This is a genomic window from Mesorhizobium sp. NPDC059054 (genome assembly GCF_042739215.1).
Taxonomy (GTDB): Bacteria; Pseudomonadota; Alphaproteobacteria; order Rhizobiales; family Rhizobiaceae; genus Mesorhizobium.
This window is the reverse complement of sequence record NZ_JBHYHV010000004.1, coordinates 54329-167833: the sequence shown is the minus strand read 5'-3', so window position 1 is coordinate 167833 and position 113505 is coordinate 54329. Positions and strand designations below refer to the sequence as shown.

Genomic DNA, 113505 nt, shown 5'->3' with positions numbered 1-113505 from the left:
CGATATGGGGCTTCCCGACAACTTCCGCTGGAAGCTGGCCGGCTCCAATGAAGACAGCGCGGAGGCAAGCGCCTTTCTGTCGAAAGCATTCGGCGCCGCGATCTTCCTGATCTTCCTGGTGCTGCTCGCGCAGTTCAACAAGTTCACATCCGTCTGGCTTGTGCTGTCCTGCGTGGTCATGGCGACCATCGGTGTGTTTCTCGGGCTCATGATGACCGGCCAGCCGTTCGGCATCGTCATGTCCGGCATCGGTGTGATCGCGTTGGCGGGTGTGGTGGTGAACAACAACATCGTGCTGATCGACACTTACGACCGGCTGCGCGAGGAAGGCTGGGACAAGACGGAAGCGGTGCTGCAGACCTGTCGCGAACGTGCCCGCCCGGTTGTGCTGACGGCTGTTTCGGCGATCCTCGGCGTCTTGCCGATCGCCTTCGGCCTCGGCCTCGAGATCTTCCACCACGAGACGACGATCAACGCACCGTCGACGCAGTGGTGGATATCGCTGTCGTCGGCGATCGTGTTCGGCCTGTCCTTTGCGACACTGCTGACGCTGGTGGTGACGCCTGCCATGCTGATGGTGTTCACCCGCGCCAAGCGCAAGCCCGGGCAGCGCAGCTGGCTTGGCCGGCTGTTCCGCGGTCGCAAGGCGGCCTCGAACGACGACCTGCCGGATCTCGACACAGCCGGCGCATTGCCCAAAGCCGCGGAGTAGGCCGCTGCGCTGGAATGCAAAAAGGCCGCCGGATTGATCGGCGGCCTTTTCTTTCGAAGAGTGTGACAGTCAAGCGGCTTCCATCGGCGCGGTGAGGCTGGTCACCGGGATGCCAAGATCCGTCAGGGCCTCGGCAACAGCGCGATCGATAGGTGTGTGCGGGATCCGTCCGATCAATCCTTCCAGCCGGTCGGAAACCAACCGATGTGGTTCGAAACGCAGGTAGGACATCTCAAGGATCGCCTTCCACATCGGCACGAAGGGAGCGGCGACCTTGAACACCCACCAGGGCATCGAGGCCATGCCGAGCTTGCGGCCGACGGCATGTTCGAGGGCAGCCTTCATCTCCAGGTCGGTGATGGCGTGACCGGGGAAGTGCAGGTTCTCATAGCTGCCCAGATCATCCAGACGATCCGCAAGCGCGACAAAGGCATCGGCGAGGTCGGGCAGATAAGCCCATTCATGCACAATGTCGGTCGGGCCGGCGGCCGTGTAGATGCCCTTTTCGATCTTCGATACCATGACCAGATCGAACCATGAGCCCGTACCGGTACCACCGAAGAAATCGCCGGCGCGCAGCAGGATGGTGCGCAGGCGTCCGGCATCCGCTTCCGCGCGCAACAAGTTTTCGACCGCGACGCGGATGTGGCCCTTCTCGGTTGTGGGGTGGATGGGCGCATCCTCGGTGATCATTTCGGGGATGGGCGAGCCGTAATTGTAGACGTTGCCCGGGAAGAGCAGGACTGCGTCATTGGCCTCGCAGGCGGCAACGACATTCTCGGCCATCGGCAGTACCGTGCTCCAATCGGAATAGATCGGGTTCAGGCCATGGAACACGATGTCGACACCGGCAGTGGCATGCACCAGCGCCTCGCGGTCGAGGGCGTTGGCGGCGATGCCGGTTGCACCAGCGAGATCTGCCGGCAGCTTGCCACTGCGGGTGATGCCACGGACGTCGTAGCCGGCCTGAACGAATGCCTTGCCGACGGCCCGGCCGAGCCGTCCGTTGGCGCCGAGGATTGCAATGCTGGTCATGTGAAGTCTCCTGGTCGATGTTGCGATGGCCTTATTTTCTCCTTTCATGAACGAATGGAAATTGACTGATTTCGGCTTTCTGTTATTCATTTTTGAATATGAAGGATATCGACTGGAACCTGATCAAGAGCTTCGTGGCGGTGGCCGAGACCGGCAGCCTGTCGGCGGCGGCGCGCAAGCTTTCCGCCAGCCAGCCGACGCTTGGGCGCCACATCACCGAACTGGAGCAGGCGCTCGACGTCACGCTGTTCCGGCGTGGCCGGCAAGGGCACGAACTTACCGAGGCGGGCGCGTTGCTTTATGAACGCGGCCAGTCGGTCGCCGCGCAGGCGACGGCTTTTTCGTTGCTTGCGCTGGGCTCCGTAGAGGCGATCGAGGGAACGGTTCGCATCGCGGCCAGCGAGATGGTGGCCGCTTACGCCCTGCCTGAGATTCTTGCCAGGCTTGGTCTGGAGGAACCCGGCATCGAGATCGAGGTGGTCGCTTCCAATCAGGTCGAGAACCTGCTGCGCCGTGACGCCGATATCGCCATCCGCATGGTCCGGCCCGTACAGAACGAGCTGGTTGCCCGCAAAGTCACCGACATCGCTCTGTGTGCCTGTGCCGCGACCAGCTATGTCGAGCGGCGCGGCCGGCCTGAAACCGCGGCCGATATCGTCAACCACGACATTGTCGGCTTCGACCGCGATGACAGTATCATCCGCGGGTTTGCCGCTGCAGGCATCGCATTGGAGCGCAATGCTTTCCGCTTCCGCTGCGACAACCAGATCGTGCATTGGCAGGCCGTGCGCGCCGGCAATGGCATCGGCTTCACGCAGCGTCCCCTGGTCGATCGGGATCCGCTGGTCGAGCCACTGCTGCCCGACCTTGCACTCCCGTTACTGCCGGTGTGGCTCGCCATGCACCGCGATGTGCGCGGTTCGCTGCGCATCCGCCGCGTCGTGGATTTCCTGCACGAAGCGCTGAAGCGCTATTCCGCCGGCTGAGCGGCGAAATCGGCCGTGTGGGCGAGGCTCGACATCAGGAAGACGATGACGAGGAAGCCGGACAGCACCACGAACACGGTTGAGAAGCCTATGTGTTCTGCCGCGAAGCCGATCAGGGACGGCGCCAGCAGTATGCCGGAATAGCCCATGGTGGTGACGACACTCATTCCCGTGCCGGATGCCATGCCGGGCTGATTGCCTCCGGCCGAGAAGGCGATCGGCACCATGTTGGCGATGCCCAGGCCCGAAAAGGCGAAGGCAGCGATCACAAGCCACGGCCATGGCGACAGCGCTGCAACCAGCATGCCGGATGCAGCGATCAATGAGGAAATGCGCAAGGTCGTCACGGCGCCGAAGTGGTTGCGCACGCCATCGCCGGCAAAGCGCATCAAAGCCATCGCGCCGGAGAAGAAGGCATAGGCAAGACCCGCGGTCGCGAGTTCCGCACCAAGCTCCTGCTTCAGATAGAGCGCCGCCCAATCGAGTACTGCACCCTCAGGGATCATCGACATCAGCGCCATCAGGCCGACAAGGTAGACGGTCGCGGTCTTCGGCAGCGTGAACTTGTGATGCTCCTGTGCCACCGGCTTCCGGTCGGTGATCAGGTACCGCCAGGCAACCGCGAGAAAGATGATCGCAATCACGGTGACGATGATCGCGTGGGTGACGTGCCCGTAATGCTGGATGATCAGACCACCGGCTCCGCCGCCGGCGAAGCCGCCGAGACTCCAGAAGGCGTGCGAGGATGACATGACGGCGCGCGACAGCCGGCGCTCCACCGCAACGGCATTGGCGTTCATGGCCACGTCCATACCGCCGATCAAACCGCCGAACAGGAACATCGCCACGACCGCCAGCGGAACGCTTGGCGCCAGCGCCACCAGCAACAGGCCGAACACACAGACGGAGGCAAAACCGCGCACGACCGCACGCGAGCCGTGCCTGGACATGAGATAGCCGGACAACGGCATGAACGTCAGCGCGCCAAGGCCGAACAGCAGGATAAGCAGGCCGAGCGTCGCCTTGCTGATGTCCAGCCGGGTCAGGAAAACCGGGATCTGCGGTGCCCAGCTGCCGGTCAGAAGGCCATTGATGAAGAACATCGCCGCCACCGCCCAGCGACCGCGCGCGGCATTTTGCAGGGAGGAAACTGCGGTCATGGCGAGAGCTCGAAATAGAAATTGGAACGATTCAATCGTTAGATCGAATCAACCGTATCGTCAAGGGATCGGAGGAAGCCGGCTTGACTCAGTGGTTGCAGCAAGGGTGCGGAGGCGTGATGATTGCCGCGAGCCTCAATGGTCCTTTGGGCGATTGATCTCGAAGGCGGCCTTCTGGGCGTTGGAGGCCTCAGTCTGGTGCTGTGTCTGCCACTCGGCATAGGGCATGCCGTAGACGATCTCGCGCGACTGGTCTTTGGAAAGGGCAACGCCTTCCGCCTCTGCCGCCTCGCGATACCAATTGGACAGGCAGTTGCGGCAGAAGCCGGCGAGGTTCATCAGGTCGATGTTCTGCACGTCGGTACGCTCGCGCAGGTGCGTGACCAGCCTGCGGAAGGCGGCGGCTTCGAAGTCGCGTTTCTGTTCGTCGCTCAGATCGGTCATGGCGGTATCCTCGTCTTGGCGCGTCAGAGCAATTCCAGGAAAAGTGTGTAGCGGTTTTCCGTCCGGAATTGCGCAAACAAAGAGTTAGACCGGCCCGGTACGCGAGCCGAACATCTTCACCGCTTGTATATCGGGACGGCGATTGACCGCGTCAACGATCGGTGCCAGCCGCTCTGCCCAGGCAAGTGCGCCCCTGGCATCGGCGATCAGGTCCTGGCGGATCTCGATCAAAGCATGCGCGAAGCCGTTGACGATGGCATGGCGGAACATGGTGTCGCCGCGCAATGCACCGTCATAGGGTTCATTGTCGCCGACCACGAGATCTTTGTCCGCAGCCAGCGCCTCGATGATCGGGTGCGGGGCGCGATCGTCGCGGTCCCACAGGATGCCGACATGCCAAGGCCTTGCGCGGCCCTGCATGACGGGGGTGAAAGAGTGCACCGAGAAGATGAAGGGCGCGCGGCCGGATTCTTTCGCAACCGAGGCGATTACCGCGGCCACAGCCTCGTGGTACGGACGGTAGAAACGCTCCAGCCGCGTCTCGCGCTCTTCGGGCGACATCGGATAGTTGCCCGGCACGACGGTGCCGTCATAGAGCTGGCGGATCAGCGTCGGGTCGTCTTCGCCGCGGTTGGGGTCGATCAGCAGACGCGAGAAGTTGGCGAGCACGGCCGGTGCGCCGAGCAAGGCAGCAAGCTCGCGGGTTACCGCCTCGACGCCGATATCGTAGGCGATATGGCGCTCGAATTCGGCAGCCGGCAGGCCGAGCGCACCATATTCTTCCGGCAGCTCGCGCCGGGCATGGTCGGCCACCAGCACGATGCCGCGACTGCGGTCACCCTCGATCAGGTCGAATGGCGCAAAAACTGTGGATCGGGTCATGGCACGGGGAAAATCAAGCGGTGGCGTCTCTGGGCGGGATGGTAACGTGATCCCATGAAGCGGAAGTCCGCGCAATGCCGTTGTTTGGTCAAGGTTTTTGCGAAAAACTTTCATCCTCCGGCATAGCATGCGCCGGCTTGCCAATTAAATCGATTGGATTCACAGTGGGGCGCGCGTTGACATGCGCCCGGACATCTTCGAAAAGGGCGCCTGATCATGCAAGTTTCATTCAGCGAGGGGTCTCGAATGGCATCCGCCAGCCGACAGCGTAGGCGAAAGGGCATCGCCCTGTTGCTGCCGCTGCTCGTCCTGTTCGCGGCGCCCCTGGTGATGGCTTCTCCGGCCAAGGCTGATTTCCGCGTGTGCAACGCCACCCAGAATCTGGTTGGCGTCGGCATCGGCTATCGCGCCAAGACGGGCTGGATCACCGAAGGCTGGTGGCACATCGAAGGTTCGACCTGCAAGACGCTGATCGAGGGTCCGCTGTCATCGAGGTTTTATTATCTCTATGCAGAAGATGCCGAGCGCGGCGGCCGTTGGGATGGTCCGATCTCGATGTGCGTGGCCGAAAAGGAATTCAAGATTGCCGGCGTAACCGATTGCGTCGCCCGGGGCTTTCAGCGCGCCGGATTCCAGGAATACGACACAGGCGAGCAGGCGAGCTGGATGGTCCAGCTGACCGAGCAGCCCACTGCGGATGGCACCCCGGCCGCTCCGCCAAGCAATGGTCAGAATAGTCAATGAGACGCAGCCGCAAGGTCAAGATCCTAGCCACCATCGGTCCCGCTTCCTCCGAGGAGGCGATGCTGAAGAAGCTCTTCGAGGCAGGCGCGGACGTGTTCCGCATCAATATGAGCCATGCCGATCATGACCTGATGCGTACACTTGTCGGTCGCATTCGTTCGGTGGAGGCTGCTGTCGGCCGTCCGATCGGCATCCTTGCCGACTTGCAGGGACCGAAGCTGCGTGTCGGCAAATTCGCCAACGGCACGGAAGAGTTGAAAGTCGGCCAGACCTTCACGCTGGACGACAACCCGGAACTCGGCGACTCCAACCGTGTTCATCTGCCGCATCCCGAAATCCTGCGCTCTGTGGCCGTCGGCGACCGGTTGCTGATCGATGATGGCAAAGTCGAGCTGAAGGCCGTGAAGGTCGACGGCCGCTCGATCGTCGCGACCGTGGTGGTCGGCACCAAGATTTCCGACAAGAAGGGCGTGTCGCTGCCCGATACCGAACTGCCGGTCGGCGCGCTGACCGAAAAGGACCGCGCCGATCTCGATGCGGTGCTGGCGGCCGGCGTCGACTGGGTGGCGCTTTCCTTCATCCAGCGTCCGGAAGATCTCGCCGAGGCCCGCAAGATCGCACGCGGCCGGGCACTGCTGCTTTCCAAGATCGAGAAGCCGCAGGCAGTGGCGCGGCTGGCCGAGATCATCGAGCTGTCGGACGCGCTGATGGTGGCACGCGGCGATCTCGGGGTCGAGCTTCCGCTGGAGGCAGTGCCTGGCATCCAGAAGCAGATCACCCGCGCCGCGCGCCGGGCCGGCAAGCCGGTCGTTGTGGCGACGCAGATGCTGGAATCGATGATTTCCGCTCCGGTGCCGACCCGCGCCGAGGTATCGGACGTGGCCACCGCCGTGTTCGAAGGTGCCGATGCCATCATGCTTTCGGCCGAATCCGCCGCCGGTTCCTATCCCGTCGAAGCGGTGACGACCATGAACCGCATCGCTGAACGTGTCGAACGCGATCCGACCTATGCCGGTATCATCAACGCCCAGCGCTCTGAGCCGGAGGCCACAGGCGCCGATGCCATTTCGCTGGCGGCGCGCGAAATCGCCGAGACGCTGAAGCTGTCTGCGATCGTCACCTACACCGCTTCCGGCACAACGGGCCTGCGTGCGGCGCGCGAACGGCCGCAGGTGCCGATCATCGCGCTGTCGCCGATCCTTGCTACAGCGCGGCGCCTTTCACTGTTGTGGGGCACGCATTGCGTGGTTTCGGAAGATGCGACCGATCTCGACGACATGGTCGATCGTGCCTGCCGGATCGCTTCCGAGCAAGGTTTCGGCAAGCCGGGCGACCGCATCATCATCACCGCAGGCGTGCCGCTGAGGACACCCGGATCCACCAACATGCTGCGGATCGCTTATCTGGGAGCGGATGTGAGGCAGTGAAGATTGAGGGAGTGGTGAGATAGCCAGTAGCGAGATAGTGGCAGAGATTTCCCCCTATTCACCACTCGCTCTCTCGCTACTCCCTCAAATCGCTTCTCCCGCCAATTCCTCCGACAGCTTCGACACCTGATCCTGCGCATTGCGCAGCATCGGGTAGAGGTCGAGTACCTTCAGCCAGGCATCGAGCGCGGCCTGCTTGCGGCCGGTTTCGGTCATGATCTGGGCGATGCCCGACAGGGCGCCGAAATGGCGCGGCTCCAGTTCCAGCGTCTGTTCGATGTCGGCCATTGCCTTGGCGTAATTCTTCATCAGGAAATGTGCCGTGGCGCGGCGATTCCATCCCTCGGCGTATTTTGGTTGCAGCGTCACCACCTGGTCGAGGAAGTCGAGCGCAACGTCGAACTTCTTGTCCTCGATCGCTTTTTGCGACCACTGCATCATCAGATCGACCGACGCGCTGCCCGACCGGCTCCACTCGTTCCAGATGCGACCGGCCACGAGTTCAGCAGACCGTGGGCTGCGGGCATGTTTCAGATCGATGAAAAGCTGGTCGACACGCTGTTCGCGCGTCTGCGCTAGCGCAGGCTTGACGGCATTGTCGGCCGCGATGGCCGGCATCAGCGAAATGGAGAAGGAAAGCGCCGTACAAACGGCAAATAACGTCCGCATTCCCGGATTCTATCTCCGGGATGCCAGACGTTCAAACTGAATCTGAGTTCAGCATCATCACGCGGCGCCTGTAGATAGGCGCCACAAAGGGATCAGCCCTGACGCGCCTTGTAGCGTGGAGCGGTCTTGTTGATGATGTAGATACGGCCCTTGCGGCGAACCAGGCGGTTGTCACGATGACGCGCCTTGAGCGCCTTGAGCGAATTCTTGATCTTCATGGTCTTGCCCGTCGGTCTTTGAATCTCTTCGCATGACCTTGTCCGAAAAGTCTGCAACTTTTTGCTGCGCTGACCTTCGGTTCAGGATCATGCTCTGCCCGGTTTCGGGCTGAACTTGAAAGGCGCGCCCGAAGACGCGCCCTGTTGCGATCGGCTCATACCGGGGCGCCCCGTGCATGTCAACCTCGCAGGCGGCTTGATCACGCTTTCAGCCGGCAAATGCGCGGATGCGCGTGAAGTGCCCCATCTTGCGTCCCGGCCGGGCTTCGGCCTTGCCATAGAGATGCAACATCAGGTCCGGCTCGGCGAGCAATGCCGGCACCTGATCGATGTCGTGGCCGATCAGGTTTTGCATGACGCAATCCGAGTGCCGGCTGGCATCGCCAAGCGGCAAACCGGCGACGGCGCGGATATGCTGTTCGAACTGCGAGACAGTGCAGGCGGCCTCCGTCCAATGGCCGGAATTGTGCACGCGCGGCGCCATCTCGTTGGCAAGCAGGCTGCCGTCGGGAAGCACGAAGAACTCGATGCCGATCACGCCGACATAGTCGAGCGCGGTGATGATCGTCATGGCTGCCTGCTTGGCCGCATCCGCCGTAGCGATCGAAATGCCGGAGGGCACGGTCGAGGTGTGGAGAATGCCGTCGCGATGCACGTTGCGGGCGGGGTCGTAGACGGCGAGAGCGCCATCGGCGCCGCGCGCGGCAATCATGGAGATTTCGTATTCGAAGGCGACCAGTGATTCCAGGATCAGCGGCACGCCGCCCATCGCCTCATAGGTGCCTCCGGCCTCCTTGATGCCGCGCAGCACGCGCTGGCCCTTGCCGTCGTAACCGAGGCGCCGGGTCTTCAGCACGCCGTTGCCGTCGAACGCGTTCAGCGCAGCGGCAAGATCAGCGTCGTTGTCGATTGCGTGGAAGGCTGCGGTTGCGACGCCAACATCGTTCAAGAACTGTTTTTCGGTCACACGGTCTTGTGCCACCTGCAGTGCCCTTGCCGAAGGCCGCACCGGCCGTGTCGTCGAGAGCGTTTCCGCGGCGCTGACCGGAACATTCTCGAATTCATAGGTAATGATCGCGCAGGCGGCTGCGAGTTCGGCAAGGGCGACCGGGTCGTCATAGGCCGCGACAATCTGTCGGTTGGCGACCTGAGCCGCAGGGCAATCCGCTTGTGGTTCGAGGATGATGGTCCGATAGCCGAGTTTTGCGGCGGCCATCGCCAGCATGCGGCCAAGCTGGCCGCCGCCGATGATGCCGATGACTGAACCTGCGGGAAGAGCAGCGGTCACGGCTGGTCCACCGGCTCGACGGCAACCCGGGCGGTCTGGCCGGCGCGCCAGCCATCGAGCCGTTCGGCCAAAGCCTTATCGTTCAAAGCAAGCACGGCTGCAGCCAGCAGTGCCGCATTAGCCGCACCCGCCTTGCCGATGGCCAGCGTGCCGACAGGAATGCCGGCCGGCATCTGCACGATGGAAAGCAGAGAATCCTGGCCCGACAGTGCTTTCGATTCCACTGGCACACCAAACACCGGCAGCGAGGTCATCGCAGCCGTCATTCCGGGCAGGTGGGCGGCGCCGCCGGCACCGGCGATGATCACCTTGTAACCGGCCGCCCTGGCGCCCTTGGCGAATTCATAGAGTCGGTCGGGTGTGCGGTGGGCGGAAACGATCAGCGCCTTGTGCGGGATCTCCAGCACCTCCAGCAATTCCGCGGCATGGCGCATGGTCGCCCAGTCGGACTGGCTGCCCATGATGATGGCGACATCGGCTTTATGCTCGGCCAAGTTGCTCTCCCCGGCGACAAAATGGCGAGGTAGCGGAATTTGCCTTGTCGGGCAAGGATTGCGACGATGAGCCTGGCGCTCAGGCGATGATATCGGGAATGATGCGATCTTCGAGCGCGCTCAGCCGGTCCTTGAGCGCCAGCTTCTTCTTCTTCATGCGCTGCACCTGCAGCGGATCACAGCCCGTGGCGATCATCGCGTTGATGGCCGCGTCGAAATCGGCATGTTCCTGCTTCAAGCGTGCAAACTCGAGACGAATCTCGGCCTGTTCCTGTTCCGACATGTCCACCGTTCTGCTGACTCCGGCGCCCATGCGCGCCTCTGATGGGCGGGGGCCGCCGACCTTCGCCAGCGGCGCGACCGCATTATCACATTTCATGACGCGGTGGAATGCTACCACATGGCATTCGACAAGGCGAAGCAATGGTGGCACACTGTCATTTGGCCGTCACGCGGGCGCCCGCGGTGGACGTCGTGCGTCGGTCGCTGGCAAGGAATATGAAAGGGAGAACCATTCATGTCTCTAGCGTCCCATCTTGAAGAGCTTCAGCGGAAACACAGCGACATCGAACGCGAGATCGATGACGCACTGTTGCACCCGTCGGTGGACGATCTTGAAATCGTGTGCCTCAAGCGACGCAAGCTGGCTATTAAGGACGAAATGGCAAAATTGAGAGGCAGACCCTCGACCCATTAATTCGGCCTTCCAAATCGGCGTTCAGCGCCGAAATGCTCCCGGCGGCGCATAGCCGCCGGCCAGAGGCCATTCAGTATTCCCACAAGGCTTACGCCGGGCGAAACAAGCAGATGCCTCGACATTTGCTGTCTATCGCCGCGCGTGGCAGTGGTGGAATCGGCCGCTGCAAGGTGATTTGACAGACCTTCGCCCACCTTGCCATTGACAAGGCTGTGCTCCTCCTCCACCTCATGCCCGGACGCATTTCTCATGAGGCGACCGGCATGACCGGGTATTTTTCCTCTCCATTTCCGCGCCGGCAGTCGGTAGGCGTCGACGTCGGTGGCGTGCTCGTCGGCGGTGCTGCGCCTGTTGTCGTGCAGTCGATGACAAACACCGACACGGCCGATATCGACCAGACGGTAGCTCAGGTCGCGGCACTGCATCGCGCGGGGTCGGAGATCGTTCGCATCACCGTCGATCGCGACGAAAGTGCTGCCGCCGTGCCGAAGATCCGCGAGCGGCTGGAGCGGCTCGGCGTCAACGTGCCGCTCGTCGGCGACTTCCACTATATCGGCCATAAGCTCCTGGCCGATCATCCGGCCTGTGCCGAGGCGCTGGCGAAATATCGCATCAACCCCGGCAATGTCGGCTTCAAGGACAAGAAGGACAAGCAGTTCGCCGAGATCGTCGAGATGGCGATCCGCCACGACAAGCCGGTGCGCATCGGCGTCAATTGGGGATCGCTCGACCAGGAGCTGTTGACCCGGCTGATGGACGAAAACCAGGAAAAGGGTTCGCCGTTGACGGCCAACCAGGTCATGCGCGAGGCGATCGTGCAGTCTGCCATCCTGTCGGCGGAGCTTGCCGAGGAAATCGGGCTTGGCCGCGACAAGATCATCCTGTCGGCCAAGGTCAGCGGCGTGCAGGATCTGATTGCCGTCTACACCATGCTTGCGACCCGTTCCGATCATGCGTTGCATCTCGGGCTTACCGAGGCAGGCATGGGCTCGAAGGGCATCGTCGCCTCGTCGGCGGCGATGGGGATTCTTCTGCAGCAGGGCATCGGCGATACGATCCGCATTTCGCTCACCCCGGAACCCGGCGGCGACCGCACCCGCGAGGTGCAGGTGTCGCAGGAATTGCTGCAGACCATGGGTTTTCGTCAGTTCGTGCCGATCGTGGCGGCCTGTCCGGGTTGCGGTCGCACGACCTCGACCGTTTTCCAGGAACTCGCCCAGTCGATCCAGGAGGATCTGCGCAAGAACATGCCGGTCTGGCGCGAGAAATATCCCGGCGTCGAGGAATTGAAGGTCGCTGTGATGGGTTGCATCGTCAACGGCCCGGGCGAATCCAAACACGCCGATATCGGTATCTCGCTGCCTGGCACCGGCGAGACGCCGAGCGCGCCGGTGTTCGTCGACGGCCGTAAGACGGCAACCTTGCGCGGACCGAATATTGCCGCCGATTTCGAGAAGATGGTCGCCGACTACATCGAACAACGGTTCGGCGGGCACGGCCAGGCGGCGGCAGAATAATACCGATGCGGCGCGCTGCCGGTTTCGCTTGTTTGGTTCTGTCGGCACTGCTGGGGGGGTCTCCTGTGCAGGCCGACCCTCCTCATACGCATTCGGCACAGAAACGGCTGATTGGGCGTGTTTGCGATCTGATCGAAGCGCACGCGGCCGAACAGGGCCTGCCGAAGGATTTCTTCGCTCGGTTGATCTGGAAGGAAAGCCGGTTCGATCCGAACGCGGTCAGCCCGGTCGGCGCCGAGGGCATTGCCCAGTTCATGCCGGGTACCGCCAAGATGCGCGGCCTCGTCAACTCCTTCGACATCGAGCAGGCGATACCTGCTTCCGCCAAATATCTGTCCGAGTTGAAATCCGGCTTCGGCAATCTGGGACTCGCGGCCGCCGCCTATAATGCCGGCGAGAACCGGGTGACGCGCTGGCTGGGTTCCGGCGGATTCCTGCCGCTGGAAACGGAAGAGTATGTGCTCGACGTCATGGGCGAGCCGGCCGACAAGTTTTCCGACAAGGCCTATGCGGGGGTGGTGCTGCCACTCGATCCCAAGCAGCAGAATTTTTCCGCCGCTTGCAGGCGACTGCCGGTGAGCAAGGCGAGAACGGTGCCGATGGCGGCTGTGCACGTGAAGCCCTGGGGTGTCCAGGTGGCCGGAAACTTCCGCCGGTCCGCTGCCGTGCGGCAATGGCAAAGGGTACAGGCACGCTTTCCGGCCGTGCTTGCGAATGCCGACCCCGTGGTCAGTCGCGTGCGCACGCCGATGGGGCGGCGCGGCGTCTATGCCGTGCGCATCGGCGCCGACAACCGCAAGGCTGCCAACGAGATCTGCGACAAGCTGCACAGCGTCGGCGGCTCCTGTATCGTGCTGAGGAACAGATGACCGGGGCCGGACGGAACTTGACGGCTGATCTTCTCTACAACGATCCGGCCCTCGTCGATTTCTACGACCTGGTCAACACTGGCGATGCCGAACTGAGGCGCTGCCTGGCATTGGCTGGCGATGCGAAGTCCGTGCTCGATCTTGGTTGTGGTACCGGACAATTGGCCGCGGCATTCGCCGACGGCCGCGCCGTGGTCGGTGTCGATCCGGCCGGCGCGATGCTCGACGTGGCTCGCCGGCGGCCAGCCGGCGAGCACGTGGAATGGGTCGAGGGCGATGCCCGCACGATCAGGATCGGACGTACCTTCGATCTCGTCATGCTGACCGGTCACGCCTTTCAGGTCTTCCTGACCCGGGAAGACCAGCTGGCCGTGCTCGGAACCATCGCGGCGCATCTCGCGCCGGGTGGACATTTCCTCTTCGACAGTCGCAACCCAGCGGTCGAAGCATGGCGCGACTGGGTTCCGGAGCGATCGGAAGAAATGGTCAGCCACCCACGCTTCGGCATGGTCAAGGGCTGGTACGATGCTCGCATGGAAGCGGACGGTATTGTCAGCTATCGGACCTGGTACGAGGTCGCCGCAACGGGCCAGATGCTGATGGCAGAATCGAAGATCGCTTTTCCATCCAAGGATGAAATTGCCGCAGGCATCGAAGCAACAGGTCTTGTCGCCGAAAGCTGGTTCGGTGACTGGGAGGGCGGTGCCTGGACGCCGGCCTCGCGCGAGATCATCCCGTTCGGCCGGCTTCGATAGCTGGCCGGTGCAATCGGCTCAGGCGGTCTTGGCCACCGTTTCGCTGAGCCATGTGCCGATCTTGGCACCGAGCCGATCCGGTGAGACCGGCTTGGCCAGATAGTCGTCCATGCCGGCCTCGATGCATTTATCGCGATCGCCCTTCAGGGCATGTGCGGTAACCCCGATGATCGGCGTGCGGGTGCCGTTGGCTGCTTCGATCGTACGGATGGCGCGTGTCGCTTCGTAGCCGTTCAATTCGGGCATCGAAACATCCATGAGGACCAGCTTGGGATTCAGCGTTTTGTACATCTCGACCGCTGTGCGGCCGTTGGCCGCGATGCGGTAGCTCAGGCCCAGCCCGCTCAGGATCTGCCCGAAGACCATCTGATTCACCTCGTTGTCCTCGGCGATCAGGATATCGATCGGGCGGGTGGGGTTGGCCAATGCGTCCGGCTTGGGCATCGGGGCCGGCGTACCGCGAATGACCGTGAAGGCCGGTTGCGCCGGTGTGGCAACATGGATCGGCTCGCGCACGAAATGCGCTTTGCCGGCCTGGCTGCGGGCCTTCTGTATGACGGAGATGACTGTTCCCAGAAGCACCGCCGAACGCGACGGCTTGGTGAGGTGAGCGGCGATACCGAAGTCGAGGATCAACTTGGCGAAGTCGACCTGGTCGACGGAGGTGAGCAGGATGACTGGGATCGAGGAGAGGCGACTGTCGGCGGCGATCGCCTTGGCGACGTCTGCGCCGTTCATGCCGGGCATCTGGTAGTCGAGGATGACGCAATCCACCGATGCGCCGAGCTGATGAGCGCGATCGAGGAAGGCAAGGCCGACCGCGCCGCTTTCGGCAGCCGCACAGTCGAAGCTCCAGCTGCGCAACTGTTCCAGCAGGATTTCGCGATTGACCGGATTGTCGTCGATGACGAGCACGCGTGCGCCGGTGACGTCGACGGGCACGATGTCTTCATTGCCTGTCGCCTGGTGGACGGGAAGCGGGACGGCGAACCAGAACACCGAGCCGCGGCCGATCTCGCTCTCGACGCCGATCTGGCCCCCCATGAGATCGACCAGGCGGGCAGCGATCGCCAAGCCCAGTCCAGTGCCTTCGTGGCGGCGGGTCGAGGACGAATCCACCTGGGCGAATTTCTCGAACACGCTCTGCAGCTTGTCTGCCGGGATGCCGATGCCGGTATCCTCGACGCGGACCTTCATCTGGACATGATCGTCCACGACCTCGCCGGAAACGTCGACCAGCACATGGCCTTTTTCGGTGAATTTCACGGCATTGCCGAGCAGGTTGGTGATGATCTGGCGGAAGCGGCCGACATCGCCGACGACATGATGCGGCAGGCGCGGGTCGACACGCACGATGAGTTCGAGGTTCTTCTCCGCGACGCGGGCTGAAACCAGTGTGGCGACATCTTCGACCGCCTCGGCGAGGCGAAAAGGGGCGGGGTCGAGCGTCAGCTGGCCGGCGTTGATCTTGGAGAAGTCGAGAATGTCGTTGATGATGGTGAGCAGCGCGTTGCCGGACTTCACGATGACATCGGTGAAGGTTTTCTGGCGTGGATTGAGCTCGGTCTTGGCAAGCAGTTCGGCCATGCCGAGCACGCCGTTCATCGGCGTGCGTATTTCATGGCTCATATTGGCCAGGAATTCCGATTTGGCGCGGTCGGCAGCCTCTGCCTTGAACAGGGATTCCGCCGTCTCGGCGAAGGCTCGACGAATCGCCTTTTCCATCGGGCGGAAGATCCAGATGGCGACCACGATCAGGGCGGCGCAAAGCGACAGGCTCGCCCACAGCAGCAACCTGTCGCTGCGGGTTTCGGCCATGCGACGCTCGACATCCATCGCGGTGCGGGCACGCGCCAGCATGGGCTGCGCGAACAGGTCGTTCTGATTGCGGATTTCCCGGTAATTCCAATCCTGGGCGCGTGTCGCCGCAATCATCAGGTCGAAATTGCGCAGGATGTCACGCGCGGACCACAGCAGATAGCCGTTGACGGAAGCCGCGTTGAGTTCATCGCGGGTTGGCTTCGAGAGTTTGGGCGTGATGGCGGCGATCTCGACACTGAGCGCCTCCATGCCGGCTTTGAGGCGCTGCGCGTGGTCTTTGGCGGAAGCAGCGAGCGCCGCGCTCGTGTCCGGCCGCCATGAACTGACGGCGGTTTCGGCGAAACCGGTGGCACTGTTCAAATCGCGGGCGAAGTTGACGATATGGCCGCCCAGGACATCGATCTCGGCACGATAGGCGCCGGCGCGATTTAGCGCGAAGATGGTGCCGGTGACCGCAATGGCCAGGATCAGCAAGCCGGAAAGGTAACGGATCCGGATCGACCGGATAAAGGAAGTGTAGTCAGGCATGCGTAACCCCAACCCATACGCGCCATTTTAACGGCCGGGATTACGCTCTATTACCATTAAGATTTCGTTCCGGCTGATTGACTGCAGCCAGTCAGCTGTTTCGATCCGCCACGAAGCTGGCTGCAGCCTTCAGCATCGCTGCCTGCTCGCCGAATGGCTCGAGCAATGCGTGAGCCTGCCCAACAAGACCGTTCAGCTGGTTTCGCGCCCAGGCTTCTCCGTGCAGCGCAACCAACGTGCCCTTGCCCGCGGCCGCGTCCTTGCCCGTGGCCTTGCCCATGGTGCCGGCATCGGCAGTCAGGTCGAGGAGGTCGTCGGCAAGCTGAAAGGCAAGGCCGATGGCGGAGCCGAACTCCGCCATCCTCTCGCGATCGGTGGCGGAAGCACCGCTCAGGATCGCGCCGGCCTCGCATGCGAAACGGATCAGAGCGCCTGTTTTCATCGCCTGCAGGCGGATGATGCCAGCCTCATCGGGAGCGGATTTCTCCGCCTCGATGTCGAGCATCTGGCCACCGACCATGCCGCCGGCTCCGGCTGCGCGCGCCAGCGCCAGCACCAGGGTGGCGCGGCGATCGGCAGGCAGGCCAAGTGCTTCGTCCGCCAATGTATCGAAGGCAAGCGTCAGCAATGCGTCGCCGGCCAGAATCGCGGTCGCCTCGTCAAAAGCCTTGTGGACGGTCGGCTGGCCGCGGCGCAGGTCATCATCGTCCATGCACGGCAGATCATCGTGGATAAGAGAATAGCAATGGACGCATTCGAGCGTCGCGGCCACGGTCAGGGCCGGCGCTTCGTCATGGTCAGGGGCCAGCATTGCCGCACTTTCCAGAACGAGGAAGGGGCGCAGACGCTTGCCGCCATTCAAGACCCCATGGCGCATCGCCGAAAGCAGGCGCTGTGGGCGAACGATCTCCCCGGACAGAGACCGGCCATCGAGCAGTGCGCGCAACCGCGCCTCGACCTGTTCGGCGCGCACAAGCAGGGCTGCCTCGAAGGGAATATCGGTATCCATTGCCATGGCGGCGAGCGGTAGCCGACAGTCAGACATTGCGCAAGAAGCCAAGCGCCTTTATGCGAAGGGGGAACTGTGACTGGATTGGGCGGGTGGCAGAGCCGATCATCGATCACGAGACCGAAGGGTTGGACATGGCGTCGCGACCGAGGGGCAGACGCGGTGGTTACCGGGGTTGGCTGCAGCGGGCGTTGCGTATTGCCATCGTGCTGGCCATCGTTCCGGCGGTACTGACCTTTCTTTATATGCCTTCCTTCGTGCATCCGGTGTCGACACTGATGCTGAAGGATCTTGTCACCTTCTCCGGCTACGATCGGCGCTGGGTATCGATCGACGATGTGGCGCCCGTGCTGGCCAACTCCGTCATCATGTCGGAGGACGGCCAGTTCTGTTTCCACAGAGGCGTCGATCTGGGCGAGCTCAAAGGCGTCGTCGACGATGCCATGTCGGGCGAGATCACGCGCGGCGCCTCGACCATCACCATGCAGACGGTGAAGAACCTGTTTTTATGGTCACGGCCGCTGGGCACCGTGCGCAAGGTGATCGAGCTGCCGCTCGCGGTCTATTTCGACGCGCTGATGTCGAAGCGGCGCATCATGGAAATCTACCTCAACATCGCGGAATGGGGGCCTGGCATCTACGGCATCGAGGCGGCAGCGCGCTATCATTTCGGCGTTTCCGCCAAGAACCTTTCGCGCCGGCAGGCCGCGCTGCTGGCCGTCGCCCTGCCCAATCCGATCACGCGCGATCCCGGCAAACCCGGCCCGGGCTTGAGGCGGCTGGCCTCGTTGATCGAACGCCGGGCATCGCGTTCGGGCGCGTATGTCGGCTGTGTGAATTGAGGCGACTTCGAAGGGCCATCCACTGAACTTGGATCAAGGTCTCGCCTGATGAATGGCTGGCCATCGGCGGGTGGACGCGATAGTTCTTCGAAATCGCCTGAGCCGGGTCAAAAAAAGTCGCGGCAACACTGGCCAAAAGGCGATCAGCCGTGTATAGGCACGCCACTTTCTTCTAGAACTCGGCTGTACGCGGCCCTTTCACGAGGGCGTTGCGGGCCATTGACCGATCGAATGGAGCATATCCATGGCTGTGCCGAAACGAAAAACCTCCCCGTCCAAGCGCGGCATGCGCCGTTCTGCTGACGCACTGAAGGCCCCGACCTATGTCGAGGACAAGAATTCCGGCGAAATGCGCCGCCCGCACCACGTCGACCTGAAGACCGGCATGTATCGTGGCCGCCAGGTCCTGGAGCCGAAGGAAAGCTAAGCAGCTCTCCTCTGTGGGACGAATGAAAAGACCGGCCACTGGCCGGTCTTTTTGTGTTTGTGCTGAGGGAGAGGCTGTTCAGCCGGCGTCCGCGGCGAGGCCGGCCGTTTCGATGCCGGCGATAGCGGCAATCTCGTCATTGTCGGAGGTGTCGCCTGAAATGCCGACGGCGCCGATCACCGTGCCCGCGCTGTCGCGGATCAGAACGCCGCCGACTACCGGCAGGATCTTGCCACCCGACAGATCCGAGACGCCGGCCGTCAGGTGCGGCCGCTCCTTGGCGATCGCCTCGACGCGGCGACCGCCCATGCCGACCGAGAGCGCCGCATAGGCTTTGCCCGAGGACATCTGCGGACGCAGGAAGGAAGCGCCGTCCTGGCGCTGGAAGGCAACGAGGTGGCCACCGGCGTCGAGAACGGACACGCCAAGCGGTTTCAGCTCCAATGCAGCTGCCTTGGCGAAAGCGCCGGCGATGATCTGATTGGCCTTGTCGATCGGAAAACTGGTCATAGACGACGCTCCTGCGGTCAACGGAATGGCTCGGCACAACGATTGCCGATGCCATTGTGATCTTCCGATCCGGAGATTTTGCGGGCAAGCGGCCATCCGCTTGAAACTGCTTCGCGCCGCTTCGACGTCCCGCAATGGTTGGTCGAGCCTAAAGCGTTTCCGTTTTTCAACGGAAACGCGGAAACGCTCTAACTTCTGTTTTGACGCAATTCCGGACGGAAAACCGCTACGCACTTTTCCTGGAATTGCTCTAGGAAGCCTTGCGCGCCTGTGCGTCGACGACAGCCTGATAGGCCGCCTGAAGTTTGGCGCGTACCGTGGCGTCGGCGGGCTTGGGCGTGCCGATACCCAGATGTTCGAACCGCAGTTCGTCCATGAAATCCTGCCACAGGGACGGGCCGCCTTCCTCCAGAAGTTTCGCGCGGATGGACAAGTCCTCGGTGACAGGCAGCCAGACACGCCCCCATGCGCCGAGCTGCGCCATGATCGGCACCAGCGTGATCGACATTTCAGTCAAGCTGTAGATTGCTTTCTGCTTGTGGGTCGGGTCATCGGCCTTGGTCAGCATGCCGAGTTCCACCAGCCGCTTCAGCCGGTCGGCGAGGATGTTGGAGGCAATGCCTTCCATCGAATGGTTCAGCAATTCCCGGAAATGCCGCCTGCCGCCGAAGATCATGTCGCGCAGGATGATGAGGCTCCAACGATCGCCGAAGACTTCCAGCGAAAGATTGATCGGGCAGCCGGAGCGGCGGTCGAGTGTCATGGATGCATCCCACCAAAAAACCGGTTGCATTATAGGATCGGTTTTATTATGGTTCAACCAATTCCAAAATGCAAGCAGTTTGGAGGATGGCATGCAGCTTGAGATTTCTCGTCCCGGCGACATCCGGATTGCGACGCAAACCTTTGGTGAGAAGCGTAATCCATCCGTGCTTCTGGTCATGGGCGCCATGGCCTCGATGCTGTGGTGGCCGGACGATTTCTGCCAGGCTCTGGCGGAAAAGGGGCTGCATGTGGTTCGCTACGACAACCGCGACACCGGACTTTCCACCAAATATCCGCCAGGCAAACCCACCTATGCATTCGGCGATATGGTTGACGATGCCGTCGCCGTGCTCGATGGCCATGAGGTCGGCAAGGCGCATGTCGTTGGCATGTCGATGGGCGGCATGCTCGCGCAGATGCTGGCGCTGCGATATCCGGCGCGCATTGCGTCCCTTTCCACGATCAGCACGTCACCGGTCGGTATCGATACATCGAAGCTTCCGGGAATGACGGCCGCCTATCAGGCGCATTCGGCTACGGGCGGCGATGTGGATTGGTCGAACAGGGCTCAGGTGATCGAGTTCATGATCGAGGACAGCCGTATGCTGGCAAGCACGGCCCATCCGTTCGATGCCGCTCGGCTGCGCGGCTTCGTCAGCCGTGACTACGACAGGGCAGGCGGCCTGGCGAGTGCGACCAATCATTTCATGCTGGTGGATGGCACTGCCAACGAAAGCATTCGCGATCTCTCGGCGCCGCTTCTGGTCATCCACGGCACCGCGGACCCTATCTTTCCTGTCGAACACGGCAAGGCCCTCGCGTCGGCCGTGCCGGGTAGCCGGCTGGTCGAAGTGTCCGGTGGCGGGCATGAATTGCACCGTGAAGATTGGCCAATCATGATCGACGCCATTGCGGAGCACGTCCGAACGGCGGTTGAAGCCTAGAGCAATTCCAGGAAAAGTGCGTAACGGTTTTCCGTCCGGAATTGCGTAAAAACAAAGAGTTAGAGCGTTTCCGCGTTTCCGTGAAAAACGGAAACGCTCTAAAGAAAAAAGCCCGTGAAAACTGCAGCTGGACGACCACCGGCTACAAAGTTCTTGGTGGCCCGTGTATTCGGCTTGGTTTCACTCTTCCCAGAACTGGTCGAGCCAAAGATTCAGCCGGAAGAAGCCACCATTGGAAACGGCGTAGATTCGCCTCGTGCCATCGGCCTTGGCGCTGACCAGGCCAGCCTCGAGCAAAACCTTGAGATGCTGGGAAACTGCAGGCCTGGAAACGGGCAGGCCCGAGGCCAACTCGTTGACTGTTTTGGGACCTCGTCTCAATTCTTCCAGAAGATAACGCCGGTTGGGATCAGCAATGGCGACGAAAGCATCGGAAAGCATCATGCCCCATTTGTGAGGCAAGTTGCAGTAAATCTCAACAGGAAACGTTTAGGTTGTTTCAGGTTTCGTGCGAGGATCCAAACGAACCGCTTCCGGCGTTACCGCGCGCTCCGACGGCTGGGTCTTGAAGGCTTCGCGCTCTTCGACCGGCACCGGTGCCCGGCGGCTGATGCGCAGCGCCGTATAGCCCGCAAGAGCGAGATGCGCGAAGGCCGTTGCCAGGAACAGCCCTTCCGGTCGGATCCAACCCATCAGGGCTGCCGCCAGCAGTGGCCCGATCATCGTGCCGAAGCCGTAGAGCAGCAGCAGTCCGCCGGAAACCTTGACGAATTCCTCGGGGGAAGCGTGATCGTTGGCGTGGGCTACGGCGATGGAATAGAGCGTATAAGCGAAAGCGCCATAGGCGGCTGCGAAGATGATAACCAGTGTGCCGGAGCGGAATTCGAACAGGAACATCACAAGGGCGCAAAGGGCGGCACCGACGGCCGCCGCCGCCAGCACATAGCGGCGGTCGGTGCGGTCGGAGATGCGTCCGGCCGGGATCTGCATAGCGGCGCCGGCCACGACGACGAGGCTCATCATCAGCGCGATCTGCGCCGTTGAAATGCCGATGCGTGCGCCATAGACCGCGCCCAGCGTGCCCCATGCGCCGTTGGCGACGCCGATGAGCACGCAGGCCACCGCCGATACCGGCGAGTTGGAATAAAGGCCTTTGAGGTCGAGCTTCACATCCTGTAGCGGTTTCGGGTGCGAAGCGCTGGAGACCGCGGTCGGGATCAGCGAAAGGCAGAAGAAGATGCCGGTGATCATGAACAACGAGGCCGATTTCACGTCGCCACCGGCCACGATCATCTGCCCGCCCATGATCGAGGCATAGGTGACCATCATATAGAGACCGAAGACGGTGCCACGGTTTTCGTTGGTGGCTTTCTCGTTCAGCCAGCTCTCGATGACCATGAAAGCGCCTGCCATGGTGAAGCCGGTGAAGGCGCGCAGCGCGATCCAGGTATATTCGTCGATCAGAAGGCCGGTGAGCAGTGCGATAATGGCGCCTACCGAGGCAAAGGTGCTGAAGGCCCGCACATGGCCTGCACGGCGTACCAGACGCGGCGCGAAGAAGCAGCCGGCGACGAAGCCGCCCGCCCAGGCGGTGCCCATCAGACCGAGCGATGCGGTCGAGAACCCTTCGACCTGGCCGCGCAACGGCAGCAACAGGCCATGCAGACCAGAGGCGGCAAGCAAGAACGCGGTGCCACGAAGCAGGGACAGGATCGGTCGGTAGGCTGCGAACATCAGGTCGGTCCGGTGCGCGAATCAGGCGAGGCCAGTGGGGACGATGTTTTCAGGCATTTTGGCGGCACGGTGCCGCCGTTTGCGACCATCAACGGCGAAACAGCGCCTCGGCGGCGGACTTGGTCGCGCCTTTCTGCACGAGTTCTGCTTCCAGCCGTGCGATCTCGGTGCGCAGGAGGTCGATGCGTTCGGTGAGTTCGCCCACCGAAAGCAGCGCGAGATCCTGGCCGATCTCATGGGTGCGTACCTTCTTTGCGGGTTCGTCGTCGAAGATCGCCATCGTCGCTCCTCCGTTGTTTTGCGGTTTGCCTGACCCGCCAATCCGCATACATAGAAAAGCATATATGGGGCAGGGGGCAAAATCATCCCGCCGAACGAGCGGAGCAAATTGGTAAGGAACATGGTGAACGGACAGAAAATCCCGGAGAAGATGACAGCGGTCGCAATATCGACCCCCGGCGGACCTCTGGTGTTGAAGCCGGAGAAGCGCGACGTGCCGACGCCCGGGGCCGGCGAAATCCTGATCCGTGTCCATGCTGCCGGCGTCAACCGGCCTGATGTGATGCAGCGCAAGGGCGCCTATCCGGCGCCGCTGGGAGCATCCGACTTGCCGGGGCTGGAGGTCGCGGGTGAAGTCGCGGCGTTGGGCGAGGGGGCTACGCGCTGGCGTGTCGGCGACCAGGTCTGTGCGCTGACGCCGGGTGGCGGCTATGCCGAATATGTCAAGGTTCACGCTTCCAACGCGCTGCCGCTGCCGGCGGGTTTCACCTATACGGAAGCCGCGGCCGTGCCGGAAACCTACTTCACCGTCTGGCACAATGTATTCGAACGCGGTGCATTGAAGGCCGGCGAGACGGTGCTCATCCATGGCGGCGCATCTGGCATCGGCACCACCGCTATCCAGCTCGCCTCGGCGCTAGGTTCCTATGTGATCGCGACCGCCGGCAGTGCTGAGAAATGCGAAGCGTGCCTGAAGCTTGGCGCTGATCGGGCCGTGAACTATCGGGAGGAAGATTTCGTCAAGGCGGTCAAGGAAGCGACCGATGGCAGGGGTGCCAATGTCATCCTGGATATGGTCGGCGGAGACTATATCGGACGCAACTACGATGCCGCGGCCGTCGAGGGGCGTATCGTGCAGATCGCCACACAGACCGGCGCAGTCGCTTCGGCTGATTTCTCCAAGCTGATGGTCAAGCGGCTTGTCCATACCGGCTCGACACTCAGGCCGCGCACGGTGGAATTCAAGGGCGCCGTGGCAGCGGCGCTGGAAACGCAGGTCTGGCCGCTGCTCGCAACCCGTCGCGTGGCGCCGGTGATGGACATGATCTTCCCCCTCAAGGAAGCCTGGCGCGCGCATGAGCGCATGGAAGAAGGGGACAATATCGGCAAGATCGTGCTCGACGTCGGGTGAGGCGCAGCCAGGGGCCGGCTGCTTCGAATCTCGAACATTCTGCTAGAGCGGATATTCCGCTCTATCTCTTTGTCGGAGCATGATCTTTTCCGAAAACCGGTTCCCACTTTTCGGGATCATGCTCTTTCGCGTGTTCGACCTTCGGCATGACCCGATAGGCGCAGCGGCGCGCGCCGGCCAGGATGTGGTCCAACCGTTCGACAACGGCATCTGGGCCGATCACGTCCTGGAAGACGGCGAGTTCCGATCGGCAGAAATTCTGGCAGGCGAGGGCTGCGGCGCAGATCGGGCAATGGTTCTCGATCAGCATGAACGCGCCGTCCTCCTCGCGCCATTCGGCCATGTAGCCTTCACGCGAGCGAATCTCGGCCAGCTTCGCAACACGCTCCTTCAGGCTGTCGATGCCATCCATCTCACGCCGGTAATTCGCCAGCGTTTCTATCTCGCGCGCGTCGATCAGCCTGTCGAGACCTGCAGGCCCGAACGTGGTTCGCACGGCGCGCAGCAATTGCACCGTCAATTCGGCGTGCGTGTCCGGGAAACGCGCGTTGCCGGCTTCGGTAAGCTGCCAAAGCTGAACCGGGCGGCCGACGCCGCGTGCTTCGGCACGCGCTTCAGCAAGCCCCTCCGCTGCCAGCTTGCCGAGCTGTTGGCGGGCGTTTTCCCCGGTGGTGCCCAAGGCCTTGCCAAGGTCGGCGGCCGTCTGCGGACCGCGAGTCTTCAACAGCGTCAGCAGCCGATCCGCCGCCGGGCGCGGCAGATGGTTTCTTTTTTCCAAGTCATTGCTTGACATATTCGGCATGGGCTCAATATTAAACCAAGTCTTCTCTTTGAAAATAGTCAACGTCGAAGGCCTGCGCAAGCTCGCTTCGTCAGAGGATCCTCCATGTCCCAAGAACAGGAAACAGGCTGGGGTGCTTTGCTCTCCGGCTCGAATGCCGTCCGTACGCTGGCGCTTGCCGGCGGCGTCGCGCTTCACGCCATCAATGTCTATGTCGCCACCACCATTCTGCCCTCGGTGGTCAAGGACATCGGCGGCATCGACTACTATGCCTGGAACACCACGATTTTCGTCGCCACGTCCATCCTGGGCTCCGCCCTTTCGGCAAAACTGCTTGGTGTCGCCGGACCACGCGGCGCTTATCTGGTGGCCGCGCTCATCTTCGCTGCGGGCACCTTGTTCTGTGGCTTCGCGTCGTCCATGCCGGCGTTGCTTGCCGGCCGTGCCGTACAGGGTTTCGGCGGTGGATTTCTGTTCGCGCTTTCCTACGCGATGATCCGCATCGTCTTCCCGGAAACACTGTGGCCACGCGCCATGGGGCTGGTGTCGGGCATGTGGGGCGTGGCGACGCTGGTTGGCCCGGCCATTGGCGGTATTTTCGCCGAATACGGTGTCTGGCGGGCGGCCTTCTGGTCGCTGGCGCCGATCGCCATCGTGTTTGCCGTGCTGGCGGTTGCCGTGCTGCCCGGACAAAACCCCGACAGGAATGAGCGTTCGACGGTACCGGTCCTGCAGTTGGCACTTCTGCTTGGCGCCGTGCTCGCGGTTTCGGCCGGCAGCGTGTCACCAGATCCCATCTACAATCTCTTCGGTCTCGGCGGGGCCGTCGTGCTCATTGCCCTGCTGATCGGCGCCGAGAGCCGAGCGCGCAACCGGCTTCTGCCGCGCGGCTCATTCCGTCCCACAACGGCATTGGGTGCGCTTTTCGCCACCATGGCGTTGCTCGGCGTCACCGTGACCGGTTCGGAAATCTTCGTCCCGCTATTCCTGCAGGTGCTCTATGAGCAGACGCCGCTGATCGCCGGGTATCTGGCAGCCATCATGTCGGCTGGCTGGACAATCGGCTCGTTGTGGAGCTCGGGCGCGCAAGGCAAAGGCATTGACCGGGCAATCTTCGCTGCACCCTTGTTCAGCTTTACCGGGATGGCGGCACTTGCGGTGCTCTTCCCGCTCGGCAACGGCCATGATTGGCTGATGCTGGCGTCGGTCTGCGTTGCCTTTGCCGCCATCGGCCTCGGCGTCGGAATTGCCTGGCCGCATATCCTGACGCGCATCTTCAAGGCTGCACCCGCGGACGAACAGGATATCACATCGGCCTCGATCTCCACTGTCACGCTGTTTGCAACGGCTTTCGGTGCGGCGCTGGCCGGCATGGTGGCCAATCTCGGCGGACTGCTCGATCCCGGCGGCGTGGCTGGCACGGCGAGCGCTTCGCGCTGGCTGTTCGGCCTGTTCGCACTGGCACCGCTCGCCTGCTTCATCACGGTCCGGCAGGTCGCGCGTACATGCCCCGTGAAGAGGCCCGTCGCGGTGGAGCCGGAGGCCGCCTGAGCCACTCATCGCCGAATGCTTAACGCCAGGGCTGGCAACGGCTCGGGCGTTTTCTTTTTGGTAATGCTGCAATGCAGCAAAGCATTGCTGCCATGCAAAAGCGTCTGTTCAACAAATGAGCAGTAATGCCTATTTGAGCGCCATACAGAGATTGTGAAACTTAGGAGGGACAGATGAACCTGATCCGCAGCTACAAGAATTGGCGCCGTTACAACCAGACCGTTCGCGAACTGAGCCGTCTCAACAACCGCGAACTGGATGACCTCGGCATCAGCCGCTCTGACATCGAACGGGTCGCTCGCGCGGCCATCTAAGCAGAGCCGACGCCTGGCGCGATTTATCGCGCCGCCGGTTCCGAGCCCGCTGGACTCCGTCCGGCGGGTTTTGTTTTTGGGGGTTGGCCTTTCGGCCTCCAACCCTTTGACGAAAATGGCCACGGCGGTGATGCCGTGGCCATTTTTTGCTCGGGCGGGAGGTCACCCGGGGCAGGGAACTCAAGCGGTTCACCGGTTCAGGGAACGGGCGCCCGCTCTATCTCTTGGTTTGACGCAATTGCGGGCGGAAAACCGCTACGCACTTTTCCTGGAATTGCTCAGTTGGTCTTGACGCTGTTGCCAAGATTCAGGAACAGGGTTTCGCCGGAGGAGTCGTCGACGCCGTCATTGTCGGTCACGACATAGGCATTGCCCTGCTTGTCGATGGTGAAGCCCTCGACCTTGTCGACGACATAGCCGTTGGTGGCCGACTTCAGGTCGGGTAGCAGGTCACGCACCAGCGTTTTTTCCACGACCGGCAACTCGCCGCCGAGTTTCGCCGGCTTGAAGCCTTCGAGTGCGACGCTGTAGATGCGCTTCACCTTGGCTTCCGAGCCGATCAGATTGTCACGCTCGATGACGTAGAGCCTGCCGTCATGGGCCGTGACCTCCGAAAGGCCCATCCAGCCCTTTTCGGCCTTTTCCAGTGGATAGCGCACGGCCGACCATTCCTTGGCCTTTGGCTTGTAAGCGAGCAGCTTCACCTGGCCCTTCGGATCGTCCTTCCATTCGCGCTGGACAGCGGCGACCAGGGTAAGATCGTCGCCTTCGCCGATGGTGGTGATGCCTTCGAGGCCGAAGCGGGTCTCGTTGGACAGCAGTTCCGCCGGGAAGGCGATCTCCTGCTTGATCTCGCCCTTGTCGTCGACGCGGTAGATGGCATGCGGCACCAGCTTCTCGCTGTTGCCCTCCGACGCCAGCCAGAAACCACCCTTGCCGTCGGGCGCAATGCCTTCGAGGTCCAGTTTCTGCGCGGGGCTGCCATTGCGGGTGACGACGATCTTGCCGGTGATCTTCGCCGGTGTCTGGGTCGCATCGATCGTGTAGATCGCAGGCTGGTTGCCGTAGACCGAATCCGAAACCGCATAGAGCTTGCCGGCGGTTTCCGGATCGGCAGCGAGACCGGACAGTGCGCCCCAGCCGAGCGGCACGCCCTTGTCGGTCAGATCGGCGGCGATCATCGGATAGGCAGGGTTGCCCTCGGCGCGTTCGAAAACCATGACGTGCGAGCGGGCGAGACCGTCTTCGCCGAGGTCGGTTTCATTGGCCGTGACGAAGAGGTTGCGCGCCGGGATGGCAAGCAGTCCCTCAGGGCCGATGCCGGAAGGCAGTGCCTGCAGGAATTTCGGCTCGGCGCCGGTGTCCTGGTAGACGCCGACCAGCGAAGCTCGCTCGGAGCCGACGAACAGCAGCTTGCTGTCGCCATAGGCGCCGACTTCGACGCCTTCCGGCTCGATGCCCTTCTTATTGCGATGCTCCGGATAGTGGCCGAGATTGGCGGCTTCGTATTCGAAGCTCGGGCCGGATTCGTAGAGCACTTCGCCTTTCTTCGAGAAGATGGTGAAGCCGCGCGAGCCGCCTTTCCAGTCGCCTTCGTTGGCGGTGACGAGCCGGTCATTGTCCAGCCACTTCACCGCATCCGGTTCACGCTTCTGGTTTTCGACCTTGCCGGAGAAGTTGAACGCGCCGTCCTTCTTGGTGTCGACATTTTCCAGCGTGACCGAGCCAGCCGAGAAATGCGAGACGACCTTGGCTGTTGCCGCATCGACGATGACGATGTGGTTGTTTTCCTGCAGCGTCAGCGCGATCTCGCCAGCCTCGTTGAAAGCAACGAATTCCGGCTCCGCGTCGTCCGGCGCGATCTCGGAGAGGCCAGTGACTTCCACCGTCTTGATGCCGGCGCAATCCGGCACGCCAGCGGCTACCGGCACGATCTTGAGATTGCCGGAGGGCAGTTGCGGCAGCGCGCCTTCGTTGAGTTCCTCGTCGCGTTCATTCTCGATGGCGACAGCCAGGAACTTGCCGTCCTTGCTCAGCGCCACGGAATCGGGCTGACCGCCGAGATCGCAGCTCGCCTCGATCTTCTTCGAGGCAATGTCAACGACCGTCAGGTTGCCTGAAGGCTCAGCCTTGCTCTTGGAGGTATTTACGCCAGCCAGAACCTTGCCGCCGGCCACGGTGACGGAAGTCGGCTCGCCATCGATCTTGACGAGACCTCCGGCCTTCGGCGCCTTGGGATCGGTGATGTCGACAAAGCCGACTGCGCCGTAGGGACTGTCGGAGTAGACCAGTGTGTTACCATCTTCGGTCGCGGTGATGATTTCAGCCGAGGTCTTCGCTTTCTTGTCGGCGTCGGCAGGCAGGTTTTCGGCGACGGCGAAAGTGGCGATGCGGTTGAAGGCCTGGTCGGCATGTGCGGGCAGAGCAGCCGAGGCGGCGAGCGCGGCGGTCAGCGCCAAAAGGATGGAAGAGCGTGACATCGTTGATCTCTCGGAGAATGTGGGAACCGTTCTCCCATGAGCGAGCCACATTTCAGCGGCATGACGGAAACATGAAGCTTCGATGACAATCGAGGCTGGCGGTACTTTGCCGTTGCTCGGCGATTTCCAAGTGGTCCGTAAAAACGTTGCGATCGGGCCTGTTAACCGCTATATACGGCGCGATTTCCCTTACTGGTGGCCTCAAACCACCGCCCGCGCGGGAACGCGGGCGAACGAGAAGGATTTTCTGAAAATGGCCAACACACTTCTGATGCCCAAGGCGACCGCGGTCTGGCTGGTCGACAACACCGCCCTTTCTTTCGACCAGATCGCGCAGTTCTGCTCGCTGCATCCGCTCGAGGTGAAGGCGATCGCCGACGGCGAATCGGCGCAAGGCATCAAGGGTATGGACCCGATCATCACCGGCCAGCTCACCCGCGACGAGATCGCCCGCGCCGAGAAGGATCCCAACCATCGTCTGAAGCTGTCGGAGCCGAAGGTGCGTGTGCCGGAATCCAAGCGCAAGGGCCCGCGCTACACGCCGCTGTCCAAGCGCCAGGACCGACCGAATGCCATTCTCTGGCTGGTGCGTAACCATCCGGAACTGAAGGATGCGCAGATTTCCCGTCTCGTCGGCACGACCAAGTCGACCATCGAGCAGATCCGTGAGCGCAAGCACTGGAACTCGGCCAATCTGGCGCCGATGGATCCCGTTACGCTGGGGCTTTGCTCGCAGATCGATCTCGACCTTGAAGTGCAGCGCGCCTCGCGTGGCCGCGAACAGGTTCAACCGGTTGGCGATACGCTGCTGCCGGCCGCGCTTACCGAACGCCTCGTGCCCGAGATCGACAAGCCGAAGGCAGAAGACGAGGAACTCGACGCCAATGCCGTCTTCGCCAAGCTCTCGGCGCTGAAGGGCAAGAACGAGGAAGAAGACGAAGAATAAGCGAAGCCGGCGGCGATCATGTCCATCTCCCCGATGAGGGGAGATGGCGTTGCTGCCTCACGCCCCCCTTGCGGTCGGTCCCATGCCGTAGGCTTCGCTGCGCTCGACCGCACGGTAGAAATCTGCGAGCTGCTTGCCGCGTTCCGGCTTGAAGATACGGCCGGCAACATCGAGCGAAGCGATACGGTCGATGCGGAAGGCACGGAAGTCGTCGCGCATCTCGCACCAGGCCACCAGCGTCCACACCTTGCCCCAGAACCACAGTCCGAGCGGGCGCACGTCGCGTGCGGTGCTGCGCCCGGCTTCGTCATTGTAGTCGATGGTCAAGACCTGGCGCTTCTCGATGGAGCGTTCGATCAGATCGATGGCTTCGCGGGCGGCATCGCTCACCACCCACATCGGGGTATGGATTTCGGTGCGGGCGATACGGTCCTTCTCGGTATCCGGCAGTACGGCACCGATCTTGACCAGTGCTTCGTCGGCGGCACGTGCCATGGTGGCGCCGCCAAAGGCACGTACCATGCGGGCGCCCGCAACCAGCGCCACGATCTCGTCGCGGGTGAACATCAGCGGCGGAAGGTCGAACCCTTCCCTCATCATGTAGCCCACGCCCGCCTCGCCATCGATCGGCACGCCGGTCGACTGCAGATCGGCGATATCGCGGTAGATGGTGCGCTCGGACACTTCGAGCCACATGCCTAGCTTCTGCGCGGTGACGAGACGGCCGCCACGCAGATGCTGGACGATCTGGAAAAGCCTGTCGGCACGTCGCATCGTCTTGATCCCATCCGTTCGAACGAAGAGCATTCGTTCCATTTTGTCAGTATGGCATTGTGCTCCTGACAGCATATTGTCAGGAGCTTGCACCGTACTCCCGGGCGAACAGCGCGCGCATCTCGGTCAGCTCGGATTGCTTGTCGGGATACAGTGCGCCGATGAATTCCTTGGCGAAGGTGCCTGGTGCCGACCCGGGCGCTGATACGATCGCCCCATCGGCTACGGCATGCGGTACGTCGTTGTAGTGCTCCGCACCCACATAGGTGGGCAGGTGCTTCAGGATCCAATCCTGGCCGTTGCTGGTATGGGCCTTGTCCTTGAACAGGCCGGCCCGTGCAAGCGCCAGGGTGCCGGCGCAAATGCCACCGACAACGCCGCCGCGTGCTGCAACGGCATTGACCAGGCCGGAAACATCCGGCGCGCCGTCGCTCGCCCAGACATCGGAACCGATGACGGCGACTGCGTCGAGATCGGCATTCTCCGTGCTGTCGATCGAGCGTTGCGGTGTCAGTTGAAAACCGCTTGTCGAGGTGACGGGCTGGCCTTCAGGCGTCAACGAGATGGCTTCCGCACCGAACCATTCGACGGCGGAAGCCGCCAAAAGCCCGTATTCCCAATCGGCAAAGCGGTTGATGAAAACGAAACCGATCTTCTTGCTCTGCGGCACGATCCCGTCCCTTCCTAGTCTCGATGCCACGCCTCTGCAGCTCTTCGCGACACCTCAAATGGCCGACGCTTCCTTGGAACATGCTCCAACAGGATGCCGCGCGTCAGTCGTGGTCCCTTACTTGGGTGTGACAATCTGTCAATCCAAGGGTTCGCCGAAAAAAGTCACTCAGAGCAATTCCAGGAAAAGTGCGCGGCGGTCTTTCCGCGTTTCCGTGAAAACGGAAACACTCTAGTCCTCGCGGCGACGCATGCCGCTATACATATCCGGCCAGCCGATGTCGGCGCGGATCTCGGATGGCAGGCTGTTCAACAGACGCTCAGTACGGATCTCGTTGCGGATCGTGCGGATCTTGCCGACATAACGATGCAGCGAATCGATGATGACGAAACGGTTCATGACAGCCTCCTTCATTTGATGGAGGCATCATCGCATACCCCTCCTGACAGCAGTCTGTCAGGAGTGCGGAAGGCAGTTCAGGCACCTATTCCGCGGGCCTTCAGAGCTTCGGCGATCTCGTCCAAAATGGCAGGATCATCGATGGTCGCGGGCATTTTCCACGCTTCCTTGTCGGCGATTTTCTGCATGGTGCCGCGCAGGATCTTGCCGGAGCGGGTCTTGGGCAGGCGCTTGATGGTCACCACCGTCTTGAAGGCGGCGACGGGGCCGATGCGGTCACGCACCAGGGCCACGGCTTCCTTCTCGACCGCACCATCCTCGCGCGCTGCGCCGGCGTTGAGAACGACCAGGCCAAGCGGCACCTGGCCCTTCATCGTGTCGGCTATGCCGATGACTGCACATTCCGCAACGTCTGGATGCTCGGCCAATACTTCCTCCATGGCGCCGGTCGATAAGCGGTGGCCGGCGACGTTGATGATGTCGTCGGTGCGGGCCATGACGAAGAGATAGCCGTCCTCGTCGATCATGCCGGCGTCGGCGGTCTTGTAGTGTCCGGGAAACTCATCGAGATAGGACTGGTGGAAGCGTTTGTCCGCATTCCACAACGTCGGCAGACAGCCGGGCGGCAGCGGCAGCTTCAACACGACATTGCCGAGTGCGCCTTTCGCCACTTCGTGACCGGCATCATCGAGCACTTGGATATCGTAACCGGGCATCGGCACGCCGGGCGAACCGTATTTCACCGGCAGCGTACCCAAGCCTACCGGGTTCTGGGTAATCGGCGCACCGGTCTCGGTCTGCCACCAATGGTCGATCACCGGCACTTTCAGGTTCCGTTCAGCCCATTTGATAGTCTCGGGATCGGCGCGTTCGCCGGCAAGGAACAGGGTGCGGAATTTGGTGAGATCGTAAGCTGGCACGAGCCTGCCCTGCGGGTCCTGGCCCTTGATGGCACGAAAGGCGGTCGGCGCGGTGAAAAGCGCGGCGACGCCATGGTCGGCAATGACGCGCCAGAAGGTGCCGGCATCAGGGGTGCCCACCGGCTTGCCCTCGAACATCACCGTGGTGCAGCCGGCGAGCAGGGGTGCGTAGACGATATAGGAATGGCCGACCACCCATCCGACGTCCGAGGCCGCCCAGAACACTTCGCCCGGCTTGACGCCGAACTCGTTCTCCATCGTCCATCTCAGCATAACCATATGGCCGCCATTGTCGCGCACCACGCCCTTGGGCTGGCCCGTGGTGCCCGATGTATAGAGCACATAGAGCGGGTCGGTCGCGGCGACGCGCACGCAGTCGACCCAGGCCCCGGCGGCGCGTTCGCGTGCGACCTGGTCGGCAAGATCGAAGTCGCGGCCGGAAACGAGGTCGCAGCGTAATTCCTCGCGCTGGAGCACAAGGCAAGCGTCCGGCTTGTGGCGAGCCAGTTCGATGGCGCCGTCGAGCAGCGGCTTGTAGGGGACGACGCGGCCGGGTTCGATGCCGCAGGAAGCGGACACGATGACTTTTGGTGTCGCGTCATCGATGCGGGTCGCGAGTTCGCGCGCGGCAAAGCCGCCAAAGACCACCGAATGTATGGCGCCAAGACGGGCGCAGGCGAGCATGGCGATCGCTGCCTCCGGCACCATCGGCATGTAGATGATGACGCGGTCGCCCTTGCGTACGCCCTGGTTCCAGAGCACCGATGCCGTTGCAACCACCTCACGCATCAGCTCGGCATAGGTGTAGCGCGTGACCTTTCCGCTATAGGCGCTGTCATGGACCAGCGCGAGCTGGTCGGCGCGACCACCGGTAACGTGACGGTCAACAGTATTATAGCAGGTGTTGCAGATGGCGCCGGTGAACCAGCGGCCGTAGACATCCTCGCGCGGATCGAAGACACGGTCCCAGCGGCGATACCAGTCGATAGCCTCGGCTGCCTTGGCCCAGAAGGCATCCGGGTCGCGTTTCCAGTCGGCATAGACCTCTTGGTAGCGGCTGGCCATCCCGTTTCCTCCCTACTTTTCTTTTCAGAGCGTTTCCGTTTTTCACGGAAACGCGGATACGCACTTTTCCCGGAATTGCTGCAGGAGGAAATCTAGCGTCTACCTGCCCTCAGCGTCTATCTGACTAAGGACGGTGATCGGTGTTGCGCAGCCTTTGACAGCCGGCCTGCGGCCTGCTCAAAAGCGTCGATGTCGAAGCTGCTCGCGCTTATCATCCTCGCCATGATGGCCATCCAGGTCATCAAGCCGCTTGGTCTGCCAGGACTGAGACGGCGGCGCGATTGCTGGAAGCTTGCGGTCGTTGCCCTCGCGGCCATTTCGGTGACAGCGCTGCTTGGTCACCAGTGGTAGACGCGACGTCGTCAGGTCGACGGGATCTCGTCGTCCCCAAGTACAAAGCGCAGCAGATGTTCGGCCCAGGCACGGTAGCCCGCCGCTGAAGCATGGAAGCCGTCGCTGGCGAAGCCGACTTGCGGGTTGGTGATCGGCAGCCGTGAAGCGGGTACCGCGCCGCGCTCGTAGCACAGCCGCGTTCCCATGCGATTCATTTCCTGCGCGCGGATCTCCAGGATCTTGCCGAGCAGCGGAGGCATCGCCGGTGCGCGGGTGAACTCCAGCACCGGCGACCACACCACGCGCGCTTCCGGCCATTTGGCGCGCAACGCATAGAGCAAGCCGCCGAATTCCTTCTTGAAGCGCGGTACCGAGTGAAAATTCTTGGTGTCGTTGGTGCCGATGCAGAGCACGATATGCGTCCAGGCATCGGCCGACAGATTGGGCAGGACGTGATCGCGGATCTGGCCGGACGTCGCCGAATTGAAGCCGGCGGCACGCCAGCGCACGGCTTGGCCGGTCTGTTCCGAGATCAGCGTGGCCAATTGAGCGGCCAGGCCATCCTCGGAACGGCCGATGCCGACTGAGGCAGCGGAGGAATCGCCCAGCACCAGCAGCGAGAGCGGCGGCTTCCTGCCTGTGATCTCGTGCATGACCGGCCCCGAGGCGGGCAGCATGCGCGTGGTGCGGCGGCGCACGCCAATGCCCTGCCAGACATAGACGGGCAGGGCGAACCAGGTAAGCAGGGCGGCGATGCGGGACATGGCAGGCTCGATGCTAGAGCAATTCCAGGAAAAGTGCGTAGCGGTTTTCCGTCCGGAATTGCTTGAAAACAAAGAGTTAGAGCGTTTCCGCGTTTCCGTGAAAAACGGAAACGCTCTAGGACGAGCCAAGCCTTAGCGCAGGACAGGCGACAGATGAATAGGGAGCCTGCGCATCGCAGGTTGCCGCAACGTCAGCGCATCGACCTTGATGGTACGCGGTTCTAATGGCAGCAGGTATCTTCCCTCGGGGTGCCTTCATATTCGTCGTGCAGGCGCACCCAGTCGATCATGCCGTAATAGGGACCGTTTTCATTGCGTCCCTTCGGTGTCATGTCGAGATAGTCATAGGTCGTGATCAGCGGTTCGCCGCCGCGTGCCCGCGACATGAAGGTGAGGAAGATGTTTCCGGCCTCGTCCTTGAAGAAGACGCTGATACCGGGCAGATCGCGAATGGTGATGGGACGGGTCTCGAAATTGTAGATCGTCTCGCCGGCGGCGATCTGCTTGTCGGTGTAGGACACCTGCATGTCGAAGTTGAAATCGCTGGCGAAGGACGAGACCATGTCGAACCTCCAGCCCATGCGTTTCTTGAACGGCAGCAGTTCGGCAAGCGGCGCCCGCGCTACGACCGCCAAAGAGACATCGTGGTGGCGCAAATGCTGGTTGGCGCCGTCGATGTGGTCGCACAGAAAGGAACAGCCCTCGCAATAGCGGTTGCCGCCCGGCCCAAGCATGAAATGGTAGATGATGAGCTGGCTGTTGTCGCCGAACAGGTCGGCGAGATATTTCGGCCCGGCCTCGGTCTCGAAGACATAGTCCTTTCGTATCTTCAGCCAGGGCAGTTCGCGCCGTTCCGCGGCGATCTTGTCGCGCAGGTGCGTCAATTCCTTCTCGCGTTTCAGATGTTCCTTGTGGGCACGAAACCACTCGTCCTGCGGGACGATCTTGCGCTTGGACATGGATCCATTCCTTTCTCCAATGTCCAAGGACGTGTGAGGGCCGTCCATTTCTACAACTGCGACGAAATATTTTCCGCTGGCGGGATTGCACCGGCTGAAAACAAAAACCCGGGCTCGGAGCCCGGGTTTCGAAAATGGATTGACGCCTGTCTCAGGCTGCTGCCTTGGTGCGGGACGCTTCGAAGATGCTGTCGATCGCCGAGCCCAGCGCTGCATTGAATTCGCTGTCGGTCTGACCGGCAGACAGTCCCTCGGTCAAGGCACGAGAGAAGCTGGCGATCATGCCGTCATTCTGCCTGAGCTTCGCATTGGCATCGTCGCGGGAATAGCCACCGGACAAGGCGACCACACGCATGACACGGGGATCGTCGACCAGCGGCTTGTAGAGGTTGGCCCTGGTCGGCAGCGTCAGCTTCAGCATGACCTGCTTGCCTGCCGGCACCTCGTCGAGATGCTTGCGGATTTCCGCCAGCAGAATGTCCTCGGCTTCGGCCTTGTCGGGGATCGAAATCGTGACTTCCGGCTCGATGATCGGGACGAGGCCATGCGCCAGGACCTGCTTGCCGACTTCGAACTGCTGGTCGACGACGGCGGCGATGCCCTTCGGGTTCGCCGCATCGATCACCGAACGCTCTTTCGTGCCGAATATTCCCTTCGCGACCGCGCGCTTCAGCAGCGCGTCGAGGGTCGGCATCGGCTTCATCAGCTTGACGCCGTCCTGTGCCTCGGCCAGACCCTGGTCGATCTTCAGGAACGGCACGACGTGGCGCTTTTCCCAGAGATATTGGGCCGTCGGCGTGCCGTCGATGTCGCGGTCCATGGTCTGCTCGAACAGGATCGCGCCCATGACCTTGTCACCGGTGAAGGCAGGCGACTTGATGATCCGCGTGCGCATCTGATGAACGAGGTCGAACATTTCAGCGTCATTCGACCAGGCGCTTTCATCGACACCGTAAAGCTTGAGCGCCTTCGGCGTGGAGCCGCCCGACTGGTCGAGCGCTGCAATGAAGCCGTCCTTGTTTGCGGCCTGCGCAGCCATGTCCTTGTTCATCTCACCACTCATCTACTGCCTCCTGATTGTCTGCCCGGGCGAATATCAGAAGAGTTTTTGCGATGGAATGCCAGCAAAAACCTTGAATCGATTGAAAGATATCAATTGAGATGTGGAAGTGTTTCATCCGGCAGGAGGCAAGATGAGGGAGATCATGGGGCGGAATGCGATGACGGGGAAACGGCATCCGCCCTATCTCTTTGTTTTGTTGCGTGATCTTCCGGAAAGGCCGCGTTTTTGCTTCGCCAACCTTCGGTTCGCGATCAGGCTTTGAGAACCTCTACTCCCGGCAGCGGCTTGCCTTCCATCCATTCCAGGAAGGCGCCGCCGGCCGTCGAGACATAGGTGAAGTCATCGCCGACGCCGGCGTGGTTGAGGGCTGCTACCGTATCCCCGCCGCCGGCGACTGAAACCAGCTTGCCGGCCTTGGTGCGAGCGGCCGCGTGCCTGGCTGCGGAGACGGTCGCCTTGTCGAAGGGCTCGATCTCGAAGGCGCCGAGCGGGCCATTCCACACCAGCGTGGCGGCGCGGTCGATCCACTGGTTGACCGCTTCGACCGTCTTTTCGCCGACGTCCAGGATCATGGCGTCCGCGGGAACGTTGTCGATAGCGACCGTCTCATTGGCGGCGCCCGCCTTGAATTCGCGCGCGACAACACCGTCAACCGGCAGGATGATGGCGCAGCCGGCGGTCGCTGCCTCGATCATGATCTGCTTGGCCGTGTTGGCGAGATCGTGCTCGCACAGCGATTTGCCGACGTTGGTGCCACGGGCTGCGAGGAAAGTGTTGGCCATGCCGCCACCGATGACCAGGGCGTCGACCTTCTTGACCAGGTTCATGAGCAGATCGATCTTGGTCGAGACCTTGGCGCCGCCCACAATGGCGATGACCGGCTTGACCGGCGCGCCGAGGCCCTTTTCCAGGGCTTCCAATTCCGCCTGCATGGTGCGGCCCGCATAAGCCGGCAACGCACGGGCAAGTCCTTCGGTCGAGCAATGAGCGCGATGCGCAGCCGAGAAGGCGTCGTTGACGTAGATGTCACCGAGCGCGGCGAATTGTTCGGTCAGAGCCGGGTCGTTCTTTTCCTCACCCTTGTAGAAGCGGGTGTTTTCCAGCAGCAGCACGTCGCCGTTCTTCAGCGCGGCGACTGCCTGCCCGGCCTTCTCGCCGACGCAATCGGCAGCGAAAGCGACAGGACGGCCCAGCACCTCTGCGGTGGCTGCCGCGATCGGGCGCAGCGAAAGGTCCGGCGACGGGCCATCCTTCGGGCGGCCGAAATGGGCGAGCAAAACGACCTTTGCGCCCTTGTCCGACAGTTCCTTGATGGTTGGCACGACACGTTCGATGCGGGTGAGGTCGGTGACTTTGCCACCGGCAACCGGCACATTGAGGTCGACGCGTACCAGCACGCGCTTGCCGCTCACGTCGCTGAGATCGTCCAATGTCTTGAAGTCAGCCATGTGCGTCCCTTTAGAGCAATTCCAGGAAAAGTGTGTAGCGGTTTTCGTCCGGAATTGTGTAAAAAACAAAGAGTGAGAGCGTTTCCGCATTTCCGTGAAACGGAAACGCTCTGGCGAAAAGATGCCGGACCTTACTGGTCAAAAACGGGGATGCAAGGCCGCATAACAGCGCAGCGGAAAATATCTCTCCACAAGCTGACGTCAGGCCGGTTGCTGGGCATCGTCATTCTTGTGAACGGTGTCGTCTGAACTGGTTTGCGGTGTTCCGCTTTCGGCGACGGCCTCTGCTTTTGCCGGTTTGCGCAGGTTGCGGATGAAGCCGGCTATGCGGTCGAAAAGCTCGCCGCCACTGAGGAAGACCGGAACCCGCGCCACCGGGGCCGTTGGTTCGAAGGAGAGGCCAAGGCTGGTGATCCGGCCCTTCTCGTCGACGTCGCGGACGATCAACTCGATCGGTCCCAGTGAAACGCGATCGGCATATTCCGCGTGGCCGTCCAGGCGCTCCGTCACCAATGCGCCGATGGTGAGTTTGCGCTCTTCCTCGGTCAGGCCGGGGCCGTAGGCCAGCTCCAGTTCCTCGGCCGGCCGGGCGGGATCGACGGCGAAAGCACCGAAGAAATCCGCATCCTCGGGATCGACCACCGCGCGGCTGGCGAACAGCTTGTCGATCAGGCGCGGATAGCGGTCCGGCACGAAGATATAGACGTTGTCGCCGGCCTGCAGGCGGCCCATGTCCTGGAAGCGCATGGAACGACCATCGCGCACCACCAGTGAGGGCCGCGCCCAGCGGGGGATACGTTCGCCGCGCGCCACCGGGCTTCCGGCAACGACGCGGTAGGCAAGCAGTTCGTGATGAGCGGATCCGGGCAGTTCGAGCTCGACCTTGTCGAGCGGGCCGATGCGGGCAGGAACGATCAAGCCCAGTCGCCGGGCAAGCGGTCCGACGGTCCAGCCCTGTACCACCAGGGACACCAGCACGATGATGAATGCGGCGTTGAAGATCATGCGGCCATGTTCCAGTCCGCCAAGCAACGGAGTGATGGCGAGCAGGATGGAAACGGCACCGCGCAATCCGACCCACGAGACGAAGGCGACCTCGGGGCGCGGCAAGCGGAAAGGCAAGAGGCAGAGCCACACCGCCAGTGGGCGCGCGATGAAAATCAGGAACAGACCAAGCAGGATGGCAGGCAGCAAAATCACCGGGAACTGGGACGGCGTTGCGAACAGGCCGAGCACGAGGAACATGATGATCTGCGCGAGCCACGACATGCCGTCCTGGAAGCGCTTCAGGATGGTGACGGCGCGGATATCGGAATTGCCGGCGACGAGGCCCGCCAGATAGACCGCGAGGAAACCGGAGCCGCCGACGGCGCCGGCTGCGGCGAAGACCATCAGTGACAAAGTGAGCACGAAGATCGGCAACAGTCCGTGGTCGAGATTGAGCCGATCGACGAGGCGCACGATGGCCATGCCGCCGACAATGCCGACCGCTGCTCCCAGGCCCATGTTCAACACAAAGCCGAGGGCAAGGTCGGCGAGCAACACAGGTGCTTCCGGATTGGCGCCTGCCGCGATGACCTCGACCAGCGTTATGGTGAGGAAGATGGCGATCGGGTCGTTGGTGCCTGATTCCACTTCAAGCGTTGAACGCACGCGTTCGCGCAGATTGATCTCGCCCGCGCGCAGCAGAAAGAAGACTGCGGCCGCATCGGTCGACGCGACAGAAGCGCCGAGCAGGAAGGATTCCAGCCAGTTCAGGTCAAGCAAATAGAAGGCGGCAGCCCCGAAAACGGCGGTGGTGAGCACGACGCCGATCGTGGCCAGGGAGAGTGCGGGGCCCGCGGCCTGGCGTAGCACCTTGAGCGGCGTGCCGAAGCCGGAATCGAACAGGATGACGGCGAGCGCCAGCGAACCGATGAAATAAGCGACATTGGCATTGTCGAAGGTGATGCCCAGGCCGTCGACGCCGGTCGCAAGGCCGATGCCAAGGAAGAGCAGAAGCAAGGGAGCGCCAAAACGAAAGGCGATCAGGCTCGAAAACGCGGCGGCCACCACCAGCCCGGTGCCGATCAGCGTCGCGAGGTAGATCGCGTGCTCCATGCTTTCCTGTCCCCTCGCTCGCTCCTGATCTCCGCTTTACGGGAGAGTGGGGCGAAGACATGGCCGGTGCAAGGCGTGAAGGTGATTTTTTGACCTAGCACGCTGACTTTCATGCTTTTTTCGCGCGGGCACATCGGGCCGAAAATCGAAATTGCTTTTCGGCATCGCAAGATGCACTTCAACAAAAAACGCCCGGCAAGGCCGGGCGTTTTTCAAGGAATGAAAGCGAAGCTTTCGATCAGGCGATCGTCTTGCCCATGGCGACAGCAGTGTCGGCCATGCGGTTGGAGAAGCCCCATTCGTTGTCATACCAGGACATGACACGCACGAGGTTGCCATCGATGACCTTGGTCTGGTCGAGCGCGAAGGTCGAGGAATGCGGGTCGTGGTTGAGATCGACCGAGACCAGCGGCTCCTTGGTGTAGGCGAGGATGCCCTTGAGCGAGCCGTCGGCGGCAGCAACCAATGCAGCATTGACCTCTTCGACGGTAACCGGCTTCTTGGCCACGAACTTGAAGTCGATGACCGACACATTCGGGGTCGGCACGCGGATCGAAACACCGTCGAGCTTGCCCTTGAGCTCCGGCAGCACCAGGCCGACAGCCTTCGCGGCGCCGGTGGAGGTCGGGATCATCGACATCGCCGCGGCGCGGGCGCGGTAGAGATCCTTGTGCATGGTGTCCAGCGTCGGCTGGTCGCCGGTATAGGCGTGGATCGTCGTCATGAAGCCCTTTTCGATGCCGAAGGCATCGTTGAGGACCTTGGCCACCGGCGCCAGACAATTGGTGGTGCAGGAGGCGTTGGAGATGACGATGTGATCCTTGGTGATCTTGTCATGGTTGACGCCGTAGACGACCGTGAGGTCGGCGCCGTCGGCGGGAGCCGAGACGATCACGCGCTTGGCGCCGGCGGTCAGGTGCGCCGAGGCCTTGTCCTTCGACGTAAAGATGCCGGTGCATTCGAGCGCGATGTCGACATTGAGTTCCTTCCAGGGAAGCTGGGCAGGATCCTTGACCGCGGTGACCTTGATCTTCTCGCTGCCGATGATGATCTGGTCGCCTTCGACCTTCACTTCATGCGGGAAACGGCCGTGAACGCTGTCGTAGCGCAGCAGGTGGGCGTTGGTTTCGACCGGGCCGAGGTCGTTGACGGCAACGACGACGATGTCCTTGCGGCCGGACTCGTAGATGGCGCGCAAAATGTTGCGGCCGATACGGCCAAACCCATTGATGGCAACTCTGACGGTCATGTTTTTCTCCCGGGGAGCGTGGAAAGGCGGATGAAAAGGTCCGCCGTCTCAATAAAGGGGGGCGGCCAAATAATCCAGCCGCCCGGCCCGTAGGCTAATCGTTTCAGTCACCTGGTGCGACGAAACGGCCCGGCGGATCCTCCGCCGGGGAAGACGTTACTTGGCGTGCAGACGGGCTTCCGCTGCCTTGGCCGCATCCTCGGCGGTGATGCCAAAGTGCTTGTAGAGCTGTTCGATCGTTCCGGATGCGCCGAAGCCGGTCATGCCGACGAAGATGCCGTCGGTTCCGATGATCGGGTCCCAGCCCTGGCGAATGCCGGCCTCGATGGCGACCTTCACCTTGGCCTTGCCGATGATCTTCTCGCGGTAGGCCTGATCCTGCTTGAAGAACAGTTCGAAGCACGGCACCGAGACGACGCGGGTCGGGTGGCCGTGACCCTGCAGCAAGGTGCGGGCGCCAAGCGCGATCTCGATTTCAGAACCGGTGGCGAAGATGGTGACGGCAGCTTCACCGCCTTCGGCAGCGGCAAGCTCATAGGCGCCCTTGCGGCAGAGGTTTTCCGCCACATACTCGGTGCGCACCGCGGGCAGGTTCTGGCGGGTCAGCGCCAGCGTCGACGGTGTCTTTTCCGATTCCAGCGCCAGCTGCCAACACTCCGCGGCTTCCGTCGCATCGGCGGGGCGGAAGACGAGGTGGTTCGGAATGGCGCGCAAGGCCGCCAGGTGCTCGACCGGCTGGTGGGTCGGACCGTCTTCACCGAGGCCGATCGAGTCATGCGTCATGACGAAGATCGAGCGGATGCCCATTAGCGAAGCAAGGCGCATGGCCGGACGCGCATAGTCGGTGAAGCACATGAAGGTGCCGCCGTAAGGAATGATGCCACCGTGCAGCGTCAGGCCATTCATGGCCGCGGCCATGCCGTGCTCGCGGACGCCATAGTGTACGTAGCGCTGACCGTAGTCGTTCGGCGTGATCGCCTTGGTCTGGCTGGTCTTGGTGTTGTTGGAGCCGGTCAGGTCGGCCGAACCGCCAATGGTTTCCGGCACCGCGCCGTTGATGACTTCCAACGCCATTTCCGACGACTTGCGGGTGGCAACCTTCGGCTTGTCGGCGGCCAGCTTCTTTTTGTAGTCGGCGATGACGGCGTCGAAATCCTGGGGCAACTTGCCCGAGTTGCGGCGCTCGAACTCGCCGCGCTGCTTGGCGTCAGTCTTGGCGAGGCGGCTTTCCCACTCGGTGCGCTTCTTGGCGCCGGCTTCACCAACGGCGCGCCAGGCGCTCAGGATATCCGACGGAATTTCGAAGGCCGGCGCCTCCCAGTTGAAGAACTTGCGCGCGCCGGCGATTTCCTCGGCGCCGAGCGGCGAACCATGCACCTTGTTGGTGCCGGCCTTTGTCGGTGCGCCGAAGCCGATGGTCGTCTTGGCAGCGATCAGCGTCGGCTTGTCGGAATGACGTGCAGCTTCGATGGCATAGGCGATCGCCTCCGGGTCGTGGCCGTCGACATGCATGGCGTTCCAGCCAGATGCCTGGAAACGCGCGACCTGGTCGGTGGAGTCGGCCAGTGTGACCGGACCGTCGATGGAGATGTTGTTGTTGTCCCAGAACACGATCAGCTTGTTCAGCTTCAGGTGGCCGGCGAGCGAGATCGCTTCCTGGGAGATGCCTTCCATCAGGCAGCCGTCGCCGGCCAGCACATAGGTGTAGTGGTCGACAAGGTCGTTGCCGAAGGCGGCATTCAGGATGCGTTCGCCGAGCGCGAAGCCGACAGAGTTGGAAATGCCCTGGCCGAGCGGGCCGGTGGTGGTTTCGATACCGGAGGCGTGGCCATATTCCGGATGGCCTGCCGTGCGGGAGCCGAGCTGGCGGAAGTTCTTGATCTCCTCGATGGTCATGTCCTCGTAGCCCGTAAGATAGAGCAGCGAGTAGAGCAGCATCGAGCCGTGGCCGGCGGAGAGGATGAAACGGTCGCGGTCCGGCCAGTGCGGGTTCTTGGCGTCGAATTTCAGGAATCGCGTGAACAGGACGGTTGCAATGTCGGCGGCGCCCATCGGCAGGCCGGGATGGCCAGAATTGGCCTTCTCGACGGCGTCCATGGACAGAAAGCGGATCGCATTGGCCATCCGGTCATGTTGTTCGCGCGAGACCATGGTTCCTCCAGCCGTTCGGTTCGGAAAAGATGCCGGGACACATAGCAGGCCAGCGGTTTGAGTCAATAAAACCTAAATCGATTTAATAGGCTTCTCGTCAAGGAAAATGTCGCTGTGGCCTCATCAATTCCGCGTTAATGGGGGACAGGGGAGGCGACTTTATTGACGGGGCCTTCACACGCCGCCTAATGTTTCACGAATAACGCGTTCTGAACGCGAGCGATTCGGTGATGGGCACGGGCTGAGGACGAAGGCCATGACCGGGGAAACGACCCTTAAAGAAGTGATAGCGAGGCTGGGCAAGGCCATTGAAGGGCTGGAAGATGCCGTCGCCGCAAAGCTCGAAGGCGAGCGCGACTATTCCGAAGCCGAAGCCGAGGTCCAGCGTATGAACGCCGACCGTTCGCGTCTGGCGCAGGAGCTCGACAATTCCGAAGCGCGGGCCGAGCGGCTCGAGGACGCTAACAAGGAAGTGTCGCGCCGGCTGGTGACCGCGATGGAAACCATCCGCGCGGTGCTGGATAGGTAGCGCAGGAGGTCCGGCATGGCGCAAGTCACCGTCACTATCGACAACAAACAATACCGCATGGCCTGCGACGAGGGGCAGGAAGAGCACCTGATCGACCTTGCCGAGCGCTTCGACCGCTACGTCGCGCATCTGAAGGATTCGTTTGGCGAAATCGGTGATCAGCGTCTCACGGTCATGGCCGGCATCATGGTCATGGATGAGTTGTCCGAGGTGCAGAAACGCATCAAGGGCATGGAGAGCGAAGTTCTGACCCTGCGCAAGACCCGCGACGAGGCACTTACCAAGGCAGACAAGAACGATCAGGCCCTGACGGGTGCGCTCAGCTCGCTGGCCCAGCGTATGGAAGATCTCGCGGCATCACTCACGGTGCGGAAGCCCACGGAAAGCCCGTCCTAGAGCGTTTCCGATTTTCTCGGAAACGCGGAAACGCTCTAATTTTTTTGTTTTACGCAATTCCAGACGGAAAACTGCTTCGCACTTTTCCTGGAATAGCGGGCGATCGGCAGGGTGGTGCCGGCACCGGGAAACGATTTTCCAATTTATCTGGCGGGGTGCGGCAAAAATCACCTCCCTAAGGTCATCTTTTTGGAGGAAGATGCGATGATTGCCGGTGTGTTGCCGGCAGCCGCCATTCAACGCGTTTCAAGGGGTAGGTACGCCATGAGCCTTCGTATCAACGATGTCGCGCCGGATTTCACTGCGGAAACAACGCAAGGCAGCATCAATTTCCACGAGTGGATCGGCGATGGCTGGGCTGTGCTGTTCAGCCACCCAAAGAATTTCACGCCGGTCTGCACCACGGAGCTCGGCACCATGGCGGGCCTTGAGGGTGAATTCCGCAAGCGCAACGTCAAGATCATCGGCATCTCCGTCGACCCGGTCGAAAGCCACGGCAAATGGTCGGACGATATCAAGATCGCCACCGGTTATGACGTGAACTATCCGCTGATCGGCGACCGCGACCTCAAGGTCGCCAAGCTTTACGAGATGCTGCCCGCCGGCTCCGGCGAAAGCTCGGAAGGGCGTACCCCTGCCGACAATGCAACGGTTCGCTCGGTCTACGTCATCGGGCCGGACAAGAAGATCAAGCTGGTGCTCACCTATCCGATGACCACGGGACGTAACTTCGACGAGATCCTGCGCGTCATCGATTCCATCCAGCTCACAGCCAAGCATCAGGTGGCAACGCCAGCCAACTGGAAGCAGGGCGACGATGTCATCATCACTGCCGCCGTTTCCAACGAGGATGCGGTGAAGCGTTTCGGCGCCTACGAGACGATCCTGCCCTATCTCAGGAAGACCAAGCAGCCAGGGGCTTGAAGCTGCCTGGAGCAATTCCGGCAAAGTGTGCAGCGGTTTTGTGTCTGGAATTGCGTAAGAACAAAGAGTAGAGCGTTTCCGCGTTTCCGAAAAAGCGGAAACGCTCTAGAAGTGATTGCGCGTCCATTTTGCGTCTGAATGGTTTGTGAGAAGTCTGTGCTTGACGGCTCGGATTTCGCAGATGACGATACTCCGCATCGATCTTGGATTAGAAAACTATTCCAGGTGAACGATGCGGGAGGCGCAGTTGGATGCATCCTTGGCCAGGCCGCAGGTGACCGGCTTCTACGACAAGCCGACCGGGTCCATTCAGTATGTGGTGGCCGATAGCGCGACACGACGCTGCGCTATCATCGATCCCGTTCTTGACTTCGATGAGAAGTCGGGGGCGACCTCCACGGGCAATGCGGATGCGCTGCTCGCTTTCATCGGGCAGAGCGGGCTCGAGTTGGAATGGATCCTCGACACCCATCCGCACGCCGATCATTTTTCCGCCGCTCACTATCTGAAGCGGAAGACAGGTGCGCCAACCGCGATCGGTGAAAAGATCGTGGATGTGCAGGCGCTGTGGAAGGCAATCTACAACTGGCCGGAGTTTCGCGCCGACGGTTCGCAATGGGATCGGCTGTTCGCTGACGGGGAAATCTTCCACGTCGGTTCGCTGCCGGTGCGTGTGCTGTTCTCGCCTGGCCATACGCTGGCGTCGATCACCTATGTTGCCGGCGATGCCGCCTTCATCCACGACACAATGTTCATGCCGGACAGCGGCACGGCCCGTGCCGATTTTCCCGGCGGAAGCGCCGCACGGCTCTGGAGCTCGATCCAGCGCATCCTGGCGCTGCCGGATGCAACGCGCCTGTTCGTCGGTCATGATTATCAGCCGGGTGGGCGCGACGCGTTGTGGGAAACGACGGTGGCCGAGCAGAAGCGCGGCAACTCGCATGTCCGTGTTCCGACGACCGAGGCCGAGTTCGTGGCCTTGCGTGAGGCACGCGACAAGACCCTGCCGATGCCGCGGCTGATCCTGCATGCGCTGCAGGTCAACATGAATGGCGGTCGGTTGCCCGAACCGGAAGCGAACGGCAAAAGATATCTGAAGTTCCCGCTGGACGGGCTGTAATCGCCCAGTCGCCTGGCAAACGCGGACAAACAAAAAAAAGGCGCCGGTTTCCCGGCGCCGTTTCTCATGGATCCGTCGGCAGCGTTAGGCGGCAGGTTGCGCGTCGATTGTGCGCAGCGCCTGGGCCTGGCGTTTGGCGGCGGCCTTGACCGCATCCTGCACCTTTTCGAAAGCGCGCACTTCGATCTGGCGCACACGCTCCCGGGAGATGTCGAATTCAGTCGACAGCTCTTCCAGCGTCAGCGGCTCCTCGGCGAGGCGGCGCGCCTCGAAGATGCGGCGTTCGCGATCGTTCAGGACCGACATGGCGCCTGCCAGCATCTGGCGGCGGTTGTCCAGTTCGTCCTGCTCGATCAGCATTTCTTCCTGGCTGTCGTGATCGTCAACCAGCCAATCCTGCCATTCGCCGCTCTCGCCCTCGGTCGCGCGGATCGGCGCATTGAGCGAGGCGTCGCCGGACAAGCGACGGTTCATGGAGACCACTTCTTCCTCGGAAACGTTGAGGCGGGTGGCGATCTCGGCGATCTGGTCCGGCTTCAGGTCGCCATCGTCCAGCGCCTGAATCTTGCCCTTCACTTTGCGCAGGTTGAAGAACAGGCGCTTCTGGTTGGCGGTCGTTCCCATCTTGACCAGGCTCCACGAGCGCAGGATGTATTCCTGGATCGAGGCCTTGATCCACCACATGGCATAGGTGGCCAGCCGGAAACCGCGCTCCGGCTCGAACTTCTTGACGGCCTGCATCAGGCCGACATTGCCTTCCGAGATGACTTCGCCGATCGGCAGGCCGTAGCCGCGATAACCCATGGCAATCTTTGCCACGAGCCTCAGATGGCTGGTGACGAGCTTGTGGGCGGCGCCTGTGTCTTCATGCTCCTGGTACCGCTTAGCGAGCATGTACTCTTCCTGCGGCTGGAGCATCGGAAAGCGACGGATTTCTTCCAGGTAGCGGCTGAGGCCGCCTTCACCGGAAACGATACTGGGTAGTGATTGGGCCATGAATAGCGCCCTCCTCTCTTTTAGGAATGCCCCCGAAACGCGGCGGGCATGTGACGCGCCTGCCTGACGGCACGATCGCGTTGGTATGGACTATACCGGAACAAAACCGGAAAATCCACGTATTTGTTCAAGGCAGAACAGTGTGTCACTCTGAAGTGAACAATACGAGTCAGGTTTTTTGGTGGCAGGTTCAGAGATTTCGAAAGCCGCCGACCAGATCCTCCATGTCCCCTGGCATCGGCGCCTCGAACCTCATCGCCAGATGGGTATCGGGATGGCTGAATTCAAGTAGACGTGCATGTAAGGCCTGGCGGGGAAAAGCGGCGACCTTGCTCTTCAACGGCTCCGGCAGGCGGTTGACCTTGGTGCGGAAAGCCTGGCCGTAATCGGGGTCACCAACCAGCGGATGGCCGATATGGGCCATATGCACGCGGATCTGGTGTGTGCGTCCCGTTTCCAGCCGGCATTCGACGAGGCTTGCGACGGCGAATTTGTCCTGCCCTTCGCCGAAGCGTTCCTCCACCGAGTAATGGGTGACGGCATGGCGTGCGTCTTCGCGATGCTCGGGCACGACAGCGCGGCGCACCCGGTCGGCGGCGCGGCCGAGTGGCGCGTCGACAATGCCGGTCGGGCGTGGCGGGATGCCCCAGACCAGCGCGACATAGGCGCGCTGCAGGTCGCCGGTGCGGCCGTGGTCGGCAAAGGCCTCGGACAAGGCGCGGTGAGCATGGTCGGTCTTGGCCACCACCATGACGCCACTGGTGTCCTTGTCGAGCCGGTGAACGATGCCCGGGCGCCTGACACCGCCGATGCCGGAAAGGCTCGCGCCGCAGTGGTGGATGAGGGCATTGACCAGCGTGCCCGTCCAATTGCCGGCGCCGGGATGAACGACCAGCCCTGCCGGCTTGTTGATGACGATCAGCACGTCATCCTCGTAGAGAACGTCGAGCGGAATGTCCTCGCCCTGCGGTTCCGCGGGCTCGGGTTCCGGCATCTCCACGGAGATGCTGTCGCCGGCGGCGAGCTTGCGTTTGACCTCGTCTACCTGCCGGCCGGCAATGCGCACCGCACCCTGCTTGATCAGCGCCTGGATGCGACTGCGCGAAAGCTGCGGCGCCAGTTGCGCGGCGAGCCATTGGTCGAGGCGCTGGCCGGCGGCTTCTTCGCCGGCTTTCAGCGCGATCGGTGCCGCCCCTATCAATTCATCGGTGTCTTCGTTATCAGGTGCGGCCATCGAAACAGTTCCGGAATAGATCGCCCATGGCCCGGCCCCTTGCCGATGACGAGGAAGACAAGCCGCTCGATCCGAATGTGGACAAGCTGCGCAGGAAGCTGATCCGCTTCATGGTCGTCAATCTTGGCCTTTTGTTCCTCGCCCTTATGGTCGTGGTGGCGGCGCTTGTCTACAAATCCTACACGGCCAAGCCGACGACGCCGATTGCCGGCGACATCCAGACCCCGGCGGGTGAGCCTCAGACAGGCGACATCGTGCTGCCGGTCGGCGCCAAGGTTCTGTCGCAGTCCCTGTCGGGCGATCGCCTGTCCATCGAGGCGGAATTGACCGACGGCAGCCGCGCGATCTTCGTCTACGACATCGCCGAACGGCGCATGATCGGCCGTTACACGCTGCGCCTTCAGTAGATGCCATGAGCGATTTTGCCGCCGGACGCAGCGTCGCCACCGTCACGCTGGTGGTTGCCGACTATGACGCAGCAATCCGCTGGTACGTCGACCGCGCCGGCTTCGCGCTGACGTCTGATGTCGATCTGGGCGGCGGCAAGCGCTGGGTGACGGTCGAGCCGGCCGGTGGCGGAGCGCGCTTGCTTCTCGCCAGGGCCGAGGGCGCGAAGCAGATTGCCAGCATCGGCAGCCAGACCGGCGGCCGCGTCGCCTTCTTCCTCGAAACCGACGATTTCGCGCACGACCACGCCACCATGCTGGCGCGTGGCGTGGAGTTCCGCGAAGCACCGCGCCACGAACCTTATGGCACGGTTGCCGTGTTTGCGGACCTCTACGGCAATCTTTGGGATCTGATTCAGCTGAAACACTGAAGCGCCCGGCGGAAGCCGTTTCCCAGGGCCGCGCCCTTTCGAACGGCCCAGACGGAGCAGGGGCAGGACAACGCCTTTCCTGGCCAAAACTTGCCGGTTTCAGCCTGTTGCTTTTTCAAACGCGCCAGCCTATATCGCCGTTCTCGGCTGCGCCCATCGTCTAGCGGTCAGGACGGCGCCCTCTCACGGCGCAAACAGGGGTTCGATTCCCCTTGGGCGTACCAGCACCATTCAGCACAAAACTGCGAGCTATCGGCAACGATGGCCGCATTGGGACCGGAAGCGGACAAGCGGCTTCTGGCGTTTTCCCTGACAATAGACGTCATTCCGTTGACGCATGGCAAAGTGCGCGATCGCGCAGGGTCGCCATCGACTGCTTCGTTTTCTCAACTAGGTGACATCTGTGGAAGGCGCATGCCGGTTCGTCGATCGAACAAATGCAAACCTGCCGGATCAAAGGTGATCCCCACGCTGGCGCCGGGTTGCAGCGCAACACGGCCCTGCACCAGCGCCACAAGCTGCGTCTTGCCGGCTTGAAGCACCAGTTGGGTCTCGGCGCCGGTGGGCTCGACCACCAGCACCTCGAACGGTGATCCCTTGTCTGCAAGGCCGACAAGATTGGGCCGGATGCCGACGGTCACCAGCGCTTCCGGCAGTTCGGCCGGCGCTGCGATGCTGATGCCGTCATCATTCAGGAAGCGTCCACCCTCGATACGACCTTCGATGAAGTTCATGGTCGGACTGCCGAGAAATCCGGCGACGAACAGGTTTGCCGGAGCGTCGTAGAGATCGAGCGGCGTGCCCACCTGCTCGATAATGCCATCACGCATGACGACGATGCGGTCGGCCATGGTCATGGCCTCCACCTGATCATGCGTCACATAGATCGTTGTCGTTTTCAGCCGCTGATGCAGAGCCTTGATCTCGGCTCGCATCTGTACCCGCAGCTTGGCATCCAGATTGGACAGCGGCTCGTCAAACAGGAAAACCTCCGGATCGCGCACGATGGCGCGGCCCATGGCAACGCGCTGGCGCTGGCCACCGGAGAGCTGTCCTGGAAATCGGTCGAGCAGGGTTTCAAGCCCGAGCGTACGGGCGGCGTTCCCCACCTTGGCCTGCATCTCTTGCCTGGGAACACCCGCGAGCTTCAGTGAGAACGCCATGTTCTGCGCCACGGTCATATGCGGATAGAGCGCATAGTTTTGGAAAACCATCGCGATGTTGCGATCCTTCGGCGCGACATCGTTGACCACTTCGCCGTCGATGCTGACCGTACCGCCGGAGACATGTTCCAGGCCGGCGATCATGCGCAGCAGAGTGGATTTGCCACAGCCCGACGGCCCGACCAGGATGACGAACTCGCCGTCCTCGATGGCGGTCGAGACGCCATGCACCACCTGCACGGCGCCGTAGTGCTTCACCACATTGTCAATGTCGACGCGCGCCATCGTCAACGCCTCTTGCCGGCTTCCACCGCCGCCCAGTTGTGGTAGGGGCGGCGGAAGGCCGGCACCCGGTCCGCGACGCTCGGCAAAGCGTCGAACGGCTTGTGAGGCTCATTCTGATACCAGAATGCGACCGAGGAGATGTCGTCGGCGCGGCGATTGGCGTGGCCGTGCTCGATGGTGACGCGAATGTTCTTCTGGAAGATCACCGGATCTTCGATATGCCAGCGATACAGCGTCACCGGCTCGGTCCAGTTCGGCCCGCCGGCGGCGATGATGCCGTGATAGGGCGCATCATAATCCTGCGTCGGGCACCAGGCGGTGTTGAAATAATCCTCGGTGCCGGTGCCGTGCAAAGTGGGCGGCCAGGCATCGTTGGCGCCGGGCGCGGATTCGGGCCGATCCTCGATCGGCGCGGCTTTCGGCCCGATGCGGGGGTCCGGCTTGCGAATGGTGTCCGGCACGCAAAGGCCCGGTTCGCCGTCGACGAAGATCATGTCGTCGCCTTCGCCATACCAGTCCCACACCTCGGCGCGGCGACGCGAGTAGACACTGTAGAGCACGCCGACATAGTGACCGTGGCCGGCAGCATCGAGAATGACGTAGTTGTCCTTGCCGTCGACGGTCTCGCCGCCGAACAGCACCTGCTCATTGGTCAAGCCGGTCTCGTCGAAAGGTTCAGGCCTTTCCTGCCTGTATTGCGCGTGGAAACGGCCGAGGTCCTCTTCCAGTTCGTCATGCAGTTCGAGGTCGATATAGTAATAGAACAGAAGGTCGTGTTCGGCCTCGTTGGTGATGGTGAACTTCATGCCGGAGCCGAAGGGCATCGGGAAATAGCAGTTGAAAGCCTTGCCATCCTCCGGGCTCGCCTGCATCGGCAGGCTCGCATAATTTTTCGTGCGCGCATGACCCATGCCGAAAAAGTCGCCGATCGGCGCCTGGATGCTGGGCTCTGCCTCGCCGTCCCACCAGGCACGCAGCACCGCCTTGCGCAGATAGCTCTCGCTCTGACACTGGATGGTGACCCAGATGTGCGTGACGATGCCGGCGCCCGCGTGTTCCGCGATGGTGACGGTCTGTCCGGGCTCCACATGCAGCCGGTCGTCATTTCCGCCGGTACGGTCATAGCTGGAGAACCGCCTCGTCTTGGCCTTGCGCAGCTTGGCGAGGCCGCGCAACGGGGAAAGCCCGGCATTGGTCATTCTGATGTCCTTGGCATTGTTCGCGGTCATTTCAGGCCGCTCGTCTTGATCGAGTCCATGATCTGCCGCTGGAAGATCAGGAACAGCACGAGGGTGGGGATGGCGATGATGGTCGACGCAGCCATCATGTAGTTCCAGGCAGCGGAATATTCGCTTTTGAAGTTGGCGATGCCGACCTGCACCACCCAGAGATCCTGGTCGGAAGCCACCGTCAGCGGCCATAGGAAGGCATTCCAGTTGGCCAGGAAGAACAGGATCGCCAGCGCCGCGAGGATGGGCTTCGACAGCGGCAGGATCACGCTCCAGTAGATGCGCCAGTAGCCGGCGCCGTCGATCACCGCCGCCTCCTCGATCTCACGCGGGAGCGAGAGATAATATTGGCGCAGCAGGAAGATGCCGAAGGCGTTGAAGATCGACGGCACGATGATGCCCGCATAAGTGTTGAGCATGCCCATGGCGCGCACGATGATGAACAGCGGCACGATGATGACCGGCAGCGATACCAGCAGCGTCGAAAAGATGGCGAGGAAGATCAGCTCACGGCCCGGAAAACGCAGCCGCGCGAGCGCATAGCCCGCCATGGAATGGAAGAACAGCGCCACCACCGTGACGGTGGCGGAGACAAAAAGACTGTTTGCCATGTAGCGGACGAACGGGACTTCGGTGATCACATAGGTGAAATTCCCGAATGTCGGCGATGCGGGCAACAGTGTCGGTGAAAACGCGTCCTGCGCCGTCTTGAACGAGATCGAGGTCATCCACAAAAGCGGGAAGATGATCATCAGCGCCAGGATCGCAGCGACCGTCATCCAGACCAGCCGCACCATGGTGACCTGTGAGGCACTGAAATAGAGCGAAGGCTTCTTAGTCATAGCTGAAGCGACCTCCGCGGGTGAGCAGGAACATCAGACCGGTCAGCACCATCAACGAGATGACCAGGATCGACGACATCGCCGCCGCATAGCCGAACGCGCCAAAACCGAAGGCCTGCTGGTAGATGTAGACGATCAGCACGGAGGTCGAATTTGCCGGGCCGCCGGAGGTCATGACCCAGATGATGTCGAAGGCCTGGCTGCCGGCGACCGCTGCCACCATCGAGATCATGATGACGAAGAAGCTGGTCGGCTTCAGCAGCGGCAAGGTGATGTACCAGAAGCGGGCAAAAGGCCCGGCGCCGTCCATCGTCGCCGCCTCGTAATACATCGCGGGTATGTCCTGCAGGCCGCCGAGAAAGATCAGCATGTAATAGCCCATCAGGAACCAGACGCTGACCGCCACGACCGTGAACAGCGCGAAATCGGGGTCGCCCAGAAGCGAGATGCCGGCAAATCCCAGCGCCGACACCAGGCGGGTAAGCACGCCGATCTTGTCGACCACCAGGAACTGCCAGACCAGCGCCACGACAACGAGGCTGATCATGTGCGGCGCGAAGAACATCGAGCGGATAACACCGTTGAAGCGGTTGGTCTTTTGCACCAGCAGCGCCAGGCTCAGTCCGCAGACATAAAGCAGAGGGACGAGCATGACGGCATAGAGGGCTGTTACCTTGGCCGATTGCCAGAACAGCCGGTCCGACATCATCTTGGTGTAGTTGGCCATGCCGACGAAACGGTAGGAGCCGAAACCATCCACCTCGTAAAGGCCGAGCACCAGTGACAGCAGCATCGGCAGGCCGAGGAAGACGAGCAGCCCCAATGCGTCGGGCAGCACGAACAGATAGCCGGCAATCCATTCCCGGTGCCGGGCGGAAATGCGGCTGCGCTTGAATTTGGGTTTGGCTGTCGTGGTCATGGGTCCAGGCAACGGCTCCGAACCGGCGAACGCCCCCCCCGCGGGGCTGGGCTGCGTTCGCCGTCCGGGAGGATGTCAAAGGAGCGGCGCGCCCGAATAGGAGGCCAGATAGGCATCCAGCTGCTGCGAGGCGGCGGAGGCCGTGGCCTGCGGATCGGCGCCGCCCTGCATGGTCTGCTGGATCGCGTCGGAGATGATCTTGTAGACCTCTGGCGGCACGCGCGGCTCGGCGCGCGTACCAGGATGGATATCCCTGGCGAATTTGCCGATCATGCCCTCGCCGAATGCCGCTTCGCGCGCTTTCAGCGCGCTGTCGCGCGGCGGCATGTCGGACTTCGCCTCGGTGCACCAGGTGGCGACGCGATCGACTGAGCCCTGTTCGGTCGACGCCAGGGCCCAGGCACAGAACTGGCCGGCGGCCTCGGGGTTCCTGCCCTTGGCATTGGCCACAAAAGCCCAGCCGCCACCGACGGTGACGTATTTGCCGTTGGCAGGCGTCGGCAGGCGGAACACGCCATACGGAAAATCCTTGGCATTGTTCTTCAACTGCGCGATCGCCCAGATGCCGACATTCTGGATGGCGCAGTAGCCGGAGGCAAGATTGGCGACGCTGTCATTGGCGCCATTGCCCAAGACCTGCCGGGGCGCGGCGCCCGAATTGATGGCGTCCTGCCAGAATTTCAGCGCCTGCACCGTGGCGGGTGAATCAAAGGCGCTCTTGCCGTCCGCGCCCTGGAACTCGCCGCCGCCCTGCCAGAGGAAGGGGTACCAGGTGAAGTTCTGATAATAGCCGGGCGCGGTCTGGAACAGCAGGCCATAACGCTCCGGCGTGGTCAGTTTCTTGCCGAGCTCCAGCAATTCATCCCAGGTCTTGGGAACATCATTTTCGTTCAGCCCGGCGTCTTCGAAGGCTTTGACCGAATAATACATGGCCATCGGCTCGACCTCCATCGGCAGGCCGTAGATCTTGCCGTCGACCATGCGGGTGGCCAGTACGCTTTCGGGGAAATCGGCCCGGGCTTTTTCGTCGATATAAGGCGTCAGGTCCTGCAGCACGCCGCCATTGTAGTAACGCAGGAAATCGCCCGGCGAGATGATGAAGATGTCCGGCCCTTGCCCCGAGGCAAAGGCTGTCGCCAGCTTCGGGCCGTTGATATATTCCTTGTTGGGGACGAACTCGAGCTCGACCTTCTGCTCGTGACTGTCGTTCCAGTCCGCCACCATCTTTTCGAACCAGTCGACCTGTGGCTTCACCTGGCCACCGGGTGCGTAGAACTGCCAGAATTTCAGCGGCGCATCCTGCGCCCGGACCGGCAACTTGTTGATGAAAGGAAAGCCTGAGACGCCGCTGGCGACACCGGCCGCGGCAAAGGTCGCGCTGTTGCGCAGGAAGCGCCGGCGGGACCAGCTGGACGGCACGAAAAGTTTCGGTTTGTCGCTCATCTTTGTTCCTCCCTTTTTTGGATTGAGACGGCGCAGTTCTCCTCCCGCGCCGGCTCGGCTTATGCGGTATCGAATTCCTTCAAGAAGCAGGGCACGATTTCGCTGCGCGGCGCGCCGACATAGGCGCCGCTCAGCCGCTCCAGCAGCATGCGCGCGGCCCGCCCGGCGAGTTCGGCCGGCGCACTGCCGACACGGGTGAGGCGTGGCCGCACATATTCCAGCTGCAGCTGATCGCCGAAGACGCACAGCTTCACATCATCGGGCACGCGCAGGCCGCGGTCGTAGAACTCCGCCATGGCTCCGGAGGCCATCAGATAATTGCCAAAGAAGATCACCGACGGCAGCGCGCCACCACAGGTTTCGAGCAGCCATTGCGCCGCTGCCTGGCCGGATGGCGCCAGATAGCTGCCTTCGAAGCGCAAATCGGGATCAGGCTCGGCGCCATGGTCGCGCAACCCCTGCTCGAACCCGTCGGCGCGCTGCATCGCCTCGGTGAAGAAGGATGGCCCGGTCACATGCGCGACACGACGGTGGCCCTTGCGGGCCAGATAGGCGCCCATCTGATAGCCGCCGTCAAAATCGTCGATGCGAATGCTGTCGACGGCACGGTTCGGCAGATTGCCGATGAACACCGCAGGTGCTTCCACCTGCAGCAACGCATCATGCATGCCATGCAGCGCAAAATCGCCAACGATCAGTCCGTCGACCCGCTTGCTGTTGATCTGGCGCAGATATTCCCGGCCATGATCCTGCGAGTGGCCGCCTGGAACGTCGGTGTTGAAGATCAGCATGTCGAGGCCGACTGCCTCGAGTTCCGACTGCACCGTTTTCACCAGTTCCGGATAGAACGGATTGCGAATGTCGGGGATCAGCATCGCGACGAGATTGGTGCGCCCGGTGCGCAGGCTCTGCGCCTGCGGGTTTGGGCGGTAGCCAAGTTCCAGGATCGCCGCCTCGACCCGCTCGCGCATCGATTTCGACACGCGGTCAGCATGGTTGATGACATGCGAGACCGTAGTCGGCGACACGCCAGCCTTCGCGGCAACCTTCGCAATGGTACTCATTTCTTAGCGCTATCATTTTGTAAATCGATTTGCAAATCGATTTACAAAATGATAGATTTGCCCATCGCGTGGCGGATGCACTTACGCAGTCTGAGTGCGGCGGCCTGCAGGCTGGGTAGCGGTCAAATCGCCGTTCATGGGGACGCCCGATTGGTTCATTTATTTGCCTCTGACGGCGTCCCAGCCTCTCAATGAGCTCCTGGCTTCCTGTTGCGGTGCTTGCGCCTCTCCGCAAGGATTGACCATCGCCGGAGGCTGAGGCACGCTACTGTTCGGTGGGAGGGGCACCATCAGGTGATTGTTGATACGGTCGCCGGTGGGCTTTCGAAAGGCCTCTTCCAATGTCCAAAAACCTGAAAACCGCCATCATCGGTATCATTGTTGCCTTGGTTGTTGGCCTGGCCGTCAACTATGGGTTCATCAGCCAGCAGACCGCCGACGAGATCAAAGCCAAGACAGACGAGGTTCTGACCAACGAGCAGCCGGCACAGCCCAGCGAGCCAACTGCCCCCACCCAGCCACCGGCTCCCGACACGCCATCGGCCGAACCGACGCAAGCGCCTGAACAGGAAGCCCAGACGCCGGCGCAACCGCCTGCCTCCACCGGCAGTCAGGAACCGGCACAGCCAGCGCCTGCAAACTAGGCATTCGAATGCCTGGCTGATTTGGACGAGAATTTCCGTACGAAACGGGCAATGGCGAATGGCGTCACTCACCATTCGCCATTGGTGCCGTTGCCGATACCCAGGCAGACGCTTCTTGGAGCGCCAATCTCCGATCAGTTCAGTCTAGAGCGTTTCCGTTTTTCACGGAAACGCGGAAACGCTCTAACTCTTTGTTTTTACGCAATTCCGGACGGAAAACCGTTACACATTTTTCCTGGAATTGCTCCAGCACCTCAAGCCGCAGCGGCGGTGCGCACGAAGCGTGCTTTTTCAGCGAGTTGCCGGGTGGCGTCGACCGTATCCTGGGCGGCGTACCAGTAACGCTCCTTCAACTCGATGTTGAACAGCACCCCGTCCGGGAATTCGCATTCGGTCATCAGTCTGTCCCAGGGGATATCGCCCCAGCCGACCGGCAGGTGAAGGTCGCCATGACCATAGGCCATGCGCTCGCCATCGGTGAACATCCAGATGTCGTCCTGGCGGCCGAAACTGTCATGAACGTGCAAATGGCGCGAGTAGGGCGCCAAGGCCTTCACCTCCTCGACAAACGCGTCACGACGGCCGTCGAAATCGAGTTTCAAATAGGCGTGGCTGAAATCGAGCGTCGCCATGACGTTCGGATGGTTGATCGCGCCAAGTTCCGTGGCCAGTCGTGACGGCGAGGCGGCGAGTCCCTTGCCTTCATATCCCGCAAACAGGGTCTCGACGCAGAGGATCAACCCGTGCTGGCGGGCGATGTCACCACTCTTGGCCAACCATTCGCGCTGGCGCTGATAGCCGGCCTCGACGCCGTCGGCCTGCTGCATCGGCATCAGGCCGGAATGGATCACATAATGTTCGGCGCCGATCTCGGCCGCCACTTCCAGAGACGCCTGCAGCACTTCGAAATGGCGCGGCAGCCGATAGGCCTCGTCCATGAAGTTGATGGCGAGGGGGCCGTGTACGGAATAGACGACATCACGACCGGCGCAGGCGCGCTTCAAGGCGGTGAGCTGCGATTTCCTGATCTTGCCGCCGACGACGATGTCCATGTCGTAGGTCGGCAGTTCGATCGCTTCGACGCCGAGTTCCTCGACCATGTCGAGCTCCTCGGCGAAGTCCGAGAGATCGTTGGCGCGCTTGTGGGCGGAGATTCCGGTGCCGGTGACGGCTGACATGAGCGTGGTCCTTCAATTGACAGGCTGGGCATTTGCGGGCTGGGGTTCGGCCGAGCGATGCTCGACAGGCCGTTCGACACAATGCCGCGCTTTCATGTCCGGCATCTGACCGGCACATGACACTTCCCTGACGCCGCCTGGGGAAAACCGGTTGCGGGGGGCTGCAACCAAGGCTCGACAGCAGCCGGCAAATGTCATTGAATCGTCATCTGATCGTCATGGATGAGGATTCGAGCGATGCGTCGCATGGCTTTGCATTCGGCAGTCCTGGCCGCTTCGGTGCTTGTCGCCGGCGAAGCGGGCGCTGCCGATCTCACATCGGCCGAATTGAAGAATGAATTGGTCGGACACTCGATCGCCTGGTGGGAAGATGGCGGCTGGCGCGGCGGCTCACTGATATTGGCGCCCGACGGCTCCGCCGAGATCACGATTGACAATTCGGGCGACAATTCGACCCGGCATGGCGACAGGGGCCGATGGGCGCTCCGCGATGGCGAACTGTGTACCGTGTGGAGCGAGATCCGCGACGGCGGCGAGAAGTGCTACAGCGTGCGCCGCGGCGAGCGTGGACGCTTCGTCACCAGCGGCGGCAATGTCTTCGAAATCCGCGACGCCGGCGTCTAGGGACATCTCCAGGCGTTTGGGCGGCGTCGATGTCAGAGCGCCGTGCCTGTTCGGGCGTGCAAAGGACGCTCTGACACTTTCGAGCTGCACATCGTGCTTTCCGAATTCCATTCCGCTTTTCGGGCCGATGCATTGGAGCGCCGCGCGTCGTGATTGCTCCAGCAAAGCCGAGGTCCAATCTTCGGGGGATTGTCGTCATTTCATCACGAAACCACAACGCGGCTGTCATGTGATCTCTCTAGGGGAGGCGCCGTAGCGGGCGTTTCGCTCGCGCAGCAACCTTCCTGTCTGGAGAGGACGAATGAAACGATTGATCCTGCTCGCGACGACGGCCGTCGTCCTTGCCAGTGGCGCCAATGCCGCCGAACGCACCAAATTCGAATTCTGGTACGGCCTCACCGGCGACCTCGGCGAAGTGGTGGCCAAGCACTGCCAGCTGTTCAACCAGTCGCAGGACAAGTACGAAGCCGTCTGCACCGGGCAGGGTGGCTACGACAAGGCCGAGCAGAACACCATCGCGGCCTACCGTTCCAAGCAGCATCCGACGGTCGTGCAGATCTATGATGCCGGCACCGTGAACTTCATGCTGTCGGGCGCCATCTATCCGGCCACCCAGTTCGCCAAGGAATACAAGCTCGACATCGACTGGAAGGCATACTTCCCCGGCATCGCCAACTACTACGCGACCTCCACGGGCGAGATGTGGTCGTTCCCGTACAATTCCTCGACCGCCGTTTTCTATTGGAACAAGGAAGCCTTCGCGAAGATCGGCAAGACCGAGGCGCCGAAGACCTGGGCAGAGTTCGGCGAAGACCTGAAGGCCATGAAGGCCGCCGGCGTTCCCTGCGGCTTTGCCTTCGACTTCGATTCCTGGATGGATCTCGAACAATTCTCGGCGACCAATTCCATTCCGCTTGCCACGCTCGACAACGGCTATGGTGGCCTCGGTGCCGAACTTGCCTTCAACAAGACCGCCTTCGTCGACCACATGAAGGACTTCAAGTCCTGGCTCGACGCCGGTTACGCCAAGATCCAGACCAAGCAGATGGGCAAGGACGTCGTCCAGGCCTTCGCCGACGGCACCTGCGCTGCCACCATCACCTCGATCGCCAACCACGGCACCGTGCACAACACCCAGGCCAAGGACCTGAAGTGGGACGTCGCCATGATGCCGGTGATCGATGCCGCCAAGCGCACCAACTCGATGGTCGGCGGCGCCTCGCTGTGGGTCATGCAGGGCAAGTCGAAGGAAGAATACGAAGCCGCTGCTGCTTTCCTGAAATACGTCACGGCTCCGGATACGGGTGAGAAGTACATCGCCGAAAATACCGGCTACATCCCGGTCACCACCAAGGGCTATGAACTCCTGAAGTCGGAAGGCTTCTACAAGGATCCGAAGCGGGTCAACCGCGACATCGCGATCGCTTCGCTGACCGCGTCTGACGTCACGCCGCTGTCGCGCGGCATCCGTCTCGGCAACTTCACCTCGATCCGCGCCGAACTGCGCTCCGAACTGGAAGCTGCCTTCACCGGCCAGAAGGACATGCAGGCTGCGATCGATACGGTCGTCGAACGCGGCAACCAGATCCTGCGCCGCTACGAGCAGACCTACAAGGGCGTGGCGCTGCCATAAGCTGAGACGACATATCCAGGGTGCCGCGGCTTGCGCATGACCCAGAAATCGGAATCGATTTTCGGAAAGAGTCATGCGCCAAATCAAGGTGCTAGGGCGTCCTTTGTGCGTCCAACAGGACGCGCGGCGCTCTAGCCGCGGCGCCCTTTTCATAAAACATGACAGGCAAGGAGCGTCCGCATGGAAAAGCGTGCCACCTTCTCCAATCTGTGGCTGGCGGCAGCCTTCATCGCTCCGCAGATGCTTCTCATCTTCGTCTTCTTCTACTGGCCCTCGGGCGAAGCGCTCTATTGGGCCGTAACGCTGGAACCGCCTTTCGGCGGCAGCAACCAGTGGGTCGGCCTGCAGAACTTCATGACCGTCTTCGAGGATCCGAAATATTGGAACTCGGTGCGCGTTTCATTGACCTTCGCCTTTTCCGCAACGGTGTTGTCGCTCGCCATTGCAGCGTTGCTTGCACTCTTCGTCGACCGCCGGCTCCCCGGCCACCAGGTCTACAAGTTCACCTTTTTCCTGCCTTACGCATTGGCTGCGCCGGCGGTCGGCCTGGCGTTCCGTTTCATCTTCTCGCCTGACGCCGGCTTTGTGTCGGCCATCAACCACGCCTTTCCCGGTCTCTGGAACCCCGCGCTCAACGGTTATGATGCTTTCATCCTCATCGTGCTGGCACAAAGCTGGAAGATGGTGGGCTACAATTTCATCTTCTTCCTGGCGGCCTTGCAATCGATCCCGCGCACGATCTCGGAAGCCGGCGCCATGGACGGCGCAAGCGTGCTGCAGCGCATGCGGGACATCCAGCTGCCGTTGATCACGCCGACGCTGTTCTTCCTGATCGTGATCAACATCACCGACAGTTTCGTCGACAGCTTCGGCATCGTCGACATCACCACGTCCGGTGGCCCGGCGAGGGCGACCGAACTGATGGTCTACAAGATCTATACCGATGGCTTCCAGGGCAAGGACTACTCGCTCGCCGCCGCGCAATCGATCGTGCTGATGGTGCTTGTGATCGCGCTGACCTTCATCCAGTTCCGCTTCGTCGAGCGGCGCGTCCACTATCGCTGAGCGGAGAGCCAAGCCGTGATCGAACGCACCCCTGTTCTCGACTTCATCACCCACGCACTGCTCATCGGCAGCCTTGTGGCGCTGCTCATCCCTTTCTGGATCATCTTCGTGGCGGCGAGCCACGACTTCCATACGGTGAACCAGGTGCCCATGCCGCTCATGCCTGGCGGCCATTTCCTCGAGAACATGGCCACCGCCTGGGAACGCGGCAATTTCGGCCGGGTGATGCTGAATTCGATCGTCGTGGCCGGCGGCGTCACCATCGGCAAGATCGTCATCGCGGCTCTTTCCGCCTTCTCGATCGTCTATTTCCGCTACAAGCTCCGGATGGTGATGTTCTGGCTGATCTTCATCACCCTGATGCTGCCGCTGGAAGTACGCATCGTGCCGACCTATGCGGTGGCAGCGGATGCGTTGAGACCATTCAAGGCGATCTTCGAACTGTTCGGGATCTCGGTCGGGCTGCCGGAATGGAACCTGCTCAATTCCTATTCCGGCCTGATCCTGCCGCTGATCGCCACCGCCACCGGCACCTTCCTCTACCGCCAGTTCTTCCTCACCGTTCCCGACGAGTTGACCGAAGCCGCAAAGATGGATGGCTCGGGGCCGGTCCGCTTCTTTCTCGAAGTGCTGATGCCGCTTTCCAAGACCAACATGGCGGCACTCGCCACCATCATGTTCGTCTGGTCGTGGAACCAGTATCTGTGGCCGCTCCTGGTGGTGACCGATCAGCAGAACTTTGCCACCGCCACCATGCAGCTCCAGAAGATCGTGCCGGGACCGGTGTTTGGCGAACCGCCGATCTGGAACGTGGCCATGGCCGCCAACCTGATCGTGCTGACCCCGCCGGTGCTGGTCACCATCTTCCTGCAGCGCTGGTTCGTGCGCGGCCTCATCTCCACTGAAAAATAAGGGACGATATCCCATGGCCGAAATCACCCTGCGCGATGTGCGCAAATCCTACGCCAAGAACGAGGTCGTGCACGGCGTGAACCTCGACGTTGCCAGCGGCGAGCTGATCGTCATTCTCGGTCCCTCCGGCTGCGGCAAGTCCACGCTGCTGCGCATGGTGGCCGGCCTGGAAACGATCACCTCCGGCGAGGTCGCGATTGCTGGACGCGTGGTCAACAAACTGGAGCCGCGCGAACGCGGTTGCGCCATGGTGTTCCAGAATTATGCGCTCTATCCGCATATGTCGGTGGCGAAGAACATCGGCTACTCGCTGAAGATCGCCGGGCTTTCAAAGGCCGAACGCACCGAGCGCGTCAACAAAGTAGCAGCGACGCTCGGCCTGATCGATTTTCTCGAGCGCAAGCCGGCTCAGCTCTCCGGCGGCCAACGACAGCGCGTGGCCATGGGTCGCGCCATGATCCGCGAACCGAAAGTGTTCCTTTATGACGAGCCGTTGTCCAATCTGGATGCAACGCTGCGTGTCGCCATGCGTGTCGAGATCCGCAAGCTGCACCAGCGTCTCGGCGCAACCACCCTCTTCGTCACGCATGATCAGGTCGAGGCGATGACCCTGGCCGACCGCATCGTGGTGATGAACAAGGGTGGCATCGAGCAGGTCGGCACGCCAAGCGAGGTCTATGGACGGCCGGAAACCACCTATGTCGCCAATTTCATCGGTTCGCCCGGGCTCAATCTGCTGAAGGGCGCCGCCCATCCGGACGAAGGTGTCATCAAGCTGCCGGATGGCCAGCAGCTTGCCTATGACCGCAATCAATGGCCAGAGATCGGCCATGGTCCGGTGGTCGTCGGTTTTCGTGCGGAGGCGGTGAAGTTCGGTTCGGGTCCGCTTTCCGCACGCTTCGACTTTGCCGAAGAACTCGGCATCGCCAAATTGCTGCATGGCTCATTCGGCGGGCAGGGAATGATCGTCCATGTCGCGACGCATGAAGAGCTGCAGTCGGGCCAGCCGTTCTTCTTCTCGGTCGATCCCCGGGACATCCAGTTGTTCGACGCCGATGGCGGTCGGCGCCTGGAGGAGGCGAGGGCACCAGCGGCCAGCACGAAAAAAGCCGCGCCGATCCAGGTCCGTGCCTGAAGCGCCCCAGCTCGAGCTTACTTGCGGTTTACGACATGGCGTTAGGCTTGCTCGCGTCCGATTCGTGAGGGAAACGCCGTGAGCAAGATCGTCACTTCATTTGCATTGGTTGCCGTCTTCTCGGCCTTGCTGATGGCACTCAGCCTCGCTGTCGCACAACATGGTTATCCGTTCGGTGCGATCGGCGTGAAGCGGCTGGATGACATCGCGGATGCAACGACTTTCCTGCCGCTGGCGGCGCTGTATTTCTTTTCGGCCATGCTGATGATGGTGCTGCCTCTGCGCGCGGCGAGCATCGTTCTGCTCAATGCCGCCGATATCGTCGTCTGGGCCGTGGTGGTGCTGTTTGCCAGCATCGTCGGCTCGCTGGCGGCGCGCTGGGCTTTCGGACAAAGCAGTGCGCTGTGGGCGCTGTGGAACTGGCGTTTCCTGTTCGTCGCGGCTGTCGTTGGTTGTCATCTCGTCATGAACGAGCTGCGGCGCAACGTTCTCCTACGCAGCCTTTTCCTGGTTGTTTTCGCGGCTGCGACGCTTGCCTGCCTGTTCTGGTCCTTCGTAATTTAGAGCGCTGCCCTCCATCTGGATGCGCGAAAGATGCTCCAATATTTTCAGGCTGCGCATCGTGCTTTGCCGAAAATTGATTTCGATTTTCGGACCGATGCGCTAGCGTGAACGTCAGGACAGGGGCGGTTTACAAGCTGTTATCCATTCCCGTTCATGCGATTTTATTGCCGCTGATCTAGAGAGAGGACAAGGACGGAACGTTCCTTGTTGGGCAGGGTGGCTATCGTGAGCGATGTAAAGGCGAAGATTCGTGAGGTTCTGGCCGCACGCGGCGGTTTGCCGGGCGGAATAGAGGCGCTCAGCGATCAGTCCGATCTCTATGCAGCGGGCCTGTCTTCCTTCGCCTCGGTTCAGATCATGCTGGCTCTGGAAGAGGCCTTCGACCTCGAATTCCCGGATTCGTTGCTCAACCGAAAGACGTTCCAGAGCGTCGATGCGATCGCCACCGCCGTGCAGGGCATTCTCAGCGGGGCTCAGGCGGCAGAATGAACGCGCCGGCCAGTACAGGTCTTGCCGAACGCGCCGGGCGCGTGGCGGCAGTCGCCGCCGCTCATGCCGACGATGTCGACGTCAAGAGCCGTTTCCCCCGGGAGGCCGTCGATGCCTTGCGGCTCGAACGGCTGCTCTCCATCCAGATTCCCAGCGAGCTCGGCGGTGAGGACGCAACGGTATCGGACGTTGCCGAGATCTGTTCGCTGATCGGCCAGTCCTGCGCCTCGGCGGCGATGGTGTTCGCCATGCACCACATAAAGCTCTCCAGCCTGGTCTCGCACGGTTCGGAGAGTGACTGGCACCGTGCCTTCATGCATCGCATCGCCGACGAACAGCTGTTGCTGGCCTCCGCCACCACCGAAGGCGGCATTGGCGGCAATCTGCGCAACAGCATCTGCGCCATCGAGGTGAACGGCGCCGACTGCCATCTGGAGAAAGACGCCACCGTCATTTCCTATGGCGAATATGCCGACGCCATCCTGATCACCTCGCGCGCCAATGCCGAGGCCGCCTCCACCGACCAGGTGATGACGGCGTTCACCAAGGATCAGTACACGCTGGAACGCACCCAGGTGTGGGATACGCTCGGCATGCGCGGCACCTGCTCGGACGGCTACCTGTTCAAGGGCGATGCGCCGGCCGCACAAATCCTGCCGAAGCCGTTTGCGGAGATCGCCGCGCAGTCGATGCTGGCAACCTCGCATCTTCTGTGGAGCGCGGTCTGGTACGGCATCGCCGTCAACGCCATGGCACGCGCGCAGAGCTTCGTGCGCGCGGCTGCCCGCAAGAGCCCCGGTGCGCCGCCGCCCGGCGCATTGCGGCTGGCCGAGGCTTCCAGCCTGCTGCAACTGCTGAAATCAAACATCATCGCCGGCCTGCGCGAGTTCGAGGCGGCAAAAGCCGACCACGACCGGTTGTCTTCCATCGGTTTCGCGGTGGCGATGAACAACGTCAAGATAGGCTCTTCCGAAACGATCCTCACCATCATCAACCATGCCATGCTGGTGTGCGGCATCCTCGGCTACAAGAACGGCACGCCCTACAGCCTTGGCCGCCACCTGCGCGACGCGCATTCGGCGCAATTGATGATCTCCAACGATCGTATTCTCGGTAACACGTCGAACCTCCTGCTGGTGCACAAGCAGGACACGAGCCTGATGGGGTAAGCCATGGACCAGCAAACCTCGCTTCTCGACAGGCTGTTCGAAACCGGCCTGCTCATCGCGACCGGCGTCGAAGGGCTTTACGGCCGCAGCGGCCGCTTCGAGGACATCATCACCCGTTTCGAGGCACTGATCGACAAGGCTGGCGGCGGCGACGGCGCCGAGCCGATCCGTTTTCCACCCGGCATGAACCGCGCGCATTTCGAGGGCAGCGGCTACATGAAGAGCTTTCCGCAGCTTGCCGGCACGATTCATTCTTTCTGTGGAAACGATCTCGACCACATGAATCTGCTGCAATGCATGGAGGCCGGCGAAGACTGGACGAAGACCCAGGAAGGCACCGACATCGTGCTGACGCCTGCGGCCTGCTATCCGCTCTACCCAACTGTGGCCAAGCGCGGTCCGTTGCCGGAGAATGGCGGTCTGTTCGACCTGCAGTCCTATTGTTTCCGGCACGAGCCATCCAACGACCCGGCCCGCATGCAGCTTTTCCGCATGCGCGAATATGTGCGCCTGGGCACGCCGGAACAGGTGATGGCGTTCCGCAATGACTGGATGGAGCGCGGCAAGGCACTGATGGCCTCCGTGGGCCTGCCTGTCGAGATCGACGTCGCCAACGATCCGTTCTTCGGCCGCGCCGGACGCATGATGAAGAACAACCAGCGTGACCAGAACCTGAAGTTCGAATTGCTGATCCCGATCACCTCGACCACAAAGCCGACGGCCTGCATGAGCTTCAATTATCATCAGGATCATTTCGGCAAGGACTGGAAAATCAGCACGGCCGATGGTGGTGTCGCCCATTCCGCATGCGTCGGTTTCGGGCTGGAGCGTATCGCACTGGCGCTGCTCAACCATCACGGGCTGGATATCGACGCCTGGCCGGCGCCGGTTCGCAAGACGTTCGGGTTCTGATCTTGGCGCTGCCGACGGTCTTTTCCGGGCTCGATCCCGCCAGCTACAAACCACATGCGCTGCACCAGCCGGAGCGCATGTGGCCGGAAACCAATTGTTACGTCGATCTGTGGATCGAGACGCTGCATGTCTTTGGCAGTGAACCGGAAGCGATGCTCGGTTTCACGCTGACGCAGGATTTCGAGGGCGACCAGTTCACCTTCTTCAAGGTGCCGCTTGAAGACCTCGAGGCGCTGTACGGCATCCGTTGCACGGAACTTGCCATCTATGACCGGGTCGAGGCGCATGTCGCGGAACAACTGACACGTGGCCGGCTGTGCCTGGTCGAGATGGACAGTTTCTACATGCCCGACACGCATGGTGTCGGCTACCAGAACGAGCATGGCAAGACGACGGTTGCGATCAATCGTCTCGATCCTGCCGGCCGCAGCATCGACTATTTCCACAATGCCGGTTTCTTCCGGCTGGAGGGCGATGATTTCGACGGCTTGTTCCACATGAAGGACGGGCCGGAGGAACTGCCGTTCCTGCCCTACACGGAATTCGCCAGGTTCCCGGCGCAACGACCCGCGCACGATCACCTGCATTCGCATGCCGAGCGGTTGGCAAGACAGCATTTCGCGCGCCGGCCGGCCGCCAATCCGGTGGCGGCCTTTGCCAAGGCGTTTCCCGGCCAGGTCGAAAAAGTGGCGGAGCGGCCGTTCGATTTCTTCCACAAATATGCGTTCAACACGCTGCGCCAGCTCGGCGCCAATTTCGAACTGGCCGCCAGCCATCTCGATTGGCTGCGTTCCGACGGCTCGCTGGCTGAAGCTGCCGGGCACGCGCGGCGCATTTCCGAAGTCGCCAAGGCGACGCAGTTCCAGGTGGCGCGTGCCGTGGCACGGCGCAAGTTCGAACCGCTGGCGGCCGCCCTCGATCCGGCTATCGAAGCCTGGGACGCCCTGATGCGCGGCCTGGCCGGCAGGCTCGGCTGAGCGACGTTATGAGCGCAGACACTCCAGCCCATGGCGATCGTCGCCTGGATCAGGGCTGGCGGATGGCGTTGACGCCTCCCGGAACCTGGGGTCCGCCGCCTTTGGATGCCGGGGCTTTCCCGGCTGTCGAGGCACCTGTGCCTGGCACTGTTGCAGGCGCATTGGAACGCGCCGGCCAGTTCGACCGCACGGCACCGCGGCCGCTGAACACATCGGATGCCTGGTATTTTCTCGATCTGGCGGAAGAGGCACCCGGCCCGGCCACGCTCCACTTCGATGGGCTGGCGACGATCGCGGAAATCTACTGGAATGGTGAGCTGGTAAAAACGTCCAGTTCGATGTTTGCCGGGCATGAGCTGGCTGTCACCTTGGCCGGGAACGACCGGCTGGCAATCTGCTTCCGGGCGCTTGCGCCACACCTCGACAAGCGTGGCCCGCGGGCGCGCTGGCGGCCGCAGATGATCACGCCGCCGGGGTTGCGGCTGGTGCGTACCACCGTGCTTGGCTACATGCCTGGCTGGTGCCCGGAAATCCATGCCGCCGGGCCCTATCGCCCGATCCGGCTGGCAAGGCCAGAGCGAATGCTTGCCCGTGACGTTCGCATCATGGCGACGCTGGACGAGGATGGAACCGGGCAACTCGCGGTGAGCTTTGCCGCGCCGGGATTGGCTGATCCGATCAAGATAGGCTGTGCCGGTCGCGAGATTGTGCTGTCCGGAAAGGATGGGCGCTTCGAGGGCCGTCTTTCGATTCCGGACGTTGCCGTCTGGTGGCCGCGCACGCACGGCACGCCAGCCCTGCACGATGTCGAGCTTCGGGTGGGTGACAAGCGCCACGTGCTGGGCCGGACTGGTTTCCGTCGCATTCGTGCCGACCGCGGGCACGATGGGCGGGATTTCGCGTTGATCGTGAATGGTGTGCGTGTCTTCTGCCGCGGAGCGGCCTGGACCAGTGCCGATATCGTCGACCTGCCGGGCGGGCGGGACCGCTATGCGCCGCTGCTCGAACTCGCCGCCGATGCGGGCATGAACATGCTCCGCGTCGGCGGAACCATGGTCTACGAGACGCCTGAATTCTTCGCGCTCTGCGATGAGCTCGGCATCATGGTCTGGCAGGATTTCATGTTCGCCAATTTCGACTATCCGATTGCCGATGCCGATTTCGCGGCAGTGGTGCGGATGGAAGCGGAACAGTTCCTGCACGGCATTTCAGCTTCACCATCGCTGGCGGTATTGTGTGGCGGCAGCGAGATAGCGCAGCAGGCGGCCATGCTTGGACTGCCGCCAACCTCATGGTCGGGCCCGCTGACGGACGAGTTGCTGCCCGGCATTGCCGCCGCGATCAGACCGGACGTGCCTTATGTTCCGAACAGTCCGAGCGGCGGGGCGATGCCGTTCTCGCCCAATGAGGGCGTGACCCACTATTACGGCGTCGGTGCCTATTGCCGGCCGCTGGAAGATGCCCGCCGCGCCGGTGTGCGTTTTGCCGCGGAGAGCCTGGCCTTCGCCAATGTGCCGGAGCAGGCCTTACTCGACAACGCCTTGCCTGTGCCGGCTGTGCACGACCCGCGCTGGAAAGCGCGCGTGCCACGCGACCGTGGCGCGTCATGGGATTTCGAGGACGTTCGCGAGCATTATCTGGCGCTGCTCCATAGCGGCGATCCGGTGCGACTGCGTCGCGAGGATCCTGTCCGGTATCTCGACCTGTCGCGCGCCGTGACGGGCGAAATCATGGAGGCGACCTTCGCCGAATGGCGGCGGCCGGGCTCCGCCTGCAACGGTGCGCTGGTCTGGACGTTCCAGGATCTGTTACCGGGGGCCGGTTGGGGCGTGGTCGATGCGACGGGCATGCCGAAGCCGGCCTGGTACGCGCTGAAGCGCGCCTTCCGTCCGATCCAGATCATGCTGACGGATGAAGGCACGAACGGTGTCGACGTGCATGTCGTCAACGATGCCGATGATGAACGCCATTTGATTGTCGAGCTTGCCTGCCTGCGCGACGGCATGCAGCCCGTGGTGCGTGGCGCACGGCCGGTCACCGTTCCTGCCCGTCAGGGTATCACCTTGCCGGCCACGGATCTGTTCGGTGCCTTTTTCGATACCGCCTATGCTTTCCGTTTCGGTCCCTCGGCGCACAATGTGACGGTCGCCCGGCTGAAGGACGCCGGCAATCAGAACCTTGTGGCGGAGGCGTTTCATTTTCCGCTCGGCCGAGCTGAAGCGTTGACTGAGGCTGTCGTCACGGCGGAGCTTTCCGAAGACGAGGGAGGCTGGTCGCTGGCGCTCTGCGTCGATCGTCTGGCTCAGTCGGTCCATATCGATGCGCCCGGTTTCCGCCCTTCGGACAACTGGTTCCATCTGGCACCGGGGGAAACGAAGGTCGTGCGGCTGGTTGCGCTTGGCAATGGCGGAAAGCCGAGTGGCGAAGTCAGCGCGTTGAATGCAAGGGCAACCGCACGGTTCTGACCAGGCTACTGCCCGGGTTCGCCTGCTTTCAGTGCCGCGGCCAGGATCTGCTCGCGCACGATCGCCTTGGCTGCCGGCGGAGAGATGTTGTGATCGGCGTCGGGAATGATCTCGACCGAGACATTGGCGTAGCGCTTCAGATTTTCGCCATTCCTGCCGAGATAGAAACGGAAGCGGTCGAGGCCGATATCGTTGGCGCTGTAGATCAGCGTCAGCGGCATGTGTCGTTCGGTGAGCCGCTTGAACGATGCGTAGGTTGCTTCCTTCAGGCGCGCATATTTCGATAGCGGCGCCAGCATGGCCGGCATCTTGCCAGCGAAATGGTTGGCGAGCTGCTTGGCGATGTTGGCCGTCGCATAACGTATGTTGACGCGGCCTGCGCGCAGGCGCCGCAACGTGTCGATGCTGACCATGCGCCGGCCGTAGTCCTCGAGCGAGCGGGCATTGTAGCGCAAGGCGTCGTCCACCACGTCGTCCTTGTCCCAGACAAAGGTGAAAGGATTGACGGCCACCGCCGCTTTGCAGCGTTCGTCCGCGACGGCGCTGCGGAAGGCGAGATAGGCGCCGCTGCAACGACCGGCGAGCATCGCCACGCCGAGCGCCAGCCCGTCAAGCAGGTCGATGGCGGCCATGACGTCGTCGATCTGATGATCGGTGTAGAGCACCTGCTCGGGCGCCCCGATGACAGGGGGGCTGTCCCCGACATTGGCCGCGTCGAAACGCAACGAGGCGACGCCTTTGGCGGCTAGGTAACGGGCGGTCTCGGTCGTCATCCGTGCCCAGCCGGCCAGCCGGTCATTGGCGGTGCCGAGATAGACCACCGTGGCGCCTCGCTTTTGACCGCGCGGCTGGCAGAGAATGCCGAAAAGGCGATCATCGGCGCCGAAGCGCAGCGGTGTCTCGACGAAACCGGGACCTTCCAGCCGCGCTGCAACCGGCACTTCCGGGGTCTGCACCTTTCTGCTTTCCGATCGCGCGGTCGCCTCAGAGACCCATTCAACGACCTGTCCGGTAACCTCGAGCGGTTGCTTGGCGATTGTGGGGTTGGAAACCAGGTCGTCGTAGCCGAGATAAGGCAGGCGGGTGACGTCCGCGCCCAGCGCCGCCAAATGTGCCGAGAGCGCGACGTCCTTGTCTCGCGCCGGCCGTTCCACCATCAACACCTGGCTGGCGGGCAGGGCGGGCAATGTCTCGATGTTGAGCGTCTTGACCTCGGCGGCGATCTCGTCGGGCATGATCAGGCCTGCAACGGCGACATGATCGGTGATGCGCTGGTCATCCCGAAGCCCCAGGCCTTCGTCCACCATCTTCGACCAGGCGGCCAACTCACGCAGATAGAACCGCCCGCTGACAACCGGCGCCATCAGGACGATCGCATCGACGACTTCGAGCCTTGGAGCCACGGTGGCGGCCAGCGTCGCTCCAAAGCCATGGCCGATCAGGACGAGCCGGGTTGCCCCGGAAAGGCGGCGCAATTCCGCGGCAGCGGCAAGTGCGGTGCTTTCCCAGATGGCGAGACCGTCCGCGAAGTCCGTCCGGTCGAGCGCATCGCCGGTGCCCGGATAGTCGAAGCGCAGGCTGGGAATGCCGCATGCCGCCAGGCGATCGGCAAGGTCGCGCCAGAGCTTGCGCGTACACATCTCTTCGAAGCCCCATGGGCTGAGGAAGAGCACCGCGCCGTCGCGAAGCTCGGAACCGGGTGCCGAATCCGCATAAAGTCCGACAGTATCCGAAAACGTGACCGGGCGCGCGGCTGCAACCTGTCTTTGTGCCTTGGACCCGAGCACCGCAGCCACATCGCCGGATGGGCGGGAAGCAGAATGAGCGGTCATTTCGAAGCCTGCGAGGCGGAAGGCAATGGGGCGATCAGGCCGAAGAGCAGGCGTGAAACGCGCCCGATGCCTGACGGGAGACGCGATTGCAAGCCATCGATCACGGTGGCGTCCTCTGGCGGTATTGCCGCCAGCAGGCGCAACACAAGAGCGTAGGCGAGCGCGCCAGCAGCGATGCCGGCGACTATGGCGGGCACGCCATGCATGACGCGCGTGACCATCAAGGCGACTATGCCGCAGGCAACGGCGGCAAGAGCCACCTTGATCACGACGACAATCAGCTTGCCTGCTCCGCTCTCCAGCTTGATATGGCTGACCAGAAGCGCGCTCATTGCCAGGAAGACGAGACCACGGACACTCGAGGCTCCGACGATGCCCCACAAAGGCACCGCAACCAGACAGCCAATCACCATGAGCACAGCGCCGATGCTGCTGATCACCAGGCGGTCCTTCACCTTGTCCTTGGAATAGAGGTACTGGGTGGTGAGCTGAATGAAGACATAGGCTGGTGAGCCGATGGCGAGGATGGCGACCACCGCGCCAGCCGGTTCGAAGGCGGCGCCGAAGACTGTGACGACCAGAGGCGATGCGACCGCGGCAAGGCCGAAGCAGAGCGGAAAGGTGATGTAGGAGAAGGACCGCACGACGGCCGCGAACAGGTCAGTGGCTGCCGCGCCTTCGTTGGCTTCATGCCGCTCGGCATAAAACGGGATCAGGCTGCCGGTCAGTTGCACGGGAAGCTGCAGGGCGAGATTGGCCAGAGACAGCGCGACCGCATAATAGCCGACGTCCTGCGAGTCGCGAAAATGCTGCAGGAAAACCAGCTCCGGCCTGGTGAGGAACACGGCGGTGATGACGAATTCGAAGAACAGCAGCAGCGAGGTCGCGGCAAGCGCACGCGCACTGTGGCCGGCCTTGTTGCGCCGTGTCGACAGGATGCCCAGCGTGTAGAGGAAGAAAACGGACTGGCCCGCTATATAGCCGAGCAGCGCGCCCTCGGTACCGGCCATCAGCGCGCCGACCAGGACTATGCCGAGTTGCAGCGCCGATGTGATGGCGGTGAAGATAAAGAACGTGCCGAGCCGCTTTTCGCCGATCAGATAGTTCTTGGTGAAGGAACCGATCGACTGAATGAACAGCAACACGGCGGTCAGCGCCGCGACACTGGCCGTGCTGTCGGTCCACGCTATGCCGCCGCCCTTCCAGCAGAACAGGGCGTACAGCGCGGTGAGCAATGTCGTGGCGACGAAGACGGGCAAAGCCAGATAGGCGGCAAAGCCACGCCGCTCTTGCGCATCGGCCCCCTTCGTTTTCAATTGCGGCAAAAGCCTCAGAAGCAGGATGCCGGTGCCGAGTTCCGCCACCAGCGAGCCGGTGGCTGCCACCCACAGCGCGAAGGCGACAGTGCCGTTGGCGGCAGGGCCGAGCAAGCGTGCAACGATGACGGAGCAAGCGAAGCCGGTGATCAAGAGCAGCATGCCTGCCGCCGCATTGATCAGCGAATTCGACATGATGCTTCTGCTCAAATGGTCCCCCGCAACCATGGTGCGCCGCACACCGATCCTAGCCTCACCTTAGACGGAAAGGGATTCGCGCGCACCTTAAACGGCCTCAGGAAGCCGAAGCGCCGTGAGCGGCAGGACCCGGCGCGGTGCGCCAGCTGACCCAGCGGCCAACGAAGATGTTCCAGGAGCGGCGTGCCATGCCAGGTTTGCCGGAAAGCGCATAGATGACGATGCCGGCCAAGGGGCGCAGCAGCCGGGGCAGGTAGTCGCTGAAACGAAAACCGTGCTTGCGCATGACATAGCCGAGGCCTGTGGAATAGACGCGTATCTTGGCGACCGCCGCGGCTGTGGTCTGGTCAGAGCGATCCTCCGGATGATGGCCGGTAAGGGCAGGATCATACCACCCCTTTCGTCCGGCGGACAAAAGCTTCAGCGCCAGGTCCTGGATCTCATAGGCACCCCAGGGTGTGCCGGAACCGGGGCCGATGGCGACGTCGAAGCCGCCTGCGGCATCGAAGTCCGACTTTTTCACCACCAGCATCCATTCAATCAGTGTCGTCCAGATCGTCGCGCGCTCGATCGGCATCGCCTCGGCGGCGAAATCGCCCATGATGGTCTGACCTTGCGTATCGGTGGCGCGACCGCTGTAGAAATCAGCCGGATGAGTTTTCTTGAGAGCGTCGATGCGCGCGAGGAAATCCGCGGGATACCAGCAGTCATCGTCCGGAAAGACCAGCCAATGACCACGGGCCTGCGCTGCACCGAGATTGCGTGCGCGGCAGACCCCCTTCCTGTCGGTATGCAGGTGAATGATGGTGATCGACCCCGCGAAGCCGGCCAGAACCGGCGCCAGCCGATCGTCGGGGTTCTGATCGACGATGATCAACTCGAAGTCATTGCGGCCTTGAGCCGCCAGCGAGCGCAGCAGCCCATCCAACTCGTGCGAACGGCCGAGTGTGGCGACGACCATGGAGGTCTCGATTTCCGGACCATTCCGGGACATGCTTGCCCTGTCTGCAGCGAGATTGCGGATGCGGGCCCGATCCCGTCCAAAATACGGGTCTACCCTGACTTCGACGCGTTAAATTGCCGTGAAAACCAGCCGGTAAAGGCCGCATTGTTTCATTGGCTTCACGATGGCGCGCGGCGGAGCAGCCTGCCGGCGAGCGCGATCACCGCGACGCCGATGAGACCAGCTACGGCTTTGATGAGCATGTCTTCGATCCGCCCATGCCGACCGGGATCGATCAATTGAAGCGATTCCAGAACAGCGGCTATGCCCACGACGAAGAAGGCCACGCGCATCACATGCCGCGGGAAACTCAGCGAAAGCGCTGCACCCAGCAACAGATAGGCCGCCGCGCGCTCGAAATTGGGATCGCCGACATGCGGCCTCAACCCAATCGGCGAAAGGGTGGCGAAGACGATCAAAGCCAGAAGGAAGATCGACGCGAGGCGTGAAACAAGAATCATTGCGCGTAATTAGTGCCGGATTCTGGCGGTTTGAAGCACGCCTTTTGTCGCTGCTCAAGGGATGCTATTGGTGAAGAGAATTTTTACCTATTGGGTGGTAGGCGAAGGTTCAAGCGGCCAATTTAGGGGTTTTTTAACCATAAATTGGAAGAGTCGAGATACGCCAATTTGCACGCGGCAGTTCGCGTCGAGGCAAAATGGGGGTTAGGTCGTGCCGCCTGCCCAGGCTCAGGCATTACGACTTTTATCTCGGGGCACCATGGACATAGATATCTTTCAACTGCCTGGGGTTCTCAAACGCCGCTGGCACTATGTCGTGCTGACGGCGCTCCTGTGTTTGGGACTTGCGGTGGTCTTTCTGGCCACACAGAAATCCTATTATCGCTCCACGGCCGAAATCCTGCTGGATCCCAGTCGCGGCGGCGCGTCCGGTGGCAATCCAGGCGAGGCGCAGGTAAGCACGCAGCAGACGGTCGGCAGTCAGATCTATGTGCTGCAGTCGCGCGAGATGCTGCGTGACGTCGTCAGAAACCTCAAATTGACCGATGACCCCTACCTCGCCGCCAGCGGTGGCGGATTGCGCCAGCGCCTGTTCGGCGGTGGCTCGCCGGCGGCGAGCGGCGATCGCACGGATGCCGTTGTCGACGCACTGGCCAAAAACCTCAGTGTCGAGCAGGCCGGAGATTCCCTGGTGCTCTCGATCACCATGAAGCACCGCGACAGCGAAATGGCCGCCAAGATCGCCAACGCGGTCGCTGAAACCTATCTCAACAGTTCGGATCAATCGCAGACCGATGCGGAACAGCGGGCCAACACAGCCCTGCAGGCGCAGACGGAGACGCTGCGCCGGCGCCTGCTCGACGCCCTGGCCGAAGCCGAGAAATTCCGAACCGAGAACGGTCTGATCACGGCCGGCCAGCAGGGTCTGATGACGGACCAGCAACTTGCAGGCCTCAACCAGCAACTGCTTACGGCGCGGCAAGCGGCCGAGCAACAGAAAGCCATCGCCGACCAGGCCAATCAGCTCAATATCTCCAATGTCGAGACCGGGGCCATTGCCGAAGCGCTGCAGTCGCCGATATTGATCGACTTGCGCAGCCGCTACGCGCAATTGCTCGACAAACAGGCTGAGGTCGCTACCAGTCTGGGCGCGGAGCATCCGCAAATGCGCGCCGTGCATTCGCAGATCGCCTCCATGCGCACGTCGATCGAGAACGAACTCGATCGCATCCGCAAGACCGCGCAAGCCAATGCCGATCGAGCAAGAGCCAATCTCAATTCATTGCAGACGCGTTTCGATGCGCTGGCTGAAATGAACAGCGAGAAAGGCGAGGCCCGTATCAAGCTGGCGCAGCTGGAGAACGAGGCCGCCTCGATCAATGCTGTATACCAATCGTTCCTGACGCGTTCGGAAGACCTCGTCAGCCGGCAGAACATCGGCAAGGGATCCTCGCGCATCATTTCCACCGCCATTGCCTCTCCACGGCCGGTCCAGGCGCCGAAAGGCCTGGTGCTGATCGCTGCCTTGCTTTTCGGCACTGCGGCTGGATCCGTTCTGGCGGTATTGCGCGATGCGATCAGCGGCGCGGTTCGTTCGGAGCGCGAGCTGGTCGCGACGACCGGTGTTCCGGTACTGCGGACCGTCGCGCGTCTTGTGGACAGCGGCAAGCCGGGATGGCGCCAGCGATTGACGCGGGTCTTCAGATTGCGGCGCGCGGGCGATCCGCCAATCGAGCTGGAAGGCCAGCAGATACCGGAAATGGGGCTCGCCCGGGTCAATCACCTGATAGGGCTTCGCCGCTCCGACGGCCTGCCGACCGTCGTGGTGGTCGCAGCAGCTGATCCGACAATGGTCAGCGAGCACGCCGCACCGGGGATTGCCCGTCAGCTCTACGGTCTCGGCGAAGACGTCTATCTATTCAACGGCACGTTGCGTTCCGAAACGAGGGTTCGGCGGCCAAATGGTCATAGCGAACACGCCGGTCGGCATCCCTTGAAGGATGCGCTGCTCTACGAGCGCGTCGGCGACAACGCGAAGCGTTCCAGTGCTTTGCTTTCCCTGGCCTCGGATCTTGAGCATTCCGGCAAGGTATCTGCTTTCTTTGTGGTCGACGCCTGTGGCACCGAAGCTCAGGAACTGTTGCCGGTGCTGCTCAAATTTGCAGACGGTATCATCCTGCAGTCCGAGATCGGTTCGACGCACAAGAATGATCTGGCGCTGTTGATCAACGAGATCGAGCCGTGGCGCGAAAAGCTGATCGGCAACATCGTGGTCGGAAAGCCGCATGATCGCTGAGGCTGGATCGTGAGCGCGGCAACCGCGGCCGCGCGAGGCTGGGGCGGGGAATTGCCGCGCACGGCTTCGACAAGACCAGCTGCAGCTGAGGCGGTGGCGCCTGGGTTGATCCGGCTCCTGGCGGTCGTGACGGTGATCGCGGCGCTGGTGTTCAACTTCTTCCTCTGCTTCGTGAATACGAGGGTCACGCACATCACCGACGGCTATGTGATGCTGTCCGAGATGATGATCGTCGGCACGGTGTTCATCGTCGCGTCGACAAGGCGCGCGCCGCTCTATCTGTTGCTTGGCTTGTTTGTCAGCTACATGCTGCTCATCTTCGCGCTGCGGGGCGGCCAGCTCAACCTGAAATCGGTGCGCGATATCCTGATTCCGATCGCCTTCTACTTCGCCGGCGCGCGCCTGCGCGATCCGCAGCTGGGCGACCGGCTGGTGCTGGCAAGCGGCTTCATCGTGATCGCCGCCGGGCTTTTCGAATACCTCGCGGTCGACACCTACATCTCCTATTTCAACGTCATCGGTTATTATCTGGCTCGCGGCACGGTCACCGCGGACCAGTTGTTCGGCGCCACGCAGGGATTGTTCATTTCCGGCACACGCCCGGAACCGCGCACCATCCTGCCTTTCCTTGGCCAGCACCGCGTCTCCTCGGTCTTCCTCGAACCGGTGTCGATGGGCAATTTCGCTGTCATCGTCTATGCGTGGACACTCTATCGCGGCCGCGCATTCAAAGGCTTCTGGCTGGGGTTGGTGATCGCTCTCACCGTCATCGTGCTCGCAGACGCGCGTTTCGGCCTCTACAGCTGTGTCCTCATCACAGTGGTCTACCCTTTCTACAACCTCGTGCCGAGGCTCGCCTGGACCATCCTGCCATTTCTCCTGCTGGCGGTTCTGGCGACCTATGGCATCATGACCGGTACCGGCGGCGGGGCGAACGATCTCGCCGGCCGGTTCATGGTGACCGCGCATATCCTGACCCAGCTTCCGGCTGCAGTGGTGCTCGGCACCGAGCAGACCACGCAGTTCACGGCCGATTCCGGTCTCGCCTACTCGCTGACCGCGTTCGGCATCTTCGGCTTCGTGGCGCTGTGGGCGATCCTTGTCCATGCACCGTCCGCTGAAGCGCGCGCCTGGCGGTTTCATTGCATGGTGATGGTCTATCTGCTGCTTCTGATGCTGATCAGCGACTCGTTCTATTCGATCAAGACCGCCGCGCTGTTGTGGTTCCTGCTTGGTACCTCGAATGCCTACAGGACACCTGCCGCGGATAAGCCGAGTGCAGGCGTGACACCGGCCCGCCAGTCCGTGCTGGCGCGGTAGCAAGGCTTTCCCGGTCAGCCCTTCTTCTCAAGTGCGGGGCAGGCACCCTTGCGGGCCGGTAGCGTTCCCGCAGCCTCCAATGCCTGCAACTGCGGCCGATCGCCTTTTTTTGTCGGCTGGATGTTCATGTCTTCGCTTTCCGGCCACCAATCGCCACCGGCCCAGTAGGTCCAGCCGGTCCACGTGTCCGGATTCTTGTCGACGAAATCGGCCATGGCGGCGATGCCGTCCGTGCAGACTTTGTTGGGGGCGCCACCGAATTCGCCAAGGAAGCCGCGTTTGCCGTTTTTCTGCAGCCAGCCGGTGACATCCTTGAGCGCGGTCACGGCATCATCGGCCCGTTCGCACGTCTTGTGCGTGCCGGAGAAGTTGCTGTCGAGATACTGATGCACTTCGTAGGCATAGTTGTTGGCCGAATCCTCGACACCCAGCATGACGGTGCCGTTTGCCGCTTCAGGATCATCGCTCAGCCAACTGTGGGCGCCTGTCCAATTGGTGCCTGGCACCAGGATCAGGTTGCCGGCGCCGGCTTGCCGGATCGCTGAAATCGCGGCATTGGCGGCAGCGAGCCATTGCGCAGCGGCGACATCGTGCGGTTCGTTCATCAAACCGAACTGGATTGACGGGTCGTTGCGGTATTGGCTGGCCAAGCGCTTCCACAAATCGGCAAAGGCGGCATTGGGCACGGCATCCGAGCCGATCAACTCGCTGCGATAACGAGCGTAGTTATGCACGTCGAGGATGACGGTCATGCCCGCCCCCTTGAGCCTCGCCACCGTATCGGTCAGCCGCGTGTGCTCGGCCTGATCGAAAGGTTCGTTGAGGGTCGGCTGCAGGCGCTCCCACAGGAAGGGCAGGCGCACGGCATTGAAGCTCTTCCCGGCGAAATAGCTGATCGTGGCGTCGCTGGGGTAGATAAAGTCCTTGCCGTAGGCACCAGGAGGCTCTCCGAATTCCGCACCGGCCAGGTTGACGCCTCTCAAGCAGTCCGCGAACGCCGCGTTCGATGCCAGGATCGTGGATGCGATCAAGGTGATCAAGGTTTTCGGGAGGCGGGAACGGGCCATATGCGATGTCCTAGCCTGCTTCCGAGGTGACTGTCATGGCCGCAGCCGGTGCGCGTGCGCCCAGCACCTCGCGATAGACCGCGAGATAGCGTTCGGCGACGTGGTCCCAGGAATAGCCGTCCGCTGTCCGCATGGCAGCGTTGCGGTAGCCGGCCGTATCTGCTGCAAGCGCGTCGAATGCCGTTTCGATTGCCATGGCCGTGGCATCGCTGTCGGCGAAATCGCTGAGGCGGATTTCGGGATGTTTCGAGGCCAGATCGCTATAGGCGGTGTTGGTGTTGAGCAATGGCATGAGAGCAGCACTCAGCGCCTCCACGGCGACGAGGCCGAAGCCCTCATAATCCGAAGCCGAGGCAAAGAGCGAGCATTTGCCGAGAACGCCCCGGATTTCTTCGTTGGAAAGGCCGATATGCATGGCGACATGATCGCCCAGATGACGTTCGGCAATCATGCGTTCAACATCGGCCACACTCTGGTCGCCCGGCACGCCGACGATATCGAGATGCCAGTGCCCGGATCTCGAAACCAGCGCCCGGGTCGCGTCGAGCAGATTGTCCAGCCGCTTGTTGACCGAGAAACGGCCGAGCGTGACCATGTGGCGCACCGCTTGACGCGAACCGGAATCGGCGAATTTCCGCGTGTCGACACCGTTGTCGATCTGGACGACACGGCTGCCGGCAATGGCTTGAAAGGTCCGCGTATCCTGCGCGCTGCAACCGATCAAACGCCGATAGGCGAGGGCGGAAAGCCGCGTCGCGGTGTTGAACCATATCGTCTTCAAGCCGGCGTATTTTTCGGTGTGGAAGAAGCCGCCATGGGTGGTGGCGATCATCGGTCTGCCGTGAAAGAGCTGCGCCCAGGCCAGGGCATCGAAGAAGAAATCGATGGCGTGCACATGAACAATGTCGGCGTCGCCGATATGCCGAAAAACCTGCGGCGCGACCGGATAACGCGTGCTACCGGAGAACGGAATACGCACCACCTCAACCCCGTTGATGATTTCTTTCGAGGGCAAGGTTTCATCGAGTGCGGTAAAACGCCGGTCGAGTGTCACGACACGAACGCGGTAGCCCTGTCGCAGGAGCTGGCCGGCCAGGTTGGCGACGACTTCCTCGAGCCCGCCCCGGTTGGGCAGATACTGTCGCACCACCTGCACGGCAAGCGGCGCGCTGCGGTCGGAAGTCGGGTTGGCGGACGTCACAGGCATAAGGGCTCTCGGCTGCGGTGGCAGGCTCTGGTCAAGAGCATTTCCGTTTCTACGGAAACGCGGAACCGCTCCAACTCTTTGTTTTTACGCAATTCCGGATGGAAAACCGCTGCGCACTTTTCCTGGAATTGCTCTAGCGGATATCACAAAGGCCGTTGAGAGGCTAAGGCCGGGTTAATCGATACGAGTTCGGCTGTTCTGGGGGAGGCAAAAAACACAGCTTGGTGAATCAGGTCGCAAGCTGCTGGTCGCATGGAGGAAATTGGCGCGCTGGCGCCGATATCCGCCCACCTATTTGCAGGTCACATGCACTCGCCCGTCAGCCTGCCGGGCTTCGCCGCAAGCAATCGGTGCCGAGGCCTGGGGAGCGGGCTGGGCATTGAGCCGGGATGCCGATGCCGGGCGAGCGGGCAGACGCTGTTTCCGGCGCTGGGACATTGGTCTGCGTGGTGCCGGGGGTTCCGCCATCGGGCCGACAGGGAAGACCTCTGCGCCGCTTTCGACAGGTGGCGTCTGCACGGAAGGTTCGTTACGCAACCAGGCGCGCCGCATGTCCATGGATGGGGGGATGACTACCGTTCCGTCATCGGTGCGCGCGCAACCGCCCACCGCCATCGGCAGGCAGAGTATCATTCCCAGAATATATGGCCGCATCCGCATCATTCCGGGGATTTCCATTACTCGCATGGCGCATCCACCGCAACCGCCTGACCGACAGAACAACCAGGCATGTGTGCTGGTTCCGATTTGTTAAGGTTAATTGCCCATTAAACCTTCTCGGGCAGATTTGGCCGCCGGCTTGGGGAAGGCGGCTGGGCTTTGGGTGAGGGGGTGGCTATGGCGGGCGAAACGATCGGGGCCGACGTGTCTCCGGCGGCAAACGGACATGACGCGATCAGACTGGCAACCGCTGGCGAGACCCTTTCCCGGGAAACCTTGCATGCATTGATCGCGGCCGACTCCGGCTGGCTGTGGGAGACCGATGCGGATCTCCGCTTTTCCTGGCTCTCCGAGAGCTATCGAACGGTGACAGGCAACGAGCCGGACACCGTCATCGGGCATTTCCGGTTCGATTTCCTCGATCAGGTGCAAAAAGGCAGCGAGAGCGCAACCGCTCATCTGGAAAATCTGCAGGAACGCCGCCCGTTCAAGGATTTTGTCTATCGGCCCAAGGACAGTGCTCCGGGCTTCCGCTGGGTTTCAACCTCGGGATTTCCGACGTTCGATGCCGATGGTCGATTCAGCGGTTATCGCGGAATTGCCCGCAACGTCACCGCGATCGTCGAGGCGCTGGAAGACACGAAAAGTCAGCCGGACCAGAATGCCCATTCGCACGAAGCCCATGTCGATCACATGATGGGTGCGCTCAACGCGATGAGCGATGCCGTGTGTTACTACGATGCCGAAGACCGGCTCGTGCTCTACAATCACGCTTTGCCGGTGATGTACCACGGCATTGCCGATATCATCCGCAAGGGCACGACCTTTCGGGATATTATCGAAGCCGGGCTCGAGCGCGATTTCTGGAACACCGAAACCCTGAGCCGGGATGATTGGCGCGATGCCGTGCTGGACAAGCGGCGTAACGCGCAGTCCTCATCTTCAATCCTGCGCTTCGCCGATGGCCGCATCATCATGCATCGCGAAATGCACGGTGCCGAAGGCGGAACCATCTCGATCTGTACCGATGTCACCGAATTCGAGGCGAGCCGGTCGGAGGCGGCGGCCGCCGGAGAGCGCGGGCGCGAATTGCAGTCCGATCTGCAGCGGACCATCGATTCCATGACCATGGGTGTCATCATTCTCGATGCCGCGATGAATGCAGAGATCATCAACCGCGCTTTTTACGACATTTGGAAGGTCACGGCCGAGCAGGTATCGGTGGGCTGCCCGTTCCGGGCGCTGATGGACGTCAATCGCTACAATGGCGTTTACGACATCGCCGACGAGCATTGGGAAGACTACGTCGCCTCCCGTGTCGCCGAAATCAGGGCCGGCGATGTCGCGCCGCGCGAGTTTCGCCGGGCTGACGGTCACACCATGATCTATTCGGTGACGAAACTGTCCGGTGGCAAGCGGCTGATTTCGTATGTCGACGTCTCGGAAGTGAAGAAGCGCGAGGCCGAAGCCGAAGAAGCTCGCCGCTATCTCGCCAGTGTGCTGGAATCGCTGCCGGCGGGCGTGCTGATCTACGATCGGAACGATCAGTTCGTTTTCGCCAACAGGAAGCTGCTGGATTCCATCCCCGTGCTGCAGCCTGCCTGGCAAGTGGGACATAGTTTCCGCGATTCCCTGGAGCTCGGCCATGACAATGGCTGCTTCCGGCTCAGTGGAGACCCCGCGATCGACGAACTCTACGAGGTGGATCGCGAAGGATGGCTGGATGCCATGATGGTCCGCTGCCGTCAAAGCAGCTCCAGCTTCGAGCGCCAGAATCCCGACGGGCGCTGGTATCAGGCTTTCGACATGCGCACCGAAGATGGCACGTTCATCGGCGTGCGTGTCGATATCTCCGAACTGAAGGACCGTGAACGGGCCTTGCAGGAATCGATGAGCGAGAACGAGGTGTTCCGCTCATTGATCGACAACGTTCCCGTCTCGATCTACGCCAAACGATCGGATCTCAGGCTGTTCTACGTGAACGAAGGCTGGTGCGAGCTCACGGGCGTGGCCCGCGAGGATGCGATCGGCCGCACCGATGTCGAAATCTTCGGCGACGAAGGCCAGGCCTTCGTCGAAGGCGACCTGGCTGTCCTGCGCACGGGCAAGACTTGCGAGGTCGAGGAAGAAATCACCGCGACCGACGGCTCCACACGTCACCAGTTCGCGCGCAAGAGCGCGATGATCGGATCGGATGGATCGCTTTATCTGATCGGATCGACCACCGACATCACTGAGCTGAAGGAACGCGAGGCCGAATTGACGGAAGCTCGCCAGCGTGCGGTGCTGGCAGATCGCGCCAAGTCGGAATTCCTGGCCAATATGAGCCACGAGATCCGCACGCCGATGAATGGCGTGCTTGGCATGGCTGAGTTGCTCTCCAAGTCGGACCTCGACGCCAAACAGAAGACCTTCACCGACATCATTGTGAAGTCCGGCAACGCGCTGCTCACCATCATCAACGACATCCTCGACTTCTCCAAGATCGATGCCGGCCAGCTCGTGCTCGATCCGGCGCCGTTCAACCTCGCCGAAGCCATCGAGGATGTTGCCACGCTGGTTTCGACGCGAGCCAAGGAGAAAGACCTCGAACTGATCGTGCGTGTTCAGCCCGGCCTTGACGGGATGTTTGTCGGCGATGTCGGACGCATTCGCCAGATCGTCACCAATCTGCTCGGCAATGCGGTGAAGTTCACCGACGAGGGCCATGTCCTGGTCGATGTCACCGGTCAGAAGATGCCATCCGGCACCAAGTTGACGATCTCCGTGACGGACACAGGAATCGGTATTCCAAGGGAAAAACTTGCCCAGGTCTTCGAGAAGTTCAGCCAGGTCGATACCTCCTCGACACGGCGCCATGAAGGAACCGGTCTTGGGCTGGCAATCACGTCGCGGCTTGTGGAACTGATGGATGGTGAAATTGGAGTCGAGAGCACCGAAGGCAAAGGCTCGACGTTCTGGTTCACGCTGAGGTTGACGAGCGCGGAGCAGACCGAGGCGCAGCGCGTATTGCCCATCGATGTGACTGGCGCCCGCGTGCTCATTGTCGATGACAATGCGGTGAACCGCTCGATCCTCAGCGAACAGATGGCATCGTGGTCGTTCGATTCCTGCGCTGCGGCGAGCGGGCCGGAAGGGCTCAAAGTTCTGGCGGCGGCGGCAGCCTATGGCGTACCGGTCGATTGCGTGGTGCTTGACTATCAGATGCCTGAAATGACCGGTGCGGAAGTCGCACGTGTGATCCGCAACACCGAAGGCCTTTCCAGCACGCCCATCATCATGCTGACCTCGGTCGACCAGACGCTGTCCAATGCCAGCTATCGTGATCTTGGTATCGCCGCGCATCTCATCAAGCCGGCTCGCTCGTCGATACTCCTGGAAGCGTTGGTGTCGACCATCCAGAAACATAGGGGTGGCATGTCTCCATACACGCCGACCACGAACAACACTCTCAAAACCCAGGCATCGGTTTTGCGCGCGGCCAAAATCGAAACTTCAGAACAGGCCGTGCCGGTTCTTTCCCATCCCGAGGTCGCGGGCAGCGATGGTGGGCTCGACATTCTCGTTGCCGAGGACAATGAGGTGAACCAGCTGGTTTTCACCCAGATCCTGGCCGATACCGACTACAGTTTCGAAATCGTCGGCAATGGCCAGCAGGCGCTGGAGGCATCGGGTCGACTGAAGCCGCGCATGATCCTGATGGATGTCTCGATGCCGGAGATGAATGGCCTCGAGGCGACGGGCGAAATCCGCAAACGCGAGGCTGGAGATGGCACGCATGTGCCGATCGTTGGCGTTACGGCCCATGCGCTGAAGGGAGATCGGGAACGCTGCCTGGAAGCTGGCATGGATGATTACCTGCCCAAGCCGATCAGCCCGAAAGCCCTGCTTGAAAAGCTCGATCGCTGGCTTGGCGGCAAAGCCGGAGCCTACCGCAGCGCCGGATAGAAAGCCGGCGTCACGATCACCTACAGTTTTCAGAAATTTGGCAAAAAAGTCGTTTGCCGGCTCGCATGAGGATCGAGTCACCGCAAGCCCCTGATTTGCAGCGAGAATCCAAGCTTTCCCTGAAATGGACTCGGCGGAGCTTTGCCGGCCTGCGCAAAGCGCGTTACCGGGGTGACACGAAACTGTCATGCGACTGTAATAAACGAGCGCTATGGGCTCACCCGGCGCCACAGGAAAGGCGTCGAAAGACCACCTTCCTAACAGGAGCAGGCCCAATGAAAAAAGCCCTTCTTACCGCGTCGGCTGCTGCCTTCGCGCTCGCTGCATCGGCCGGCTATGCCGCCGCGCGCGACCAGATTCAGGTTGCCGGTTCTTCGACCGTGCTTCCTTATGCCAAGATCGTTGCCGAGCAGTTCGGCGAAACCTTCTCGAACTTCAAGACCCCGGTGGTCGAGTCCGGCGGTTCGGGCGCCGGCATCAAGGAATTCTGCAAGGGCGTCGGCGAAAACACCATCGACATCGCCAACTCCTCGCGCCCGATCAAGAAGGACGAAGTGAAGTCCTGCCAGGACGCCGGCGTGAAGGACATCCAGGAAGTCAAGATCGGCTATGACGGCATCGTCTTCGCCACCGACATCAAGGGTCCGGATTGGGCGCTGGCCCCAGAAGACGTCTACAAGGCGCTCGCCGCCAAGATCGTGGTCGACGGCAAGCTGGTCGACAACCCGAACACCAAGTGGAACCAGGTCAATCCGAAGCTCCCGGACTGGGATATCGCTGCCTACATCCCGGGCGAAAAGCACGGCACCCGCGAAGTCTTCGAAGAGAAGCTGCTGATCGCCGGCTGCAAGACGCTCGGCGGCGTGGAAGCCGGCAAGGCTGGCGGTCTTGACGACAAGGCCGCGGAAGCTGCCTGCAAGGCCGTGCGCAAGGATGGCAAGGCTGTCGACATCGACGGCGACTATACCGAGACGCTCGCCCGTATCGACAGCAACAAGACCGGCGTTGGCGTGTTCGGCCTCGCTTTCTATGAAAACAACGCCGACAAGCTGAAGGTTGCCACCGTTTCCGGCATCACTCCGTCGACCGAGACCATCGCCAAGGGCGAGTATCCGGTGTCGCGTCCGCTGTTCTTCTACGTGAAGAAGGCGCATCTCGGTGTCGTTCCGGGTCTCAAGGAATATGTCGACTTCTTCCTGGATGACCAGATGGTCGGTCCGGAAGGCCCGCTGGCTGAGTATGGCCTGGTTGCCGCCCCCGAGGGAGAGCGCAAGGCCCAGCGCGAAGCCTTCGACGCCGGCAAGTCGCTGTAATCCTCCCAGGTACCGGGGTGCAGGTTCGACCTGCGCCCCGGTCGCCGCTGTCGGCTTGCGGTCGGCAGCTTTCGTGAGCTTTCAGAGGCCGCCCCATGTCATCCATGCTCGTGCTGGCAATCGTAGTTGTCATCGGCATAGTCGCCTTCGTCATCGCAAGACAGCGCGCGGCAGCGCAGGACGACGGCAAGGTCAAGCCGCATTCACGTGCTCACTATCATGGCTGGTGGGCGTTCCTGCTGGGTGTTCTGCCCGCGGTCCTTTTCCTGGCTCTGTGGAGCATCGGCTCCTCCGTCTATCTCAACAGCCACTTGCATGCGCAGATGCCGGCCGAGACCGGCGTGGCCAGCGAACCGCTGGCGGTCAGCCTGACCAAGAGCCTCGCCAACGGCCTGCGCAAGCTCGATGCACAGCAACTGGCGGCATTGCCGGCAACCTTCGCTGAATTGCAGCCGCTTCTCGCTGCCAAGGGCGTGGCGCTCGCAACCGACACGCAGGACTACATGATTCCGATCGCCGCTGAGGCCAACCAGGCCTCCGACAGGCTTGGATTGATCGGCGCCATCGGCACGATCGGCCTCGCACTAGCCGGCGCCTTCTACGGAATTTCGCAGGTGCAGCTCCGCGCACGTGCCCGCAACAACGTCGAAAGGCTGATGCTGTGGGGGCTGCTCGGCGCCTCGACCATCGCCATCCTGACGACGATCGGCATCGTGCTGTCGATGCTGTTCCAGACGTTGAACTTCTTCAACCGCGTGCCGCCGATGCAGTTCTTCTTCGGTACTGTCTGGGATCCACGTTTCGCTGCGGCTGGCGCCGGCGCTTCCGAAGGCCAGTTCGGCCTGATCCCGCTGCTTGCCGGTACGCTCTACATCGCCTTCGTCGCGCTGCTTGTCGCGGTGCCGATCGGCCTGATGTCGGCGGTCTATATGGCTGAATACGCCGCGCCGAAGGTGCGTGCCACGGTGAAGCCGGCACTCGAACTGCTGGCCGGCATCCCAACCATCGTCTACGGCATCTTCGCACTCGTCACGCTTGGACCTTTCCTGCGCGACCTCAGCGCGGCTCTTGCCGGTGGAGCCTCCTTCATCCAGGCGCAGTCTATCCTGACCGCCGGCCTGGTGATGGGCGTGATGTTGATCCCGGTGGTGTCTTCGTTGTCCGACGACATCATCACGGCGGTGCCGCGTGCCATGCGTGATGGCTCGCTTGGCCTTGGTGCCACGCGGTCGGAGACGATCAAGCGTGTGATCCTGCCTGCGGCCTTGCCCGGCATCGTGGGTGCCATCCTGCTCACCGCCTCGCGCGCCATCGGCGAAACCATGATCGTGGTGCTGGCCGCCGGTGTTGCCGCCAACCTCACGCTCAACCCATTCGAAGCAATGACCACCATCACCGTCAAGATCGTCAATCAGCTGACCGGCGATCTCGAGTTCAACTCGCCGCAGACGCTTGTCGCCTTTGCGCTCGGCATCACGCTGTTCGTGCTGACGCTGGTGATGAACATCGTCGCCCTCTATATCGTGCGCAAATACCGGGAGCAGTACGAATGACCGACGTCACCCTGGATACGGTCGCTACCGCCACACCTCCCGCGCGCCGCGACATCGGCCTCAAGCGCCGCTACGCCGCAGAACGCCGTTTCCGCCTCTATGGTGTGCTGGCGATCCTGGTCGGCCTGGCCTTCCTGGTCGTCATGCTTCTGTCGATTCTGACCAAGGGCTACACCTCCTTCTGGCAGACGACGGTGTCGTTGCCGATCAATTTCGAAGAGAAGGTGATCGATCCGGACAACAAGCGGGCGACGGATCCGAGCGTTCTGGTCACCGCGAACTACCCGGCCCTGGCGCAGAAAGCGCTGGCCGAGAAGCTTGGTATCGATCCGAAGAACAAGCCGATGATGACGAGGCTGAAGGGCTTCCTGTCCGACGGATCCCGTGTGCAGTTGCGCGATGTGGTCGTTTCCGATCCGGCCGTGATCGGCACCACCCGCAATGTCGACATCCTTGCTGGCGCCAATCTCGATTCAGCGTTCAAGGGCCAGATCGACCTCACGGTTCCGGAAGAGCGTCGCAAGGTCTCCGACCAGCAGGTCGAGTGGATGAACAAGCTCAAGGCCGATGGCGCGATGGCCGAGCGTTTCAACACTGGCCTGTTCACTTTTGGTGCTTCCAGCCGGCCTGAAACCTCGGGTCTCGGTGTCGCCATCATCGGCTCGTTCTACATGATGGTGATCGTGCTGCTGCTTGCGCTGCCGATCGGTGTCGCAGCGTCGATCTACCTCGAGGAATTCGCCAAGAAGAGCCGCTTCACCGACCTGATCGAGGTCAACATCAACAATCTGGCAGCGGTGCCCTCGATCGTCTTCGGCCTGCTCGGGCTTGCCGTCTTCGTCAACTTCCTCGGCATGCCGCGTTCGGCTTCATTCGTCGGCGGTCTGGTGCTGACGCTGATGACGCTGCCGACCATCATCATCGCCACACGTGCCGCGCTCGCCGCCGTGCCGCCCTCGATCCGCTCGGCCGCGCTCGGTCTCGGCGCCTCGAAGATGCAGATGGTGTTCCAGCACATCCTGCCGCTGGCTGCGCCCGGCATCCTGACCGGGACGATCATCGGCCTGGCGCGCGCGCTCGGTGAGACGGCGCCGCTGCTTTTGATCGGCATGGTGGCTTTCGTTGCCAACTATCCGGCGACCCCCTTCGATCCCGCGACGGCGCTGCCGGTGCAGATCTACATGTGGGCGAACGAAGCCGAACGCGCGTTCGTGGAACGCATGTCCGGCGCAATCATCATCCTTCTGGTCTTTCTGATGGCCATGAACATCACAGCGATCGTGCTCAGGCGCCGCTTCGAACGGCGCTGGTAGAAAGGGAGCCTGATATGAATATCATGACGGAAAAGACCCTCGAACAGGCAGTGAGCAGCCAGATGAGCGCCCAGACGAACGAAGTCATCAAGATGCGCGGCGACAAGGTGACCGTGCACTACGGCGAGAAACAGGCGCTGTTCGACGTCAATCTCGACATTCGCCAGAACCAGGTGACGGCGCTGATCGGCCCCTCCGGCTGCGGAAAATCGACCTTTCTGCGCTGCCTCAACCGCATGAACGATACGATTGATTCCGCCAAGGTCGGCGGCCAGATCACGTTGGACAGCGAGGACATCTACGATCCGAAGATCGACGTGGTGGAGTTGCGCGCCCGCGTCGGCATGGTGTTCCAGAAACCCAACCCGTTCCCCAAATCGATCTACGAGAACGTCGCCTACGGTCCGCGTATCCATGGCCTGGCCAGGAACAAGGCCGACATGGATCGCATCGTAGAGTCCAGCCTGCAGAAGGCCGCGATCTGGAATGAAGTGAAGGACCGCCTCGGCGAGCCGGGCACCGGCCTTTCGGGTGGCCAGCAGCAGCGCCTATGCATTGCACGCGCGATCGCGGTGTCGCCCGAAGTCATTCTGATGGACGAGCCATGCTCGGCACTCGATCCGATCGCCACTGCCAAGGTCGAGGAACTGATCGACGAACTGCGGCAGAACTATACGATCGTCATCGTGACCCATTCGATGCAGCAGGCCGCCCGCGTTTCGCAGCGCACGGCGATGTTCCATCTCGGCTACCTGGTCGAGGAAGGTGCCACCGACAAGATGTTCACCAATCCCGACGACAAGCGCACGCAAGACTACATCACCGGCCGCTTCGGCTGAGTGAGCGACGGCTGCCGAGGAAAAGCGAGGACACAATTATGGGCGAACATACCGTCGCTTCGTTCGACGAAGAGCTCGGACAGGTCAGCAGGCTCATCAGCGACATGGGGGAGCTTGCTTCTTCGATGGTCGCGAGCTCGACCAAGGCGCTGCTCAAGTCCGATAACGGACTTGCCCAACGCGTCGTTTCCGACGACGCGATCATGGATGCGCGCCAGCGCGAGCTGGATAACCGGGCTATCACGCTGATTGCCAAGCGCCAGCCAATGGCGCAGGACCTGCGCGCCGTGGTTGGTGCCATCCGCATGGCCGGAGACCTGGAACGCATCGGCGATCTGGCCAAGAACATCGCCAAACGTGTCGGAGCGGTTGGGCAAGGCGCCACACCGCGCGATCTCTCACATTCGATCGATTCCATGGCGCAACTGGTGCTCGGCCAGGTCGATGGCGTCGTCGAAAAGTATGCGGCAGGGGATGCAGAGGGGCTCGCCCAGCTTAGGGCCGACGATGAGCGCGTCGATGTGAAATATACGTCCGTCTTCCGCGAGCTTCTCACCTATATGATGGAGGACCCGCGCAACATCACGGCCTGTACGCATCTTCTGTTCTGCGCCAAAAACCTCGAACGCATCGGCGACCATGTCACCAACATCGCCGAAAACGCCTTCTACGTGCTGACGGGCGAACAATTGCCGCCCAATCGGCCGAAGCTCGACGAGACGGCTGCTGCCGTTCCGGCGGCCTGATCAGGGAACGGACGGCAAGATGATCGCGCCGCGCGTCATGGTGGTAGAGGATGAGGAGCCGTTGGGCGTCCTTCTCCGTTACAATCTGGAATCCGAGGGCTACCAGGTCGAAGTGGTCGCCAGGGGTGACGAAGCCGAGATCAGGCTTCAGGAGAACGTCCCGGACCTGCTGGTGCTCGACTGGATGGTGCCGGCGGTATCTGGCATCGAACTGTGCCGGCGGCTCAGGATGCGGCCGGAGACCGAGCGTCTGCCGGTCATCATGCTGACGGCGCGCGGTGAGGAAAGCGACCGTGTGCGCGGTCTTTCCACCGGCGCGGACGACTACCTGGTCAAACCATTCTCGATGCCGGAGTTCATGGCTCGGGTGAAGGCGCTGCTGCGCCGCGCCAAGCCTGAAGTGTTGTCTTCCGTGCTCAAGGTCGGCGATATCGTGCTCGACCGCGAGTCGCACCGGGTCTACCGCAAGAAGAGCGAGATCCGGCTTGGGCCGACGGAGTTCCGGCTGCTGGAATTCATGATGCGCCACCCCGGTCGGGTCTTCTCGCGCAGCCAGTTGCTCGACAATGTCTGGGGCGAGACGATCTATATCGATGAACGCACCGTGGACGTGCATGTCGGCCGCCTGCGCAAGGCGGTCAACAACGGCCGTATGCCGGACGTTATCCGCACGATCCGTGGCTCGGGTTACGCCATCCGCGAGGATTGATAGAGCATGATCCCGAAAAGTGGGAACCGGTTTTCGGAAAAGATCATGCTCCAACAAAGACGGAGCGGCGCTCAGCTCTCCTGAAGCGCCAATGCCGCCGGACTGCCCAGCGCGAAGATCTCCTGATCGATGAAGGTCAGCGCGCGCATGGCGCAGCCTTCACGGATCAGGATCTGTTCCTTGGGTTCGGTTGCGAAGACGATCGAATCGGAATGCTGGCCGCCAGCAGTCTCGGCAATAGCGCGCCGCAATGCGGGTTCAATCAGGTCGAAGGCAGTCGCGCCGATCCCGACGAAAGTCACCGGCGCAGGGTCGATGACGGAAAAAAGCGAACCGAGACTGTAACCAAGGGCCGATCCGGCCTGCTCATAGGCATCTCGTTCCGGACCGGCGCCGGCGCGAGCCTTTTCCGCCAAGGACAGCATCTCGTCATCCGGAATGTCGGCGGCTGGTTCGGTGTTTTCATCGAGGCCGTGGGCATTGCGCCAGATTGCGTAATTGCCGGCATAGGCTTCGACACAACCGTGACGACCGCAACGGCACAACGCGCCTTTCGGCTGGTGGATCATGTGTCCGAATTCACCGCCGGACGATTGGGTGCCGATGAACAGTTCGCCATTGAGCACGATACCCATGCCGATGCCGTGCGAGAGCAGAACGGCAATGAAGTCGTCACGGTAACGGTCCGTGCCGCGCCAGCGCAGGGCGACCGCCATCATGTTGCAGTCATTCTCGACGATGACGGGAATGCTGAAGGCTTTTTCCAGGATGTCGGCGAAAGGGATATCGCCATGCGGTGTGATCGGCGTCCAGAGCATGGTGCGCGCATGCGAGTCGGCTGTGCCCTGAACGGCGAAGGCGATGCGCAGCACCCGATGTTCGGTCAGGCTCTTGTCGTCAAGTCGCCGCCTGACCATTTCGACGCATTTGATGATCAACGCTTCCCGCGGCAGCGACAGCGTATCCAGACGACAGGTTTCCTCGGCGAGGACCTTGCCGGCATAGTCGATGACCGCGGCCGTCAAAAGGTTAAGCGACAGAACAACCGTCAGGACAGCCGCCGCGCTCGGCTCGAGCTGCAATCCCACCTGGGGGCGGCCACGTTTCGATGCCGTCGGTTCGCTGCGACCCTCGCGCAGAATGCCTTCGGCGATGAGATCGGACGAAATTGCGGAAATGGTAGAATGGCTGAGGCCGGTGATGGCGGTGATTTCGGTGCGGGAAGGTTGACCGGAACGACGCACCGCGGCAAGCACCATTGCGCGGTTTCTGCGGCGCAAATCGTCGTGACGAATCCCGACAGTCATGTCCTTGCCGTTCCTCCCCCCGTCCGGCTGCGCGAGCGCCGAAGTCGTTGCGCCCGGTCCGTCATGGGTATTCTGAAAGCGCATCCTTCGTGCATAGGTCGACGCGAGAACGAATGCAAAACCCTGTTTCGTTTTCCTTGTTACGACAGCGCGCTCCTCCACAGATAGTGGCAGAACATACCGCTTCAGTCACTATTATTTCGTGCTTCGAAAAAAATAATGCGGGCACCTCGAAATCCGTTGACAGAAAGCCGTAGCTGCGCGATTATTTTTTCGAAGCTCGAAAAAAAGCTTCTCCAATGGCCAACGCATACAAGCGCGCCCTTGGGCGCGGGGAGGAAAACATGAGGAAATTCACGGCCGCCATTCTGGCGGGTGCCGCGATGACACTTGCGCTTTCGGCTGTCGCCGAAGCGAAGGACAAGGTGATCGGCGTGTCCTGGTCCAACTTCCAGGAGGAGCGCTGGAAGACCGACGAAGCCGCCATGAAGAAAGCGATCGAAGCGGCGGGCGACAAGTACATTTCCGCCGATGCGCAATCGAATCCCGGCAAACAGCTCACCGACGTTGAAAGCCTGATCTCGCAAGGCGCCAATGCGCTCGTCATCCTTGCGCAGGACACTTCAGCCATTGGTCCGGCTGTGCAGAAGGCCGTGGACGAAGGCATCCCGGTCATCGCCTATGACCGCCTCATCGAAAACAAGGACGTCTTCTACCTGACCTTCGACAACAAGGAGGTTGGCCGCCTGCAGGCGAAGGGTGTGTTCGACGCGAAGCCGGAAGGCAACTATGTCTTCATCAAGGGCTCCAGCACCGACCCGAACGCCGATTTCCTGTTTTCGGGCGCGATGGAAGTGCTGAAGGCGGCGATCGATGCCGGCAAGATCAAGAATGTCGGCGAGGCCTATACGGACGGCTGGCTGCCGGCGAATGCCCAGAAGAACATGGAGCAGTTCCTGACCGCCAACGACAACAAGGTCGATGCCGTGGTGGCCGCCAATGACGGCACTGCCGGTGGCGCCATTGCGGCTCTGGCCGCACAGGGGCTTGCCGGTTCGGTTCCAGTCTCCGGCCAGGATGGCGATCATGCCGCGCTGAACCGCATCGCACTCGGCACGCAGACCGTCTCGGTGTTCAAGGATGCCCGCGACCTCGGCAAGAATGCCGCTGAAATCGCGGCCCAGCTCGCCGATGGCAAGAAGATGGCTGACATCGCAAACGTCACCGACTTCACCACCCCAGGCGGAAACAATGTCAAGTCGGTGTTCCTGACACCGGTCGCGATCACCAAGGACAATCTCAACGTCGTCATCGATGCCGGCTGGGTTTCCAAGGATGTCGTCTGCCAGGGCGTGAAGGCCGGTTCCGTCAAGGCCTGCGACTAAGCACGTCTACGGCAACGTAAGAGACCACGGCACCAAGTGCCGTGGTCTTGGCAACGGTTCCTGTCCCCGGAACTGGCAAGTCCCGGTAGAGTGGTACGCCATGGCAACGGCGCATGGTTAGAGCGTTCCGCTCTTCTCGGAAACGCGGAACGCTCTAACTCTTTGTTTTTATGCAATTCCGAACGCAAAACCGCTGCGCACTTTTGCTGGAATTGCTCGTGGGAGGAATATCATGACTGATACGACCTCGAATGCGCCGGTCGATCGCGCCCGCGCAGCCGAACTGACAGCAATCGGACGCTTCCTCAAGGCGACCGAACTCGATATCCGCATGCTCGGAATGGTCGCCGCTTTGGTGATCATCTGGGTGGGCCTGGACCTGTGGTCTGGCGGTCTTTTCCTGACCCCTCGCAATCTGTGGAACCTGTCGGTGCAGACCTCGTCCGTCGCCATCATGGCGACCGGCATGGTGTTGGTCATCGTCATGCGAAACATCGACCTGTCGGTCGGGTCTGTCGAAGGTGTCGTCGGCATGGTCATGGGCGTGGCCCAGGCCGAATTCCTGATCCGGGTCATGGGCATGCAACTCGGCAATCCATGGCTGTGGGTCATCGCGTTGGCCACCGGCATCGTGGTCGGCCTGGCAATCGGCGCGCTACAAGGCTTCATCATCGCCTATCTGGAGGTGCCGGCCTTCATCGTCACGCTTGGCGGCCTGCTGATCTGGCGCGGCGCTGCCTGGTGGATCACCAGCGGTCGCACGGTCGCACCGATGGACGCCACTTTTCAGCTCATGGGCGGCGGTCCCGCCGGTTCGATTGGGTCCACCTGGAGCTGGATACTGGGCCTTGCGGCGTGCGCCGGGGTGGTCGCCATGCTGCTCAATGGCCGCGTGCAGCGCAAGCGCTTCAAATTTCCTCTGCGCCCGGTCTGGGCGGAAGTCTTCCTGGGTGTCGTCTCCTGCGCGATCATCCTCGGTGCTGTGACGATCGCCAATTCTTATCCGTGGCCTGTCGGGGTGGTGAACAGATACGCGGAAGCCAACAACATCACGGTTCCCGAAGGCGGCCTTTTCATCGCTCACGGCATGGCCATCCCCGTGTTGATGGCGGTTGCGGTCGGGCTTGTCATGACCTTCGTCACCAACCGTACGCGTTTTGGTCGTTACGTCTTCGCCATTGGCGGCAATCCCGAAGCGGCCAATCTCGCCGGTATCAACACGCGCTGGGTCACCATGAAGGTGTTCATGATCATGGGCGTGCTGGCTGCGGTCGCAGCCGCCGTCTCCTCGGCTCGTCTCAACGCTTCGACCAATTCACTCGGCACGCTGGATGAGCTGCTGGTGATCGCGGCGGCCGTCATTGGCGGCACTTCGCTCGCCGGCGGCTCCGGCACGATCATCGGCGCGATGCTGGGCGCCTTGCTGATGCAGTCGCTGCAATCTGGAATGGTGCTGCTTCGCCTCGAAACGCCGTTGCAGAACATCGTCGTGGGACTGGTCCTGGTCGTCGCCGTCTGGCTCGACACCATGTACCGCAAGCGCGTCTAGAGCAATTCCAGCGAAAGTGCGCAGCGGTTTTGCGTCCGGAATTGCGTAGAACAAAGAGTCAAAATGTTTCCGCGTTTCCGGAAAAATCGGAAACGCTCCAGAAAGGGCAGGATCATGGAACAGAACCGCATTCCGCTCGTCGAGATGAAAGACATCTCCATTGCCTTCGGCGGCATTCGTGCCGTGGACGGTGCCTCCTGCGATCTCTATCCGGGCGAAGTGGTAGCCTTGCTCGGTCATAACGGTGCCGGCAAGTCGACCTTCATCAAGATCCTCTCCGGCGCCTACAAGCGCGATTCCGGCCAGATTTTCATCAATGGCGAAGAGGCGGCGATTTCCAATCCGCGCGACGCCAAGAAATACGGCATCGAGACGATCTATCAGACGCTCGCTTTAGCCGACAATGTCGACGCCGCCGCCAACCTTTTCCTAGGCCGGGAGGTGATGACGAGATATGGCACGCTCGACGATGCGGCCATGGAAGCAGAGGCGCGCAAGGTGATGGGGCGCCTCAATCCGCGCTTCCAGCGCTTCAAGGATCCGGTCGTCAAACTGTCCGGCGGCCAGCGCCAGTCGGTGGCGATTGCCCGCGCCATCCTGTTCAATGCGCGTATCCTGATCATGGACGAGCCGACGGCCGCCCTTGGCCCGCAGGAAACGGCGCAGGTGGGCGAGCTTGTCAGGCAGCTCAAGACGGATGGGCTCGGCATCTTCCTGATCAGCCACGATATCCATGACGTCTTTGACCTGGCCGACCGCGTCTGCGTGATGAAGAACGGACAGGTTGTCGGCACGGCCCGAACCCAGGACGTCACAAAGGACGAGGTGCTGGGCATGATCATTCTGGGCAAATGCCCGCCTGGCGCCATACCGGGACCAGGGGCACTCAAGGAAGCTGCCTAGCACCATTTGTCAGCAATGCCGGCCCGGGCGCTTGTCGTCACCAGGCTAACAAAGCATACCGCTTTCGGTTTGGTTTTCCGTAGTCTAAAAGGACCACCGGGGGCTCTTGCGGGCTAGCGGCTGATTTTGAAAAAGTTTTTCCCGACGATTGCTTTCGTTGCCGTCGCCATGGCCAGCCTTGTCCTGGCCGGCTTCGCTTATTTTGCCTCGCGCGACGCTGCCCGAATCAAGTTCGAGGCCGCTGCCGACGACGCCGTCAATCGCGTCGAAAGCAGGCTCGACCTGCATATGTCGCTGTTGCGGGCGACCGAAGCATTCTTCGGTGCCCGGTCGGGCGATGTCTCCCGCGCCGAATTCGAGAATTTCTACAAGACGCTCGACGTCGACGGGAATCTCGCCGGGTTGCTTGGCCTGGGCTATCTCAAACTGGTCAGACCGGGCGAGGAAGCTGCCGCCGAAGAGGAAATACGGCGTAACTACGGTGTCGACCGGACGATTTCATCGATTGCCGGTGTTCCCTGGCAGGCACCTGTGATGCTGCTTGAGCCGGCGGAAAAGGAAAGCCGGCGCTATCTCGGTTTCGATGTTGCGGCCGACCCCGTGTCGCGAAATGCCATGGAACAGACGATGGCCGACAACGGGTTGCATACGAGTGGCCGGCGTATGCTCGATCCCCTGTCCAGCTGGAAAGATCAGGCGGAATCGATGGTCACAGGGTTTGTGATCTTCGCCAGGCTTGGCTCACGGGACGCGGCGCAGAATCAGGACCCCGTGGCATCCACGAAGGGGTTCCTCTACGCGATTTTTCGTGCACGCGACTTGTTCGATGTGATCCTCGGCAAAGCTCCGCAACTGCCCGTCAATATCGAGGCCTATGATCAGTCGATCGACCCGAACAATCTGCTGTTCCGTTCGGAGGAGCCGCCGGTGCATGGGTTCGGTCTCAAGAGCATTCGCATGATCGAGGTTGCGGGCCGACCCTGGGCCATCGTGCTGCGGCCGACCGCTGCCTTCACCGAACCCTCTTCGCCCTTCGTGCCTGTCGTGCTCGGCCTGTTCGGGCTGCTGCTGGCAGGCACCATCGCGATGATCGCCCGTTACCAGGAGCGGGCTTTCGATGCGGCCGCACAATTGCACGAAACGACCGAGAAGAGCCTGCTGGAGAAGGATTTGATGCTTCAGGAGATGCGGCATCGGATCAAGAATTCCATCGCCCGTGTTCTGGCGATATCCCGCCAGACGGCTGCGCATTCTGCTGATCTCAAGGAATTTACGAACTCCTTTTCGGCAAGGCTTCAGTCGATGGCCGCATCGCAGGACATGCTGACGCGTTCGCGGCGTCAACAGGCCGATCTCGGCGACTTGCTGCGCGTCGAGCTCAGCCAGGTCTTCGGGAAAGAACTGCCGAATGGTCTGCTTTCCGGCCCGCAGATCATGCTCGATGAAACCATGACTCAGGCGCTCGGGCTTACCTTCCATGAACTCGCGACCAACGCCCTAAAATATGGCGAGGCCGGCAATTCAGTCGGAGCACTCAGGGTGGATTGGACGGTCGAAGGTAAAGGGCGCGAACGGACATTGGCGTTCAACTGGACGGAAACCGGCAAGACGAAGCTGGAACCGCCGGCCAAGACCGGCTTTGGTACGCGCTTGATCGACATGAACATCACGCGCGAGCTGCGTGGCACGATAGAACGCGAATTCCGCGATGATGGATTGCGGGTGAGAATTCGGCTTCCTTATTCGAGCTGAAATACAGCCGCTGGGGCGAGGCGCAAAAAAGGCCGGCAAGCCGGCCTTTTTCGTGGATTTCAGGTGTCAGAACGCCCTCTGGGCGCGCCTCAACGAGTGCGCGGCGCTCCAATACCGTGCAGATCAGTTGCAACGGCGGGTATAGATCCGGCCACTGTCTGGATCGCGATACTGGCAGTAGCCATTGCGCAGGTTGCGGACCAGCAGGCCCGAGCCGGCGCCGACGGCCGCGCCGATGGCCGCGCCCTTCCAGCCGCCGACAGCGCCGCCGATCAGCGCGCCAACTCCGGTGCCGACGGAAACGTCCTGTTCGGTGGTGGTACAAGCGCTGAGGGCAAGCACGCCCGCCAGTGCCAAAATAGTCTTACGCATCAATTCACTCCTCTCGCTTGAAGTCCCTCGCATTGCAGCGCGGCGTCCACTTCCAAGCGGTTCTTTAGCATGGGTGGATGGATTTTGTCTGCCCCCTCAATCGCTTGGCTTGCAAGGTGGTTTTTTCGAGGCAAACGACCGAGCCGCTCCGACGTGGGGTTTATCCGACGAGCGATATCAGAGCCACGATCAGCACCATGCTGCCGACGACGGCGAACACGACCGGGCCAGGCCCCAGGTTTCGGGGTCTTGTATCCGGGGCGGCTGGCTGATCATCGAAGTTGCCCAGCGAAAGGCGCGCGGCGCGCTCCAAACCCTGCATGTCGCTGGTCACCGCACGTATCCCCCACCTTGTCCGGGCGTCGGACTCGATCCAAGACGCCGGCCCCAAAACGCCGGCAAAATATCGCAAATCGTGGTGAATATCGGGTTAAGGCCCGTCTGGATCAATCCGCGGCGAAGTTGCCCGCCGGCACGACCAGATGATACTCGACCCGGTCGTCAGCAATCTCGAATGTGGCCATGCCATCGAGCGCGGCAGGGACTACCCGCTCCAGTGCCACCGAACCGAAACGCTTCTGGTCGGGGCTGCTGCAGGACGGGAAACGTTCGTTCCAACGGAGCCACAAGGCGGGCGGGTTTGCATCGAGATCCGCGAGCCCGGCCGTAACGTCGACGACAGCGTCCGATTGGGACAGAGCGCCATAGCTCATCGAATTGACGACGAGTTCGTGCACGGCAAGACCAATGTGGAGTGCCGCGTTGGGGTTGAGGAATGGGTCCACACCTTCGAAACGCAGGCTTCGCGAGGGATCGGCGCCATAGCGCTCCATCTGGCCTTCGATCAGTTCGCGAAGGCGGGCGCCGCGCCAATTGGAAGAGGTCACCAGATCCTGCGAAGAGGAGAGCGATTGCAGCCGACCCCTGAAGCGGGTCAAGAAGTCGCCTATATCGCTTGAATAGCGGCCGGTCTGGCTGGCGATACCCTGGATAATGGCCAGCAGGTTCTTGGAGCGGTGACTGACCTCTCGCAACAGGGTCTTCAGCGTCTGCTCGCGGCGTTTCTGCTCGGTCACTTCGATCCAGGTCGACACGATGCCCTGGATGACGCCCGCGTCGTCCAGGTCCGCGTCCAGCCAGATGTCGAACCAGCGTACCCCATCTTCATGTGGCATGCTGATCTCGATGCGCCCGGATTCTCCAGTTTCCAACACGTGGCGCTGGGCGGCTTCTATCCTCTCCAGCTGAGCCGGAGGCAGGCCGCCGCCTTTTTTCTTCGGCACCAATGGGGCGAGGATGTTCCGCGTCCAGACCTTGGCCAGCGTCCGATCGTGGTAGGCTACATAGATGCCGGTATGTCTGAGGGCGATGTTGAAGGCCCGCCGGATCTGCGCATCGCAACCCGGGGGCAGGTCATCCTGGTCGAGTCGTCGCTCGACCTGGTCGAGCCGCTCGACCTTGTCGACACGTGCTGTGGTCGCGGCCTCTGCAACCACCTGGATGTTCTCGTTGGCCGGCAGGCTCATAGCGCGCCCTGCTTTTCCACGGCGTTGGCTGCGGCGCCGTTCATGCCCGTTTGAAGATGCCGGCGAGCAGAGAAATCACGAGGAAAGCCAGGAAGATGAAGAAGAGAATCTTGGCCAGACCTGCGGATGCTCCAGCTATGCCTCCGAATCCAAGCGCGCCGGCCACGATCGCCACGACCAGAAAAACCAGCGCCCAGTACAGCATGAACCGACTCCTTTGTTAGATGCGGCAGAACGTGCTGCCGCCCTTGTTTGTTCCGCTCTGCTGCGAAAAACACGATCGGAGCCGTCTTCGTCAAGCCGCAGCCTTGGCCTGTCGATCAAAGAACAGCGCCTGGCTGATCAACGCCTTGACCATGTCAGGGTTGAACGGCTTCGTAACGAGGAAGGTCGGTTCCGGCCTTTCACCAGTCAGCAGACGCTCGGGGAAGGCCGTGATGAAGATGACCGGCACGGATGCCGTTCTCAAGATGTCGTTGACGGCATCGATGCCGGAGCTGCCGTCGGCAAGTTGAATGTCGGCCAGCACCATTTTGGGCCGAGCCTTGGCAAAAAGTGCCACGGCTTCGGTCTGGGTGCGGGCGATGCCGACAACGCGATGGCCGAGGCTCTCCACCATTTCCTCGATATCCATGGCAATCAGCGGCTCATCCTCGATGATGAGGATGTCGGTCGCGACCTGACGGGAAATCTCCTTGCTCGCCTCGACGAGAAGATCGGTGAAGCGATCTTCTCCGATACCGAGGACTTCGGCTCCCTCAACCTCGCTGAAACCTTCGACGGCAACCAGCAGGAAGGCTTGGCGCGGCAACGGTGCAAGCGCATCAAGATTGGCTGCCGCCCGTTCTTCCCAGCCTGTCGGCTCTTCACCTTTAGGGACGCGGATTGCAACCGATGTGAACAGTTTTGCGAAGATCTTGTAGAGCGCGATGCGATCGGAGGAACTTTCAGGGAAGATCGACGTGTCTGCGATGATCGCCTCGAGCATCGTCGCCACCATGGCATCGCCGCTATGCTGAGAGCCGGAGACAGCCCGCGCAAACCTGCGCAAATAAGGAAGATGCGGCGCGATAGTGGCGGACAAACCCATAACAAACGGCTCCCTCGGATGGCGTCTCTGCGATGTAGCAGCTAGAAGTACATATATACCCGGGACAACGAACGTTCTCGCCATGAAAAAGTTCCACCATGGCGGAACCATTGTCCAGGGGAGACGTTACGAGCCAACCAAGCGAACGGATAGACATTGCTTGCTGGACCAAGCCGAAAACAGCTCGGGGGACTGGACAAAAGGCGAATGAAGGACACCACCAAGACTGGCGCCGGTACGCGCCAGGCCGGTTCTGCCGATGCGCTCGGCGCGAATTCCGAAATCGGCCGCAAGCTCAAGCAATATTACGACGAACTCGTGTCGGACGAAGTTCCGGATCGTTTTGCTCAGTTGCTGGCGCAACTGGAGCAGGTCGAACCAGGGCGCAAGAAGGACTGACGCATGTCCGCATCCGAGGGCTTCCGGACCGACCTGCTCGGCGCCATCCCAAGCCTGCGCGCTTTTGCCGTGTCATTGACCCAGAATGCCGACCGCGCCGACGACCTTGTCCAGGAGACCCTGGTCAAGGCCTGGGACAAGCAGGACAGTTTTCAGCTGGGCACCAACCTCAAGGCGTGGCTTTTCACCATCCTGCGCAACGAATTCTATTCGCAGATGCGCAAGCGTGGCCGCGAGATCCAGGACAGCGACGGCATCATGACGGCGCGGCTAGCGATCCATCCATCCCAGCACGGGCAACTTGATCTCAAGGATTTTCGTGCCGCGCTGGAACAATTGCCCGAGGACCAGCGCGAAGCAATCATCCTGATCGGCGCTTCCGGCTTCTCTTATGAGGAAGCGGCGGAAATCTGCGGTTGCGCGGTAGGTACCATCAAGAGTCGCGTCAGCCGGGCCCGCACCCGGCTTCAGGAAATCCTTCAGATCTCCGGCGATGAAGATTTCGGACCTGATGCGATCTCGGCCCAGGTCACAGGATCATCCGTTCGTTGAAGGCTGCTGTCTTTGCGACTGGACTGAAATGTCAAAACAATTTTCAATGGAACCGGCCCTCTCCGAGCGGGTTGAGATGATGCCGGGCGTGTGGGCACGGCAAAATGCAGGGAGTTCAGCATGGCCAGAGCCACGGACAAGATCAGCGGAACCGCCAAGTCCACTGCGGATCTAGAGGCCGATATCCGGCAACTGCAGGCCGATATCGCGAAGCTCACCCAGCAATTGGCTGAAACCGGCGAGCACGGGCTTGGTGCGGCCCGCCGGGCTGCGGCCCAAGGTGCCGAACACCTGCGTGAACGGGGGGAGGCAGCCATGGAAAGACTGCGCGGCAATGCGCATGACATTGAAGATCAGCTCTCTGCCACAGTCCGTGAAAAACCGATGACGGCTCTGGCTGTGGCCGCGGGCGTCGGTTTCCTTTTCGCGCTCCTGTCGCGGCGCTGAATTCCGGCGGCACGTGAAACCGCTGGCTTCCCTTTTCATCAGCCTCGTTGCCGGTGAGGCTGGCACCATCGTCAAGCATATTCGTGGCGCGGCGATCGCCTATGGGCTGGCTCTCATCGCCGCGTTGGTGGGGGTGAGTTTTCTGCTGCTGGCAGCCTATCTCTGGGCTGCCGACCGATTTGGCCCCATCAACGCAGCACTGGGTTTCGGGGCAGGGTTCCTGGTGCTGGCCGGTGTGGTGCTCCTGGCCTACCGCCTCAGTGCGAAAAGGCGCGCGCGTCGACGGGCCGAACGCCGCAAAAGCGACCTGACAGCATTCGCTATCGCCGCGGGGATTGCAGCGTTACCGGAACTCCTGCGCAGCAAGGAAGGTCTCGGAACTCTGCTGGGGCCGCTTGCAGCGCTTCTTGCCTATGCCGTCTACCGGGAGAACTTCCCCTCCGAGTCCAAGCCGGAAGATACCGACGCAAGCACGAGGGATCCTGACCAGGACGTTTCAAGCTAGTCCTGATCAGCTCTTCCGGATGGCATTGAGTGAACGATGGGTGTTGCATTGTTCACAATCACAGCACAGTCCATTCTGTCTTCGGTGTCTTTGCCGGAACCGGCTGCACGCTCATATTGGCGTTGACAGCGGCCGAGGGGCCGCGCCGGAGAGAAAGGGCAAAAATCATGCTCACCCAGATCAAAGGCTTGCATCACGTCACTTCGATGGCTGCGGATGCGCGCCAGAATAACGACTTCTTCACGCACAAGCTTGGCCTGCGCAGGGTCAAGCAGACCGTCAATTTCGATGCGCCGGACGTCTACCATCTTTATTATGCCGACGAGTTCGGTACGCCGGGTTCGGTAATGACCTATTTCCCGTTTCCGAACATCGGCGCGGGCAGGCAAGGGGTTGGCGAGGTCGGCACGACTGTCTTCTCCGTTCCTGAAGGCACACTGCCTTATTGGCAGCAGCGCTTCGCGGAACAGGGCATCACCCTTGCCGCGCCAGAGGAAAGATTTGGCCAAAAGCGGTTGAATTTTTCCGGGCCGGACGGCGATGGCTTTGCTTTGGTCGAGGATAAAAACGACACTCGCGCGCCGTGGTTGAAGGGTGGTGTTCCGGGCGATGAAGCGATCCGTGGCTTCCACTCCGTGTCGCTGCGGCTGAAGGACGGTGGCGCTACCGAGGAATTGCTGAAATTCATGGGTTATGAAGAAGTCGACCGTTCCGGTAGCGTGCTTCGAATGGCGCTGAAGGACGGCAACGGTGCCGACGTCATCGATATCGAAACCCTGCCCACCGCTGCCTTTGCCGGACTTGGCGCCGGATCCGTGCATCACGTTGCCTTCGCAGTGGAAGACCGCGCCAAGCAGCTCGAGGTGCGCAAGGCGCTGGTCGACACGGGGTATCAGGTGACGCCGGTGATCGACCGCGACTATTTCTGGGCGATCTACTTCCGCACGCCAGGCGGTGTGCTGTTCGAGGTCTCGACCAATGAGCCCGGTTTCAACCGGGACGAAGACACCGCCCATCTTGGCGAAGCATTGAAGCTGCCCGCGCAGCATCAGCACCTGCGGCCTTATCTCGAGAAGCACCTGCAGCCGCTGGAAGGTTGAATGAAATCCGGGCACTTGCCGTCAACTGCGGCGAGTGCTGTCTGGAAAAGGAGGGCGTAATGCCGGAGAATTCCTACATCCACAAAATTATGGCAGGCGCGCCGGGTGGCCCGGCCCTGTTCGTTTTCCACGGTACTGGAGGCGACGAGCAGCAGTTTCTGGGTCTCGGACGCGAGCTTTTGCCTGACGCGACAATTGTTTCGCCGCGCGGCGACGTGTCCGAGTTCGGCGCTGCGCGCTTCTTTCGCCGCACCGGCGAAGGCGTCTACGATATGGACGATCTGGCCCGGGCGACGGCAAAGATGACGGAATTCGTCCGCGCGCAGATCCGGGCCTTGAAACCCTCGGCGGTACTGGGACTGGGCTATTCCAACGGCGCCAACATGCTCGCTTCCGTGGTTTTTGGCGACCCGGCGCTGTTCGATGCCGCGGTGCTGATGCATCCCCTGATCCCCTTCGAACCGCAGGTTGTGGGCAGTCTCGCGAAACGTCGTCTGCTGATCACCGCCGGCCGGCGCGACCCTATCTGTCCACCCCATCTGACCAACCGGCTTGATGCCTATTTGCGTGCCGCAGGTGCCGATGTCACAGTGGAATGGCACGAAGGCGGCCATGAGGTGCGGCCGAATGAAATCGAAGCGGCGAGGCGGCTCTTGTCCGCCGAACCAGCAAAGGGAGCCTAGCCATGACCGATCCACTGCCCGAGGTCGAACTCGAGGATCACGGCTCCAAGGGCCGCTATGTGCTGCGCGGCTCCGGTGGTGCCGAGGCCGAGATGACATTCACCAAAGTCGGCGAGCACAAGATCATCATCGATCACACCGAGGTTCCGGACGCTTTTCGCGGACAAGGTGCTGGTCTGAGGCTGGTGACGCGCGCGGTCGAAGATGCTCGCGCATCACAAAAGAAAATCATCCCGCTCTGCCCGTTTGCCGCAGCACAGTTCCGACGGCACGCCGAATGGGCCGACGTTCTGGCCAGCTGAGTTCCTCGACCGCCGATTCAACGAATTTTGACGTGGATTTGAAATCTCCAGCGCGTAACAAATCGCCGTGTCGATGCGAACAATCCAGGAGCGGTGCCTGTGGCGGGCATGAATGAAGCCGAGCTTGCCCGATTGATGCGGGCGGCAACCGCAGGCGATGAGAAAGCCTATGCCGAGTTCCTGCGCGGAACCGCAGCGATCGTTCGCGGCTTTGCGCGGCGCAAGATCGTGCAAGGCGGTGTCGATCCCGAGGATGTCGTGCAGGAGACTTTGCTGGCCATTCATCTCAAGCGGCATACCTGGCGTCAGGATGCGCCGATCCTGCCGTGGATCTACGCCATCGCCCGCTTCAAGCTGATCGACGCCTTTCGGCGACGTGGCCGGCGCATCGAAGTGGCCGTGGACGATTTTGCCGAAACGTTGGCCGAACCGGAACAGGAAACGGTCAGCGAGCGCGACATAGGTCGTGCGCTCGATGGTCTTCCACCGGGGCAGCGTTCAGTGGTTTCGTCGATTTCCGTCGACGGCAACTCAATCGGAGAGACGGCACGAAAGCTCGGCATGAACGAGACCGCGGTGCGGGTGGCGTTGCATCGCGGGCTGGCGGCCATCGCCAAGCGTTTCGGGCGAGGCTGAGATGAAGACGGATGAACTGATCAAAATACTGGGCGCCGATGCCAAAACGACGACCCTGCCGCAGGGCCGGATGTGGCTCATGGCGCTGATGCTTGCCGTGATCGCTGCTGCCGCGGTGTTTTTCATGACCATCGGCATGCGTCCTGATTTCATGCAGGCGGCGCAGACGATCCGCTTCCTGTTCAAATTCGTCTTCACGGCCACCCTGGCAATCACCGCTTTCATGGTGCTGCAGATGCTGGCAATGCCGGGCGCGCCTGCAGGCAGATATGGCCGCTGGCTCCTTGCCGCGCCGCTCCTCATGGCAGTGGCGATCGTGCTTGAGTTGATCGTGATGCCGTCGAGTGACTGGGGCAAACGTCTCATCGGCAATAATATGATGGTTTGCCTGGCATTCATCCCATTGGTCGGTCTTGTCCCTCTTGTGGCTCTCCTGGTGGCACTGAAGCATGCCGCACCAACGAGGCCGGCGCTGTCGGGGGCGGTCGCGGGACTGTTGGCCGGCGGTGTGGCTGCCACCTTCTATGCGGCGCACTGTACGGACGATTCCCCGCTGTTCGTCGCGACCTGGTATGGTCTGGCCATTGCCGCGCTGGGTGGGGTCGGAGCGTTGACGGGGCGCTTTTTCCTGCGTTGGTAAACCCGGAGATAAAACAGTAAAATCTTATAGATACAGATTTTCGTGCGTTTACCCGGTCACAGCTCTAAATGGTGGACGCGCCCTCTATGCAATCATTGCTTAAATGAGTTACTTCATAGTGATGGTGAAGGGATGCGCCTAGCTAGGTAGATAACGCTGTGACGTTTCACCACTACGAGGGACGTGGTCCGGGCAAGTATCTTTCGGCGATTGCGCTGGGCTTGGGGTTCTGGTTAGCGGCAGTGGCTTCGATCCAGCTGTCGCGGGTCGGCGACGGCGTTGCCGCACTTTGGCTGGCTTCCGCGGTTGCCTTTGTGATGCTGGCAAGGCGTCGACATGCAGCAGGCTGGATCGACTACACCGCCATTGCACTCGCCACATTGGCCTCCAATCTTGCCTTCGCCTCGTCCTTGCAAATGGGCGTGCTGTTCGTAGTCATCAATGTGGGTTACATCGCATTGTCGCTCTGGCTCGTCGATCGTTTCGCTGGCGGAGTGCCGGTGAAGACGATCCCGTCGGCTCGCACGTTTTCTCTCATTCTTTTCCTCACCGCGGTCGTTGCCGACGCAATTGCCGGCTTTGTCTTTGCTGGTGCCACCTACGCGCTCTACGGCTGGCCGATCGTCCAGACGGCCTGGACTTTTCTGTCCGGCAATGCCTTGGGATATGCGCTGCTTTTGCCATTTTTGACGTATGCGACACGGTCCGAGATCTCAGCTCTGCTGAAGCCCAGGGCGCTCTTTCGCTTCGCGCTGGTGACGGTCATCTGCGTAGGCCTTGCCTATCTGGCGCTCAGCCAAAGCCGCTTTCCGTTTGCGTTGACGATGCTGCCCCTCATGGTGATCGCGCCGCGGCTGGCCCATCTCGAATTGGCGCTCGTTTGCGCATTTGTCGGCGCCGTTTGCGTCGCTGCCGCCATGGGTGGTTTCATGCCCGGCCTCAATGGCGGGACCGAGATGCTGAGCGACGGCTTTCAGGTCTCGGTCGCCATCATCGTCTCCACGCCGTTCCTGGTCGGCTTGTTCATCAAGCAGATCAGCGAGGACCATGCGCGTCTCGCCGATGCCGAGACACGCTGGAACTTTGCACTGGCCAGTGCCGGGCAAGGCGTCTGGGACGCCGACATGCGCAACAATACCGTTCACTATTCGGCGACATGGAAGCACATGCTCGGCTACGAGGATCACGAACTGGGCAACGATCCGGACCTGTGGCTTGAACTCGCGCACCCCGACGATGTCGCGCGTATGGTTGCCGCCGATCACGATCACATGGAAGGGCGCACACTCGAATACGAACTCGAGTTCCGAATGCGTCATAAAAGTGGGCGCTGGATCTGGATGGCGGATCACGGCAAGGCGATCGAACGCGAGCCCGACGGGCGTGTGGCGCGGGCGATCGGATCGATGACCGACATCACGAAGCGGAAGGAGGCCGAGGAGCGGTTGATGGTTTCGGCAGCGCTTCTTGCCGACGAGAAGGAGCGGCTGCGTGTGATGCTTCAGTCGATCGGCGATGCCGTTATCGGGACCGACGCTGAAAACCGCGTCACTTTCATGAATCCTGTGGCGGAAAAGCTGACTGGAGCGACCAGCATCGCGTCTCTCGGCAAGCCACTCGGTTTCGTCTACCGCGCCGTTGACGAAGAAACCGGGCGGCGGCTCGACGAACCGCATCTGGCCGACAACAGGCTCGATCGGACGGAACAGAATAGCCGCGCGGTCCTGGCGCGGAACGATGGCACGCGATTCAGCATCCGCCAGGTGGTGTCGCCGATCCTGAACGAACAGAACGAGTTCAGTGGCTCGGTCATCGTCTTTCAGGATTTCACCGATGCGCGGACACTGCAGCGGCAACTCGCCTATGCCGCGACCCACGACGCCTTGACCGGTCTGGCCAACCGTCCCGCCTTCATACGAACGGTGGAGGATCTGCTCGACAAAGCCAGGCAGGACGCGTCACGCTATCAGCTGATGTTTATCGATCTCGATCATTTCAAGCCGGTCAACGACACCAGCGGTCATGCCGCCGGCGACGCGTTGTTGCGCCAGGTGGCTTCGACGATCAAGGCGGCGCTTGCGCCGTCGGACATCGTGGCCAGGTTTGGCGGTGACGAGTTTTCAGTGGTGTTGATGTCGCCTTTGCTTGCCGACGGCGAGAGGGCAGTGCTGGCGATCCTTGATGCGGTAAGCGCGCTGGACTTCACTTGGGATGGACAGACGCATCACGTCTCTTCCAGCATTGGCCTCACGTCGATCGCCGCCGACTCCGGAGAGGTGAACGAGATCATCGCGAGAGCCGACGCGGCCTGCTATGCGGCCAAGGCGGCTGGCCGCAATTGCGCTTTCGTGGCCTTGCCCGGTACCGCCCCCGGTGTCGCGACACCGATGACGCGGGTAGCGACGGGAACCTGAATTCAGAAGTTCCGCTCGTCCGCGTCAGCGCGTCGGCACGGGATGTTCGCCGCGGTAGTCGTAGAAGCCGCGACCGGACTTGCGACCGAGCCAGCCGGCCTCGACATATTTCACCAGCAGCGGGCAGGGGCGGTATTTGGAGTCCGACAGGCCTTCATGCAGCACCTGCATGATCGAAAGACAGGTGTCGAGACCGATGAAATCGGCGAGCTGCAGTGGTCCCATCGGGTGGTTGGCGCCAAGCTTCATGGCGGTGTCGATGGCTTCGACCGTGCCGACGCCTTCATAGAGCGTATAGATGGCCTCGTTGATCATCGGCAACAGGATGCGATTGACGATGAACGCCGGGAAATCCTCGGAGACGGTGATCGTCTTGTCGAGCTGTTTCACATAAGCCTTGGCCAGCTCGAAGGTCTGGTCTTCGGTCGCGATACCGCGCACCAGCTCGACCAGTTTCATGACCGGCACAGGATTCATGAAATGGATGCCGATGAACCGCTCCGGCCGATCAGTCTGGGCGGCAAGACGGGTGATCGAGATCGAGGAGGTGTTGGTGGCGAGCACGGCCGTCGGGTTGAGTTGCGGACAGAGCTGCGCATAGATCTTGCGCTTGACCGTTTCATCTTCCGTGGCAGCCTCGATAACGAGGTCTGCGGCGGCGAGATCCGCCATGGCTGCTGCGGAGCCGATACGGGAAACGGCATCCTTGCGCTCTTTCTCGTCCAGCTTGCCGGAGGCGACCTGGCGGGCCAGGTTGCCGCTGATTGTGGCAATGCCCTTTTCGATGCGGTCAACAGAGACATCGTAGAGCAAGACGTTGTAGCCGGCCAATGCCGAGACATGGGCGATGCCGCCCCCCATCTGGCCTGCGCCGATGATGCCAATCGTTTCGATCTTGCCGGTCATTCTTTTTATCCCGCCAATGCTTCTTCTTGATTTTGTGCAATGCAAACTAAATGGCCGGGGTAGGTTTCGTCTACCCCGGCCATCACATTTAATACCGATCCAGAAAGAGCGTCAAAGTGCCTTTTGGAGTTCCGGCAGGACCTGGAAGAGGTCCCCGACGATGCCGTAGTCGGCGACCTGGAAGATCGGCGCTTCCTCGTCCTTGTTGATGGCGACGATGACCTTGGAGTCCTTCATGCCGGCCAGATGCTGGATGGCACCGGAGATGCCGCAGGCGATGTAGAGGTCGGGTGCCACCACCTTGCCGGTCTGGCCGACCTGCCAGTCGTTGGGGGCGTAGCCGGCATCGACCGCCGCGCGGCTGGCACCGACCGCGGCACCCAGCTTGTCGGCCACGGGAAGGATCACTTCCTGGAACTTCTCCGCCGAGCCCAGCGCACGGCCGCCCGAGATGATGATCTTGGCCGAGGTCAGTTCCGGACGATCGCTTTCCGACAGTTTGTTCTCGACGAAGGTCGAAAGGCCGGGGTTGGCGGCAGCCGAGACCGTCTCGACCGAGGCCGAACCACCTTCCGGGGCTGCCTGGAAGGAGGCGGTGCGCACGGTGATCACCTTCTTGGCGTCGGTTGCCTGCACCGTCTGGATGGCGTTGCCGGCATAGATAGGACGCTTGAAGGTGTCGGCCGACACCACCTCGATGATCTCCGAGACCTGCGCCGTGTCGAGCAGGGCTGCCACGCGCGGCGAGACGTTCTTGCCGGTCGAAGTGGCCGCGGCGACGATGGTGTCGTAGTTGCCGGCCAGTGAGACGACCAGGGCAGCGGTCGGCTCGGCGAGACGCTCGGCCAGTTCTTCGGCTTCTGCCAGAAGCACCTTGCGCACGCCCTTCAGCTTGGCGGCGGCATCGGCGGCTGCCTTGGCGCCCTTGCCGGCAACCAGCACGTCGACGTCGGAGCCGATCTTGAGGGCCGCCGACAGGGCCTTGGCGGTCTGGTCGGACAGCGAGGCGTTGTCGTGTTCGGCGATGAGGAGGATTGCCATGGTGTTGATCCCTTCGCTTAAAGCACGCCGGCTTCGTTCTTGAGCTTGTCGACGAGTTCGGCCACCGTCTTGACCTTGACGCCCGCCTTGCGGCCGCCCGGTTCCTCGGTCTTGACGACCTTGAGGCGCGGCTTGATGTCGGCGCCGAAATCAGCCGCGGTCTTTTCGTCGAGCGGCTTCTTCTTGGCCTTCATGATGTTGGGCAGCGAGGCGTAGCGCGGCTGGTTCAGACGCAGGTCCGCCGTCACGATGGTCGGCATCTTGAGTTCGACCGTCTGCAGACCGCCGTCGACTTCGCGGGTGATCTTTGCCTTGTCGCCGGCCAGTTCCACTTTCGAGGCGAAGGTGCCCTGCGACCAGCCCAGGAGCGCTGCCAGCATCTGGCCGGTCTGGTTGGAATCGTCGTCGATGGCCTGCTTGCCGAGTATGACAAGGCCGGGCTGTTCGGCATCGACCACACCCTTCAGCACCTTGGCGACACCCAGCGGCTCAACGGCTTCGTCGGCCTTGACCAGGATGGCGCGGTCGGCGCCCATGGCGAGAGCGGTGCGGAGCGTTTCCTGCGCCTGCGCCGGGCCGATCGAGACCACCACGATCTCCTCGACCTTGCCCGCTTCCTTCAGCCGGATCGCCTCTTCGACCGCGATCTCGTCAAACGGGTTCATCGCCATCTTCACATTGGCGAGTTCCACGCCCGAGCCGTCCGCTTTCACGCGAACCTTAACATTCGCATCGACAACCCGCTTAACGGGCACCAGGACTTTCATCTGTCTCTCACCTCTCAAGATGCATTCGGGGGCGCTATAACAGTACCGGCCCGCTCAGGGTTGTCGAATGCCGACATTTCGGACGCAATTTCTCAAATTCGCCCGCCAAGCTTCGGCCGCCTGGACGGTGGCTGACAGGGCTGCCGCAGGCGCGCGGACCGTAGTTGCGGGCGCCATCCGCGTCAATATCGGCAAAAGGTCCAAATCGGTTGAAAGCTGCAGCTATTGCCGGCCCCAGCGTGATGCCGGCTTCTCTTCCGCAGGGGCAGGGACGGGCGGCGGCGCCGTTTCGGCGGGCACCACCGCTGGAACTGTTTCTTCCTCGTTTTCCAACAGCGGGACGCCGCGGCTGCGCAGCACCAGAACGAGAAGGGCACCAGTCACGATGCCGCCGATATGGCAAGCCCAGGATATCTGCTCCTCGCCGCCCATCGCGAACATGACGAACTGCAAGAGCACCCACAGGATCAGGACGATATAAGCCGGCAGTCTGAGCGGAATGCGGGCAAAGGCCAGCACCCACACCTTCACGCGCGGATAAAGGATCAGATAGGCGGTCACCACGCCAGCTATGGCTCCTGATGCTCCGATCAGCGGCTGCTCGGAGCCAGGAGCCACCCAGCCGTGGAAAAAAGCGCCGCCGGCGGCACTGGCGAGATAGAAGATCAGATAGCGGACGTGACCGAGCGCATCCTCGACGTTGTCGCCGAACACCCACAGGAACAGCATGTTGCCGCCGAGATGGAAGATATCGGCATGGAGGAAGGAATAGGTGAGGTAACTCAGCTGTTCGGGAATGACGATGAATTGCGGCGACAGTTCCGCAATGTCGTGGACGACGGAGGGGATGAAGCCATAGCTGAGT

The 113505-nt window shown here is 61.7% G+C and carries 111 protein-coding genes and 1 tRNA gene (2 of these 112 only partly in view); 58 read left to right on the top strand and 54 right to left on the bottom strand.

Annotation, left to right across the window (positions count from 1 at the left end; genetic code table 11):
• A protein-coding gene (locus ACFWXH_RS18015; protein ID WP_379122500.1) for an efflux RND transporter permease subunit crosses the window boundary here: on the top strand, positions 1–712 show its 3' end. It extends 2450 nt beyond the left edge of the window; only the last 712 of its 3162 coding nucleotides appear in the window; its start codon lies beyond the left edge, outside the window; it ends in the stop codon at positions 710–712.
• Positions 713–781: 69 nt separating this feature from the next.
• On the opposite strand, the gene ACFWXH_RS18010 is transcribed toward ACFWXH_RS18015, so the two are convergent.
• Positions 782–1747, bottom strand: coding sequence for an NAD-dependent epimerase/dehydratase family protein (locus tag ACFWXH_RS18010; RefSeq protein ID WP_379122498.1), 966 nt, complete (start codon positions 1745–1747; stop codon positions 782–784).
• 98 nt (positions 1748–1845) lie between these two features.
• Between ACFWXH_RS18010 and ACFWXH_RS18005 the strand changes: the two genes are divergently transcribed.
• Positions 1846–2733 (top strand): LysR family transcriptional regulator, encoded by an 888-nt coding sequence (locus tag ACFWXH_RS18005; protein WP_379122496.1) that lies wholly within the window; start codon positions 1846–1848, stop codon positions 2731–2733.
• On the opposite strand, the gene ACFWXH_RS18000 is transcribed toward ACFWXH_RS18005, so the two are convergent.
• The 3 genes from ACFWXH_RS18000 to ACFWXH_RS17990 all read right to left on the bottom strand — a co-directional run bounded on the left by ACFWXH_RS18000 (position 2718) and on the right by ACFWXH_RS17990 (position 5219).
• The gene (locus tag ACFWXH_RS18000; RefSeq protein WP_379122494.1) at positions 2718–3893 is read right to left on the bottom strand and encodes an MFS transporter; all 1176 of its coding nucleotides are present in this window, start codon (positions 3891–3893) and stop codon (positions 2718–2720) included. The genes ACFWXH_RS18005 and ACFWXH_RS18000 overlap by 16 nt on opposite strands.
• A gap of 135 nt (positions 3894–4028) precedes the next feature.
• Positions 4029–4337: a DUF1244 domain-containing protein gene (locus ACFWXH_RS17995; protein ID WP_379122492.1), complete on the bottom strand. Its 309-nt coding sequence runs from the start codon at positions 4335–4337 to the stop codon at positions 4029–4031.
• A gap of 84 nt (positions 4338–4421) precedes the next feature.
• Positions 4422–5219 carry an N-formylglutamate amidohydrolase gene (locus tag ACFWXH_RS17990; RefSeq protein ID WP_379122490.1) on the bottom strand — a complete coding sequence of 266 codons (798 nt, stop codon included), beginning with the start codon at positions 5217–5219 and terminating at the stop codon, positions 4422–4424.
• A 246-nt stretch (positions 5220–5465) separates the two neighbouring features.
• Between ACFWXH_RS17990 and ACFWXH_RS17985 the strand changes: the two genes are divergently transcribed.
• Complete coding sequence (locus ACFWXH_RS17985; RefSeq protein WP_379122488.1) at positions 5466–5963, top strand: DUF1036 domain-containing protein; 498 nt, start codon at positions 5466–5468, stop codon at positions 5961–5963.
• On the top strand, positions 5960–7390 hold the full coding sequence (pyk, locus tag ACFWXH_RS17980; RefSeq protein WP_379122487.1) for a pyruvate kinase: 1431 nt from the start codon (positions 5960–5962) through the stop codon (positions 7388–7390). Before ACFWXH_RS17985 ends, pyk begins: the two co-directional genes overlap by 4 nt.
• An 84-nt stretch (positions 7391–7474) precedes the next feature.
• On the opposite strand, the gene ACFWXH_RS17975 is transcribed toward pyk, so the two are convergent.
• From ACFWXH_RS17975 to ACFWXH_RS17955, 5 genes are all read right to left on the bottom strand, one after another.
• Positions 7475–8059: a tetratricopeptide repeat protein gene (locus tag ACFWXH_RS17975; RefSeq protein ID WP_379122485.1), complete on the bottom strand. Its 585-nt coding sequence runs from the start codon at positions 8057–8059 to the stop codon at positions 7475–7477.
• A 92-nt stretch (positions 8060–8151) separates the two neighbouring features.
• A complete protein-coding gene (gene ykgO / locus ACFWXH_RS17970; protein WP_040974291.1) occupies positions 8152–8277 on the bottom strand; it encodes a type B 50S ribosomal protein L36 in 126 nt (41 codons plus the stop codon).
• A gap of 208 nt (positions 8278–8485) precedes the next feature.
• Positions 8486–9565, bottom strand: coding sequence for a 5-(carboxyamino)imidazole ribonucleotide synthase (locus ACFWXH_RS17965; protein ID WP_379122483.1), 1080 nt, complete (start codon positions 9563–9565; stop codon positions 8486–8488).
• Positions 9562–10026, bottom strand: a complete 465-nt coding sequence (gene purE / locus ACFWXH_RS17960; RefSeq protein WP_379123287.1) for a 5-(carboxyamino)imidazole ribonucleotide mutase — start codon at positions 10024–10026, stop codon at positions 9562–9564. The genes ACFWXH_RS17965 and purE overlap by 4 nt, the downstream gene beginning before the upstream one ends.
• Before the next feature lie 112 nt (positions 10027–10138).
• Positions 10139–10342, bottom strand: a complete 204-nt coding sequence (locus tag ACFWXH_RS17955; RefSeq protein ID WP_024922779.1) for a YdcH family protein — start codon at positions 10340–10342, stop codon at positions 10139–10141.
• 234 nt (positions 10343–10576) lie between these two features.
• Between ACFWXH_RS17955 and ACFWXH_RS17950 the strand changes: the two genes are divergently transcribed.
• The 4 genes from ACFWXH_RS17950 to ACFWXH_RS17935 all read left to right on the top strand — a co-directional run bounded on the left by ACFWXH_RS17950 (position 10577) and on the right by ACFWXH_RS17935 (position 13897).
• Positions 10577–10756, top strand: coding sequence for a YdcH family protein (locus ACFWXH_RS17950; protein WP_054313726.1), 180 nt, complete (start codon positions 10577–10579; stop codon positions 10754–10756).
• Positions 10757–11019: 263 nt separating this feature from the next.
• A complete protein-coding gene (ispG, locus tag ACFWXH_RS17945) occupies positions 11020–12273 on the top strand; it encodes a flavodoxin-dependent (E)-4-hydroxy-3-methylbut-2-enyl-diphosphate synthase (protein ID WP_054313725.1) in 1254 nt (417 codons plus the stop codon).
• Between the two features lie 5 nt (positions 12274–12278).
• Positions 12279–13142, top strand: coding sequence for a transglycosylase SLT domain-containing protein (locus ACFWXH_RS17940; RefSeq protein WP_379122480.1), 864 nt, complete (start codon positions 12279–12281; stop codon positions 13140–13142).
• Positions 13143–13159: 17 nt separating this feature from the next.
• Positions 13160–13897: a class I SAM-dependent methyltransferase gene (locus ACFWXH_RS17935; RefSeq protein WP_379122478.1), complete on the top strand. Its 738-nt coding sequence runs from the start codon at positions 13160–13162 to the stop codon at positions 13895–13897.
• An 18-nt stretch (positions 13898–13915) separates the two neighbouring features.
• On the opposite strand, the gene ACFWXH_RS17930 is transcribed toward ACFWXH_RS17935, so the two are convergent.
• Together ACFWXH_RS17930 and ACFWXH_RS17925 are read right to left on the bottom strand one after the other, a co-directional pair.
• Positions 13916–16246, bottom strand: coding sequence for a response regulator (locus ACFWXH_RS17930; RefSeq protein ID WP_379122476.1), 2331 nt, complete (start codon positions 16244–16246; stop codon positions 13916–13918).
• A gap of 91 nt (positions 16247–16337) precedes the next feature.
• The gene (locus tag ACFWXH_RS17925; RefSeq protein WP_379123286.1) at positions 16338–17255 is read right to left on the bottom strand and encodes a polyprenyl synthetase family protein; all 918 of its coding nucleotides are present in this window, start codon (positions 17253–17255) and stop codon (positions 16338–16340) included.
• 83 nt (positions 17256–17338) lie between these two features.
• On the opposite strand from ACFWXH_RS17925, the gene ACFWXH_RS17920 reads away from it, so the two are divergent.
• Positions 17339–18097, top strand: coding sequence for a transglycosylase domain-containing protein (locus tag ACFWXH_RS17920; protein ID WP_379123285.1), 759 nt, complete (start codon positions 17339–17341; stop codon positions 18095–18097).
• A gap of 244 nt (positions 18098–18341) precedes the next feature.
• Positions 18342–18524, top strand: a complete 183-nt coding sequence (rpmF, locus tag ACFWXH_RS17915) for a 50S ribosomal protein L32 (RefSeq protein WP_054313720.1) — start codon at positions 18342–18344, stop codon at positions 18522–18524.
• A 78-nt stretch (positions 18525–18602) separates the two neighbouring features.
• Here rpmF and ACFWXH_RS17910 read toward each other — a convergent pair whose 3' ends face one another.
• Together ACFWXH_RS17910 and ACFWXH_RS17905 are read right to left on the bottom strand one after the other, a co-directional pair.
• Complete coding sequence (locus ACFWXH_RS17910) at positions 18603–19034, bottom strand: heme-binding protein (protein ID WP_379122474.1); 432 nt, start codon at positions 19032–19034, stop codon at positions 18603–18605.
• A gap of 250 nt (positions 19035–19284) precedes the next feature.
• Entirely contained in the window at positions 19285–19797 is a 513-nt protein-coding gene (locus tag ACFWXH_RS17905; protein WP_379122472.1) for a winged helix-turn-helix transcriptional regulator, read from the bottom strand.
• A 91-nt stretch (positions 19798–19888) separates the two neighbouring features.
• Here ACFWXH_RS17905 and ACFWXH_RS17900 point away from each other — a divergent pair, with 91 nt between their 5' ends.
• Positions 19889–20743 (top strand): alpha/beta fold hydrolase, encoded by an 855-nt coding sequence (locus ACFWXH_RS17900; RefSeq protein ID WP_379122470.1) that lies wholly within the window; start codon positions 19889–19891, stop codon positions 20741–20743.
• Between the two features lie 180 nt (positions 20744–20923).
• On the opposite strand, the gene ACFWXH_RS17895 is transcribed toward ACFWXH_RS17900, so the two are convergent.
• From ACFWXH_RS17895 to ACFWXH_RS17885, 3 genes are all read right to left on the bottom strand, one after another.
• Positions 20924–21187 carry an ArsR/SmtB family transcription factor gene (locus tag ACFWXH_RS17895; RefSeq protein WP_379122468.1) on the bottom strand — a complete coding sequence of 88 codons (264 nt, stop codon included), beginning with the start codon at positions 21185–21187 and terminating at the stop codon, positions 20924–20926.
• Between the two features lie 45 nt (positions 21188–21232).
• Positions 21233–22477: an MFS transporter gene (locus ACFWXH_RS17890; RefSeq protein ID WP_054313715.1), complete on the bottom strand. Its 1245-nt coding sequence runs from the start codon at positions 22475–22477 to the stop codon at positions 21233–21235.
• Positions 22478–22565: 88 nt separating this feature from the next.
• Positions 22566–22757 carry a DUF1192 domain-containing protein gene (locus tag ACFWXH_RS17885; protein ID WP_379122466.1) on the bottom strand — a complete coding sequence of 64 codons (192 nt, stop codon included), beginning with the start codon at positions 22755–22757 and terminating at the stop codon, positions 22566–22568.
• 120 nt (positions 22758–22877) lie between these two features.
• Here ACFWXH_RS17885 and ACFWXH_RS17880 point away from each other — a divergent pair, with 120 nt between their 5' ends.
• Entirely contained in the window at positions 22878–23888 is a 1011-nt protein-coding gene (locus ACFWXH_RS17880) for an NAD(P)H-quinone oxidoreductase (protein ID WP_379122464.1), read from the top strand.
• 61 nt (positions 23889–23949) lie between these two features.
• Here the strand turns inward: ACFWXH_RS17880 and ACFWXH_RS17875 are convergent, their stop codons facing one another.
• Entirely contained in the window at positions 23950–24681 is a 732-nt protein-coding gene (locus ACFWXH_RS17875) for a helix-turn-helix transcriptional regulator (RefSeq protein WP_379123284.1), read from the bottom strand.
• 93 nt (positions 24682–24774) lie between these two features.
• Here ACFWXH_RS17875 and ACFWXH_RS17870 point away from each other — a divergent pair, with 93 nt between their 5' ends.
• On the top strand, positions 24775–26220 hold the full coding sequence (locus ACFWXH_RS17870) for an MFS transporter (RefSeq protein ID WP_379122462.1): 1446 nt from the start codon (positions 24775–24777) through the stop codon (positions 26218–26220).
• A 173-nt stretch (positions 26221–26393) separates the two neighbouring features.
• Complete coding sequence (locus tag ACFWXH_RS17865; protein ID WP_082407659.1) at positions 26394–26534, top strand: DUF1127 domain-containing protein; 141 nt, start codon at positions 26394–26396, stop codon at positions 26532–26534.
• Between the two features lie 278 nt (positions 26535–26812).
• Here the strand turns inward: ACFWXH_RS17865 and ACFWXH_RS17860 are convergent, their stop codons facing one another.
• On the bottom strand, positions 26813–29014 hold the full coding sequence (locus ACFWXH_RS17860; RefSeq protein WP_379122460.1) for an esterase-like activity of phytase family protein: 2202 nt from the start codon (positions 29012–29014) through the stop codon (positions 26813–26815).
• Positions 29015–29267: 253 nt separating this feature from the next.
• Here ACFWXH_RS17860 and ACFWXH_RS17855 point away from each other — a divergent pair, with 253 nt between their 5' ends.
• The gene (locus tag ACFWXH_RS17855; RefSeq protein ID WP_054313949.1) at positions 29268–29960 is read left to right on the top strand and encodes a DUF1013 domain-containing protein; all 693 of its coding nucleotides are present in this window, start codon (positions 29268–29270) and stop codon (positions 29958–29960) included.
• 57 nt (positions 29961–30017) lie between these two features.
• On the opposite strand, the gene ACFWXH_RS17850 is transcribed toward ACFWXH_RS17855, so the two are convergent.
• From ACFWXH_RS17850 to ACFWXH_RS17835, 4 genes are all read right to left on the bottom strand, one after another.
• On the bottom strand, positions 30018–30734 hold the full coding sequence (locus tag ACFWXH_RS17850) for a helix-turn-helix transcriptional regulator (protein ID WP_379122458.1): 717 nt from the start codon (positions 30732–30734) through the stop codon (positions 30018–30020).
• Between the two features lie 79 nt (positions 30735–30813).
• Positions 30814–31404: a DJ-1/PfpI family protein gene (locus tag ACFWXH_RS17845; protein ID WP_379122456.1), complete on the bottom strand. Its 591-nt coding sequence runs from the start codon at positions 31402–31404 to the stop codon at positions 30814–30816.
• A gap of 231 nt (positions 31405–31635) precedes the next feature.
• Complete coding sequence (locus tag ACFWXH_RS17840) at positions 31636–31803, bottom strand: hypothetical protein (protein ID WP_162839679.1); 168 nt, start codon at positions 31801–31803, stop codon at positions 31636–31638.
• Positions 31804–31880: 77 nt separating this feature from the next.
• Entirely contained in the window at positions 31881–33788 is a 1908-nt protein-coding gene (locus ACFWXH_RS17835; RefSeq protein WP_379122453.1) for a propionyl-CoA synthetase, read from the bottom strand.
• A gap of 189 nt (positions 33789–33977) precedes the next feature.
• Between ACFWXH_RS17835 and ACFWXH_RS17830 the strand changes: the two genes are divergently transcribed.
• Entirely contained in the window at positions 33978–34139 is a 162-nt protein-coding gene (locus ACFWXH_RS17830) for a hypothetical protein (RefSeq protein ID WP_162839678.1), read from the top strand.
• A gap of 11 nt (positions 34140–34150) precedes the next feature.
• On the opposite strand, the gene ACFWXH_RS17825 is transcribed toward ACFWXH_RS17830, so the two are convergent.
• The 7 genes from ACFWXH_RS17825 to tkt all read right to left on the bottom strand — a co-directional run bounded on the left by ACFWXH_RS17825 (position 34151) and on the right by tkt (position 43855).
• On the bottom strand, positions 34151–34885 hold the full coding sequence (locus ACFWXH_RS17825) for an SGNH/GDSL hydrolase family protein (RefSeq protein WP_379122451.1): 735 nt from the start codon (positions 34883–34885) through the stop codon (positions 34151–34153).
• Positions 34886–35106: 221 nt separating this feature from the next.
• The gene (locus ACFWXH_RS17820) at positions 35107–35844 is read right to left on the bottom strand and encodes a DUF899 domain-containing protein (RefSeq protein WP_379122449.1); all 738 of its coding nucleotides are present in this window, start codon (positions 35842–35844) and stop codon (positions 35107–35109) included.
• A 151-nt stretch (positions 35845–35995) separates the two neighbouring features.
• Positions 35996–36895, bottom strand: coding sequence for a fructose bisphosphate aldolase (locus ACFWXH_RS17815; RefSeq protein ID WP_379123283.1), 900 nt, complete (start codon positions 36893–36895; stop codon positions 35996–35998).
• A gap of 263 nt (positions 36896–37158) precedes the next feature.
• Positions 37159–38355, bottom strand: a complete 1197-nt coding sequence (locus ACFWXH_RS17810) for a phosphoglycerate kinase (protein WP_379122447.1) — start codon at positions 38353–38355, stop codon at positions 37159–37161.
• A gap of 201 nt (positions 38356–38556) precedes the next feature.
• Positions 38557–40455: a potassium/proton antiporter gene (locus ACFWXH_RS17805; protein WP_379122445.1), complete on the bottom strand. Its 1899-nt coding sequence runs from the start codon at positions 40453–40455 to the stop codon at positions 38557–38559.
• A 238-nt stretch (positions 40456–40693) separates the two neighbouring features.
• Complete coding sequence (gene gap / locus ACFWXH_RS17800; protein WP_379122443.1) at positions 40694–41704, bottom strand: type I glyceraldehyde-3-phosphate dehydrogenase; 1011 nt, start codon at positions 41702–41704, stop codon at positions 40694–40696.
• A gap of 156 nt (positions 41705–41860) precedes the next feature.
• Complete coding sequence (gene tkt, locus ACFWXH_RS17795) at positions 41861–43855, bottom strand: transketolase (RefSeq protein WP_379122441.1); 1995 nt, start codon at positions 43853–43855, stop codon at positions 41861–41863.
• 256 nt (positions 43856–44111) lie between these two features.
• Here tkt and ACFWXH_RS17790 point away from each other — a divergent pair, with 256 nt between their 5' ends.
• The 4 genes from ACFWXH_RS17790 (at position 44112) to ACFWXH_RS17775 (ending at position 46824) form a co-directional block, all read left to right on the top strand.
• Positions 44112–44384: a DUF4164 domain-containing protein gene (locus ACFWXH_RS17790; protein ID WP_054313700.1), complete on the top strand. Its 273-nt coding sequence runs from the start codon at positions 44112–44114 to the stop codon at positions 44382–44384.
• Positions 44385–44399: 15 nt separating this feature from the next.
• A complete protein-coding gene (locus ACFWXH_RS17785) occupies positions 44400–44780 on the top strand; it encodes a cell division protein ZapA (protein WP_054313699.1) in 381 nt (126 codons plus the stop codon).
• Positions 44781–45044: 264 nt separating this feature from the next.
• The gene (locus ACFWXH_RS17780; RefSeq protein WP_054313947.1) at positions 45045–45704 is read left to right on the top strand and encodes a peroxiredoxin; all 660 of its coding nucleotides are present in this window, start codon (positions 45045–45047) and stop codon (positions 45702–45704) included.
• A gap of 247 nt (positions 45705–45951) precedes the next feature.
• On the top strand, positions 45952–46824 hold the full coding sequence (locus ACFWXH_RS17775) for an MBL fold metallo-hydrolase (protein ID WP_379122438.1): 873 nt from the start codon (positions 45952–45954) through the stop codon (positions 46822–46824).
• Between the two features lie 84 nt (positions 46825–46908).
• Here the strand turns inward: ACFWXH_RS17775 and rpoH are convergent, their stop codons facing one another.
• Both rpoH and ACFWXH_RS17765 read right to left on the bottom strand, forming a co-directional pair.
• Positions 46909–47820 (bottom strand): RNA polymerase sigma factor RpoH, encoded by a 912-nt coding sequence (gene rpoH / locus ACFWXH_RS17770; RefSeq protein ID WP_054313698.1) that lies wholly within the window; start codon positions 47818–47820, stop codon positions 46909–46911.
• 190 nt (positions 47821–48010) lie between these two features.
• Complete coding sequence (locus ACFWXH_RS17765) at positions 48011–49054, bottom strand: RluA family pseudouridine synthase (RefSeq protein ID WP_379122436.1); 1044 nt, start codon at positions 49052–49054, stop codon at positions 48011–48013.
• A gap of 26 nt (positions 49055–49080) precedes the next feature.
• Between ACFWXH_RS17765 and ACFWXH_RS17760 the strand changes: the two genes are divergently transcribed.
• From ACFWXH_RS17760 to ACFWXH_RS17750, 3 genes are all read left to right on the top strand, one after another.
• Positions 49081–49461: a hypothetical protein gene (locus tag ACFWXH_RS17760; protein ID WP_054313696.1), complete on the top strand. Its 381-nt coding sequence runs from the start codon at positions 49081–49083 to the stop codon at positions 49459–49461.
• A 5-nt stretch (positions 49462–49466) separates the two neighbouring features.
• Positions 49467–49871, top strand: a complete 405-nt coding sequence (locus ACFWXH_RS17755) for a VOC family protein (RefSeq protein WP_379122433.1) — start codon at positions 49467–49469, stop codon at positions 49869–49871.
• Positions 49872–50020: 149 nt separating this feature from the next.
• Positions 50021–50095: transfer RNA gene (locus ACFWXH_RS17750), tRNA-Glu, on the top strand.
• Between the two features lie 162 nt (positions 50096–50257).
• On the opposite strand, the gene ACFWXH_RS17745 is transcribed toward ACFWXH_RS17750, so the two are convergent.
• The 6 genes from ACFWXH_RS17745 to ACFWXH_RS17720 all read right to left on the bottom strand — a co-directional run bounded on the left by ACFWXH_RS17745 (position 50258) and on the right by ACFWXH_RS17720 (position 56816).
• Positions 50258–51319: an ABC transporter ATP-binding protein gene (locus ACFWXH_RS17745; RefSeq protein ID WP_379122431.1), complete on the bottom strand. Its 1062-nt coding sequence runs from the start codon at positions 51317–51319 to the stop codon at positions 50258–50260.
• Positions 51320–51321: 2 nt separating this feature from the next.
• Positions 51322–52518, bottom strand: coding sequence for a glycoside hydrolase family 172 protein (locus ACFWXH_RS17740; RefSeq protein WP_379123282.1), 1197 nt, complete (start codon positions 52516–52518; stop codon positions 51322–51324).
• A 26-nt stretch (positions 52519–52544) separates the two neighbouring features.
• Complete coding sequence (locus ACFWXH_RS17735; RefSeq protein WP_379122429.1) at positions 52545–53390, bottom strand: carbohydrate ABC transporter permease; 846 nt, start codon at positions 53388–53390, stop codon at positions 52545–52547.
• A complete protein-coding gene (locus ACFWXH_RS17730) occupies positions 53383–54309 on the bottom strand; it encodes a carbohydrate ABC transporter permease (RefSeq protein ID WP_379122427.1) in 927 nt (308 codons plus the stop codon). Before ACFWXH_RS17730 ends, ACFWXH_RS17735 begins: the two co-directional genes overlap by 8 nt.
• 75 nt (positions 54310–54384) lie before the next feature.
• The gene (locus tag ACFWXH_RS17725) at positions 54385–55752 is read right to left on the bottom strand and encodes an ABC transporter substrate-binding protein (protein WP_379122425.1); all 1368 of its coding nucleotides are present in this window, start codon (positions 55750–55752) and stop codon (positions 54385–54387) included.
• Positions 55753–55811: 59 nt separating this feature from the next.
• A complete protein-coding gene (locus ACFWXH_RS17720; protein WP_379122423.1) occupies positions 55812–56816 on the bottom strand; it encodes a LacI family DNA-binding transcriptional regulator in 1005 nt (334 codons plus the stop codon).
• Between the two features lie 341 nt (positions 56817–57157).
• Here ACFWXH_RS17720 and ACFWXH_RS17715 point away from each other — a divergent pair, with 341 nt between their 5' ends.
• The gene (locus ACFWXH_RS17715; RefSeq protein WP_379122421.1) at positions 57158–57460 is read left to right on the top strand and encodes a hypothetical protein; all 303 of its coding nucleotides are present in this window, start codon (positions 57158–57160) and stop codon (positions 57458–57460) included.
• A 254-nt stretch (positions 57461–57714) separates the two neighbouring features.
• On the opposite strand, the gene ACFWXH_RS17710 is transcribed toward ACFWXH_RS17715, so the two are convergent.
• On the bottom strand, positions 57715–58638 hold the full coding sequence (locus tag ACFWXH_RS17710; protein ID WP_379122419.1) for a sugar phosphate isomerase/epimerase family protein: 924 nt from the start codon (positions 58636–58638) through the stop codon (positions 57715–57717).
• Positions 58639–58884: 246 nt separating this feature from the next.
• Here ACFWXH_RS17710 and ACFWXH_RS17705 point away from each other — a divergent pair, with 246 nt between their 5' ends.
• The 11 genes from ACFWXH_RS17705 (at position 58885) to ACFWXH_RS17655 (ending at position 70583) form a co-directional block, all read left to right on the top strand.
• Positions 58885–59262, top strand: a complete 378-nt coding sequence (locus ACFWXH_RS17705) for a hypothetical protein (RefSeq protein ID WP_379122417.1) — start codon at positions 58885–58887, stop codon at positions 59260–59262.
• A 301-nt stretch (positions 59263–59563) separates the two neighbouring features.
• Entirely contained in the window at positions 59564–60895 is a 1332-nt protein-coding gene (locus ACFWXH_RS17700) for an extracellular solute-binding protein (protein ID WP_379122415.1), read from the top strand.
• Between the two features lie 180 nt (positions 60896–61075).
• Positions 61076–61960 (top strand): ABC transporter permease subunit, encoded by an 885-nt coding sequence (locus ACFWXH_RS17695; protein ID WP_054313685.1) that lies wholly within the window; start codon positions 61076–61078, stop codon positions 61958–61960.
• Between the two features lie 15 nt (positions 61961–61975).
• A complete protein-coding gene (gene ugpE, locus ACFWXH_RS17690) occupies positions 61976–62872 on the top strand; it encodes a sn-glycerol-3-phosphate ABC transporter permease UgpE (protein WP_379122413.1) in 897 nt (298 codons plus the stop codon).
• A gap of 13 nt (positions 62873–62885) precedes the next feature.
• Entirely contained in the window at positions 62886–64007 is a 1122-nt protein-coding gene (ugpC, locus tag ACFWXH_RS17685; protein WP_379122411.1) for a sn-glycerol-3-phosphate ABC transporter ATP-binding protein UgpC, read from the top strand.
• Positions 64008–64085: 78 nt separating this feature from the next.
• Positions 64086–64571, top strand: a complete 486-nt coding sequence (locus tag ACFWXH_RS17680) for a hypothetical protein (RefSeq protein WP_379122409.1) — start codon at positions 64086–64088, stop codon at positions 64569–64571.
• Positions 64572–64796: 225 nt separating this feature from the next.
• Entirely contained in the window at positions 64797–65060 is a 264-nt protein-coding gene (locus ACFWXH_RS17675; protein WP_379122407.1) for an acyl carrier protein, read from the top strand.
• A complete protein-coding gene (locus ACFWXH_RS17670) occupies positions 65057–66229 on the top strand; it encodes an acyl-CoA dehydrogenase family protein (protein WP_379122405.1) in 1173 nt (390 codons plus the stop codon). The genes ACFWXH_RS17675 and ACFWXH_RS17670 overlap by 4 nt, the downstream gene beginning before the upstream one ends.
• A 3-nt stretch (positions 66230–66232) precedes the next feature.
• Positions 66233–67141 (top strand): amino acid--[acyl-carrier-protein] ligase, encoded by a 909-nt coding sequence (locus ACFWXH_RS17665; protein WP_379122403.1) that lies wholly within the window; start codon positions 66233–66235, stop codon positions 67139–67141.
• An 8-nt stretch (positions 67142–67149) separates the two neighbouring features.
• Positions 67150–68118: a DUF1839 family protein gene (locus ACFWXH_RS17660; protein WP_379123281.1), complete on the top strand. Its 969-nt coding sequence runs from the start codon at positions 67150–67152 to the stop codon at positions 68116–68118.
• Positions 68119–68126: 8 nt separating this feature from the next.
• Positions 68127–70583 (top strand): glycoside hydrolase family 2 protein, encoded by a 2457-nt coding sequence (locus ACFWXH_RS17655; RefSeq protein WP_379122401.1) that lies wholly within the window; start codon positions 68127–68129, stop codon positions 70581–70583.
• A gap of 5 nt (positions 70584–70588) precedes the next feature.
• Here the strand turns inward: ACFWXH_RS17655 and ACFWXH_RS17650 are convergent, their stop codons facing one another.
• From ACFWXH_RS17650 to ACFWXH_RS17635, 4 genes are all read right to left on the bottom strand, one after another.
• On the bottom strand, positions 70589–72415 hold the full coding sequence (locus ACFWXH_RS17650; RefSeq protein WP_379122399.1) for an alpha/beta hydrolase: 1827 nt from the start codon (positions 72413–72415) through the stop codon (positions 70589–70591).
• Entirely contained in the window at positions 72412–73926 is a 1515-nt protein-coding gene (locus tag ACFWXH_RS17645) for a lipopolysaccharide biosynthesis protein (RefSeq protein ID WP_379122397.1), read from the bottom strand. The genes ACFWXH_RS17650 and ACFWXH_RS17645 overlap by 4 nt, the downstream gene beginning before the upstream one ends.
• 100 nt (positions 73927–74026) lie before the next feature.
• On the bottom strand, positions 74027–74923 hold the full coding sequence (locus tag ACFWXH_RS17640; RefSeq protein ID WP_379122395.1) for a glycosyltransferase family 2 protein: 897 nt from the start codon (positions 74921–74923) through the stop codon (positions 74027–74029).
• A 128-nt stretch (positions 74924–75051) separates the two neighbouring features.
• On the bottom strand, positions 75052–75393 hold the full coding sequence (locus ACFWXH_RS17635; RefSeq protein WP_379122393.1) for a VanZ family protein: 342 nt from the start codon (positions 75391–75393) through the stop codon (positions 75052–75054).
• 259 nt (positions 75394–75652) lie between these two features.
• On the opposite strand from ACFWXH_RS17635, the gene ACFWXH_RS17630 reads away from it, so the two are divergent.
• Positions 75653–77689 (top strand): GumC family protein, encoded by a 2037-nt coding sequence (locus ACFWXH_RS17630; RefSeq protein ID WP_379122391.1) that lies wholly within the window; start codon positions 75653–75655, stop codon positions 77687–77689.
• 9 nt (positions 77690–77698) lie between these two features.
• Positions 77699–79009 (top strand): UDP-phosphate alpha N-acetylglucosaminyltransferase, encoded by a 1311-nt coding sequence (locus ACFWXH_RS17625; RefSeq protein ID WP_379122389.1) that lies wholly within the window; start codon positions 77699–77701, stop codon positions 79007–79009.
• Between the two features lie 14 nt (positions 79010–79023).
• On the opposite strand, the gene ACFWXH_RS17620 is transcribed toward ACFWXH_RS17625, so the two are convergent.
• Together ACFWXH_RS17620 and ACFWXH_RS17615 are read right to left on the bottom strand one after the other, a co-directional pair.
• Positions 79024–80076 carry a glycoside hydrolase family 5 protein gene (locus tag ACFWXH_RS17620; protein WP_379122387.1) on the bottom strand — a complete coding sequence of 351 codons (1053 nt, stop codon included), beginning with the start codon at positions 80074–80076 and terminating at the stop codon, positions 79024–79026.
• A gap of 10 nt (positions 80077–80086) precedes the next feature.
• Positions 80087–81283: a glycosyltransferase family 4 protein gene (locus ACFWXH_RS17615; protein ID WP_379122385.1), complete on the bottom strand. Its 1197-nt coding sequence runs from the start codon at positions 81281–81283 to the stop codon at positions 80087–80089.
• 837 nt (positions 81284–82120) lie between these two features.
• Here ACFWXH_RS17615 and ACFWXH_RS17610 point away from each other — a divergent pair.
• The 7 genes from ACFWXH_RS17610 (at position 82121) to phoB (ending at position 92364) form a co-directional block, all read left to right on the top strand.
• Positions 82121–85891: a response regulator gene (locus ACFWXH_RS17610; RefSeq protein WP_379122383.1), complete on the top strand. Its 3771-nt coding sequence runs from the start codon at positions 82121–82123 to the stop codon at positions 85889–85891.
• A gap of 275 nt (positions 85892–86166) precedes the next feature.
• Positions 86167–87204, top strand: a complete 1038-nt coding sequence (locus ACFWXH_RS17605) for a substrate-binding domain-containing protein (RefSeq protein WP_379122381.1) — start codon at positions 86167–86169, stop codon at positions 87202–87204.
• A gap of 95 nt (positions 87205–87299) precedes the next feature.
• A complete protein-coding gene (gene pstC, locus ACFWXH_RS17600) occupies positions 87300–88757 on the top strand; it encodes a phosphate ABC transporter permease subunit PstC (RefSeq protein WP_379122379.1) in 1458 nt (485 codons plus the stop codon).
• The gene (gene pstA, locus ACFWXH_RS17595; protein ID WP_379122377.1) at positions 88754–90070 is read left to right on the top strand and encodes a phosphate ABC transporter permease PstA; all 1317 of its coding nucleotides are present in this window, start codon (positions 88754–88756) and stop codon (positions 90068–90070) included. The genes pstC and pstA overlap by 4 nt, the downstream gene beginning before the upstream one ends.
• Before the next feature lie 14 nt (positions 90071–90084).
• Entirely contained in the window at positions 90085–90909 is an 825-nt protein-coding gene (gene pstB, locus ACFWXH_RS17590; RefSeq protein ID WP_054313667.1) for a phosphate ABC transporter ATP-binding protein PstB, read from the top strand.
• A 38-nt stretch (positions 90910–90947) separates the two neighbouring features.
• The gene (gene phoU / locus ACFWXH_RS17585; protein WP_379122375.1) at positions 90948–91655 is read left to right on the top strand and encodes a phosphate signaling complex protein PhoU; all 708 of its coding nucleotides are present in this window, start codon (positions 90948–90950) and stop codon (positions 91653–91655) included.
• Positions 91656–91674: 19 nt separating this feature from the next.
• On the top strand, positions 91675–92364 hold the full coding sequence (gene phoB / locus ACFWXH_RS17580; protein ID WP_054313665.1) for a phosphate regulon transcriptional regulator PhoB: 690 nt from the start codon (positions 91675–91677) through the stop codon (positions 92362–92364).
• A 71-nt stretch (positions 92365–92435) separates the two neighbouring features.
• On the opposite strand, the gene ACFWXH_RS17575 is transcribed toward phoB, so the two are convergent.
• Positions 92436–93671, bottom strand: coding sequence for an ROK family protein (locus ACFWXH_RS17575; protein WP_379122373.1), 1236 nt, complete (start codon positions 93669–93671; stop codon positions 92436–92438).
• 344 nt (positions 93672–94015) lie between these two features.
• On the opposite strand from ACFWXH_RS17575, the gene xylF reads away from it, so the two are divergent.
• From xylF to ACFWXH_RS17555, 4 genes are all read left to right on the top strand, one after another.
• Positions 94016–95056: a D-xylose ABC transporter substrate-binding protein gene (gene xylF / locus ACFWXH_RS17570; protein ID WP_379122371.1), complete on the top strand. Its 1041-nt coding sequence runs from the start codon at positions 94016–94018 to the stop codon at positions 95054–95056.
• A 232-nt stretch (positions 95057–95288) separates the two neighbouring features.
• Positions 95289–96605, top strand: coding sequence for a sugar ABC transporter permease (locus tag ACFWXH_RS17565; RefSeq protein ID WP_379122369.1), 1317 nt, complete (start codon positions 95289–95291; stop codon positions 96603–96605).
• 114 nt (positions 96606–96719) lie between these two features.
• The gene (locus tag ACFWXH_RS17560) at positions 96720–97508 is read left to right on the top strand and encodes an ATP-binding cassette domain-containing protein (protein ID WP_379122367.1); all 789 of its coding nucleotides are present in this window, start codon (positions 96720–96722) and stop codon (positions 97506–97508) included.
• 126 nt (positions 97509–97634) lie between these two features.
• Positions 97635–99260 (top strand): CHASE domain-containing protein, encoded by a 1626-nt coding sequence (locus ACFWXH_RS17555; RefSeq protein WP_379122365.1) that lies wholly within the window; start codon positions 97635–97637, stop codon positions 99258–99260.
• A 123-nt stretch (positions 99261–99383) separates the two neighbouring features.
• Here the strand turns inward: ACFWXH_RS17555 and ACFWXH_RS17550 are convergent, their stop codons facing one another.
• From ACFWXH_RS17550 to ACFWXH_RS17530, 5 genes are all read right to left on the bottom strand, one after another.
• Positions 99384–99632, bottom strand: a complete 249-nt coding sequence (locus tag ACFWXH_RS17550; protein WP_054313661.1) for a YMGG-like glycine zipper-containing protein — start codon at positions 99630–99632, stop codon at positions 99384–99386.
• A 160-nt stretch (positions 99633–99792) separates the two neighbouring features.
• Entirely contained in the window at positions 99793–99966 is a 174-nt protein-coding gene (locus tag ACFWXH_RS17545) for a hypothetical protein (RefSeq protein WP_379122363.1), read from the bottom strand.
• 112 nt (positions 99967–100078) lie between these two features.
• Positions 100079–101158 (bottom strand): sensor histidine kinase, encoded by a 1080-nt coding sequence (locus ACFWXH_RS17540; protein ID WP_082407653.1) that lies wholly within the window; start codon positions 101156–101158, stop codon positions 100079–100081.
• Positions 101159–101198: 40 nt separating this feature from the next.
• Positions 101199–101363 carry a DUF1328 domain-containing protein gene (locus ACFWXH_RS17535; RefSeq protein ID WP_024922700.1) on the bottom strand — a complete coding sequence of 55 codons (165 nt, stop codon included), beginning with the start codon at positions 101361–101363 and terminating at the stop codon, positions 101199–101201.
• 90 nt (positions 101364–101453) lie between these two features.
• A complete protein-coding gene (locus tag ACFWXH_RS17530; RefSeq protein ID WP_379122360.1) occupies positions 101454–102248 on the bottom strand; it encodes a response regulator in 795 nt (264 codons plus the stop codon).
• Between the two features lie 207 nt (positions 102249–102455).
• Between ACFWXH_RS17530 and ACFWXH_RS17525 the strand changes: the two genes are divergently transcribed.
• The 10 genes from ACFWXH_RS17525 (at position 102456) to ACFWXH_RS17480 (ending at position 109926) form a co-directional block, all read left to right on the top strand.
• Positions 102456–102647 (top strand): NepR family anti-sigma factor, encoded by a 192-nt coding sequence (locus ACFWXH_RS17525; protein WP_054313659.1) that lies wholly within the window; start codon positions 102456–102458, stop codon positions 102645–102647.
• 3 nt (positions 102648–102650) lie between these two features.
• Complete coding sequence (locus ACFWXH_RS17520) at positions 102651–103199, top strand: RNA polymerase sigma factor (protein WP_054313658.1); 549 nt, start codon at positions 102651–102653, stop codon at positions 103197–103199.
• 120 nt (positions 103200–103319) lie between these two features.
• Positions 103320–103646: a YqjD family protein gene (locus tag ACFWXH_RS17515; RefSeq protein ID WP_379122358.1), complete on the top strand. Its 327-nt coding sequence runs from the start codon at positions 103320–103322 to the stop codon at positions 103644–103646.
• Between the two features lie 13 nt (positions 103647–103659).
• A complete protein-coding gene (locus ACFWXH_RS17510) occupies positions 103660–104151 on the top strand; it encodes a hypothetical protein (RefSeq protein ID WP_379122356.1) in 492 nt (163 codons plus the stop codon).
• A 167-nt stretch (positions 104152–104318) separates the two neighbouring features.
• On the top strand, positions 104319–105251 hold the full coding sequence (locus ACFWXH_RS17505) for a VOC family protein (RefSeq protein ID WP_379122354.1): 933 nt from the start codon (positions 104319–104321) through the stop codon (positions 105249–105251).
• Positions 105252–105310: 59 nt separating this feature from the next.
• The gene (locus ACFWXH_RS17500; protein WP_379122352.1) at positions 105311–105934 is read left to right on the top strand and encodes an alpha/beta hydrolase; all 624 of its coding nucleotides are present in this window, start codon (positions 105311–105313) and stop codon (positions 105932–105934) included.
• Between the two features lie 2 nt (positions 105935–105936).
• A complete protein-coding gene (locus ACFWXH_RS17495) occupies positions 105937–106236 on the top strand; it encodes a GNAT family N-acetyltransferase (protein WP_379122350.1) in 300 nt (99 codons plus the stop codon).
• A gap of 99 nt (positions 106237–106335) precedes the next feature.
• Complete coding sequence (locus tag ACFWXH_RS17490; protein ID WP_054313652.1) at positions 106336–106872, top strand: sigma-70 family RNA polymerase sigma factor; 537 nt, start codon at positions 106336–106338, stop codon at positions 106870–106872.
• Between the two features lies 1 nt (position 106873).
• Positions 106874–107512 carry an NrsF family protein gene (locus ACFWXH_RS17485; RefSeq protein ID WP_379122347.1) on the top strand — a complete coding sequence of 213 codons (639 nt, stop codon included), beginning with the start codon at positions 106874–106876 and terminating at the stop codon, positions 107510–107512.
• Positions 107513–107670: 158 nt separating this feature from the next.
• Complete coding sequence (locus ACFWXH_RS17480) at positions 107671–109926, top strand: diguanylate cyclase (protein ID WP_379122345.1); 2256 nt, start codon at positions 107671–107673, stop codon at positions 109924–109926.
• Positions 109927–109950: 24 nt separating this feature from the next.
• Here the strand turns inward: ACFWXH_RS17480 and ACFWXH_RS17475 are convergent, their stop codons facing one another.
• The 4 genes from ACFWXH_RS17475 to ACFWXH_RS17460 all read right to left on the bottom strand — a co-directional run.
• Positions 109951–110832: a 3-hydroxybutyryl-CoA dehydrogenase gene (locus ACFWXH_RS17475; protein ID WP_054313649.1), complete on the bottom strand. Its 882-nt coding sequence runs from the start codon at positions 110830–110832 to the stop codon at positions 109951–109953.
• A 111-nt stretch (positions 110833–110943) separates the two neighbouring features.
• Positions 110944–111873: an electron transfer flavoprotein subunit alpha/FixB family protein gene (locus tag ACFWXH_RS17470; protein ID WP_379122343.1), complete on the bottom strand. Its 930-nt coding sequence runs from the start codon at positions 111871–111873 to the stop codon at positions 110944–110946.
• Between the two features lie 17 nt (positions 111874–111890).
• Complete coding sequence (locus tag ACFWXH_RS17465) at positions 111891–112640, bottom strand: electron transfer flavoprotein subunit beta/FixA family protein (protein ID WP_054313647.1); 750 nt, start codon at positions 112638–112640, stop codon at positions 111891–111893.
• A gap of 222 nt (positions 112641–112862) precedes the next feature.
• A protein-coding gene (locus tag ACFWXH_RS17460; protein ID WP_379122341.1) for a rhomboid family intramembrane serine protease crosses the window boundary here: on the bottom strand, positions 112863–113505 show its 3' portion. 137 nt of this gene lie beyond the right edge of the window; only the last 643 of its 780 coding nucleotides appear in the window; its start codon lies beyond the right edge, outside the window; it ends in the stop codon at positions 112863–112865.

Coding starts and splice junctions, on each gene's coding strand:
- ACFWXH_RS18010 (WP_379122498.1), bottom strand. CDS start 1,747: ATGACCAGCATTGCAATCCTCGGCGCCAACGGACGGCTCGGCCGGGCC.
- ACFWXH_RS18005 (WP_379122496.1), top strand. CDS start 1,846: ATGAAGGATATCGACTGGAACCTGATCAAGAGCTTCGTGGCGGTGGCC.
- ACFWXH_RS18000 (WP_379122494.1), bottom strand. CDS start 3,893: ATGACCGCAGTTTCCTCCCTGCAAAATGCCGCGCGCGGTCGCTGGGCG.
- ACFWXH_RS17995 (WP_379122492.1), bottom strand. CDS start 4,337: ATGACCGATCTGAGCGACGAACAGAAACGCGACTTCGAAGCCGCCGCC.
- ACFWXH_RS17990 (WP_379122490.1), bottom strand. CDS start 5,219: ATGACCCGATCCACAGTTTTTGCGCCATTCGACCTGATCGAGGGTGAC.
- ACFWXH_RS17985 (WP_379122488.1), top strand. CDS start 5,466: ATGGCATCCGCCAGCCGACAGCGTAGGCGAAAGGGCATCGCCCTGTTG.
- pyk (WP_379122487.1), top strand. CDS start 5,960: ATGAGACGCAGCCGCAAGGTCAAGATCCTAGCCACCATCGGTCCCGCT.
- ACFWXH_RS17975 (WP_379122485.1), bottom strand. CDS start 8,059: ATGCGGACGTTATTTGCCGTTTGTACGGCGCTTTCCTTCTCCATTTCG.
- ykgO (WP_040974291.1), bottom strand. CDS start 8,277: ATGAAGATCAAGAATTCGCTCAAGGCGCTCAAGGCGCGTCATCGTGAC.
- purE (WP_379123287.1), bottom strand. CDS start 10,026: ATGGGCAGCCAGTCCGACTGGGCGACCATGCGCCATGCCGCGGAATTG.
- ACFWXH_RS17955 (WP_024922779.1), bottom strand. CDS start 10,342: ATGTCGGAACAGGAACAGGCCGAGATTCGTCTCGAGTTTGCACGCTTG.
- ACFWXH_RS17950 (WP_054313726.1), top strand. CDS start 10,577: ATGTCTCTAGCGTCCCATCTTGAAGAGCTTCAGCGGAAACACAGCGAC.
- ispG (WP_054313725.1), top strand. CDS start 11,020: ATGACCGGGTATTTTTCCTCTCCATTTCCGCGCCGGCAGTCGGTAGGC.
- ACFWXH_RS17940 (WP_379122480.1), top strand. CDS start 12,279: ATGCGGCGCGCTGCCGGTTTCGCTTGTTTGGTTCTGTCGGCACTGCTG.
- ACFWXH_RS17930 (WP_379122476.1), bottom strand. CDS start 16,246: ATGCCTGACTACACTTCCTTTATCCGGTCGATCCGGATCCGTTACCTT.
- ACFWXH_RS17925 (WP_379123286.1), bottom strand. CDS start 17,255: ATGGATACCGATATTCCCTTCGAGGCAGCCCTGCTTGTGCGCGCCGAA.
- rpmF (WP_054313720.1), top strand. CDS start 18,342: ATGGCTGTGCCGAAACGAAAAACCTCCCCGTCCAAGCGCGGCATGCGC.
- ACFWXH_RS17910 (WP_379122474.1), bottom strand. CDS start 19,034: ATGACCAGTTTTCCGATCGACAAGGCCAATCAGATCATCGCCGGCGCT.
- ACFWXH_RS17905 (WP_379122472.1), bottom strand. CDS start 19,797: ATGACACTCGACCGCCGCTCCGGCTGCCCGATCAATCTTTCGCTGGAA.
- ACFWXH_RS17900 (WP_379122470.1), top strand. CDS start 19,889: ATGCAGCTTGAGATTTCTCGTCCCGGCGACATCCGGATTGCGACGCAA.
- ACFWXH_RS17895 (WP_379122468.1), bottom strand. CDS start 21,187: ATGATGCTTTCCGATGCTTTCGTCGCCATTGCTGATCCCAACCGGCGT.
- ACFWXH_RS17890 (WP_054313715.1), bottom strand. CDS start 22,477: ATGTTCGCAGCCTACCGACCGATCCTGTCCCTGCTTCGTGGCACCGCG.
- ACFWXH_RS17885 (WP_379122466.1), bottom strand. CDS start 22,757: ATGGCGATCTTCGACGACGAACCCGCAAAGAAGGTACGCACCCATGAG.
- ACFWXH_RS17880 (WP_379122464.1), top strand. CDS start 22,878: ATGGTGAACGGACAGAAAATCCCGGAGAAGATGACAGCGGTCGCAATA.
- ACFWXH_RS17875 (WP_379123284.1), bottom strand. CDS start 24,681: ATGTCAAGCAATGACTTGGAAAAAAGAAACCATCTGCCGCGCCCGGCG.
- ACFWXH_RS17870 (WP_379122462.1), top strand. CDS start 24,775: ATGTCCCAAGAACAGGAAACAGGCTGGGGTGCTTTGCTCTCCGGCTCG.
- ACFWXH_RS17865 (WP_082407659.1), top strand. CDS start 26,394: ATGAACCTGATCCGCAGCTACAAGAATTGGCGCCGTTACAACCAGACC.
- ACFWXH_RS17860 (WP_379122460.1), bottom strand. CDS start 29,014: ATGTCACGCTCTTCCATCCTTTTGGCGCTGACCGCCGCGCTCGCCGCC.
- ACFWXH_RS17855 (WP_054313949.1), top strand. CDS start 29,268: ATGGCCAACACACTTCTGATGCCCAAGGCGACCGCGGTCTGGCTGGTC.
- ACFWXH_RS17850 (WP_379122458.1), bottom strand. CDS start 30,734: ATGCGACGTGCCGACAGGCTTTTCCAGATCGTCCAGCATCTGCGTGGC.
- ACFWXH_RS17840 (WP_162839679.1), bottom strand. CDS start 31,803: ATGAACCGTTTCGTCATCATCGATTCGCTGCATCGTTATGTCGGCAAG.
- ACFWXH_RS17835 (WP_379122453.1), bottom strand. CDS start 33,788: ATGGCCAGCCGCTACCAAGAGGTCTATGCCGACTGGAAACGCGACCCG.
- ACFWXH_RS17830 (WP_162839678.1), top strand. CDS start 33,978: ATGTCGAAGCTGCTCGCGCTTATCATCCTCGCCATGATGGCCATCCAG.
- ACFWXH_RS17825 (WP_379122451.1), bottom strand. CDS start 34,885: ATGTCCCGCATCGCCGCCCTGCTTACCTGGTTCGCCCTGCCCGTCTAT.
- ACFWXH_RS17820 (WP_379122449.1), bottom strand. CDS start 35,844: ATGTCCAAGCGCAAGATCGTCCCGCAGGACGAGTGGTTTCGTGCCCAC.
- ACFWXH_RS17815 (WP_379123283.1), bottom strand. CDS start 36,895: ATGAACAAGGACATGGCTGCGCAGGCCGCAAACAAGGACGGCTTCATT.
- ACFWXH_RS17810 (WP_379122447.1), bottom strand. CDS start 38,355: ATGGCTGACTTCAAGACATTGGACGATCTCAGCGACGTGAGCGGCAAG.
- ACFWXH_RS17805 (WP_379122445.1), bottom strand. CDS start 40,455: ATGGAGCACGCGATCTACCTCGCGACGCTGATCGGCACCGGGCTGGTG.
- gap (WP_379122443.1), bottom strand. CDS start 41,704: ATGACCGTCAGAGTTGCCATCAATGGGTTTGGCCGTATCGGCCGCAAC.
- tkt (WP_379122441.1), bottom strand. CDS start 43,855: ATGGTCTCGCGCGAACAACATGACCGGATGGCCAATGCGATCCGCTTT.
- ACFWXH_RS17790 (WP_054313700.1), top strand. CDS start 44,112: ATGACCGGGGAAACGACCCTTAAAGAAGTGATAGCGAGGCTGGGCAAG.
- ACFWXH_RS17785 (WP_054313699.1), top strand. CDS start 44,400: ATGGCGCAAGTCACCGTCACTATCGACAACAAACAATACCGCATGGCC.
- ACFWXH_RS17780 (WP_054313947.1), top strand. CDS start 45,045: ATGAGCCTTCGTATCAACGATGTCGCGCCGGATTTCACTGCGGAAACA.
- rpoH (WP_054313698.1), bottom strand. CDS start 47,820: ATGGCCCAATCACTACCCAGTATCGTTTCCGGTGAAGGCGGCCTCAGC.
- ACFWXH_RS17765 (WP_379122436.1), bottom strand. CDS start 49,054: ATGGCCGCACCTGATAACGAAGACACCGATGAATTGATAGGGGCGGCA.
- ACFWXH_RS17760 (WP_054313696.1), top strand. CDS start 49,081: ATGGCCCGGCCCCTTGCCGATGACGAGGAAGACAAGCCGCTCGATCCG.
- ACFWXH_RS17755 (WP_379122433.1), top strand. CDS start 49,467: ATGAGCGATTTTGCCGCCGGACGCAGCGTCGCCACCGTCACGCTGGTG.
- ACFWXH_RS17745 (WP_379122431.1), bottom strand. CDS start 51,319: ATGGCGCGCGTCGACATTGACAATGTGGTGAAGCACTACGGCGCCGTG.
- ACFWXH_RS17740 (WP_379123282.1), bottom strand. CDS start 52,518: ATGACCAATGCCGGGCTTTCCCCGTTGCGCGGCCTCGCCAAGCTGCGC.
- ACFWXH_RS17735 (WP_379122429.1), bottom strand. CDS start 53,390: ATGACTAAGAAGCCTTCGCTCTATTTCAGTGCCTCACAGGTCACCATG.
- ACFWXH_RS17730 (WP_379122427.1), bottom strand. CDS start 54,309: ATGACCACGACAGCCAAACCCAAATTCAAGCGCAGCCGCATTTCCGCC.
- ACFWXH_RS17725 (WP_379122425.1), bottom strand. CDS start 55,752: ATGAGCGACAAACCGAAACTTTTCGTGCCGTCCAGCTGGTCCCGCCGG.
- ACFWXH_RS17720 (WP_379122423.1), bottom strand. CDS start 56,816: ATGAGTACCATTGCGAAGGTTGCCGCGAAGGCTGGCGTGTCGCCGACT.
- ACFWXH_RS17715 (WP_379122421.1), top strand. CDS start 57,158: ATGTCCAAAAACCTGAAAACCGCCATCATCGGTATCATTGTTGCCTTG.
- ACFWXH_RS17710 (WP_379122419.1), bottom strand. CDS start 58,638: ATGTCAGCCGTCACCGGCACCGGAATCTCCGCCCACAAGCGCGCCAAC.
- ACFWXH_RS17705 (WP_379122417.1), top strand. CDS start 58,885: ATGGCTTTGCATTCGGCAGTCCTGGCCGCTTCGGTGCTTGTCGCCGGC.
- ACFWXH_RS17700 (WP_379122415.1), top strand. CDS start 59,564: ATGAAACGATTGATCCTGCTCGCGACGACGGCCGTCGTCCTTGCCAGT.
- ACFWXH_RS17695 (WP_054313685.1), top strand. CDS start 61,076: ATGGAAAAGCGTGCCACCTTCTCCAATCTGTGGCTGGCGGCAGCCTTC.
- ugpC (WP_379122411.1), top strand. CDS start 62,886: ATGGCCGAAATCACCCTGCGCGATGTGCGCAAATCCTACGCCAAGAAC.
- ACFWXH_RS17670 (WP_379122405.1), top strand. CDS start 65,057: ATGAACGCGCCGGCCAGTACAGGTCTTGCCGAACGCGCCGGGCGCGTG.
- ACFWXH_RS17665 (WP_379122403.1), top strand. CDS start 66,233: ATGGACCAGCAAACCTCGCTTCTCGACAGGCTGTTCGAAACCGGCCTG.
- ACFWXH_RS17655 (WP_379122401.1), top strand. CDS start 68,127: ATGAGCGCAGACACTCCAGCCCATGGCGATCGTCGCCTGGATCAGGGC.
- ACFWXH_RS17650 (WP_379122399.1), bottom strand. CDS start 72,415: ATGACCGCTCATTCTGCTTCCCGCCCATCCGGCGATGTGGCTGCGGTG.
- ACFWXH_RS17645 (WP_379122397.1), bottom strand. CDS start 73,926: ATGTCGAATTCGCTGATCAATGCGGCGGCAGGCATGCTGCTCTTGATC.
- ACFWXH_RS17640 (WP_379122395.1), bottom strand. CDS start 74,923: ATGTCCCGGAATGGTCCGGAAATCGAGACCTCCATGGTCGTCGCCACA.
- ACFWXH_RS17635 (WP_379122393.1), bottom strand. CDS start 75,393: ATGATTCTTGTTTCACGCCTCGCGTCGATCTTCCTTCTGGCTTTGATC.
- ACFWXH_RS17630 (WP_379122391.1), top strand. CDS start 75,653: ATGGACATAGATATCTTTCAACTGCCTGGGGTTCTCAAACGCCGCTGG.
- ACFWXH_RS17620 (WP_379122387.1), bottom strand. CDS start 80,076: ATGGCCCGTTCCCGCCTCCCGAAAACCTTGATCACCTTGATCGCATCC.
- ACFWXH_RS17615 (WP_379122385.1), bottom strand. CDS start 81,283: ATGCCTGTGACGTCCGCCAACCCGACTTCCGACCGCAGCGCGCCGCTT.
- ACFWXH_RS17610 (WP_379122383.1), top strand. CDS start 82,121: ATGGCGGGCGAAACGATCGGGGCCGACGTGTCTCCGGCGGCAAACGGA.
- ACFWXH_RS17605 (WP_379122381.1), top strand. CDS start 86,167: ATGAAAAAAGCCCTTCTTACCGCGTCGGCTGCTGCCTTCGCGCTCGCT.
- pstC (WP_379122379.1), top strand. CDS start 87,300: ATGTCATCCATGCTCGTGCTGGCAATCGTAGTTGTCATCGGCATAGTC.
- pstA (WP_379122377.1), top strand. CDS start 88,754: ATGACCGACGTCACCCTGGATACGGTCGCTACCGCCACACCTCCCGCG.
- pstB (WP_054313667.1), top strand. CDS start 90,085: ATGAATATCATGACGGAAAAGACCCTCGAACAGGCAGTGAGCAGCCAG.
- phoU (WP_379122375.1), top strand. CDS start 90,948: ATGGGCGAACATACCGTCGCTTCGTTCGACGAAGAGCTCGGACAGGTC.
- phoB (WP_054313665.1), top strand. CDS start 91,675: ATGATCGCGCCGCGCGTCATGGTGGTAGAGGATGAGGAGCCGTTGGGC.
- ACFWXH_RS17575 (WP_379122373.1), bottom strand. CDS start 93,671: ATGACTGTCGGGATTCGTCACGACGATTTGCGCCGCAGAAACCGCGCA.
- xylF (WP_379122371.1), top strand. CDS start 94,016: ATGAGGAAATTCACGGCCGCCATTCTGGCGGGTGCCGCGATGACACTT.
- ACFWXH_RS17565 (WP_379122369.1), top strand. CDS start 95,289: ATGACTGATACGACCTCGAATGCGCCGGTCGATCGCGCCCGCGCAGCC.
- ACFWXH_RS17560 (WP_379122367.1), top strand. CDS start 96,720: ATGGAACAGAACCGCATTCCGCTCGTCGAGATGAAAGACATCTCCATT.
- ACFWXH_RS17550 (WP_054313661.1), bottom strand. CDS start 99,632: ATGCGTAAGACTATTTTGGCACTGGCGGGCGTGCTTGCCCTCAGCGCT.
- ACFWXH_RS17540 (WP_082407653.1), bottom strand. CDS start 101,158: ATGAGCCTGCCGGCCAACGAGAACATCCAGGTGGTTGCAGAGGCCGCG.
- ACFWXH_RS17535 (WP_024922700.1), bottom strand. CDS start 101,363: ATGCTGTACTGGGCGCTGGTTTTTCTGGTCGTGGCGATCGTGGCCGGC.
- ACFWXH_RS17530 (WP_379122360.1), bottom strand. CDS start 102,248: ATGGGTTTGTCCGCCACTATCGCGCCGCATCTTCCTTATTTGCGCAGG.
- ACFWXH_RS17525 (WP_054313659.1), top strand. CDS start 102,456: ATGAAGGACACCACCAAGACTGGCGCCGGTACGCGCCAGGCCGGTTCT.
- ACFWXH_RS17520 (WP_054313658.1), top strand. CDS start 102,651: ATGTCCGCATCCGAGGGCTTCCGGACCGACCTGCTCGGCGCCATCCCA.
- ACFWXH_RS17515 (WP_379122358.1), top strand. CDS start 103,320: ATGGCCAGAGCCACGGACAAGATCAGCGGAACCGCCAAGTCCACTGCG.
- ACFWXH_RS17505 (WP_379122354.1), top strand. CDS start 104,319: ATGCTCACCCAGATCAAAGGCTTGCATCACGTCACTTCGATGGCTGCG.
- ACFWXH_RS17500 (WP_379122352.1), top strand. CDS start 105,311: ATGCCGGAGAATTCCTACATCCACAAAATTATGGCAGGCGCGCCGGGT.
- ACFWXH_RS17495 (WP_379122350.1), top strand. CDS start 105,937: ATGACCGATCCACTGCCCGAGGTCGAACTCGAGGATCACGGCTCCAAG.
- ACFWXH_RS17485 (WP_379122347.1), top strand. CDS start 106,874: ATGAAGACGGATGAACTGATCAAAATACTGGGCGCCGATGCCAAAACG.
- ACFWXH_RS17475 (WP_054313649.1), bottom strand. CDS start 110,832: ATGACCGGCAAGATCGAAACGATTGGCATCATCGGCGCAGGCCAGATG.
- ACFWXH_RS17470 (WP_379122343.1), bottom strand. CDS start 111,873: ATGGCAATCCTCCTCATCGCCGAACACGACAACGCCTCGCTGTCCGAC.
- ACFWXH_RS17465 (WP_054313647.1), bottom strand. CDS start 112,640: ATGAAAGTCCTGGTGCCCGTTAAGCGGGTTGTCGATGCGAATGTTAAG.